At 28.0% G+C, this 115,343-nt stretch carries 96 protein-coding genes and 1 riboswitch (2 of these 97 running past the window's edge); of the genes, 16 read left to right on the top strand and 80 right to left on the bottom strand.

The annotated features are described in order from the left end of the window. From KQI36_RS07860 to splB, 4 genes are all read right to left on the bottom strand, one after another. A protein-coding gene (locus KQI36_RS07860; RefSeq protein ID WP_216450454.1) for an aldehyde dehydrogenase family protein crosses the window boundary here: on the bottom strand, positions 1–2,119 show its 5' portion. It extends 530 nt beyond the left edge of the window; 2,119 of the gene's 2,649 nt are visible here — the first part of the coding sequence; the start codon lies at positions 2,117–2,119; its stop codon lies off the left edge, out of view. 27 nt (positions 2,120–2,146) lie between these two features. Next, positions 2,147–3,265 carry a LuxE/PaaK family acyltransferase gene (locus tag KQI36_RS07865; RefSeq protein WP_216450455.1) on the bottom strand — a complete coding sequence of 373 codons (1,119 nt, stop codon included), beginning with the start codon at positions 3,263–3,265 and terminating at the stop codon, positions 2,147–2,149. Next, the gene (locus tag KQI36_RS07870; RefSeq protein ID WP_216450456.1) at positions 3,262–4,359 is read right to left on the bottom strand and encodes a GNAT family N-acetyltransferase; all 1,098 of its coding nucleotides are present in this window, start codon (positions 4,357–4,359) and stop codon (positions 3,262–3,264) included. Before KQI36_RS07870 ends, KQI36_RS07865 begins: the two co-directional genes overlap by 4 nt. Before the next feature lie 212 nt (positions 4,360–4,571). Further along, on the bottom strand, positions 4,572–5,579 hold the full coding sequence (splB, locus tag KQI36_RS07875; RefSeq protein WP_061996374.1) for a spore photoproduct lyase: 1,008 nt from the start codon (positions 5,577–5,579) through the stop codon (positions 4,572–4,574). A gap of 308 nt (positions 5,580–5,887) precedes the next feature. On the opposite strand from splB, the gene KQI36_RS07880 reads away from it, so the two are divergent. Next, positions 5,888–6,952 carry a YkvI family membrane protein gene (locus KQI36_RS07880; RefSeq protein ID WP_425321724.1) on the top strand — a complete coding sequence of 355 codons (1,065 nt, stop codon included), beginning with the start codon at positions 5,888–5,890 and terminating at the stop codon, positions 6,950–6,952. A 709-nt stretch (positions 6,953–7,661) separates the two neighbouring features. Further along, the gene (locus KQI36_RS07885; protein ID WP_216450458.1) at positions 7,662–8,567 is read left to right on the top strand and encodes a radical SAM protein; all 906 of its coding nucleotides are present in this window, start codon (positions 7,662–7,664) and stop codon (positions 8,565–8,567) included. Positions 8,568–8,678: 111 nt separating this feature from the next. Here KQI36_RS07885 and KQI36_RS07890 read toward each other — a convergent pair whose 3' ends face one another. The 16 genes from KQI36_RS07890 to KQI36_RS07965 form a co-directional block, all read right to left on the bottom strand. Next, positions 8,679–8,921 (bottom strand): hypothetical protein, encoded by a 243-nt coding sequence (locus KQI36_RS07890; RefSeq protein WP_216450459.1) that lies wholly within the window; start codon positions 8,919–8,921, stop codon positions 8,679–8,681. 863 nt (positions 8,922–9,784) lie between these two features. Next, complete coding sequence (locus KQI36_RS07895; RefSeq protein ID WP_216450460.1) at positions 9,785–11,584, bottom strand: heme NO-binding domain-containing protein; 1,800 nt, start codon at positions 11,582–11,584, stop codon at positions 9,785–9,787. Between the two features lie 52 nt (positions 11,585–11,636). Then, positions 11,637–13,145, bottom strand: a complete 1,509-nt coding sequence (locus KQI36_RS07900; RefSeq protein WP_216450461.1) for a sensor histidine kinase — start codon at positions 13,143–13,145, stop codon at positions 11,637–11,639. Continuing rightward, a complete protein-coding gene (locus tag KQI36_RS07905; protein WP_216450462.1) occupies positions 13,126–13,824 on the bottom strand; it encodes a response regulator transcription factor in 699 nt (232 codons plus the stop codon). The genes KQI36_RS07900 and KQI36_RS07905 overlap by 20 nt, the downstream gene beginning before the upstream one ends. A gap of 591 nt (positions 13,825–14,415) precedes the next feature. Then, the gene (locus tag KQI36_RS07910) at positions 14,416–15,789 is read right to left on the bottom strand and encodes a peptidoglycan-binding domain-containing protein (protein ID WP_216450463.1); all 1,374 of its coding nucleotides are present in this window, start codon (positions 15,787–15,789) and stop codon (positions 14,416–14,418) included. A 228-nt stretch (positions 15,790–16,017) separates the two neighbouring features. Next, positions 16,018–17,910: a S8 family peptidase gene (locus tag KQI36_RS07915; protein ID WP_216450464.1), complete on the bottom strand. Its 1,893-nt coding sequence runs from the start codon at positions 17,908–17,910 to the stop codon at positions 16,018–16,020. 51 nt (positions 17,911–17,961) lie between these two features. After that, positions 17,962–21,564 (bottom strand): S8 family serine peptidase, encoded by a 3,603-nt coding sequence (locus tag KQI36_RS07920; protein ID WP_216450465.1) that lies wholly within the window; start codon positions 21,562–21,564, stop codon positions 17,962–17,964. A gap of 198 nt (positions 21,565–21,762) precedes the next feature. After that, positions 21,763–22,431, bottom strand: coding sequence for a helix-turn-helix domain-containing protein (locus KQI36_RS07925; RefSeq protein ID WP_216450466.1), 669 nt, complete (start codon positions 22,429–22,431; stop codon positions 21,763–21,765). A 38-nt stretch (positions 22,432–22,469) separates the two neighbouring features. Further along, positions 22,470–22,841, bottom strand: coding sequence for a DUF3783 domain-containing protein (locus KQI36_RS07930; protein ID WP_216450467.1), 372 nt, complete (start codon positions 22,839–22,841; stop codon positions 22,470–22,472). A gap of 691 nt (positions 22,842–23,532) precedes the next feature. Then, positions 23,533–24,054 carry a peptidylprolyl isomerase gene (locus KQI36_RS07935; RefSeq protein WP_216450468.1) on the bottom strand — a complete coding sequence of 174 codons (522 nt, stop codon included), beginning with the start codon at positions 24,052–24,054 and terminating at the stop codon, positions 23,533–23,535. Positions 24,055–24,240: 186 nt separating this feature from the next. Next, the gene (locus KQI36_RS07940; protein WP_216450469.1) at positions 24,241–25,317 is read right to left on the bottom strand and encodes a cache domain-containing protein; all 1,077 of its coding nucleotides are present in this window, start codon (positions 25,315–25,317) and stop codon (positions 24,241–24,243) included. Next, positions 25,317–25,706: a hypothetical protein gene (locus KQI36_RS07945; protein ID WP_216450470.1), complete on the bottom strand. Its 390-nt coding sequence runs from the start codon at positions 25,704–25,706 to the stop codon at positions 25,317–25,319. Before KQI36_RS07945 ends, KQI36_RS07940 begins: the two co-directional genes overlap by 1 nt. Before the next feature lie 711 nt (positions 25,707–26,417). Further along, a complete protein-coding gene (gene murI, locus KQI36_RS07950) occupies positions 26,418–27,194 on the bottom strand; it encodes a glutamate racemase (RefSeq protein ID WP_216450471.1) in 777 nt (258 codons plus the stop codon). Between the two features lie 238 nt (positions 27,195–27,432). After that, positions 27,433–27,954, bottom strand: coding sequence for a TDE2712 family protein (locus KQI36_RS07955; RefSeq protein WP_216450472.1), 522 nt, complete (start codon positions 27,952–27,954; stop codon positions 27,433–27,435). 154 nt (positions 27,955–28,108) lie between these two features. Next, positions 28,109–28,327 carry a DUF2922 domain-containing protein gene (locus KQI36_RS07960; protein ID WP_010297949.1) on the bottom strand — a complete coding sequence of 73 codons (219 nt, stop codon included), beginning with the start codon at positions 28,325–28,327 and terminating at the stop codon, positions 28,109–28,111. Between the two features lie 179 nt (positions 28,328–28,506). Next, a complete protein-coding gene (locus KQI36_RS07965) occupies positions 28,507–28,728 on the bottom strand; it encodes a DUF1659 domain-containing protein (RefSeq protein ID WP_216450473.1) in 222 nt (73 codons plus the stop codon). 154 nt (positions 28,729–28,882) lie between these two features. Between KQI36_RS07965 and KQI36_RS07970 the strand changes: the two genes are divergently transcribed. Next, positions 28,883–29,944, top strand: a complete 1,062-nt coding sequence (locus tag KQI36_RS07970) for a DnaD domain protein (RefSeq protein ID WP_216450474.1) — start codon at positions 28,883–28,885, stop codon at positions 29,942–29,944. A gap of 904 nt (positions 29,945–30,848) precedes the next feature. On the opposite strand, the gene lexA is transcribed toward KQI36_RS07970, so the two are convergent. The 9 genes from lexA to KQI36_RS08015 form a co-directional block, all read right to left on the bottom strand. After that, positions 30,849–32,306 (bottom strand): transcriptional repressor LexA, encoded by a 1,458-nt coding sequence (lexA, locus tag KQI36_RS07975; protein ID WP_216450475.1) that lies wholly within the window; start codon positions 32,304–32,306, stop codon positions 30,849–30,851. Positions 32,307–32,372: 66 nt separating this feature from the next. Continuing rightward, a complete protein-coding gene (locus tag KQI36_RS07980) occupies positions 32,373–33,407 on the bottom strand; it encodes an ion channel (protein ID WP_216450476.1) in 1,035 nt (344 codons plus the stop codon). Between the two features lie 300 nt (positions 33,408–33,707). Beyond that, on the bottom strand, positions 33,708–33,896 hold the full coding sequence (locus KQI36_RS07985; protein WP_010297970.1) for a ferredoxin: 189 nt from the start codon (positions 33,894–33,896) through the stop codon (positions 33,708–33,710). A 78-nt stretch (positions 33,897–33,974) separates the two neighbouring features. Then, on the bottom strand, positions 33,975–34,166 hold the full coding sequence (locus tag KQI36_RS07990; RefSeq protein WP_010297973.1) for a ferredoxin: 192 nt from the start codon (positions 34,164–34,166) through the stop codon (positions 33,975–33,977). 1,570 nt (positions 34,167–35,736) lie between these two features. After that, complete coding sequence (locus tag KQI36_RS07995) at positions 35,737–35,946, bottom strand: hypothetical protein (RefSeq protein WP_216450477.1); 210 nt, start codon at positions 35,944–35,946, stop codon at positions 35,737–35,739. 28 nt (positions 35,947–35,974) lie between these two features. Further along, the gene (locus tag KQI36_RS08000; RefSeq protein WP_216450478.1) at positions 35,975–36,421 is read right to left on the bottom strand and encodes a hypothetical protein; all 447 of its coding nucleotides are present in this window, start codon (positions 36,419–36,421) and stop codon (positions 35,975–35,977) included. Between the two features lie 4 nt (positions 36,422–36,425). Next, the gene (locus KQI36_RS08005; RefSeq protein ID WP_010297983.1) at positions 36,426–36,629 is read right to left on the bottom strand and encodes a helix-turn-helix transcriptional regulator; all 204 of its coding nucleotides are present in this window, start codon (positions 36,627–36,629) and stop codon (positions 36,426–36,428) included. Positions 36,630–36,807: 178 nt separating this feature from the next. Then, complete coding sequence (locus KQI36_RS08010) at positions 36,808–37,248, bottom strand: GNAT family N-acetyltransferase (RefSeq protein WP_216450479.1); 441 nt, start codon at positions 37,246–37,248, stop codon at positions 36,808–36,810. Between the two features lie 129 nt (positions 37,249–37,377). Continuing rightward, on the bottom strand, positions 37,378–38,349 hold the full coding sequence (locus tag KQI36_RS08015) for a sulfurtransferase (protein WP_061995318.1): 972 nt from the start codon (positions 38,347–38,349) through the stop codon (positions 37,378–37,380). Positions 38,350–38,994: 645 nt separating this feature from the next. Here KQI36_RS08015 and KQI36_RS08020 point away from each other — a divergent pair. Genes KQI36_RS08020 through KQI36_RS08050 form a run of 7 tightly spaced genes read left to right on the top strand, consistent with a single transcriptional unit; the run spans position 38,995 to position 44,773 of the window. After that, positions 38,995–39,669 (top strand): TIGR04283 family arsenosugar biosynthesis glycosyltransferase, encoded by a 675-nt coding sequence (locus tag KQI36_RS08020; RefSeq protein ID WP_216450480.1) that lies wholly within the window; start codon positions 38,995–38,997, stop codon positions 39,667–39,669. 5 nt (positions 39,670–39,674) lie between these two features. Next, a complete protein-coding gene (locus KQI36_RS08025; RefSeq protein WP_216450481.1) occupies positions 39,675–40,676 on the top strand; it encodes a phosphotransferase in 1,002 nt (333 codons plus the stop codon). Between the two features lie 20 nt (positions 40,677–40,696). Then, on the top strand, positions 40,697–41,380 hold the full coding sequence (locus KQI36_RS08030) for a TIGR04282 family arsenosugar biosynthesis glycosyltransferase (protein WP_216450482.1): 684 nt from the start codon (positions 40,697–40,699) through the stop codon (positions 41,378–41,380). Then, a complete protein-coding gene (locus KQI36_RS08035) occupies positions 41,364–42,512 on the top strand; it encodes a heterodisulfide reductase-related iron-sulfur binding cluster (RefSeq protein WP_216450483.1) in 1,149 nt (382 codons plus the stop codon). The genes KQI36_RS08030 and KQI36_RS08035 overlap by 17 nt, the downstream gene beginning before the upstream one ends. After that, on the top strand, positions 42,499–43,161 hold the full coding sequence (locus KQI36_RS08040) for a TVP38/TMEM64 family protein (protein ID WP_244991535.1): 663 nt from the start codon (positions 42,499–42,501) through the stop codon (positions 43,159–43,161). The genes KQI36_RS08035 and KQI36_RS08040 overlap by 14 nt, the downstream gene beginning before the upstream one ends. 29 nt (positions 43,162–43,190) lie before the next feature. Then, entirely contained in the window at positions 43,191–43,880 is a 690-nt protein-coding gene (locus KQI36_RS08045; RefSeq protein ID WP_216450484.1) for a TVP38/TMEM64 family protein, read from the top strand. A gap of 20 nt (positions 43,881–43,900) precedes the next feature. After that, positions 43,901–44,773 (top strand): nucleoside hydrolase, encoded by an 873-nt coding sequence (locus tag KQI36_RS08050; protein WP_216450485.1) that lies wholly within the window; start codon positions 43,901–43,903, stop codon positions 44,771–44,773. Positions 44,774–44,828: 55 nt separating this feature from the next. Here the strand turns inward: KQI36_RS08050 and KQI36_RS08055 are convergent, their stop codons facing one another. From KQI36_RS08055 to KQI36_RS08125, 15 genes are all read right to left on the bottom strand, one after another. After that, positions 44,829–45,290, bottom strand: coding sequence for a hypothetical protein (locus KQI36_RS08055; RefSeq protein ID WP_216450486.1), 462 nt, complete (start codon positions 45,288–45,290; stop codon positions 44,829–44,831). 168 nt (positions 45,291–45,458) lie between these two features. After that, a complete protein-coding gene (locus KQI36_RS08060; RefSeq protein WP_216450487.1) occupies positions 45,459–46,193 on the bottom strand; it encodes a Fic family protein in 735 nt (244 codons plus the stop codon). Positions 46,194–46,267: 74 nt separating this feature from the next. Continuing rightward, entirely contained in the window at positions 46,268–47,095 is an 828-nt protein-coding gene (locus KQI36_RS08065) for a metallophosphoesterase (protein WP_216450488.1), read from the bottom strand. Between the two features lie 154 nt (positions 47,096–47,249). Beyond that, entirely contained in the window at positions 47,250–47,663 is a 414-nt protein-coding gene (locus tag KQI36_RS08070) for a PLD nuclease N-terminal domain-containing protein (RefSeq protein WP_216450489.1), read from the bottom strand. A 159-nt stretch (positions 47,664–47,822) separates the two neighbouring features. Next, positions 47,823–49,136 carry a sensor histidine kinase gene (locus KQI36_RS08075; protein ID WP_244991537.1) on the bottom strand — a complete coding sequence of 438 codons (1,314 nt, stop codon included), beginning with the start codon at positions 49,134–49,136 and terminating at the stop codon, positions 47,823–47,825. A 49-nt stretch (positions 49,137–49,185) separates the two neighbouring features. Then, positions 49,186–49,827 (bottom strand): response regulator transcription factor, encoded by a 642-nt coding sequence (locus tag KQI36_RS08080; protein ID WP_216450490.1) that lies wholly within the window; start codon positions 49,825–49,827, stop codon positions 49,186–49,188. Positions 49,828–50,183: 356 nt separating this feature from the next. Further along, on the bottom strand, positions 50,184–51,134 hold the full coding sequence (arcC, locus tag KQI36_RS08085; RefSeq protein ID WP_216450491.1) for a carbamate kinase: 951 nt from the start codon (positions 51,132–51,134) through the stop codon (positions 50,184–50,186). A gap of 31 nt (positions 51,135–51,165) precedes the next feature. Beyond that, complete coding sequence (locus KQI36_RS08090) at positions 51,166–52,572, bottom strand: basic amino acid/polyamine antiporter (RefSeq protein ID WP_216450492.1); 1,407 nt, start codon at positions 52,570–52,572, stop codon at positions 51,166–51,168. A 621-nt stretch (positions 52,573–53,193) separates the two neighbouring features. Further along, a complete protein-coding gene (gene argF, locus KQI36_RS08095; RefSeq protein ID WP_010298035.1) occupies positions 53,194–54,192 on the bottom strand; it encodes an ornithine carbamoyltransferase in 999 nt (332 codons plus the stop codon). Positions 54,193–54,231: 39 nt separating this feature from the next. After that, the gene (gene arcA / locus KQI36_RS08100) at positions 54,232–55,458 is read right to left on the bottom strand and encodes an arginine deiminase (RefSeq protein ID WP_216450493.1); all 1,227 of its coding nucleotides are present in this window, start codon (positions 55,456–55,458) and stop codon (positions 54,232–54,234) included. 235 nt (positions 55,459–55,693) lie between these two features. Further along, positions 55,694–57,295 (bottom strand): Na/Pi cotransporter family protein, encoded by a 1,602-nt coding sequence (locus KQI36_RS08105; RefSeq protein WP_216450494.1) that lies wholly within the window; start codon positions 57,293–57,295, stop codon positions 55,694–55,696. A gap of 1,298 nt (positions 57,296–58,593) precedes the next feature. Next, positions 58,594–60,966 carry a peptidoglycan-binding domain-containing protein gene (locus KQI36_RS08110; RefSeq protein WP_483400429.1) on the bottom strand — a complete coding sequence of 791 codons (2,373 nt, stop codon included), beginning with the start codon at positions 60,964–60,966 and terminating at the stop codon, positions 58,594–58,596. A gap of 98 nt (positions 60,967–61,064) precedes the next feature. Further along, the gene (locus KQI36_RS08115; RefSeq protein WP_216450496.1) at positions 61,065–63,005 is read right to left on the bottom strand and encodes a serine hydrolase domain-containing protein; all 1,941 of its coding nucleotides are present in this window, start codon (positions 63,003–63,005) and stop codon (positions 61,065–61,067) included. Positions 63,006–63,086: 81 nt separating this feature from the next. Continuing rightward, positions 63,087–64,196 (bottom strand): sensor histidine kinase, encoded by a 1,110-nt coding sequence (locus tag KQI36_RS08120; RefSeq protein ID WP_216450497.1) that lies wholly within the window; start codon positions 64,194–64,196, stop codon positions 63,087–63,089. After that, a complete protein-coding gene (locus tag KQI36_RS08125) occupies positions 64,186–64,887 on the bottom strand; it encodes a response regulator transcription factor (protein ID WP_199870883.1) in 702 nt (233 codons plus the stop codon). Before KQI36_RS08125 ends, KQI36_RS08120 begins: the two co-directional genes overlap by 11 nt. 336 nt (positions 64,888–65,223) lie before the next feature. On the opposite strand from KQI36_RS08125, the gene KQI36_RS08130 reads away from it, so the two are divergent. After that, positions 65,224–65,964: a class I SAM-dependent methyltransferase gene (locus KQI36_RS08130; protein WP_216450498.1), complete on the top strand. Its 741-nt coding sequence runs from the start codon at positions 65,224–65,226 to the stop codon at positions 65,962–65,964. A gap of 310 nt (positions 65,965–66,274) precedes the next feature. Beyond that, positions 66,275–66,435, top strand: a riboswitch (M-box (ykoK) riboswitch). A gap of 395 nt (positions 66,436–66,830) precedes the next feature. Beyond that, positions 66,831–69,476, top strand: a complete 2,646-nt coding sequence (gene mgtA / locus KQI36_RS08135) for a magnesium-translocating P-type ATPase (protein WP_216450499.1) — start codon at positions 66,831–66,833, stop codon at positions 69,474–69,476. 100 nt (positions 69,477–69,576) lie between these two features. Here mgtA and KQI36_RS08140 read toward each other — a convergent pair whose 3' ends face one another. From KQI36_RS08140 to KQI36_RS08165, 6 genes are all read right to left on the bottom strand, one after another. Next, positions 69,577–70,353 (bottom strand): lantibiotic immunity ABC transporter MutG family permease subunit, encoded by a 777-nt coding sequence (locus KQI36_RS08140; RefSeq protein WP_216450500.1) that lies wholly within the window; start codon positions 70,351–70,353, stop codon positions 69,577–69,579. A 1-nt stretch (position 70,354) separates the two neighbouring features. Next, positions 70,355–71,113, bottom strand: coding sequence for a lantibiotic immunity ABC transporter MutE/EpiE family permease subunit (locus KQI36_RS08145; RefSeq protein WP_216450501.1), 759 nt, complete (start codon positions 71,111–71,113; stop codon positions 70,355–70,357). An 11-nt stretch (positions 71,114–71,124) separates the two neighbouring features. Continuing rightward, positions 71,125–71,823: a lantibiotic protection ABC transporter ATP-binding protein gene (locus KQI36_RS08150; protein WP_216450502.1), complete on the bottom strand. Its 699-nt coding sequence runs from the start codon at positions 71,821–71,823 to the stop codon at positions 71,125–71,127. 153 nt (positions 71,824–71,976) lie between these two features. Next, complete coding sequence (locus KQI36_RS08155; protein WP_216450503.1) at positions 71,977–72,360, bottom strand: VOC family protein; 384 nt, start codon at positions 72,358–72,360, stop codon at positions 71,977–71,979. Positions 72,361–72,487: 127 nt separating this feature from the next. Next, positions 72,488–73,054, bottom strand: a complete 567-nt coding sequence (locus KQI36_RS08160) for a nitroreductase family protein (protein WP_216450504.1) — start codon at positions 73,052–73,054, stop codon at positions 72,488–72,490. A gap of 170 nt (positions 73,055–73,224) precedes the next feature. Beyond that, on the bottom strand, positions 73,225–74,415 hold the full coding sequence (locus tag KQI36_RS08165) for a M20 metallopeptidase family protein (protein ID WP_216450505.1): 1,191 nt from the start codon (positions 74,413–74,415) through the stop codon (positions 73,225–73,227). Between the two features lie 428 nt (positions 74,416–74,843). Here KQI36_RS08165 and KQI36_RS08170 point away from each other — a divergent pair, with 428 nt between their 5' ends. After that, positions 74,844–75,764, top strand: a complete 921-nt coding sequence (locus tag KQI36_RS08170; RefSeq protein WP_216450506.1) for a LysR family transcriptional regulator — start codon at positions 74,844–74,846, stop codon at positions 75,762–75,764. A 311-nt stretch (positions 75,765–76,075) separates the two neighbouring features. On the opposite strand, the gene KQI36_RS08175 is transcribed toward KQI36_RS08170, so the two are convergent. Then, positions 76,076–77,488, bottom strand: coding sequence for a potassium/proton antiporter (locus tag KQI36_RS08175; RefSeq protein WP_216450507.1), 1,413 nt, complete (start codon positions 77,486–77,488; stop codon positions 76,076–76,078). A 371-nt stretch (positions 77,489–77,859) separates the two neighbouring features. Between KQI36_RS08175 and KQI36_RS17945 the strand changes: the two genes are divergently transcribed. Continuing rightward, positions 77,860–78,153: an SdpI family protein gene (locus KQI36_RS17945; RefSeq protein WP_425321725.1), complete on the top strand. Its 294-nt coding sequence runs from the start codon at positions 77,860–77,862 to the stop codon at positions 78,151–78,153. Between the two features lie 97 nt (positions 78,154–78,250). Here KQI36_RS17945 and KQI36_RS08185 read toward each other — a convergent pair whose 3' ends face one another. The 18 genes from KQI36_RS08185 to KQI36_RS08270 all read right to left on the bottom strand — a co-directional run bounded on the left by KQI36_RS08185 (position 78,251) and on the right by KQI36_RS08270 (position 101,155). Continuing rightward, positions 78,251–80,368: a CotH kinase family protein gene (locus KQI36_RS08185; protein WP_216450509.1), complete on the bottom strand. Its 2,118-nt coding sequence runs from the start codon at positions 80,366–80,368 to the stop codon at positions 78,251–78,253. Positions 80,369–81,011: 643 nt separating this feature from the next. Further along, positions 81,012–81,176, bottom strand: a complete 165-nt coding sequence (locus KQI36_RS08190) for a hypothetical protein (protein WP_216450510.1) — start codon at positions 81,174–81,176, stop codon at positions 81,012–81,014. A gap of 256 nt (positions 81,177–81,432) precedes the next feature. Continuing rightward, positions 81,433–82,122 (bottom strand): DUF4956 domain-containing protein, encoded by a 690-nt coding sequence (locus KQI36_RS08195; protein ID WP_216450511.1) that lies wholly within the window; start codon positions 82,120–82,122, stop codon positions 81,433–81,435. Positions 82,123–82,165: 43 nt separating this feature from the next. Beyond that, entirely contained in the window at positions 82,166–82,852 is a 687-nt protein-coding gene (locus tag KQI36_RS08200; RefSeq protein ID WP_216450512.1) for a polyphosphate polymerase domain-containing protein, read from the bottom strand. 133 nt (positions 82,853–82,985) lie between these two features. Beyond that, positions 82,986–84,248, bottom strand: coding sequence for a sensor histidine kinase (locus tag KQI36_RS08205; protein ID WP_216450513.1), 1,263 nt, complete (start codon positions 84,246–84,248; stop codon positions 82,986–82,988). Between the two features lies 1 nt (position 84,249). Then, positions 84,250–84,933: a response regulator transcription factor gene (locus KQI36_RS08210; protein ID WP_216450514.1), complete on the bottom strand. Its 684-nt coding sequence runs from the start codon at positions 84,931–84,933 to the stop codon at positions 84,250–84,252. A 182-nt stretch (positions 84,934–85,115) separates the two neighbouring features. Beyond that, positions 85,116–87,677, bottom strand: coding sequence for a heavy metal translocating P-type ATPase (locus KQI36_RS08215; protein WP_342357383.1), 2,562 nt, complete (start codon positions 87,675–87,677; stop codon positions 85,116–85,118). Between the two features lie 423 nt (positions 87,678–88,100). Further along, positions 88,101–89,171, bottom strand: a complete 1,071-nt coding sequence (locus KQI36_RS08220; RefSeq protein WP_216450515.1) for a sensor histidine kinase — start codon at positions 89,169–89,171, stop codon at positions 88,101–88,103. Then, a complete protein-coding gene (locus tag KQI36_RS08225) occupies positions 89,168–89,851 on the bottom strand; it encodes a response regulator transcription factor (protein ID WP_216450516.1) in 684 nt (227 codons plus the stop codon). The genes KQI36_RS08220 and KQI36_RS08225 overlap by 4 nt, the downstream gene beginning before the upstream one ends. 46 nt (positions 89,852–89,897) lie before the next feature. Further along, positions 89,898–92,036 (bottom strand): ABC transporter permease, encoded by a 2,139-nt coding sequence (locus tag KQI36_RS08230; protein WP_216450517.1) that lies wholly within the window; start codon positions 92,034–92,036, stop codon positions 89,898–89,900. Further along, a complete protein-coding gene (locus tag KQI36_RS08235) occupies positions 92,026–92,808 on the bottom strand; it encodes an ABC transporter ATP-binding protein (RefSeq protein ID WP_216450518.1) in 783 nt (260 codons plus the stop codon). The genes KQI36_RS08230 and KQI36_RS08235 overlap by 11 nt, the downstream gene beginning before the upstream one ends. Positions 92,809–93,339: 531 nt before the next feature. Then, entirely contained in the window at positions 93,340–94,281 is a 942-nt protein-coding gene (locus KQI36_RS08240; RefSeq protein ID WP_216450519.1) for a carbohydrate kinase family protein, read from the bottom strand. Positions 94,282–95,410: 1,129 nt separating this feature from the next. After that, positions 95,411–95,758, bottom strand: a complete 348-nt coding sequence (locus tag KQI36_RS08245) for a DUF1667 domain-containing protein (RefSeq protein ID WP_010298118.1) — start codon at positions 95,756–95,758, stop codon at positions 95,411–95,413. A 4-nt stretch (positions 95,759–95,762) separates the two neighbouring features. Beyond that, the gene (locus KQI36_RS08250) at positions 95,763–97,022 is read right to left on the bottom strand and encodes an NAD(P)/FAD-dependent oxidoreductase (protein ID WP_010298121.1); all 1,260 of its coding nucleotides are present in this window, start codon (positions 97,020–97,022) and stop codon (positions 95,763–95,765) included. A 15-nt stretch (positions 97,023–97,037) separates the two neighbouring features. Beyond that, complete coding sequence (locus tag KQI36_RS08255) at positions 97,038–98,477, bottom strand: NAD(P)/FAD-dependent oxidoreductase (protein WP_216450520.1); 1,440 nt, start codon at positions 98,475–98,477, stop codon at positions 97,038–97,040. Between the two features lie 49 nt (positions 98,478–98,526). Next, entirely contained in the window at positions 98,527–100,029 is a 1,503-nt protein-coding gene (gene glpK, locus KQI36_RS08260) for a glycerol kinase GlpK (RefSeq protein WP_010298125.1), read from the bottom strand. A gap of 165 nt (positions 100,030–100,194) precedes the next feature. Continuing rightward, on the bottom strand, positions 100,195–100,761 hold the full coding sequence (locus tag KQI36_RS08265) for a glycerol-3-phosphate responsive antiterminator (protein WP_216450521.1): 567 nt from the start codon (positions 100,759–100,761) through the stop codon (positions 100,195–100,197). Between the two features lie 130 nt (positions 100,762–100,891). Continuing rightward, complete coding sequence (locus KQI36_RS08270) at positions 100,892–101,155, bottom strand: ATP cone domain-containing protein (RefSeq protein ID WP_216450522.1); 264 nt, start codon at positions 101,153–101,155, stop codon at positions 100,892–100,894. Between the two features lie 303 nt (positions 101,156–101,458). Here KQI36_RS08270 and KQI36_RS08275 point away from each other — a divergent pair, with 303 nt between their 5' ends. Beyond that, the gene (locus tag KQI36_RS08275; protein ID WP_216450523.1) at positions 101,459–103,303 is read left to right on the top strand and encodes a glycerophosphodiester phosphodiesterase; all 1,845 of its coding nucleotides are present in this window, start codon (positions 101,459–101,461) and stop codon (positions 103,301–103,303) included. A gap of 358 nt (positions 103,304–103,661) precedes the next feature. Continuing rightward, positions 103,662–105,020: a YjiH family protein gene (locus KQI36_RS08280; RefSeq protein ID WP_216450524.1), complete on the top strand. Its 1,359-nt coding sequence runs from the start codon at positions 103,662–103,664 to the stop codon at positions 105,018–105,020. A 192-nt stretch (positions 105,021–105,212) separates the two neighbouring features. Here KQI36_RS08280 and KQI36_RS08285 read toward each other — a convergent pair whose 3' ends face one another. The 11 genes from KQI36_RS08285 to KQI36_RS08330 all read right to left on the bottom strand — a co-directional run. Further along, positions 105,213–106,070, bottom strand: a complete 858-nt coding sequence (locus KQI36_RS08285; RefSeq protein ID WP_216450525.1) for a M28 family peptidase — start codon at positions 106,068–106,070, stop codon at positions 105,213–105,215. Between the two features lie 730 nt (positions 106,071–106,800). Next, positions 106,801–107,682, bottom strand: a complete 882-nt coding sequence (locus KQI36_RS08290) for a tRNA 2-thiocytidine biosynthesis TtcA family protein (protein WP_010298148.1) — start codon at positions 107,680–107,682, stop codon at positions 106,801–106,803. Positions 107,683–107,833: 151 nt separating this feature from the next. Next, the gene (locus KQI36_RS17845) at positions 107,834–107,956 is read right to left on the bottom strand and encodes a hypothetical protein (RefSeq protein WP_280527029.1); all 123 of its coding nucleotides are present in this window, start codon (positions 107,954–107,956) and stop codon (positions 107,834–107,836) included. A gap of 151 nt (positions 107,957–108,107) precedes the next feature. Continuing rightward, positions 108,108–109,256, bottom strand: a complete 1,149-nt coding sequence (locus KQI36_RS08295; protein ID WP_342357384.1) for a DHHW family protein — start codon at positions 109,254–109,256, stop codon at positions 108,108–108,110. A 32-nt stretch (positions 109,257–109,288) separates the two neighbouring features. Then, positions 109,289–110,695 (bottom strand): MBOAT family O-acyltransferase, encoded by a 1,407-nt coding sequence (locus tag KQI36_RS08300; RefSeq protein WP_216450527.1) that lies wholly within the window; start codon positions 110,693–110,695, stop codon positions 109,289–109,291. A gap of 38 nt (positions 110,696–110,733) precedes the next feature. Next, positions 110,734–111,225, bottom strand: coding sequence for a DUF4358 domain-containing protein (locus KQI36_RS08305; RefSeq protein ID WP_010298156.1), 492 nt, complete (start codon positions 111,223–111,225; stop codon positions 110,734–110,736). A gap of 267 nt (positions 111,226–111,492) precedes the next feature. Beyond that, positions 111,493–112,284: a GDSL-type esterase/lipase family protein gene (locus KQI36_RS08310; protein WP_216450528.1), complete on the bottom strand. Its 792-nt coding sequence runs from the start codon at positions 112,282–112,284 to the stop codon at positions 111,493–111,495. Between the two features lie 420 nt (positions 112,285–112,704). Further along, positions 112,705–113,202 (bottom strand): SEC-C metal-binding domain-containing protein, encoded by a 498-nt coding sequence (locus KQI36_RS08315; RefSeq protein WP_010298161.1) that lies wholly within the window; start codon positions 113,200–113,202, stop codon positions 112,705–112,707. A gap of 93 nt (positions 113,203–113,295) precedes the next feature. Next, the gene (locus KQI36_RS08320) at positions 113,296–113,871 is read right to left on the bottom strand and encodes a GerMN domain-containing protein (RefSeq protein WP_010298169.1); all 576 of its coding nucleotides are present in this window, start codon (positions 113,869–113,871) and stop codon (positions 113,296–113,298) included. 36 nt (positions 113,872–113,907) lie between these two features. Then, on the bottom strand, positions 113,908–114,693 hold the full coding sequence (locus KQI36_RS08325) for an MBL fold metallo-hydrolase (protein WP_010298172.1): 786 nt from the start codon (positions 114,691–114,693) through the stop codon (positions 113,908–113,910). 23 nt (positions 114,694–114,716) lie between these two features. After that, on the bottom strand, positions 114,717–115,343 hold the 3' portion of the coding sequence (locus KQI36_RS08330; RefSeq protein ID WP_216450529.1) for a UDP-N-acetylglucosamine 1-carboxyvinyltransferase. Its footprint extends 633 nt past the window's final position; 627 of the gene's 1,260 nt are visible here — the last part of the coding sequence; the start codon falls outside the window, past its right edge; it ends in the stop codon at positions 114,717–114,719.

A 115,343-nucleotide genomic window follows, 5' to 3' on the forward strand; every position in this document is an offset into this window, starting at 1 on the left:
CATGATGTTCAGTTCCCTTGCAACATTCACATTGAAATCCTATGGGTCCAACTTCTACTGCTGCATATCCAAAAGATGCTATTTTTCTTGCACCAAATACCTTCTTTACATATTCCTGTGCTTTTAATGGCATATGTTCTCCTGCATAAAATATTTTTTCTAATTTAATATTTTCGTTTAATTTTTCTACCTCTTGAGCTAAAAGTATAATGTTTCCTGGAAGACTTATAAGTACATTAGGTTTAAATTTTTTTAAATACTCTATACTTTCCTTTTCAGGTTGATTAGCCGTTAGTGATAATATTTTACAGCCAGTTTCTTCTAACCCTTCATTTACTGCTGGGAAAGCTGTCCAAAGGGCTCCTGCTTTCATATAATTAACTGCAAAATCATTTTTATCTATACCAACAGCTCTAAAACCTTCTCCAAATATTTTTTTAGACTTTTCAAATTCCTCATTAGAATAAGCTACATACTTCATTTTACCTGTAGTTCCTCCTGCTGAAAAAACATAAGAACTTTCCATATTTCCTGTAATCATATCATTACTTTTATCTATACTATTTTCATAAATATGCTTTTTTTCAAGTATAGGAACATTTTTAAAATCCTGTAAACTTTTTAATGGAAGAGATACATCTTTATAAAACTCTTTATAAAATGGTGATTTTACAGCCTCATTAATAAGAGAATTTAATCTCCAGAGCAATATATCATCTTTTTTATCTTTATTAACATACTCAATTCCTAAATCATCTATCTTGATATTTTCTTTATTTATAAATCTTACAAGTAAATTAGTTATATACATTCCATCATGCGGTAAAGAGTCATCTTCACTTTTATTCATAGCTCCTGGTTTGCAAAATCTCATTACTCCAAAATCAATGAAATCCTCAATTATATCTTGAACCCCATCATTACATGCTATAGCTAACGTAGACATATAATATTTTAAAAGTTTTATGTTTCCATCTAAAATATCTTTATAACTATCAACTACATTAACATATATAGTTCTATTTAAAGGGCAATCAGAAATATTATTTTTTTCTTCCACAATTATAGTATGATTTGCATTTTTACCTTCTAGCACTAACGCCCTATTATTAAATTCCTCCCATTTTGCAATTTCTCTTTTCTTTCTTATCTCAACAGCATAATCTATATCCAATTGATTTTGAGGAAATTCTTTACCCTTTTCTTCTAAAGCATCATATAAATAATTAACAAAATTTTTAACATCATTGCTATTTTCTATAAATATATTTTGACAGCTTGTACATGCCCTTTGTTCCCAAAAAACTATGTCATCAGCAAAGTTCATTGCAGTTTCTCTTAATTTAAAATCATTTAAACCTTTACACACAATGCCAAAGCTTATTTTAGGACCAAAAGAATAAAGCTGAGTATTAACGGATAATCCATTTTTGTAATTTTTCACTGCTTCTTCTCCACCAAATAAAAGTATAGCATCAAAACTATTTTTAGCAATTTTATCTAAAGCTTTATTACTGCTTTTCCAATAGGTAATTGCTATATATGGAGTAATTGCTTTGTCTACATCTACTTCATCTAATGCTTTATAAAATAATGTTGGAAATAAAAAATCTTGGCTAGAAACCTTTAATATATTTATATTTTTTGTTATTATCCCCATAATTAGTGAATCTATTGAACCTAAAAATATATTTCCTGCTGCTATATGAAGAACTGAACCAACTGGAACTGCTCTAGTCATTTTAGACTGTCTATCTTTTGTAAAATTATCTAAACAATGATAATCTCCAAGACTCTCCAATCTTAATTTTAGGGAACTTATACTTAACATTTCTTTAAGGGACTCTATTCCCATATCAACCATTGAAGGAGAATAACTAATTAATTTAGGCATCTTCTCCATTATTTCTTTATAATAATCCCCATTTTTATCACATAATTTATATGCAGTTTTTTCTAAAATATAAAGTATTTTATCTATAGGCGTATTGTTAAATTCTTTAGATTTTTTTCTTAAAAAAGCTGAATTAAAATATTCATTTGCTTTCTCTTCTGTTAATTCTCCTTTTATATCTAACTGCTTTCCAAAACATATATGTTTAAAATCTTCTAATCTCATACCTTTACCCCCATGTAATCTAATCATTTAGCTATTTAGTATTTCCTGTGCTGCAATGGCGCAACCTTTATGCTTAGTTACTCCACCTCGTCTTATTTTTTCAATATAATCTCCCTTTATTCCACAAGGGCAGTCCTTTTTAATTACAACTAAATCCGTTGATAATACTGATAGATTAGGTTGTGCCGTATTATATGGCGTTATAAGTTGTAAAAGTCCTTCTTCTCCATATGTCTTTTTCTTAAAAGTTATAGGATCCCTTGCAACTATTCTACTGTAAATAGGTGCATGTAAATGTCCTTCACTACATGAACAATAAGGAACTCCGTGTTCTGCCATACCATAAGTATCTCTTATATTTTCACGTTTAAGTCCAATATTTTTTTCTATATAATCCATAAAATCATTTAGTGACATACTTTTCCCTAAATGATTTTTCCAACCTCCCCCAGCTATTATGAACGAATCTTTGTGAACTTTAATTTTCCCATAACGCTCCTTGATTTCTTCTACCATTTTATACATAAATGCCGGAAATCCTAATAATCTTACAGGCGCTTCATTACTTAGTTCTTTAAAAATTTTAGCCCACTTTTTACTATCAAAAACAAACTCACCTTTATCTTCATCCCATTCAATCATCCAATTAACAGATAATGCAGGTGCAAGACCTAAAATTTGCTCATCGCTCCAGCTTGTCCCAACATTTTCTGCTTTTTTTATATCATATGAAAATAAGAAATAATGTACTGGAGTATCACTCTTAAAGCCTATAGCATTGAATGTATTTTCTGCTAAACTTTGTAGTCTAGAAAATGAGTTTTTATCAAGGAATAATTGAGTTTTTTGACCATTAGTTCCTGAACTTGTCAAGATAAGTTCTAAATCATCCTTTTTAAAATTGCAAAAACCATTTATTTTCATAGTTCCAACAAATAAATTAGGGATATTGTCTATATCCTCAATTGTACTTAAACTATTAATATTAAAATCTTCTCTTTCTGCTAAATATTTAATATATGGTTGATTGTCAAGTTGAAATTTATAATTTTCATCTATAGCTTTTACAAACAATTCCTCTGTTTCTTTTGTAAAATTAAAAGCATCTTCCCTATTACATAACATATCTATATTATTAAATCTCATATACTAATCCTCCTTTTTCTATTAAAATCAATATCCCATTCTTTTACATTATCAACTAAAGCATTTCCTATAACAGAATTTGCATATATTTTTTCATAATTAATTTCATCATTAATATATTGAAGTATCAATTCATCCTCATCACCATCTCCAGGCATAATGCCTGCAAAGCAAAATCCAAGTTGCTCCATCTTATCCCATATATATATGCTGCTTTTATTACAAAGTTTTAATCTTAAAAATATTGTTTTTTTCCCCTCAAAATATAACTTATTAAATTGATTTAATATCTTATTCATCTCATCTTTAGCAAATTCATTTACATATATTGTTCCTGTATCATATTCATCTACAATAGTTTTTATAGAAGTAACCTCTGAAAAACTTTTATTATCATCTTCTAGTTTTTTAAATACTACTTTCACGCCTAAATTATCATATATGTCATTAATAATTTCTTTATATTTTTCTAGTGCATAAATATATTTTTTACGTTGTTTTTTTAAATATTTATATTTTATGATAAGACTTTCTCTTTTTTCATTTTTATCATGTATATCTCTAAATTTCAAAGCTGTAATTTTTGATAGAAGTAAAGCACAATCCTTAAATCCATTACTTTCTGCTGACTTTTGAGAATATGTATGACTTGTTACTGCATGTACATATATTCCCACATCTCCTCTTTTTTTGCTTTCTTCTATTACGAACCTTGTTAAATCTGTAAGACACCCTCTCCCCCTAAATTTAGGGTCCACAAAAGCATGTGAAATTTCACATATATTAGGTTTTTGAAAGTATTCTAGAGCTATGTGTCCAATTACATTATTCCTTTCATCTAATGCTATATAAGATATTATTTTCTCTTCATGATTTAATTTCTCTATCATAGATTTATCATAGATATATTTGTGTATATATGAATTTCCATAAGCTCTATAAGCACAATTTACTATTCCTTCAGCTTCATTTTCTAACCTTTTTATTGTTATTTTTCTTTTTTCATCAAGCAATTCTTCTGAATTAATCCCTAAATCATAGTCAAGTTTATCTTTGACCTTTTTAGTTATTAATATCATGAATTCTTTTAGCAAAGTATCACCTCTCAAACGACATATTATTTTCTTTTAACCCAATAAACCTTTTTATACCATCTAAGCCAGATTATATTATAATTGTTTAATTTTTCTTTTGCAAGTTTTCTCTTCTTTTTTTCTGTTCTAAGAATTGTTTCTTTCAATTTTTTGTATGTTTTTTAATAAAAATAAATCTATAAAAGAATAATATCCTTTTATAGATTTATTTTTTATATAATGTAATTTATATTTTCTTTACTCCATAGTTCACTTATACTTTTAGTGAAAAATTCTTTATAGTTTTTCATTTCTTCATTTGTATAAATATACTTACCATATCCAAATTGTCCATATTTAAATTTCCTTAACTCCTCTTCCATAGGTAATGTTGTTTTAGGAAAAACTTTTAATATATTTTCCTTTGCTCGTTTTGTAAATCTATGAGAAATAACTTCAAACATTATGTTATTGTTATCCATTATAGATTTTGTATACTTTAACATATCATAATATTTTTCTTCATAGCCTTCATCAAGAAAAACTGGTGCAATTATAAAACCTATAGGATAACCTGCATCACTTACTTTTTTTGCTGCAGCTATTCTACCTTGAAAATCTTCTGATTTATGTTCATATTTTCTTATAGCTTCATTTATATTTATACTAAATCGAATTGTTGTTCTTCCATTATGTTTTGCATTTAGTAGACTATCAACTTCTGTAAATTTTGTAACAAATCTAAATAGAGATTTATCATTAGCTCCAAAATATTCAATGGCATCTTTTAATGCTCCTGTATAAGCTTCTACCGGTATTGGGTCTGAGGTAGCTGCACCTTCGAATATTGTTATGTCTGGTTTTCTTTCTTCTATATATTTTCCTGCTTTTTCTAAAATTTCATCTGTATTTACATGGATTTTTATGTACGGTTTCTTACCCATCTGAGTATTTAAATAACAATATTCACACATTCCCATACATCCACTTACTAATGGAAGTTGATAATGAGCAGATGGTTTACAACTTTGAAAATCTAGTTTTTTTCTTACACCAACTACTAAAGTACTCTTACCTTCTAAAAACATTTCTTTATCTGTTTTTCCTGGTATGCCTGTTATTCTACCATTTTTTGAATACTTTATTTCAACATCTTGATTTTTAAATAACTTAAGTAGCTCCTGACCTTTTTCATAATTTAATGCTGCTTCTTCAAAAATAACTCTTTTTGGATTAAACAAATTTTACACCTCTCTCTTGTGTTGAATAATTGTATAAAAATACACTATTTAATTTAAATCTATACAAAATATCTTTGTTATTAGCTTTAGATAGTTAAAAGTTAATTGGGAATTGTCCATTATCAACTTTCAATTTTTAATTATATTATCTATAGTATTACTCATTTTTCTAAATAAGATTACTTTATTTTTTATTATATTAAGAATAAATCTAAACTCTAACTTATATATTTTAATAGACAAGCTATATTTTTAATGGCAAAAGTCAAATAAATATATATATATATTAAATTATGGGGGAGATTTTTTTGAAAAAGAGACTAGCTTTAATTTTTCAGACAGCTACTGTTTTTGTTGGTACTATTGTAGGGGCTGGACTTGCATCAGGACAAGAAATAACTCAATTTTTTACAACCTATGGGTTTAAAAGTTTTTTTGGGTTATTAATTTGTGCAGCTTTTTATATTTTAGTTAGTTCTGCAATGGTATCAATTAGCTTAAAATTTAACTTAAATTCATACTCAGATTTTATAACTCTTGTTAGTCCTGGTTTCTTAGGAAAAATTACAGATCTATTAACTGGGTTATTTTTAGTTGCTGGCGCTTCTATAATTCTTGCTGGAGGAGGTGCGCTATTAAAACAATACTTTGGTATTCCTAGAGTTGTTGGTGTAATTATTATGGCTGCTATTTCACTTTTCACTTTACTTAGAGATACAAAAGGTCTTATAACTATAAACACTCTTATAGTTCCTTCTTTAACTACTATAATAATTGCTGTATTTTTATTTTACTTAATAAATCATGGTGATATTATGTCCATTGATTATATGCAAAGTGTGAGAACTTTTAAAAATGAAATTATCCCTGGACAATGGATTGTTTCATCTTTTTTATACGCTGGTTTTAATATGTTATTTAGTAGTGGTGTTTTAGTTCCGTTAAGTAAAGAAATGAAAAGCAAATCTATAATAATAACCGGTGCATCAATTGGCGCATTGCTTTTAACATTACTAGCCTTTTTAATTAATTCAATGTTACTTGTTAACATACCAGAAATTTTTCAATTTGAAATTCCATTATTGCATGTTGCTAGCAAGTTTGGAACTTTAATTCAATTATTACTGCTTGCTGTTATTTGGTGTGAAATGTTTTCTACAGAAGTTTCTGATATATATAGCGTTGGAAAAACTCTAGAACAAAAATATAAAATACCTTATAAAACAGGTGTAATTTTAGTTCTTCTTGTAGCTCTACCTATTTCTCAATTAGGTTTTAAAAATTTAATAACATATCTTTATCCTGGATTTGGGGTAATTAGTTTAGTATTTGTATATCAAATATTTAAATTTTATTTTAAACATTGCAAGTAATAAAGAGGAAGAAGATCCTATTTAAATTTATTCATAAAATCTTTGTTATTAGTTCTGAAAAAACACGTAAAACTATATTGAAAAATGGACAATGGACAATGGACAAAGGACAATTGACAATGTTAGTTGAAACTGGACTACCAGTTTCTTTTTTTATTTAAGGGAGTAAAATTTAGATTTGAGCGCTAAAATCAACTAAAGCTATATTCAAAGTTTGTAGCCGTAACAAGAAGGACAGGCGTAGCAAAATATATTTTCCATAAGTTATTTTGTGAGTAAAATCTAAAATGTTATCGATAAAATTTAAAGTAATCAAAGCCGGTCCTAAAATAGTTAAGAGTTAAAAGTTAAGAGTTAAGAGTTCAGGATGAAACTGGATTACCAGTTTCTTTTGAATTTAAGAGAGTAAATTCTGAGTTTATGATATTAAATTAAACAAAGTTATATTCAAAGTTTACAGCCGTAACAAATGGGACAGGCACGGATAGTGTAGTTCCATAAAATAGATAGTAGCTCTTACAATTTAATTGCCATAAATAAAAAAAGTTAGCCAGTCCCTTAAATAGTTAATAGTTATGGTTGATAAATAAAATTTAATAAACTAAAATCATAAATGTAGATTCTATGTGAATTCAATTAATAATATAACAAATTTAAATATAATGTTGAATTCTATATATTCTACAATACATTAAGTAAGGTGATTTTAATGAGTAATTTAGATATATTACGTTCTTGTAGTCTTTGTCCTAGAAATTGTGGTGTTGACAGAACTGGTGGTGAAATTGGTTTTTGTTCGGCCTCTGATAAAATTAAGGTATCAAAAGTATCTAAACATTTTTGGGAGGAACCATGTATATCTGGAGAAAATGGTTCAGGAACGGTTTTCTTTTCAAACTGTAATTTAAAATGTGTTTTTTGCCAAAATTATAAAATTAGTACTGAAGGATTTGGTAAAGAAATTTCTATAGAAAGATTAAGTTCTATTTTTTTGGAGCAACAATGTAGAAATGTAAATAATATAAACTTAGTAACTCCAACTCACTATATTCCTCAAATAATTGAGGCAATTAAACTAGCTAAATCTAAGGGGCTTACTCTTCCTATAGTTTATAACTCCAATGGATATGAGGATGTAAATGCTATTAAAATGTTAAATGGATACATAGATGTTTATCTTCCAGATTTAAAATACTTTAGTGATAAATACGCTGTAAAATATTCTAAAGCTCCAAATTATTTTACTGTAGCGACAAATGTTATAGATGAAATGTTCTCTCAGGTTGGAGAACCTGTCTTTAATGAGAATGGACTAATAAAAAAAGGTGTTATTATAAGACATTTAATGCTTCCAGGGTTACTTTTTGATTCTAAAAAAATAGTAGATTATGTATATAAAAAATATAATGATAAAGTATTTTTAAGCCTTATGAATCAATATACTCCTTTTTATAACTGTAGTGAATATGAAGAACTAACAAAACCACTTAACCCTAAGCATTATGAAGCATTGATAGATTATTGCGTAGACCTTGGTTATAAAAATGCCTTTATTCAAGAAGAAGGTACTTGCAAAGAAAGTTTTATCCCTGACTTTAATTTAGATGGAGTTTAATTAGTTAAAAGGTACGAGTGAATAGTTGCGGTTATTACTACTCACTTTATTCCCAGTAATACTAAACGTATTTTTAAACCTAGTTTCGCTAGCAAAATCTAAGTAAGCAATTCACCAAAATTTCAACTCCATTACAAATGGGACAGGCACGATAAGTTTATTTTCTTCGTTAACATCTGATGCTCTTCTAGTTTTATATTTTTCTACTAATAAATCAAAGCCGGTCCCCAACAATTCAAAAGAAAGTGGCGATCCACTTTCAACCAACATTGTCAATTGTCCATTGTCAAATGTCAATTTCCAAAGAACTACCTCAATTAAGCAAGCAATTTCTCCAAGTTCTACCTCCATCACAAGAGGGACAGACGCGTAGCTGGCTAGTTTGCTATATTTGTGGCTTTATGCTTTTGTTGATTTTAGTTTCTCTCCAATACTGCTCGAAGTCGGTCCCCATTATTCAGTTTTGGCAACACGTCTAAACAATCAATTTCTTACAGTATTAGCTCCATAACAAGAGGGACAGGTTCATTTGTGTCTATTTTCTTCGCTTTAATTTTAGATTCTACAATTACTGTATTCCCATAACAAAATAAGCAAAGAACCAGTACCTAACAGGTATGCTGCTTTGCAGCTCAAGTACTGGTTCTTTGCTCAGTAATTTATTTTATCTAGCCTTTTTATTGAGTACTAAAGTTTTTTATGGTGGTACAACTAAATGAACCTGTCCTTCTTGTCACGGCTGTACATTTTGAATATAACTTTGTTTAATTTAATATCTTCAATTCAGCATTTATTCTCTATAATTCAAAGAAACTGGAATCCAGTTTCAACCTAAATTGTCAAATGTCAATTGTCCATTGTCAATTTTTAAAACTTTTAACTCTTAACTAACTAAAATCCAGTTTCCTCATTAACTTTTAACTCTTAATTTTTTAAAGATTGTCCCTAACATCTACGCTACAAAGTAGCTACTCTTGGGACTGGCTAATTTTTTAGTTATAAAAAATATATTTTAACTATTTTTTCTTTTATGGAACTACAGGTTTCTTGCCTGTCCCATTTATTAATTTCATTTCTTAATTTTAAATTTATTCCCTTTAATTCAAAGAAACTGAGTAACAGTTTCAACCAACATTGTCAATTGTCCATTGTCAACTGTCAATTACTAAAGCCCTCAACTTTTCACTAATTACTGTCAATTACTAAACAACCATTTATTACACTTTATAATTGTCTAAGCTATCTTTAAAGTATGTTGCTATTTTGTCAAATTCATTTATGCTTTCTGTAAGCTTTTTAATCTCTTCAGAATATACATTAACATTAGCACTTACTTCTTGTGATGACGCAGAGTTTTCTTCTGCTATAGCAGCTAAGGATTCTATATTATCATACATACTAGCTATAGAACCTGCCTGTGAATCTAATTTTTCTATTGTTTTAATCATTGCTTTTGAAACAGTTTTAACAGATGTTGTAGACTCCTTGCTTACATCTCTTATTAATTGTAATCCTTCAGTCTCTTTTTGAAGCACTTCATACTGACTATCTATATTCATTACAAGTCCACCAATATCTTCTACAAATTGAACTAAGTTAGTATTTATTTCTTGTACTGCATCCTTAGTTTGCTCTGCTAACTTTCTTACTTCCTCTGCAACTACAGCAAATCCTTTTCCTTGTTCTCCTGCCCTTGCAGCTTCTATAGAAGCATTTAAAGCTAATAAATTTGTCATATCTGATATCTGTGCTACTATGGAAACAATATTTGTTATGTCTTTAGCTTTGTCCCCAAGTTGAGTTCCCTTTGTTTTTACTTCTTGGAACCCTTCTAATGTAGCTAGAATGTTTTTACTAGTATTTTCAATTTTTAAATAACTGCTATTTATTTTGCCTATAGTTAATTCTAGTTCTTCCTTATTTTCATTTTCATTATTAACTATTGCTTTTAAACCATTAATATTGTCATTTAAAACTTGTGCTGCAGTTTCTGTACTATTAGCTTGATCTACAGATGTATTTGCAACTTGATTAACTACTTCTACAATATCACCAGAAGTTCTATACATATTATCTGATATATTACCTAACTTTTGAGCAAAACTACCCATTTCATCAGTTATTCCCTTTAATCCAATAAAGTCGCTTTTTATTCCTTTAACATGTTTGTCTATTCTATCATATAAGTATTCAAATTCGTCATTTGTAACTATTTTACTATCCTCTACAAACTTCTTATTATTTAAGTTTTCCATAACTTCATTTATATGATTCATTGGTCTTAATAAACTCTTCACACCAACAAAACTCACAATACCACTTATAAAGGAAATTAATAAATTTTTTAGTATACTGCTAAATCCTAATATAGGTAAATTTATTAAAAACATAATTACAAATGTAAATAAAGCTACTTTTGATGCAACGCTTTTTAGGAATCCTAAAGATAAAATATTGTTTATAAAATATTTCTTTTTATACTTTATATCTTCCTGAAATGTTATTTTAACTTGCATTGTATTATCTTTAGTTTCTATAATATCAAAATCTGCTTTTTCCTTAAAGTACATAAAACTTCCTTCTAACATACCTAAGAAATAATCAAACATTTTTCTTTTAGATGAATACGTAATTATAGCTTCCTTATTTGATATTGCTTCTATATTAACTATTGGAGGATTAGCTCCTGGTATTTTCTTAGTCATAACCAAATGAATATCATAAAGCGATTTTAAAAATGAGTACGTATTATCACTTTTAAAAAATGTTGGAAGTTCTTCTGCAAAAGAATATACATTGTCATGACCAATTTTTGACCATAATTCCTTCTCACTTATATTTTTTTCTCTAGTAACATAATGTATAAATTTTTCTATTTTTTCATCATTTACGTCCTCTGCTGGTGAAAAAACTTTTGTAGCATCAAACCCTACATGAAGCATTGCATCATCTACAAAACTATCACCATAAAGTTTTCTGCAAGTTTTAAACCAAGCACTTACAGCTGTTCCCTTCACTGAAAATTCCCCCTTTACTTATACCATTTAATATATAAATTAATTTAATTCTTTATTTTACTAAGTTACAATAAAAATAAAACTCAACACCTCTTTCTGTGTTTTTAGCTCCATATTTAAAGTTGTGCATATTAAGTATATTCTTAACTATGGAAAGTCCTAACCCATTTCCGCCTAACTTTCTAGTTCTTGATTTATCAACTTTGTAAAATTTATGCCAAATATTTTCTAACTGTTCATCACTTAATGGATCGCAAGTATTTTCAAAAGATACCCTTATAAAATCTTTATCATTTTCAATAGCTATAAATATATTACCATGTTTTTTTGTATATCTTATAGCATTAGTTATAAAGTTTATAACTACCTGTTCCATCCTAAACTTATCAGCACATATTATTGGGTTTAAACAATATCGTTCTATTACCTTTATGTTTTTTTCATTTATTTCATTTGATAATGCCCTTAAATTACTAGATATCATTTCACCTAAATTAAATTCTTCGAAATTAAGATCAATAACTTTACTTTCTAGTGCTGACAATTCTAGCATATCTTTAACCAAGTTACTCATTCTATTAGTTTCATCTATAATTATATCTAAAGATTCTTTTTGATCCTCTTCGCTAAATATACCATCTTTTATACCCTCAGCATATCCTTGTATAATAGTTATCGGAGTTTTTAACTCATGTGATGCTGCAGCTACGAAATCTTTTCTTATTTTTTCTAATTGACGTTCTTTTTCTATTTCCTTTTGCAATCTAACATTTGTCTGTTGAAGTGATGTTAAAGCACTAGTTAAATTATAAGATAAAAAGTTTAATGTAGTTGCTAAATTACCTATTTCATCCTCTGATTCATACTCACATCTTTCTGTAAAATCTAATGTGCTCATTTTTTTAGCTTTATCATTTATATTTTTTAATGGATTAGTTATCATATTAGAATACACATATGAAAGTATCAATATTATAAATATAGCTACAATATAAAAATACTTATAAAACTCTTCTATAACACTTATACCCTCGCTTATCGGTAACATAGAAGTCGTAGCTACAATTAAATTGCTTTCATCTAATGTAACACATACAAGCTCTTTATTTTCGCTATAATCACTTTCAACACTAAACACAGCTATGTTATTTGATACAAGCTTTTGCATTAGAGATTTATTATTTCTAATTTCATTTACTATCTCCATTATATGTTTAGACCTACTATTTCTTTCATCAACAACTTCTATATTCATAGCTATGCTAAATCCAGGTTTATACTCCACAATGCCTATATAGGTGTTATACTCCTCTTCGCATTCCTTCATCAACGCCAAAATTTCATCATAACTTTCACTCTTATTGTATTTTTGAATAAATTTTGCAGTAACACTTTTTATCTCTTGACTTTTCTTATTAAAATACATATTCTCAAAAAATATTCTTTGAACTATAAGGGTAAAACTTAAAAATAGTATAAATATTACCATAGTTATAAAAAACAATTTCTTAGATATACTTTTGTTTATACTATCTAAATATCTATATATCTTGTTTCTCATCTTTTACCTCGAATTTATATCCAAATCCCCTTACTGTTTGAATGTATTTTGCTTTATCATTTATTTTTTCTCTTAATCTTTTAACACTAGTATCTACTACTCTAAAGTCACCCATAAAGTTATATCCCCAAACACCATTTAGTATTTGTTCTCTAGATAACACTATATCTTTATTTTTCACAAAATACATAAGTAGTGAAAATTCTGTTGGTGTTAAAGATATATCTTCGTTATCCACAATAACATTATGAGATTTCTCATTTATACACAAACCATTAAATTCATACACATCTTCATCTTTATTATCGTATCCATAAGTCCTTTTCATTAGTGCATTTATCTTTGCTACTAATATTTTAGGACTAAATGGCTTAGTTTCATAATTATCAACACCTATTCCAAATGCTAATAACTTATCTTCTTCTTCACCTTTTGCACTTAACATTATAACTGGCATATTGTACTCTTTTCTAAGTATCTTAAGAGTTTCAAAACCATCCATCACTGGCATCATTATATCTAATAAAATTAAATCTACTTCATTGCTTTTAACTTTGTTTATAGCATCAACACCATTACTTGCTTGTATTATATTATAATTTTCTTTAGATAAATACGCAGCTAATAACTTTCTTATATTTTCTTCATCATCTACAATTAATATAGTTTTATTTTTCATATTAATCACCTGATTTTAAAACTTTAATTCATAAAAGTAATCAGGTTATTCACCTACCTTTCTCTATGTTACAAAAATTCAATCCAACTTTTTAACTTACATATAAATATTTTACTATCAAATATAGAAAAACAAGCTTAAACTTAAATTTATTCATCAAGTTCTTTTAATCTAATAATATAATTTGCTCTGCAAATTTATAAAAAGATACGTTTAGTATTACTATGAACAAAGTGAGTAGTAATAACCACAACTGTTAACTATTCACTCTTAACTCTTAACTCTTAACTCTTAACTAAACTAGGCTGTCAACTATCAGTATAATATTAAACTTTAATATTTTTTGAACTCCTATATTTTTAACTTTCTATATTTAAAATTCTCCGTTACTTTATATTTTGCCACTTAATTATGTCTATTCTGTATTAATTTTATAATATATGTTTTCCTATATATTATAATAATATCAATTAGGCATATGAAAAGAAATAAGAAACTTAAATATTTTCCCAATATATGTATAAAAAAATAACTAGCCCATTTTCACTTGGCTAGTTATTTTATATTCATATTTTTTTATTTCCCTTAAGATTATTTAACAGGATAATCTATTGTAGGAACATCTAATGATCTTCCAATTATAAATGTTGGTGGAACAAATATTCCCATTTCTCTTGCAACAGATTCAACCTCATTATCATTTATTCCCATAGAACTTCTAAGTTCTGCAATTTTTGTTACTCCAACATATATATTAGATATTTGATACCATGTTGAATAATCTACTACACCTGTTTGTGGTAAATTAAAAATCTTTTGAAAGGTTTTTACTGCATCTGCAGTTGATTGACCATAAACTCCGTCTACGGCCACCTTTGGAATTAGTGGATAATTATCCCCTATTCTATTTAAAAAAGTTTGAATTGTTGTAACAGGATCTCCTGAACTACCTATTTGTAATGTAAAACCTGGATAGGATTTAGGTATTCCTGAAACCTTTGGTGCTTTTTCTATATCTATGTCAGGTCCATAAAAACTTGTTAATATTTCATAAGGGGTTTTCCCTTGGTCACCTAAATATTTACTTCCCCATTGTGTTAACCATCCAGGACATTTAACCCTTTCACCATCGCAATATTGAGTTAACAGTGGTTGTTTTGCTCCTCTTCTCTTTATATAGCTTGTAAATATTTCATCAACTATTCTACTTATATTATCAAAAATATTTCTACCATAAGTAAATGCATGGTCAAATGCAGTTGAATTGGTTATTGTAAAATTATATCCCTTACCGGTATACCACTCTGTAAAAATTCTATTTAATGTAAAAGATAATATACAATATATATTAGTTCTTATTGTGTTTTCTGACCAAGTTGAATATATTTCAGAACTTGCAACATTTTTTATATAATCTTTAAATGGAACTTTATAATTTGGTGCACCAGTATTAGTAGGTACGCCAGCATGAACAATAACAAACTCTGGAACCACTACTTCATCTAAAACAACAAATCCACCACCAGGACTTTTAGGTAATGGTTTTTCTGGTGCCTCTGGTATTTTTGGTGGAAATGTGCCAAAAAGCCTATTATCAGGAACATCTATAGTTCTAAGTTCCCCCATTTCCCTTGACTCAGAAGGATTTCCTAAAAGTTCAATATTTTGTATAGCTGTTGAATCTGGTAATATCTGTGCGTTTCTAATTTCTACCGGTTCAAATCCAGGTGCCTCCGCTCTAACATCCCATAAACTATATGGCATTTCTGTATATTCTGGTCGCTGACTTAACTCTATAGGCGGCGTATTAACATCTACTGTTTCCGTTTGACCAACACTATTCGTTGTTAATTCTACTCTTTTACTTTCATCTTCTGATGGATTCATGATTATTTTTACATCTTTTAATGGTACAAAAGTATCTTTTTTATATACATTAACTAAAATTCTACCTATATCAGCCATAAAATACTCCTTTTTAAAAACTAATTCATTATATCTTATGTGCTAAAATGTAAATTGTTTACTCTTTATACCATTAACTTTAAATTAATGGACATTTTTATTTTCAAGCTAGCTTTTCATTTATAAAATACAAAAGTGATTAACTCAATTTCATTATCAACTTTTTATTAACCACTTTATCAATTGCTTTTTTCACTTTAAACTAATATTACTTTATTAAAACTTTAATTAGTTTAAATTTATATAATTAAAGTTATACTTTAACCTATTAGTAATATGTTCTGTGACATATACTTCAACTTCCTTTGACATAAGAAGTGTTGCTTGATTTTCATGATTCTCTATACTACTTCTTTGGTCTACATCAAGTTCTCTAATTGAATCGAATATTCCTTCTAAATCTAAGATTCCAAATCCCCACTCCTTATTAGGATAAACATCTCCTTTTCTTTTTCGAGTTCCTCTTATAATATAAGCTTTCGCTTTCTGAGCATACATCTTAGGATCATTTCCTTGAACAATTGCCCATTGGTAAAAAAGTGCCATTGCACCAGTTAGCACAGCACCTGCAACACTGGATCCTGTTAAAGTTACAATGTTTCCTCCTGGAGATGTTGCCTGTATATCTACACCACCTGCAGTAACTTCAGGTTTTATTTCCTCTTCTCTAGTAAATCCTCTACCTGATTGAATTACTGAACTATTTGTTGTTTGATTGTAAAAAGATGTGCTTATAGCTGCACTACTGGTTGAAGGTATAGTAAGGGTTACATTGGGATCTGAACTTAAAAACTTAGTATTACTACCTAATAATTCTCTTTGATATATCCAAGCATCAAAAGTTCCAAAAACTACATAATCAGCATAAACTTTTATTTGCCAAATCCCAACTTTAATATCTCTTATTAATATATTTACATTCTGATTTCCGCTATAATCATTAGGATAATCATACTCAACAATTATAGTACTACCTTCAAATACCAATTTAATTTCTTTGGTCCTTTTAATTTTAGCTGGAATCCTCTCAATTACCTCTCCACTAGGGGATATAAGTCCAACAGAAATTTTATCCGGCTTACTGCACCATATAGTTACAGCCAAATCCTTTTGATTTCTGTCTACAGTAATTTCCATTGTTTTTGCTTCTCCTGATTTTTGAAAATTATTTCTGTAGTGAGTTTCGCTACTTCCTTCATTTCCACAACTTGTAATGAAAAGTATTCCACTTTGATTAGCAAAAAGATCTATATATCTTTCTAGTACAGATGACCCATCATGCCCCCCAAAATTACTAGCTAGTGGAATATATATTATTAATGGTTTATTATAGTTCTTTTGAATATCAGATAAATATCTTATTGCAAGTATAATATCTGTAGTTTGGTACATAGGATACTTTCCCCTTTGTAATCCATTTACTATCAAATTTTTATCTGATGCTTCATCTAACTTTACAATTGCAAATTCACAATTAGGCGCAGCACCTACAATTCCATTATATCCTTTGCCCCCAATTATGCCTGCCATTGAAGTTCCATGCCCATATTCATCCTTACTATTTACTATTTTGTAAGGGTCTTCATTGTTTTCATATGCTTTTATTGCTTCATTAATTTCATTTCTATCAAAAACTGTTCCATAATGAAATCCTGGAGGTGGTGTTAAATCCTCCACTGTTTGATCCCATATTTCAAGTATTCGAGTTTTTCCGTCTTCAGTCATAAATTCTTTATTTAAATAATCAATTCCAGTATCTATAATTCCTACTACAACGCCATCACCTTTTAAGTTTAAATATGGATTATTATGATATTTAGTTACATTTGCGGCCTCTAACGGTGATATATAACTTAAAGTAAATATTCTATTTATTTCATAATTTACTATATTAGGTACTTTTTCTAAAACCTCTTGTAAATAACCTACTTTTACTCCAAGTATCGCATATATGGGATTTATTATAATTGCACAAGCATAGTCTTTATCTGCAAGAGCCCCAGTTAAATCTCCATAATATTCTATTACATAAGATTCAAATTCATCTAGTAAATACTGTTCCCCACATTCTTCTGTTGTTTGAGTTAAAATAAAGTCATTTTTATCTCTATTTATTTTCATTACATACCTCCATAAGAATTGAATCTTTTTAATTTAACTTGAGCCTTAACCTTAATTTTTATTGTTGTTATTTATAGATTCAGATTCTAAAAACCCTTCAAATTCTGATGGTATAGAAAAAAATAAATTACTCTCCTGAATGCTTCTCATATTTTCAAATACTTTTCTAAAATCCAATACTCCATATCCTACTTCTTTATTAGGATATATAACCTGTGGAATTTGTTTAGTTCCTCTTATTAAATAAGTTCTAACCTTTGGTGTATACATATATATATCATTTTCTTTTACTATACCCCATTCTAAAATAAGAGCTACCGCACCTGCAAGAACTGCTGTAGCTGCACTTGACCCTGTAACAACCTTTGTACCTCCCCCTACAGTGGTGGTTAAAACTTCAAATCCTCCTATACATAAATCTGGTTTTATTCTATTATCTCTAGTGAATCCTCTCCCTGAAGATGCAATTAAAGTACCTTTTTCTTGATTATAATATGCTGTTGTTATTATATTATTTCCATTACCAGGAGATGTTATAGTTGTATATGGATCTGGGTTTAAAAATTTTGTTTCAGGATCTAAAAGCGCTCTTTGATATATCCATAAATTATAATTTCCATTCAATATAAAATCTCCTATTATTCTAAATTGCCAAATTCCTGGATTTAAATCAAACATTCTAACTTGAATAAATTCATTTCCTGATGAATTCTCTGATATAAAATATTCTATAGTTACTCTAGTTTTTTCATATACAAACTTTATCTCATCTATTGCTTGTAATTTAACAGGTATTTTTCCTATAGATTCTCCACTCGGTGATGTTATACCGATAGAAATTTTATCTGGAGAAGTTGCCCAAATAAATATACTTAACCCCTTTTGATTTGGACCTACTTGTAGTTCTACGTTACTAATATCACCAGTCTTATCCAATTTACCACTAGTATGAGTTTCAGTATCTCCTTGATTTCCTGTTCCTGTTACGGCTATAACACCTCTTTCATTAGCATATCTATCTATAAACCTTTCTAGTACAGTGGTTCCATCATGAGCACCAGCATTACTCTCCATTGGAATACATATAACTAATGGTTTATCTAGTTTTTCATGACAATCTAATAAATACTTTATGGATATAGCTATAGATGTACTACTATAAATATTATTACCTTTATCAAATACGGCATTTTCTCTTAAAGTATTTTCATCTGACCTTAAAGTCTTAATAATTATAAACTCACAATCCGGTGCTGCTCCTAGCACTCCATTTTTTCCTCTTGCACCAACTATTCCAGCAACTTCTGTTCCATGTCCAACATCATCTTTTTGTGGAACTATTAAATAAGGGTCTTCGCCACGTCTATATGCTTCTATTGCTCTATCAATATCCTCTCTAGTATATTCGCTTCCATAATAAAAATCGCTTGGTGGGTTACCACTTTCATCTTCTTGATCCCATATAGAAATTATTCTGGTTTTCCCATTTTCCAACATAAACTCTTCATTTAAATAATCTATGCCAGTATCTATTATTCCAACAATTACTCCAGTGCCTCTTAATTTAAGAAATTCATTATTATGAAATGAATTTATATTGGCAACTTCAATTGGTGATATTGTTGCTAAGGTATAAAGATTATTAGGTTCAATATTTGTAACAGTTTTACTATTATTAAAAACCTCGTCTACACTATCTTGTTTTACAATTAGTATTGCATAAGTAGGTGTTAAAATGAAAACACATCCTTTAGGATTATTTTTAAATTCAGATACTATATCTCCAGAATATTCAACTAGAAATATATCATAATCTAAATTTTGATATAATTTTTCACACTTAAGTAAATCTTCAGGAATATTTTCATTTGACTTATTAGATGAATTATTTGTCAAACTCTCATTAGGTTTAACATTTACTTCTCGATTATTTTTATCCATAACTCCCCCTCTTAATGGCTCTTCATTAATCCAAACTTCTAAAGCATTCCTTAGGCATAACGTACCATAACCCCATGTAGGATTAGGATATACTTCAGTTTTTCTTACCACTCTTGCTCCCTTTAATAAATAATATTTTAGCCTTTGCCCATATAGATATGGATCTCTTCCTTTTACAAATCCCCATTCCATAAGTAATGCTGCGGCACCTGAAACTGATGGCGCTGCAACTGATGTTCCTGTTAATGCATCAAATCCACCACCAGGTATTGGCCCTTCTACATCTATTCCTGGTGCTACTAAACTAGGTTTTATAATTTCAGCCCCTTCTCTTCCTCTTCCTGAAAATGGTGATATATCACCTATTGCACTGTTGTAACTTCCAACAGTTATAACGTCTTCAACAGTTCCCGGTATCCCTACAGTGTTAAAGACTGTTGGTCTTGTAAACCTTGTTTTATCATTTAATGCCTCACTTATAGGCAACCATATATCTATATCTGTGATTTCATCACTTTCTCTATAAATTATAAGTGACCAAACACCTTCTAATAATTCATCACCTTGAGCTACTAATGTTACCAAAATTTCTCCTGCAATATTAAAAGGAAGTGGTCCTGTGTAAAATACATAATAATATGTTCCTCTTAAGTTTCCTTCTACAAAGCCTCTTGTTAAATTTATTCTAGGTGTTACACTTCCATCTGGTGACCTAATACTAATACTTATATCAGTTAAAAACCTTTTATATAACCTTAATATTATTCCAACTTCTCCTTTATCCACATTAAAAGATATTTCTTTTTCTCCACCCTCTATAAGCTCCCTTGCATGATGCCCTTTATTTCCTTCATTACCGGCAGCAACACAAAATGTTATTCGCTCTAATGTACATACTGTTGATATATATTCTTCAAATAATGACCTTCCATCATGGGCACCATCATTTGTACTAAAGCTCAAATTTATTACTAGTGGTTTATTTAATTCCTTTCCTTTATCTATTAAAAACTTAATTCCTCTCATTACTTGACTACTTTTTGTAAATCCACCAGTAGCTTCACCTGTAAGTTTAACCATTGCAATAGAACTTTCAGGGGCTACACCATAGTATTTAGTTGGGATTTTACCTCCTGCACAAGCTACTCCTGCAACATGTGTTCCATGACCTACCCTGTCTTGATGCGGCACAATATTATATGGATTAGGAGATTTTATTGCTTCATCAATTTGCGCTTTATTATATATCTGTTTTAACTGCAAATCATATATATAATCAATTCTTGATAAACCTTCCTCATTTCTAAACGCTTGATGCATATAATCTATTCCACTATCTATGAATCCTACTAAAACTCCATTTCCAGTTAGCCCATAAGTACTTTTTACATCAGTTATACAAGATGCCCTATTTGTAGTTTCACTATTATAATAAAGGTTTTTAGGCAATTCTATATACTGTATTTCTTTTATTGTTCCAAGTTTCTCCAAATCACTAAACTTAATTGTTATTATGCCAAACCCATATCCTAAATCTTCAAAAGTAGCCCCTAATGCCTCTACCTGCCTTCTAACTGCATCTCTTTCCTCCCCATAAAGTGCTGCTATCTCTATATTTTCATCTATATCAAATTTATATTTTTGAGTTAGTTTTCCAATTAAAGCTCTTGGTATACTTAAAAACAAATTATAAAATCCTTCAGTCCTAGCCATATAAATTTCACTCCAAAATATTACTCTATTAATATTTTATGATTGAAAGTGCAAAAAAAGTATTCATAAAAAATTATGAATACTTTTTAACTAAAATCTGAATATTTTTTAGTTATATACCAATAAATAAGAAGTAAATTTTCAAACCAAATTTGTTATAAAACAATGGACTGAAATTTATTAATAGTGATGTTATATCTAAATTTCAAACTCAACCCTATTTAATCTAGCAATAACTTTTATATCTTTATGTGATACAGTCTCTGTTTTTAATGAGTTTTTGTTACTTATTAAAAGTAATTTATTATTATCTAATCTTTTTATTTGTCTTATAACTCTAGTATCATTATAATCTATAAGACAAATTGCATTATTCTCTATCTCATTTGTTAGATTTGCAAAAGCAACATCATCTTTACAAATTCTAAAACCCATCAAATCATCATTTTCTATTTTAATAAATAAAACTTTTTCTGGATTAAAACCCTCAACCTTTTTAGATATTACAGGTAATTGTTTAGTCCCTACAGTTTTATTTAAACCATAGCCATATATACCTATTGTTTTTATAACAGAACCAAAAGCGTCATTCCATACATCATTTACCTTTTCTGGAGTTTTAGCTTTAGGCATTGGTTGACTTTTTTCTTCTTCATAAGCTATGTTTTGGAACATATTACTCATACTTTGTACACTTCCACCTAATACCTTACCTATACGCTCCATAAATTTTTCATTTATTACTTTTTTTCCACTTTCAATTTCATTAATAAAACCTTCAGAAACACCCAGTTTTTTACCTAACTGTTTTTGGCTCATTCCTTTAGCATTTCTAGCGTCTCTGATGCTATCTCCTACTTTACTCATAACTATTCCCTTTCTTTTTACATGTTAATATATAATATTTATTTAGAAAATCTTTTTTTCTCTTCTATTAAATGCTCTAATAAAAATTTAAAACTCCAATTTATAGACACTGGCGTTATAGCTGCTAGTATTGGCTTATCTTCTAAATTATTTCTAACAGCATTTATAGCATTTTGTAATGAACTATTTGCTAAACCATTGAATATAATAACCTTTTCCTTTGGCAATTCTTCTACGCTTTCATTACCTTTATTACCTAAAATTATTTCTTTCATTTTAAACTTTGCCATACCATCATTAATAACTATACATTCTTTTGAAACCTTGTTTTTAAATACTTCATTTAATTTATCTACTTCCTCATTAGTTAAACCATATGTTATCAATAACTTATCATTTAAATCACTCATAAATTCTATTAGCTAAACCTACTAAATTATTTTAAGTAGTATTCTCACAAATTTTAATTTCTCTATTTTGTGAGGCAGCTAACTCTCCTTTCATACCATAATTTATTTTAGTTAAAATCTTATTTTAGTTAAAAGCTTATTTTAATTTTAGTTAAGAGTTATTGTAATTACTAGTCACTTTATTCCTAGTAATTCTCAACGTATTTTTTTTAATCTACAAAAGTAAAACTTCTAATTAAGCAATTCCTACAAGTTCTACTTCCATCACAAGAGGGACAGGTTCATTTGGGACTATTTTCTTCGCTTTAACTATAGATTCCACAATTACTGTATTCGTATAACAAAATAAGCAAAGAACCAGTACCCCTATTTGGGTTTTAGTGAAGTCTTTAAATAAGCAATTGCCCCTAGTGTTGGCTCCATCACAAATGGGACAGGCACGGTAAATTTATTTACTTCGCTTAAAATTAGATGCTCTCTTAGCTTTGCACTTCTTAGTTAATAAATCAAAGCCATTCCCCAACAATTCAAAGAAACTGGCAGCCCAGTTTCACCCAACATTGTCAATTGTCAAATGTCCATTGTCAATTGTTTTAACTCTTAACTAACTAAATAACCGTTTAAGTAATTGAAAATTGACAATAGCTATAAAATCTTTACTGGCTATTGTCAATCACTTAAACTCTATTAATTATTGTATTTTTTCTGGTTCGTCATATTCTACACCAAAAGTTTCAACAGTAACTTCTTTCATAACCTGATCTTCTTTTGGTTTATCCATATAGTTTGTTGGAACTGAAACTATTTCATTTGCAACTTCTAAACCTTCAGTAAGTTTTCCAAATGCAGCATATTGACCATCAAGATGTGGTGAATCAGCAACCATTATAAAGAATTGGCATCCTGCTGAATCTAAAACAACTGTTCTTGCCATTGATAATACACCAGGAGTATGTTTTAAATCATTTTTAAAGTTATTTGCTCTAAACTCTCCTTTTATACTATAACCAGGATTTCCTGCACCTGTTTTCTCTGGACATCCACCTTGAATCATGAATCCTGGGATTACTCTATGGAATATAAGACCATTATAAAATCCCTTTTTTATAAGACTTATAAAGTTTTTAACTGTATTTGGTGCTATTTCTGGATATAACTCTGCTTTCATTACTTTTCCATTTGCCATTTTTATTGTTACTATAGGATTTTGCATTTATTTATCGCTCCTTTAAACATTGTATTTTTTAGATATTATAACATATTTGAACTACTGTCCTAAAGAAAATACATGAAAAAAATCTATTTTATATTATTATTCACTACAACAAATATAATTATAGGTTTTTTAAAGATTTTTAGGCGCAAAATCTAATAAAAGATTTTACGCCTAAATTTTTATTTACTCTTTACTTTTTTTATCGTTATTTTTATCTTCATCTTCGCTTTTTTCCTTATTTCCTTCTTCTATTTTATTTTCTAATATCTTATCTGCATATTCAGTAAGTTTTTCATAATTCATTGTTCCATCAGAATTAGTTATATCTTTCAGATTAATATCTACACCTAAGAATCTTTTTAATAAAATTTGTACAATCACTAAAAAAATTCCTTGTAGTGTGGCTAAAACCGTTGCCTTTTTACTATTATTCTCATCAAGTTTTTCCATCATATTTTTATCTACTTCAACTACTAAAGTCCAATTAAGTTCTTCATCTATAGGAAAATACGTTCCATAAACTATTTGTCCCCTATAGTCTTTATATGGTGTGTACCTAGAATAATCAATATTTAATTTAACACGATCTATATCAATTTTTTCTTTTCCTATAGCTCCAGGTATATATTTAGATTCAGTTAAAAACATACCTTTTTCATTCACTATATAAGCCTCTGAATATTCATCTAATCTGCATCTTTTCATTATATCATTTAGTTCTTTTATATTTATTCTGATAAAAATTACCCCTGATATCTTTTTATTTTCATCTACTATAGGGTTGTACATATCCACTTTGTACTCCCCATCATTAAATATAGTTTCCACTTGAAATTGACCAGTATTTAAAGCGTTATTTATTGCTTCTGAATTTGAAAAAACATCTGGATTATCAACATACCCATAAACTATTTTTTTTTCTTTATTTAAAACTACTATATTATCATAGCGTTGTTTACTTGCTGTAATAAAGTTCATTTGTTTCATTATTTTTTTTTCATCCATATCACTAAGTCCATCTGCCAATGAATATAACTTGATTTCATAATATACCTGATCTATAACATCTTGTACCGTCTGCGATAAATCTTTGCCAGTGCCATATATATTATTTATTATCATTTCGTTATTTTTTTCTAAATTATCCTTATTTACTTTTAAAAATCCTGCCATGGAAAAGATTATAGAGAATAAAGTTATGATAATAACGCTTATTACAAATCTATTTTTAGGTTTTTTAGATTTTTTAATACAAATCATTATAATTCTTCTTCATAAGAGTTAACCGTTAATGCTAAGTTTTTATCATACTTTATAAATTCTATAATTAATGATGCACCTGGCAGCACAATAAAGTAATCTTTATCAAGTATATTAGTATTTTTATCTACCTTAGTTTTATAAAATAATAAATCATAATCAAAGTTTTTATCTTCACTATCTATAGAATCCTCTAAATTACAACCATAAATTTTTACTTCATTTTTTTCTTTAGCATTTTTAACAATAATATCATTTATAATATATATGCTGTTACTATTTTTAGGATTGATAATATTTATTTTATTGGAATCCTCTTTCATCTTAAGCTCAATAAAACTATTAAATTCATTCTCATCCTTTGCTTTTTCCATCTTAAATACTTTCATTTCATACTACCCACCTTATTTCTTTAAAGTAGTTCTACTTAAAGCTATTCATTTATCAAGTTAGAAACTTCAAGTTAATACTAAACATATTTTTAAATTTACTTTCGATAAAAAAATCTAAGCAAACAATTTCTCCAAGTTCTACCTCCATCACAAGAGGGTTAATAGTGAATAGTTAATAGTTGCGGTTATTACTAGTCACTTTGTTCATAGTAATACTAAACGTATCTTTTTTTAATCTACAAAAGTAAAACTTCTAAGCAAGCAATTCCCCTAGTGTTGGCTCCATCACAAATGGGACAGGCACGGTAAATTTATTTACTTCGCTTAAAATTAGATGCTCTCTTAGCTTTGCACTTCTTAGTTAATAAATCGAAGCCAGTCCCCAACAATTTTTCAGAAATTGGTTGCCACTTTCATCCTAAACTCTTAATTCATAATTCTTAATCCTTAATTTTTTTAATTGTCAAATGTCTATTGTCAATTTTTATAAAATTTTTCCATATTCAAAAAAAGTGAGTACATACTCAAAAAAATCAAAATTTGAGCTGATTTCACTTTTTACTATATAATTAACTTATGAAATAAAGGGGTATGTTGTTAAAGTATTTTACTAATAAATACGTTTTTATTATTTAAAATTTCTAATTTTTATATTAAAAAGCCTAAATTTTACTTATCTTATTGTATAAGTAAAATTTAGGCTTTTAATTAAGAATTAAGTAATCTGTAACTAAGCTCTATCATCTCTTTTTTATTTAATGAATTATATATTTCTACTATCCCTTTTTCACTTTGTGGGTTTTTCATATTTCTAATAGTTAATAAACGTTCTAACTGTTTAGCAGTACCTAAACTTCCATCTATTATGTCCACATCTTTTCCTACAAATTCTACAATCTTATCTTTTATAAATGGATAATGGGTACAACCAAGAACTATTGCTCCTAAATTTTCGTTGCTTAAATTCTCTAGTTTTTCTTTTAAATAATTATGTATTTCTATACCATCTATATTGCCAGTTTCTATTAACTCTGCTAATCCACCACAAGGAAGCGGCTTTATATCTGCTACCTTTTTATATTTTTCTTGTAACTTTGCAAACTTTTTCTCTACTAATGTTATCGGCGTAGCCATTATAACAATTTTACCTTGTTTTTTTAATTCTACTGCTGGCTTTAAAGCTGGCTCTATACCTATAATTGGAATAGATTTATATTCTTTTCTCAAATCTTCTACAGCTACACTTGTTGCTGTATTACAGGCTATAACTATTGCTTTAACATTTTTACTTAATAAAAACTTTATAGCATTAAAAGTCAGTCTTTTTATTTCACTATATTCTTTTGTTCCATATGGAGCATTTGCCGAGTCTCCATAATATATAAAGTTTTCATTAGGTAAAATCTTTAAAGTTTCTTTTAAAACACTAAGACCACCAACACCTGAATCAAAAAATCCTATACAATCTCCCTTACTTAAATTCACTACTTTCACCACCCAAATATATTTGTCTTATTATTTATTTAATTATACCTTAATTCTCATGAACCTAAACATAATAAAGTTTAATAAAATTTTAAACATAATTCTTAGTTACTATACATTTTTTCTCATTTTATATATAAAAAAATATATCACATTAATTATAAATAATAAAGAATCTTATTCTAAAACTAAAATAACTAGCTATTTATTTTTCACAGCTAGTTATTTTTCAATATAATTATTTACAAATTTCTTCTAATTTTTCTTTTATATATTCTGTTATTTCTTTCTCTCCAATACAAGTCCTATCATCCATTATAGGTGGCTTTACTCTAAAGAAATTTATTATTAATTTATTATCAGAAACTATATATTCATCTGAATGTAATGGTGCAAATATAACTTCAACTTCTTCAAATTTACTTCCTTTTATTTGTGATGTTAAAGAATCTAGATTTAACTGCTTAACAGGAGCTGCCATCGCATTAGTATATTCCAAATCTTCCATCATCCACATATTATTATTCCAGAATTTCTTTTCTTTTTTATTTCCTACAAATGGCTCTCTATTTTTTATAGAACTTAGTGCTCTTCTCACTGACTCTGCATTAAATTCATCATCATAAGCTACACTTAATGCTGTCATTTCTGATACATCATAGAAAAAGCTCTCTGGTATGTTATCCTTTTCACTAGCAGCCTGCCAAAAATATAGCATTGCTTCCACAGCTTCAAGGTTTAACTTAATCCTTTGTAACATATTCAAAACTCCCCTTATATTTATTTACATACTTAATATGCATTTTTTATACTAAAGTTTCCATCTATTATATTATACAATAATTGGCTTAAGATAAGTAAGAATATTTTAAATATTTTGTTTTAAATAAAAAAATATGCCCGAAGGCATATTTTTAATTTAAGTTATATTCAGTTTTCTTAGTTTCTACTAATTTAGCAGATGATTTTTTAACTAAATCACCTTTTTTATAATCTAATATGTTTTTACTTATTATAACATCCATAAAATTTGAAACTTCTTCATCAGTTATATCATCCTTTACATTTTTCAATGTAACATTATTTTTATTTCCTTCCTCTGTTATAAACGTCATAACTAAATCCTTCTCCATGAAAACCCCTCCTAAATATAAAACACTATAAATTGAAATTTATGGTGACTATTATTTTAAAATTCCTAAATAATATAGAAAAATCTAACCTTTTAGACTCTATATTAAGTGTAACTATTTTAGAAAATAAATTTTTCACCAGGGAAGATACTTTGTTTATACCATCTCCCCTCCCCATACTAACCTAAAAGATAACCTTTCTCCTCTTTAACAACCTCTTGCATTTCTCCAGCTAAAAGGTTGTCCACTTCTGTTGCTAATTCATATAACTCTTCATCTGTTGCAGATACTTTAATTTTTGAAAGTTTTTGTGATTTTAAAATGTCCTTTCCGTCATTATCTACACCTACCTTACAAATTAAGTTAATGGCTTTACTTGTTTTAACATTAGTTACTGCCATGTTTATCAACCCCTTTCACTTTATATATATACAAAAACGTCTACCAGTTCACAGCAAATTTAAATATTTTGTAAATATTTCGGAACTCCGTCCATTTAATGCATATATACAAGGTGAACATATTATTTTTTTATTTAAATTGGAGGTTTTTATTATGTTGTATATGTTAAATTTTAACGAAAAGGAAGCTTTAGAATTAAATGTGAACTTAGATGATATTTTAATTTTAAGTTATCTTAAGGAAAACTATAAAAACTTTATATGTAAAACTTTTAATAATACTAACTTTTATTGGGTTAATTATGAAAATATTATTTTCACTTTGCCTATTCTTAATATAAAAAAAGATACTCTTTATAGAAAACTGAAAAAGCTTTGTAGTAATAATATTTTGATTCATAAAATTGTTAGAGGTGGTGGCACTTATTCTTTTTATGCTTTTGGAGATAATTTTTATAAAATTTTCCATACTAATTCTAATAAAGATATTAATAATCACATAGAAGATACTGTAGATGATGATATTTTAAAATCTAACATTAATCCTATATCTTCGGATTTAAATTCAACAGCTACCCAAAATTTATCCAATAATACGGATTTTGATTCTAACTCTAACGGATTATCTTTAAACCTAGCCAAAGATAAATCCGAACTAGTTGGAATTTTTAAAGAGCTCTTCGAAAATAACTCCTTAACAAAAGATATATATAATATATTAAATAACATAGCTATGTTATTTAATAATATAAAATCTATAAATAGATTTTATAATTATAGTAGTAGTAATAATAACAATAATATTAATTATAGTTTAGATATGGATTTTAATTCTAATAACAGTGAAATTTATTCCTACTATAGCGAATCTGGATTTGGTATTTTAAACAAAACTGTTATAAGCCTCTTAGATAAACTTGTAGATGAAAATAATATTACTGATGTAAAAGATGCTATGACAGAAGCAGTAAAGAAAGGTAATACTAATATTTGCTATGTAGAGGGTATACTTAGAAATTGGAAAAATAAAACTAAAAAAACTGCATGTAATATATCATCTAAGGCTAATTTTTCTTCATCCAAATCTAAAGATAGCTTTAATAATTTTGAGCAAAGAAACTATGATTTTGATGAGCTTGAAAAGGAGCTTTTAGCACATAGTGATGATGTTTTTGAAACTATGGCTGCTAATTGTAACACTTCTTTTAATTTTTAATTATAATATATTAACATTAATTTTAAAGGATGTGTATTCCTTGAACTTATTCAATGTTTTTTTAATTTTTTTATCACTTCTAAACTTAATTTTGTTATTTAAAATTGATTCTATTAAAAGCACCGCTATTTCAGTATTTTTATTTTCAGTATTTTCTATAATAGGTGCTGTTATGTTTTCTTTTGGATTTAATATATTCTTTTTTGATAATATAGATAATGATAATTTTATAGGTTTATTTTTTATGTATCTACTTCCAGTAATCTATGTCTATACAAAATCTAAGCTTATTAAACTCACTAAATTTACTAAGACAAAATAACCTAAATATATATTTCATATCATATAACAATAACAAAATGGACAGGCACATGTAAATTAACTCCTGTCCTTCTTGTTACGGCTGTACACTATGAAAATATTACATATTTTTAGTTAAAAGTGAATAGTTGTAACATTTTGCTAGTTAAGAGTTAACAGTTGCGGTTATTACTACTCACTTTGTTCCTAGTAATTCTAAACGTAATTTTATATAAATTTGCAAGGCAAATTATATTAATAGATTAAAAAGAAAGTGGTAACCACTTTCCTCCTAAACTTTTAACTCTTAATTTTTAACTCTTAACTATCTTAAGGACCGGCTTTGATTGCTTTAGGTTTTATTGATAATCTTTCGATTTCACTGTAAAAATAACTTATGGAAAATATACTTTGGTACGCCTGTCCTTCTTGTTACGGCTGTACATTTTGAACTTAGCTTTAGTTAGATTTATATCTTCAATTCAGCATTTATTCTCTCTAATTCAAAGAAACTGGACTAGTCCAGTTTCAACCATCATTGTCAAATGTCAATTGTCCATTGTCAATTTTTAAAACTTTTAACTCTTAACTATCTAAGGACTGGCTAACTATAGTTGTGCTTATCTTTTATTATTCCTATGGCTTTACCTATTATCATAGCATTTTCATCTACCACTTCAATAGGTTCATATTTCTCGTTTTCTGGCATTAAAAATACCTTGTTATCCTTTATATTTAACCTTTTTAATGTTGCATTCCCATTTAAATCTACTGCAACAATATCATTGTTGTTAGCATTATACTGTTTTCTTATAAGTACATAGTCCCCATCATCTATATTTGCATTGATCATACTATTTCCTTTTACCTTTAATATAAAAGAACTTTCAGCACCTTTTAACCAATACTTTGGCATTTTAAATGCTCCTTCAAAAGTGTCATTTATCATAATTGGTTCTCCTGCTGCTATATCATTGTATATAGGTATATCTAATAGCTCGTCCTCTAATAAAACTTCACCTTTGCCATTAGGATCTAATATAAAATTCTCCTCACTACTTGTATCTTTGGCAAAATCAAATTCTATATTATGCCTAATATCTAAAAATTTATAACTCTCCATAAATAAATTATTTTCTTCCTCCCCTTTAATCTCACATAATTGCTCTTGCTTTTTCTGTATGAATTTTTCTTTTAATATAAAAGTTTTTACATTCTTATATTCTTTAAATAGATTTTTTATATTTATGCCTTCATATCCTAAGGAGTTTTCTATGGATTTATCTTTGTTATTAAAGGTAAGTATTATATTTGAGTAATCTTTTATATCCATAGATTCTAATAATGTGTCTAATTGCAATTTGCTAAATTTATTAATTTCATCTAATACTAAATGTGTATAATTTGTTCCTTTTACCTTATTAGTTAAAATAGAAATTTCATCAGAGATTTTATTTTCTTTTAAAGCTAAATAATACATTTCCATTAACTCATATATAATTTTTCTAGTAACAGAATTTCTAGGTAATGATTTTGGAGCTAAACATTCTATTTTACGGCCACGTCTTATTAATTTTTGATAATCTTCTAATTGATTTATATTTCTATTTTTTATGTATTTAAACTCACTTAAAAAGAACTCATCATACTGCTTTTTTAATATTTTTGACCTTTTATTACTATTTTTTAATATTCCCATGCAATCATATAACAGCTTGTAATGTACACTTTTACTTATTTTATTATTATCAAATTCCCCATAGTTTTTCTTTATAAATTCATCAAAGGTCATAATGTCAACTTTACTTTGTATATATGAAAATAAACTTATCATATTCTTATTTTCAAGATACTTATAATATTTTAAAATAGCATCATTTTTTTCTTCCTCGTTACTTACTATCATTAATATATCGTCATTTTCATATAAACAGTAATTATCTTTTAAATATAATATCCTATTTATTGCTGTAGTTGTTTTTCCTGTTAAGTTTTCCCCTTTTATAATAAGTACCCCACTAAATTTTGAACTTATTATATTTCTTTGTTTTTTAGAAATCAAAATAACACCCCCTTTGTTATATTTTTCTATTATCTTTTACTTAATATTATAATGTTTTTAATTAATTTATCTAGTCATCTTTCTTACCAGTGTTGATGTCCATATAGCTATCATGAGAACACCAAACATTATTTCTGTATTAGCTATTATTATACTTATAATTCCTTCTGGAGTTATGTTTCCATAACCTACAGTAGCAAAAGTTACTAGACTAAAATGAAAACAATATAAAAAATCAGTTAAAAAACTTTTACTAAAAACATTATTTAAGTTATATTGAATAACTTTATCTTCTATTCTTACCCCACCAAATAAATATAATATTGAACATATTAAAACTATAATAAGGGAAAAACTAAAGGCTCTAAATGGCTTTTCTCCATACCCACAAACCCAATATGATGCGAAAGATTTTAGTTTTCTCCACCCTTTTAATGTTTTATGGTCTGCTTTTTTACTTTCATAAAAACAGTAGCCATACTTATCACCTAAGTCATTTTTTAGATATTGGTTAGCAAAGGCTAAATAACTATTAGATATTTCATTATAAAATTCAGGTCTTCCTTTGTTAAAAAAATCAATAATATTATAATTAAAACCACCTACATATGAAGCTAAATTTAACCTACTATTTTTTCTATTATTTATAAACTGTATATCAAATCTTTTTCTAGTTCCTTTTATTAAACAATTAGTTAAGATACATTCATCTATAAATTTAACTTTTTCATAGGAGTTTTTAACTAGGTTACATTGCCCTAAAAAAGTATCTTTAAATGCAATAGTTTTTAAATAAGATTTTCTTATAATTATATTTTTCAAGTTACAATTACTAAAATTCAAATTTATTAACTCAGTATTATAAATACCTAAAATAGAATTGCTAGCTATACTACAATTAGTAAAGGTACAAAATTGAAAAGTGCATTTTTCAAAAATAACATTTTCAAATCTCACATTCTTAAAATCTATATTTAAAAACGTACAACGTCTATATTTAATTCCTGTAAAATCTAACTTCTCTTTTCTTTCTTTTTTAAACTCCTTTAATTCTATTACACCATTTTCTGCAATAAGAACTCTTTTCTTACCAATTTTCATATATCTAAACCCTTTCAATTCCTTTAAGTATGTTTAAATAAACACTTCATTGATATACTCCTAGTGCCACTATGACTAGATTTCATATCCTTTTCTTATGACAAATATACTTTGAATCCTTCACTTTTCATTTTTTATATTATTTACTATAGTTTTAAAATAAATGTTAATAAACTAAAAAAGAGTATTTATCATTACGGTAAATACTCTTTTTAGATTACCTCTACTTTTTTATAAAGTAAGAAGTTTTCCAAGTCCAATCACTCTACATCCTTTTTTGATTAAAAGATGGCTAAAACTTTAATCTATTGATATAGCGCTTGTTGGACATCCTTCTGCTGCTTCTTTTGCAGAATCTTCTGCTCCATTTGGAACTTCGTCTACGGTAGCATGTGCTTTTCCATCATCGCCCATTTCAAAAACTTCTGGACATGTAGCTGGACATAATCCACATCCTATACATTCATCTTGATTTACTACTGGTTTCATAAAAAATCCTCCTATTAAAGCCCATAAAATAATAAGTCTTTATTCATTCTCAGTTATAATAACCATTTTTAAATTTTTTTATTCGTTTAATGATATTGCACTTACTGGACAACCATCTCTAGCTTCCACTGCTGCATCTATAGAATCTTCTGGTACAGAATCTACTATAGATTCTGACTTACCATCGCTTCCAAAATCAAAAACTGATGGACATGTTGCAATACATAATCCACAACTAATACATGTGTCTTTATCAACTACTGCTTTCATCCAAATCGCCTCCTAAAATGTTCTTCTATAAATTTAGTTTGCACTTTTTATTGATAATTTATCCATATAACTTAATTACTATAAAGTTTATTTTTTTAAACTCTAAAAAATAATATTTCTATAACAAATGAAATTTTCACACCATAACAAGAGGGACTTTTGTAGTTAAGAAGAGTTAATAGTTATGGTTATTACTACTCACTTTGTTCTTAGTAATACTAAACGTATCTTTAAACCTAGTTCTGCTAACAAAATCTAAGTAAGCAATAAATTATGGTCTTAGCTCCATCACAAATGGGACAGGCACGATAAATTTATTTACTTCGCTTAAAATTAGATGCTCTCTTAGCTTTGTACTTCTTAGCTAATAAATTAAAGCCAGTCCCTAACAATTTCAAAGAAAGTGGTTACCACTTTCCTCCTAAACTTTTAACTGTTAACTTTTAACTCTTAACTATCTTAAGGACCGGCTTTAATTGTTTTAGTTTTTATTGATAACATTATGATTTCAATGTGAAAATAAATTATGGAAATTTCACTTTGGTACGCCTGTCCTTCTTGTTATGGCTGTAGATTTTGAATTTAGCTTTTGTTAGTTTAATCTCTCAAACCCAGAATTTACTACCTTTAATTCAAAGAAACTGGTAATCCAGTTTCAACCAACATTGTCAATTGTCCTTTGTCCATTGTCAATTTTTTAAAAATCTATACCTCAACTAAGTATGCAATCGTTCAAAGTTTTACCTCCATCACAAGAGGGACAGACGCGTAATTGGCTACTTTACTATACTTTAGACTTGATACTTTTGTTAATTTTAATTTTTCTCCAATAGTGCTCGAAGTCGGTCCCCATCAACAATTTTAGCAATACACCTAAACAATCAATTCCTTACAGTATTATCTCCATCACAAGAGGGACAGGTTCATTTGTGGCTATTTTCTTCGCTTAATTGTAGATTCCACAATTACTGTATTCCCATAACAAAATAAGCAAAGAACCAGTACCCTTATTTGGGTTTTAGTGAAGCCTTTAAATAAGCAATTACTTCTAGTGTTGCCTCCATCACAAATGGGACTTTTCTAGTTAAGAGTTAAGAATGAATAGTTAATAGTTATGGTTATTACTACTTACTTCGCTCCTAGTAATTCTAAACGTAATTTTATATAAATTTGCAAGGCAAATTATATTAATAGATTAAAAAGAAAGTGGTTACCACTTTCCTCCTAAACTTTTAACTATTAACTTTTAACTATTAACTATCTTAAGGACTGGCTTTAATTACTTTAAATTTTATTGATAACATTTTAGATTTCACTCACGAAATAACTTATGGAAAATATACTTTGGTACGCCTGTCCTTCTTGTTACGGCTGTAAACCATGAATTTAGCTTTTGTTAGTTTAATATCATAAACTCAGAATTTACTCCCTTAAATTAAAAAGAAACTGGTAATCCAGTTTCAACCAACATTGTCAATTGTCCTTTGTCCATTGTCAATTTTTTAAAACTCTTAACTATTTAAAATTATATTTTGTCCTTTGTCCATTTTTCCAAACATTTATTACGCTTTTATACAACTTTTTTAAACAACTCTTTTTTATAATTTTTAATTTTAGACATATCATGTTTTTCAGAATATATTCCTAAAAATATTAATGCAGACCCTATACCTACACATAGTCCTTTTATAAATTCAGGAATTATATTAATACAATTAAATATTAGAAACACACCATAAAACAATATTCCAAACCTTATGTAATTATTTAACTCTTTCATAACATCTACCCCTTACATGATTAATTATTTAATATTTTTTATTGTAATAAATCTTTAAACCAATCCTTACTACCCCTACAATGAATAAGGTCATTATTAAAGTAAAAAATACAATTTCATTATAAAAACCAGATACAATAATTCCTAAAGCTAATATAACTGTTATTATATTTATTGCCATTAAACTGCTCTTTAATAAAATTAACTTTTCACGTTCATCATTTTCTTTTATATATAATAATTTAAGTTTTTCCTTATTATTAAGAGCATTTCTAAATTTTATAATATTCATTAAAAGTAATGTTTCTAATCCAAAAAACATACCAAATTGAACACCTTTAATAAAATCTGTTGAATGATTACTTGGTATTTTAGCATTTATCATTGTTAAAGCTATTATAGCTGGTATAGTTATAGCTATTAATAATACGCACATTAATATTTTCTTTTTTAATACTTCATTATATCTTTCCATTTTACTAATCCCCCACCTCTGAAAAATCAAAAACCTCTTCAATTGCTAAATCAAAATATTTAGCTATTTTATACGCTAAAACTAAAGATGCAGTATACTTTTCACGTTCAATAGACGTAATAGTCTGCCTTGTAACACCTACAGCTAACGCAAGCTCCTCTTGCGTTACTTTCCTCTCCTTTCTTAACTGTGAAATTCTAGTTTTCATACTTTCACACCGCCTTATGTATTTTAATACTTGTATAGTTAACTTTACATTTTTAGTATAGTTCGCTTTGCATTTAATGTCAAGCCTACTTTACATTTTTATATAATAAATTTTAAACATAAAAGAAGCTATTACTCCTCTAACCTTTAGTTAGTTTAGTAATAGCTCCATAATTAAACTATATATTTTTTATTATCATAACTTGTTCATTAGAATCTATTTCACCATTTATTTTAAAACCTATTTTTTCATAAAACTTTTGTGCAAATTTATTATTTAAATGAGTACTTAGTCTGATTTCATTGCAATTATATATATTTTTTACATGGTTTATAAGAGCCTTTATACATTGACTTCCATAACCCTTTCCCTGAAAGTCTTTATCTATCATAAATCTATCTATCCATACATTACCTTTAGTTTTTTCCATACCATACATGGCATATCCAACTAATAAGTTATCACAATATAAGGCTACTGACTTCCATTCTGGTTCAAAACAACTTTGTGCTAAAGAGTAACTATTAGGCTCTATAAATGCCCTTTGATTCTCACCTACCCTAAGTTTTTCAACTTCTCTCCAGTTTTTTTGTGTTACATCTTTAATTTTTACACTCACAATTCCATCTCGCTTTCAAATCACAATATTATTATAGGCTTTAATGCCTATATACTTTAAGTATACTCTTCTAAAGTTAAAAAAAGCATAAAACTTTAAAGTTTTATGCTTCTAAATTTAATTTAAATATTATTTTTCCACTTCTAAATCTGGTGTTCCTGCCCATGCTACATATGAAGCATCATAATTTTTAGCATTATTGTATCCTGCTAATCTTAATACCATAGCCATATGTCCTGAACGTATTCCAGATGTACAGTAAGTTACTATTTCATCCTCTTTACTTATTCCGTTATCTGTCATTATTTTTTCTATTTCATCTTGTGATTTTAATGTTCCATCTTCATTGTATAAAGTACTAAAATTAATGTTTATAGCTCCAGGTAAATGTCCTCCTCTAGCCTCACCATACTTTGTAGCACCTTCATACTCATCTTTTTCTCTTGTATCTATAATCTTAACTTTTCCTAAATTTTCTTTTAAGTGTTCTGTAGTTATATTTAAATCTTCTTTAAAACTATCAACTTTAACCTCTGCGGCAGTAGGTTTTACTTCTTCTTTAGAAGTTTCGTATTCTTTAGACTGCCAAAGATCAAATCCACCGTTTAACATTTTAGCATTTTCTAGACCTGCATATCTTAAAGTCCATTGAACTCTTCCGTCTTCACCCCAGCTACCTTTAACACCATAAAGAACTATTGTTTTATCTTTTGCTAAACCAAATTCTGATAGTTTTTTAGAAAGTGCTTCTGCATCTAAAACATTGTTTTCGTCATTAGATAAGTCTTTCCAAACTATATTAATTGCATTTTTTATATGACCTTTTTTATAATCTTTAGATTCTCTACAATCAACAATAACTACATCTTTATTATCAATATTTTCTTTTAACCAATCTGCATCTACTATATAGTCTTTATTTATGTATTCTTTTGCAGTTTCTTTTTTATCTTCTTCTTTCTTATTTTCTTGTTTTTGCTCTTGAGCTGCATTATTTCCATCTTTTTTAGCTTCATTATTAGATGAACATCCTATAAATATAGATGATGTCATTACCACTGCACATAATAAAGCCACTATTTTTTTATTATTTCTTAACATTTTTATATTCCCCCTTAATAACTATAGGATTACAAGTTGACTTTTCAAATTATCCATTCCAAAACTTGGATACCTAAAATAGTGATACATGCTCCGAATCACTTAAAATTCAACACTACCTTTTGCACAAAATTATTTTAAATTTATACAGCAAATTTTGGTTATCAGTTAAGAGAAAATATAAATAAATCCTAAAACAATCAAAGCTGGTACTAAAAAAGTACGTTTAGCATTATTAGGAATATAGTGAGTAATAATAACCACAACTATTAACTGTTCACTATTAACTCTTAACTAAAATAATCTGTTAGTTATTGATAAGATATTAATTTAAGTTTTGTCATTTGATAAATGAATAAGTTTAAAATTTAATTTGAAACCCTATATCTCTAATAGTTCCATAGGATTTTAGCATATATATTTAGCTTCTTTATGCTAACTAATTTAATATCCATCTTAAAACCCTACGTATTTTTATTTACCTTTATTCACCTCAATTCTACAAACAATAATTTTAAAAAACAATTATTTCTCTATATTATTTAATTAAACTATAGAAGTTTCATCTTCTATTTATATTTTAAATAGAAGAGTACCACATACCCTATGCTATAATACAGGTAGAATAGGTATGGAGGATTTTTTATGATTTCAGTTATAATTCCAACATTGAATGAAGAAAAAAATATTGAAAAATTACTTATAAAATTAAATAACATAAATTATCCTAAAGAAATTCTTATAGTAGATGGTGGTAGTAATGATAAAACTGTACTTATAGCATCTAAATATGGAAAAGTTTTAACCTCCCCTAGAGGTCGATGTAATCAACTAAATTTTGGAGCAAAAAATGCAAAAGGTGATATTTTATGGTTTTTACACTGTGATTCTATAATTGATGATTATAGTTTTAATCATATAGAAAAAACAATTAAAGAAAACTTTATAGGTGGGTGTTTCTCACTTTATTTTTATGACTTTAAAACCATATTTTTAAAATATATTTCCTACACTTCAAACCTAAGAGCAAAATATCTAAAATTAATTTTTGGAGATCAAGGACTTTTTATAAGAAAAGATGTATTTTTCAAATTAGGAGGTTTTAAAAAAATGCCTATTATGGAGGATTGGGAGTTCTCTACAAGGCTAAAAAAAGAAGGAAAAACTAAAGTTTTAAAAACACCAATAGGTACCTCAGCTCGAAGATTTATAAACGGAGGACAATTTAAAACCCATATTTTAATGCATAAAATAAAAATATTATATTTATTAGGAACTCCACCAGATAAACTATCTAAAATATACAAAGATATAAGGTGATTTTAATGACTACGGATTTTTCATTAGATATAAAAAACTATTTAAATATTAATAATCTATACAGTAACTTTGGATTAGATAAAAATTTTAAAGTTAAATTTCTAGCCCAAGGAGAATACAACATTAACTATATTTTATATGATAAAACTTTAAAATTAGTGTTTAGAATTAATACTGATAGCCAATTAAGATTAAATAACCAAATAGAATATGAATTTAATGCATTAAAACTTCTTGAAGGTTCTAATGTCACACCTAAACCAATATATGTAGATGGCTCTAGAAAAAACTTTCCTTTTGGAATACTTATAATGGAGTTTTTAAAAGGTAAACCTCTAAACTACTCTACTGACTTAATTAAAGCTTCAAATATTTTCAGTAAAATACATACTCTTAAAGTTCCTAAGAATCATGGACTTATAATAGAAAATAATATTCTACAAGACAGAATAAAAGAAGGAAATTGGCTTTTAGAAAGCTTTTTTAAAAGTGATATCCCTGACATGAAAATTAAAAATTTCTTTGAGAAATATATTAACTGGTGTGAAGATAATTTGCATCTGGAAAAATATTTCATAGAAAATCCTATTTTATCTATAAATAATACAGAAGTTAATTCACATAATTTTATAATTGGAGACGAAAACTATTTAATAGATTGGGAAAAACCTGTTTTGTCACATCCATGCCAAGACTTAACTCAATTTTTAGCTGATACAACTACTCTTTGGCGTAGCAATTACATTATAAGTGATATTAATAAGGATGACTTTTTAAAAGAATATTGTAATAAAAGTGGATTTAAATATAAAAATATAAAAGAATCTATAAATATTTATAATCCTTATTTATATTTAAGAGCATTAAGTTGGTGTGCTATGGCTTTTGTAAAATATCAAAGTGAAGATAAACTTATAAAAAATGAAGAGATTTTCTTGAAAATTAAAAGCTATTTAGATATAGATTTTATTTCGAAACTATTAAAACCATATTTTTCAGTAGATTAACAAATTAAGGGGGAATTGTAATGAAAAATGCTTATGTAATAATGTCTCGAATCCCTCTTAGTGGGAAAACTAAAACACGTTTAATGCCTTTTTTAAGTGGTGATGAGTGTGCTAGCCTACATACTGCCTTTTTAAAAGATTTATTTAATATGAGTTATGAATTAAAAGATTGCTCAGATATATATTTAACTTATTTAAAGGATGGTAATGTTGAAGATTTAATCCACATCGCTCCAAGTTTTATTGATTTTTATCCACAGAAAGGTAAATCTCTTGGGGAAAAGATGAATAACTCTATAAACTTTTTACTTAATAAAGGTTATGAAAAGGTAGTTTTAACTGGCTGTGATATACCTACTTTAAATAGCAGAATAATAAAAAATGCTTTTAAAGTATTAGATAGTAAAGATATTGTTATTGGGCCAACCTTCGATGGTGGCTACTATTTAATTGGATGTAAAAATTTTATTGATGATGTTCTTCTTTGTCCAATTCGTTGGAGCAATTTTGATGTATTTGAAAATACACTACAGATAATAAAAAATAATAATAAAAACTATGGTATTGTTGAAAAAATTAGTGATATAGATACCTTCGAAGATTTATTGTATTTCAAATCAACAGCGACAAAAGATAGCAATACATTATCCTTTGTTGAAAAATTAAAAGTTGAGGAAAGGATTATTTATGAAAACAGAGTTTAAATCTAAAAAAACTATAAACACTTCTATATTTAAAACCTATAAAAGTGATTGCATTAATTGTAAAAAGTGCGTAAATATTTGTCCTTTTCTACAAGAATATATAAAATCACCTAAATCTTTTATAAATGATTTAGAAAATTCATCTATTGATATAAATCTTCCTTACTATTGTAGCTTATGTAGTTGTTGCAAACGAGTTTGCCCTAAAGACATAGATTTAGGACAGCTTTTCTTTTTATTAAGAGAAGAAATAACAACTACTAATAACGGTAAAACACCTATTAAAGGTCATAAAGCTATGGATTTTCACCAAAACTTTAGTAATAATACTATTTTTAAAGGAGTCTATGGAAAGAAAAATACTAAAAAGTTTTTTATGCCTGGTTGTTCTTTAAATGGATATAGCCCTGATCTTTCACTTAAAACCTATAACTATTTAAAAGAAAAATTAGGAGATGTAGGACTTATACTAAATTGTTGTAACAAACCTACTAAAGACCTTGGCAAACGTGATTTGTTTGACAAACGTTTTTCTCAATTTATAAGCTCTTTAAAAAAGTTTAACAATGATGATATTGAAATAATAACAGCTTGTCAATCTTGTTTTAGAGTTTTAAAAGATGAGACTAAAGACATAAAAATTACTTCTCTTTGGTCATTATTTAGTGAAATAGGTATTCCTAAAAACTCTATAGGAAAAGGCTTAAACTCCAATTTAACTTTCTCTATTAAAGATTCTTGCCAAGGACTAGATTATAAAGAAATTGGTGATGGAATTAGGTATGTAGTTGAAAGTCTAGGATATAATCTAAATTCTAAAGATGTCACTAATAATTGTTGTGGTTTAGGTGGTATTGTTCATTTAAGTAATCCAGTATTATCTAAAAAAACTAAAGACAATTGCATAAGCTCACTTAATAGTGATAATGTAATAACTTATTGTGGTGGATGTCTTTCTGCTATAAATAACTCTGACAAAAATAGTTATCATATTTTAGAGTTAATTTTTGAAGATGAAGATACTCTTTTTGTTGATAGAAAAGTAAATATATCCGCTTTAAGCAGTTGGAAAAATAGATATAAAATAAAAAAGGACTTGGTTAAGGAGGATTTACATCTTGAAAAAAAATAAATATGTTAAAATTATTTCCTTTATTGGGCTATTAATAATTTGCTACTTTCTTTTCACTAATACGGAATTTTTAAGAAAAGCTTCTCCGCAGCAGTTAAAAGACTTTATAGAATCCTTTGGGAAATTAGGACCAATAATTTATATTATTTTATTTACCTTTGTTCCACTTACATTTTTTCCTGATGCAATACTAGCTGTTGCAGGTGGCATGGCTTTTGGAGTGGTTAAAGGTAGCATATACACAATTATTGGTGCTGTTTTTGGAGGTAGCCTTGCATTTTTTATAGCCTCTTATTTTGGAAAAGATTTAATTTTAAAATTAACTAAAAATAAACATAGCTTTAATTTTTTATCAAAAGGACATAGAGAATTTTTCACTGTATTAATTTTAAGACTTATACCTTTAATACCTTTCGATATAATAAGTTATGGTGCCGGACTTACAGGTATTAAATTTAAAAATTTTTTACTAGCAACAATTATAGGTATAATCCCAGGAGTAGTCGTATTTTCAAATCTTGGTGATAAAGCCTTAGATTTTAAATCACCAGAATTTATCTTTGCAATATTTATGCTTATATTACTTTTTGGTGTATCTTTTATACTAAAAAATAAACTTCAAAAATCAAAAGAAATTAAGAACTCATAATTTTAATTTTTGTAAAGGAGGTTCAATTTATGAAAAAATCTACAATTTACAAACTATCGGTACTAGTAATTTTAGTACTTATATATTTTTTAGTACCAACAGTTAGGGAAAACTTAAACTATGTTGTAACTTTATTAGCTACTCTTAACATAGTAGAATTGAAAGAATATATTATTTCCTTTGGTGCATGGGGACCAATAGTGTCTATACTACTTATGATGTTTCAATCAATAGCAGCCCCTCTCCCTGCCTTTGTTATTACTTTTGCTAATGCATATGTTTTTGGTTGGGCATTTGGTGCTTTTATTTCTTGGACTGGAGCTATGCTTGGAGCGGTAATGTGTTTTTACATAACTAGAATTTATGGTAGACCTGCTGCTGAAAAATTTGCTTCATCAAAACTTCTTGATAAAACAGATAACTTTTTTGACGAATATGGTAACTACGCAATATTAATAGCTCGACTTTTACCATTTATATCTTTTGATGTAGTTAGTTATGCTGCCGGTCTTACTAGCATGGGCCTTTGGTCTTTTTTCTGGGCTACTGGACTTGGACAACTTCCTGCTACAATAGTCTACTCAATGCTTGGCGAAAATATAGATCAAGGTTCAAAGTTTTTCCTTGGAATAATAACTGGTGTAATAGCATTAGTTGCTTTAGGACTAGCTATAAAGAAATTTGCTTCTAATAAAAATGCTAAGAAAAAATTGACTTAAATAGATTGAAAGGACTACTTATGAAAAGAATAATTTTTGATTGTGATAACACTATGGGCGTACCTAATTGTGATGTAGATGATGGGCTAACTCTTTTATATCTTTTAGGTAAAGATGATATATCCCTTGAAGGGGTTACCTTAACTTATGGAAATAGCTCTTTAGATGTAGTTTATGATACTACTTTAAACCTAATTAAAGATTTAAATTTAAATATATCAATTTATAAAGGTAGTGAAGACAAAAATAATAGAATTAGTGATGCTAGTAAGTTTTTAGCCCATACTGTAAAGAATAATCCTAAAGAAATTATAGTACTGGCTACTGGGGCATTAACTAATATATATGGTGCATACCTTTATGACAATAATTTTTTTGATAATGTAAAGGAAATTGTTCTTATGGGTGGAATTACAAAACCTTTAATTATATCAGGTCACAAAGTTAATGAACTTAATTTTTCTTGTGACCCTGAAGCATCTAGTAAGGTTATAAACTCTTCATCTAAGATATCTATACTTAATGGCCACACTACTATGGAAGCATTATTTGGACCTTGTGAATTAGAAAAAATTAAGACTAGTCCTAATAAGGTTCTTAATTACATTTATGATAAAATACTTCCTTGGTGTAACCTTAATGAATCTTTAACTGGATTTAATGGTTTTTGTAACTGGGATGTAGCTGCAGCTATTTATATAACTAATCCAGAGTTTTTTAAAGATGAACTTGCTACTATAAATAGTAATTCATCAGATCTTGCTACAGGATGTTTAAAACTTGATAGCTATGGTAAAAAAGTAAATATGCCATCTTCCATACTAGATCTTAAAACTTTTAATGAAACATTCATAGAGTCACTACTTAAACTTGATGCAAATTTAAATAATTAAAAATTAGCTAAAAACCACATCTTTTACTTTAAAGATGTGGTTTTTAATTTAATTACTAAATTTTATATTTCTCTATAGTTCTTTGAAAGTTTAATGAGTTTATTAAAAATAATAATCCTGAAATAAATAGTGCAAAGCCTAATCCTATATAAAAATCTCCTACATATACAGGGTTAAATACACCTATACTTCTTACACCTATACCTAATGAAATCATGAATCCCATTATTATATAGCTTTTAAAATCAAAGAATGAAAATGCACAATGCTTTTCTAAACTACTATTTATAATTCTTTTAGTGTGTTTTTTTAACATTTTACTAAATATAAATTTAAAAAACATAAAGAATATTACAGTTGCTATAATTAAACTTAATATGCCATAACCATTATTTATCTTTACATCATTTAATCCTATAGTTAATACTCTAAATCCTGCAAAACCCCAAACTATTCCACCAATTAATAATAATATTTTTTTACTTACTCTTGGTGTTAATTTATCTAAATTTTTCATAAATGTCATCTCCTAATTAGAACATTAAAATTAAATTAGTTTCTATGCGAACTATTTTATATCTTTTTGTTCATACTGTCAACATGCAAAATTTTACTTAAAATTTTAAAAAATTATATAAAAATAAAGCCATTTCAATACCATATTTTTTTGAAATGACTTTGCTTTTTAACCTATTATATATAAATATGTGTCTATACTTTTTTCTACTTGTGATGCTACTAAATTTATGAAATCATGCAAGTTTCCTTCTGTAGAAGCCTTTTCTAAAGCTCGCATATATTCTTCTCTATGCTCTGTTTCTATAACAGTTATAGGATAACCATTTCTCATTAAGATTAAATTCATAAGTAATCTTGCACTTCTTCCATTTCCATCTATAAAAGGATGTATATATACGTATCTGAAATGAAACTCTGCTGCTAATTGTATTGGATGTAAAATATTTTTATTTTCAAAATACCAACTCAATAACTCTCTCATTTTTTCTTCTACTAAAAAGCTTTCTGGTGGTCTATGTTTACTACCACTTATTAATACATTAGTTTTTCTATATTGACCAGCATTCTTATTATCTATGCTTTTTAATATTATATAATGCAAATTTTTTATTACACTCTCTGATATATCTAAGTTTTTACTTACTATATCATCAACATAATCGATAGCTTCTTTATGATTTATAACTTCTAAATGTTCTTTTAGACTTTTTCCTTTTCCTATAGTGATTCCATCTTCTAATATAACCTTGGTTTCCGTTATTGTTAATGTATTACCTTCAATCGCATTTGAATTATATGTTAACTCTATATCAAAGTATTTCTTAAGATTTTTTAATTGATGATTATTTAACGGTCTTTTAGAATCTAGTGTTTTCTTTTTATCATCTATTTTTTCAAACACTCTAATCTCCTCCATATCAAAACTTATTTATATATTATTATAGTCTATTCTTACATTAACTATAATACAATATTTTATATTTTTAAATTAAAAACTGTAATTTGTGGCACATTAAAAAATCTAAAAGGAAACTTTGTATTTCCAAGTCCACTGTTAACATATAATTTTGTATTTTTTTCATTATCAAACTTATATATACCTTTAGTATAAGTTTCTGCTAAATAAGTCTTTTTTAACGGTCCATAAAAAGGTATATATACTTGTCCACCATGGCTATGTCCACTTAATGTTAAATCAATTGGATAATCTAAAAAGTCTTTTATAAGGTCAGGCTCATGTAATAGCAATATATTAACATCTTTACTATTAATATTCATAACTGTATCTTCTGGGCTATAATTTCCTATTAAAGCATCATCTGCACCTAAAATATTTAAGTTAAAATTATCAAATTCAACTCTATCATTTTCATTTTTCAGTACTTTAAAACCTGCTTCATTCATAATGTCTTCATAATAATTTACTGCTCCTCCACCATAATCATGATTTCCATATACCGCATATTTTCCATAGTTTGCTTCTATATTGCTTAGTACAGTTGATATTTTATCTAAACTATCATATTGAGATGCATTATCTATTAAATCACCAGTAAAGACCACTATATCTGGATTTTCACCATTAATTTTTTCTACCGCTCGTCCAAGTTCATCTAAATCATAAAATTCTCCAAGTTGAGTATCTGTAAACTGAACAACTTTAAGCTCTGTTTTCCAATTATCATTTAAAACTATATCCTCTTTTTTCACAGTTAATAAAGTTCTTTCTATGTACGTAGCATATATTATCAACATAAAACTTAATATAGTAAAACCACCTATTATCTTACCTATTATTTTCAAAATATTTTCCTCCTAATAGTTTTAAAATAAATATTTATTATTACTATAAGTTTTTACTGTTACACTAATGTTACGAAAGGATATAACAATGGGTTGAAAATAATACTAAAAACTAAAATAAGAGCATCTAAATATTAGATACTCCTAACCCCTATTATTGAACAGGATTTTCATTATAAATCCCTTTTACTTTTCCCTCTTTAGTTTCCTCATTCATTATTAGTTTAAAATAATAGTACTCTCCTTTATTTAATTTATCATAGTTTTCTTTGCTTATTTCAAATGTCCCTTCACTTATATATTCATCAGAGTCCATCTTAGGATTAAACATTTCAATATAAAATAATCCATCTTTGTCTAATTTATAACCATAAGAATTTCTTGATTTTTTTGCATCTTCTATAGCTGCTGTATCTTCCTTTTCTACAATTTTCACATTGCTTGTAATACTCTCAGACATTTTTCCCTTTCCAAAGACCATAAATAAAATCAAACCGAAAATTGCAATTAACACTAATACTATTATCCAGGTTCGTGCTATTTTTTTGTCTTTTAAATCAGAAACCAAATTAATACCCCCTTAATAAAATATATAATTTCATCTTTACTTCTGCGATTATACCTTTGAGTATATTTTATAATATTATACTATAGAATTTAATTTTTGTTAATTATTGTAAAAAAGCTTTAATTACTTTATCTAGTCCTTAGTAATTAAAGCTCTTCTTTAAAAGATTATATAAAATTCTATACTACCATCACTTGTTTCAAACCCAAATTTTAAATTATGATTCTCTAATATGTCTTTTACAATTGATAAGCCTAATCCTGTACCGGACAAATCTTTGTTTCTAGACTTTTCAAGAACGTAAAAAGGTTTCCAAATGCTTTCTATGTCATTGTTACTATGATTTCTTATTCCATTTTTAATGGTTATTTTTATATCATCTTTATTTTTTATTAAACTAATTTCTATCTTCTTATTATTAGTGTATTTTATGGCATTAGTTACTAAATTATTTAGTACTATATCTATCTGTTCTTCATCTGCATATATATAATATTTCTCTTTTTCTTTAGCATTTAATATTAACTCAATGTTGCTTTCTTCTATTATCAATTTATACTTTTTAATAATATCAACAACATTATCTTTCAATGAAAATTTAGATTTATTAATAGGTTTTTTTTGAAGTTTTGCCCAATATAAAAGTCTATCTATTAACATACTCATGTTTTCTGTTTGTCTTTTAATTGTTTCTAAATAAGTTCCATCATCAAGTCCGTCTTCTATCCCTTGTGCATAGACATTAATTAAAGATAATGGCGTTTTTAACTCATGGGATATATCAGAAACTAATGCTTTAAGCCTTTCATTTTGAGAATTTATATCTTTATGTGCTTTTTCTAAACTTACACTCATAGAATTTATACTTGTTGCAAGTTCTCCTATTTCATCATTAGTTTTTATTTTTTCTGTTCTAAAATTTAAATTAGATATATCTTTTGATAAGAGTTTTAATTTTTCTAATGGCCTTGTTATATGCTTTGAAAAAATAATAGCTAATATTATAGTTATAATTAATAAAAACATCATCAAATATGTATTAAATTTATTTACCATATTTACCGTTTCATCTAAATAAGGTAGTGAAATTCCTATTGCAAATACATAATCATTATGCAATATAAATTTTGATAAAAATTTATATTTTGCTTTACCTTGATAATATATTTTGTTTATACTTCCTTCGCTTAACTGGTCCAGTGTATCTTTTGTAACCCAAAACTTATTTAACTTTATGCCTTTACTTTCGAACTGTGATAATATACTTCCGTTAATGTCTTCAATATCTCTATCTAATGAGGAATATGCAATAGTAACATTGTTGTCTTCTTCAATAGACTGAATCTCATCTGCTTTTATAACATAACTACTACTTATTTCATGTTCTACTTTATCTAATATTTTTCTTTTTTCATGAATATAGTATTTACCAATAAAAAAGTTATTAATTAATATTGAAGCTATAGTTACCAAAAATAATATTAGAGATATTCCAATTGAAAGTTTTTTGTTTATCTTAATTTTAATCCTCCTCCAAACTGTAGCCTAATCCTCTATAAGTTTTTACTATCTCATCACCTACTTTTGACCTCAATCTACGTATATGAGTATCTACAGTTCTATAGTCCCCTTCATAGTCAATTCCCCAAACCAAATCTAGAAGTTTCTCTCTTGATAGAATGATTCCTTTATTTCTCATTAAACATACTAAAAGTTCAAATTCAATTTTTGTTAGATTTAAATGCTCATTATTCTTATAAACTTTTTTTGATCTTAAATTTATTTCTAAATCTTTAAATCTAACCCCTTCACTAAAATCTAATAATTTTTTAGCTCTTATAATTAATATCCTTGGATCAAAAGGTTTTTTTATGTATTCATCTGCTCCACAACTTAAAGCTTCTATTTCATCTTCATTTTGAACCTTTGCTGTTAGCATTAAAACTTTAGTATCACTATTTTCCTTTATATATTTACATACTTCTATTCCATTAATTTGTGGCATCATCCAATCTAGTATAGCTAAATCCACTTTATTAGATGAAAGTAATTCTAAAGCACATTCCCCATCATAGGCCAAGATTGTTTCAAAACCTTCTTTCTTAAAATATGCATCTAAAATTTTTACCATATCTTTCTCATCATCAGCTATTAATACTCTCAAAATTTTCTCCTCCCTTCACTTTTACATACGTTTCTTAAATAATTTAAAATGAAAACCTAATTCACTACATAGAAATACAATATCATATTTAGTTAATAATTAAGAGTTAACAGTTAAGAATTTAAGATGAAACTGGATTACCAGTTTCTTTTTATCTAATTATATAATTTGCTTTGCAAATTTATATAAAATAAAAACTACATTTAGTATTACTAGGAACAACGTGACTAGTAATAACCATAACTTTTCACTTTTAACTAACAATAAGCTAACAATAAACTATTAATTAAAATACTAAAAGTATAGCTACTTATTAAATTTAAAGCAACTATACTTTTATTTATGTACTATGCAATTTATTTTACTATTGTTGTTCCTGTTAATCCATTAATAGCTTCTTTTGCTTTTTCAAGGGAAGTTATAATTGCCGTTCTACCTTCCTTTGATTCTACAAATCCCATAGCAGCTTTTACTTTAGGAAGCATTGAACCTGGTGCAAAATGTCCTTCTTGTATGTATTTTTCTGCCTCATTTAATGTTAATTTTGAAAGGTTCTTTTGCTCTGGCTTTCCAAAGTTAATAGCTACCTGTTCAACAGCTGTTAATACGATAAATGTATCTGCATTTAATAACTGTGCTATTTTACAAGATGCAAAATCCTTATCAATTACTGCTGGCACACCTTCAAGTTGTCCGTTTCCCTTATCTATCACTGGTATACCACCACCACCAACAGTTATAACAACATGACCTGCATCTACTAAGGTTTTGATAATAGGTTCCTCTACTACAGATACTGGCATAGGTGATGGAACTACTCTTCTCCATCCTCTATTAGAGTCTTCCTTCATTGTATATCCTTTGTCTTCCATTAGTTTCTTTGCTTGTTCTTCTGTAAAAAATGAACCTACTGGTTTTGTTGGATTTTTAAATCCTTCATCATTTTTATCTACTATGACTTGAGTTATAACTGTTGCAACTTCTTTATTTGAACCTCTATTTTTAAGTTCCTCTCTTATAGCTTGTTGAAGATGATATCCAATATATCCTTGACTCATTGCTCCACATTCTGGAAAAGGCATTATTGGATTATTTTCATTTACAGATGCTGCAAGTTCATAAGTAGCTACAATTTGACCTACTTGAGGACCATTACCGTGTGCTACGATTACCTCATGTCCTTCTTGGATTAAATCTACAATGGCCTGTGAAGTTTCTTTTGCTGTTACTAATTGAGCCTCTGCTGTAGTATCTTTAGGATTAGCTTGAAGTGCATTTCCTCCAAGTGCTATTACTATTCTTGCCATTTATAATTCTCCTTTCTTTGTAAATGCTCTTTTACAATTTTATTTTTCCTGTTCCGATCATTACTACCATAATTATTGCTAACACTATTATCACTGTCATTGCCACTTTTTCTTTTGAAGTAATTTCTTCATTTTTTTCTTTCTTAGCTTTTGTATAAATTCCTACACCTAAGGCATACATTATTAATGCTGCACCTAAATACTGTAGTCCTACTGCAAAAATTACATATACAGAATAAATCGATGCCATTATTGATATAAACATATCTTTAAATCCTAATTTATCTTCTCTTGATACCTTAATAGCATATAAACTTGAAAATAAATATGGAACTAATATACAAGTAGTAGCAATTAAAAATATATTGTTATATGCTGCTTGAAGTGCTGGTAAAAGCAAAGATAATAAAAAGATTTGAGTTAATATATCTGTTACTAATAGTGAATTTGATGGTACTCCATTTTCATTTTGTTTCATGAACCATTTTGGCATTGTTCCACCTTTTGCAGCAACATAAGGAATTTCTGCTGCAAGCATTACCCAACTAATTAGGCAACCTAATAATGAAATAATTAGTCCTAATTTAACTATTAATGGTCCTGACCTACCTATTACAGTTCTTCCTAGTACATCGGCAAGTGGTGTTTGTGAATTTAAAAGTATTTTTCCTGGAACTGCACCCATTGATACCACTGAAACAAGCATATATAAGGCTAATGTTATAATTAAGCTTAAAACTGTTGCAGCTCCAACAATTTTTGGAGATTCAGCTTTTTCTGATAATACTGTAGCTGCTTCTACTCCAATAAAACACCATAAAATAATGCCCATTGCACTGTTAACTTGCTTAAACAAATTTGTAGTTTCTCCTGTTGCAACAAGTATACTTCTCCAATTTGCTACGTTGAATATATTTAAATCAAATACTGTAAATCCTAATATAATTACTAATAATAATGGAATTATTTTTGCAACTGTTGCTATTGCATTTATTATACCTGCACTTTTAGTTCCTTTTAATTGAATCCAATGAACTATCCAAAGTATCAAAGATGCTATTAAAAATGATATTATAGGACTTATTCCACCAATCAAACTATTTAAAGTTTTAATCATAAGGATAAAAAAAGCAACATTTCCAAGCCATGCACTTAACCAATATCCCCAAGCTGAATTAAATCCTGTAAAGTCACCAAAACCTTCTCTGGCATAAGTAAAGATTCCTCCTATAAGCTTCGGCCTTTTATTTGCAAGTAATTGAAATACTAAAGCTAAAAATATAACTCCAATACCACCAATAATCCAAGATAATAATACCGCTTGTGGATTTGTATTATTAATAAGATCAGTAGGGCTGTTAAATATTCCCCCACCAATCATTGAGCCTACTCCAAGAGCAACTAATAACGATAATCCTAACTTTTTATCACCATCCATTTGTTTTGCTCCTTTTCTTTAGTTTTATTATTTTTTAATTATAGGGACACAATTTTAAGGTTTAACTTATGAATATATCAAATGATAAAACTCAAATTAATATTTTATCAATAACTAACAGATTATTTTAGTTAAGAGTTAAGAGTTAATAGTGAACAGTTGTGGTTATTACTACTCACTTCGTTCCTAGTAATTCTCAACGTATCTTTTTATAAACTTGTAAAGCAAATTATATTGATAGATTTTTTAAAATCATTTTCAGAAAGTGGTTGCCACTTTCATCCTAAATTCTTAATTCTTAACTAACTATATTTATACTTATTTTTCTCAACTGATAACAAAAATTTGATGTATAAATTTAAGTTAGTTATGATTTTTAGTTTTGGCTTAGAAACTCTTATGATGTTTTTTAACATTTTTAGGACCGAAACCCAAGGACGGGTTTCGCGACTGCCTAGACAGGACGTCGATTCAGCCGTTTAGTCCTAAAAATTTTGAAAAAGATTATTAGAGTTTCTTAAAATAACTAACTGAATAACGGTTTAAAGTTATATTTATTCTCTTTTTTATCATTAAATTTCTTTCATAATTTTAAAGTTCAAATTGTATCCCTATCTTAATTTATTGTCCTAATGTAGCAACCATCACAGCTTTGATAGTATGCATTCTATTTTCAGCTTCATCAAATACTATTGAATGTTTGCTTTCAAAAACTTCGTCTGTAACTTCCATAGATTCTAATCCAAATTTTTCATTGATATCTTTTCCTACAGTAGTTCTTAAATCATGGAATGCTGGTAAACAGTGCATAAACTTAACGTTTTCATTACCTGTTTTATTTAACATTTCCATATTTACTTGATATGGTTTTAATAATTTTATTCTCTCACCCCAAACTTCAGGTGCTTCACCCATAGATACCCAAACGTCAGTATATATAACATCTGCATCTTTAACGCCTTCATCAACATTATCTGTTATAGTAATTTTTCCGCCAGTTTCTTTTGCAATTTCTTCACATTTAGATACTAAATCTTCTTCTGGGAATAAGCTTTTTGGAGATAGAATTCTAAAATCCATACCCATCTTAGCTGCACCAATCATTAAAGCATTTGCCATATTATTTCTTCCGTCTCCACTATAAACAAATATAACTTTATTTAATGGTTTATCAAAATGCTCAGTTATTGTTAAAAAGTCTGCTAAAATTTGAGTTGGGTGATCTTCATTAGTTAATCCATTCCAAACTGGTACTCCTGAATATTTAGCTAAATCTTCAACTATTTCTTGACCAAACCCTCTATATTCAATACCGTCATACATTCTTCCTAATACTCTTGCTGTATCAGCTATTGATTCCTTTTTACCCATTTGGCTTCCAGTTGGTCCTAAATAAGTAACATGTGCACCTTGATCATGTGCTGCAACTTCAAATGCACATCTTGTTCTTGTTGAATCTTTTTCAAATAATAATACTATATTTTTTCCTTTTAATTTTTGCTCTTCTGTTCCTGTATATTTTGCTTTTTTAAGGTCTCTTGATAATTCAAGAAAATATTTTATTTCTTTAGGTGTAAAATCCATTAAAGTTAAAAAGTGTCTATTTCTTAAGTTAAACATATTTTTTCCTCCTAATTTCTTTCATATATTAAGTATGATTTACACTAAGTTATCTCTATTTAAAGGCATACTCATACATCTTGGGCCGCCTCTACCTCTTGAAAGCTCTGCACTTGGCATTGTTATAACATCAACTCCACGTTTTGTTAAAAGTTCATTTGTTACATAGTTTCTTTCATAAGTTATAACTTTACCTGGAGATATTGCTAAAGTGTTAGAACCATCATTCCATTGTTCTCTTGCAGATATTATTTCATCACCATTTCCACATCTTATTAAATCCACTGCTGGTAAATTTAGTGCAGTTTTTAATATGTTATCTAATGTGTTTTTATTATGAGTTATGTCTAATCTTCCATTTTTTCCTTTTGTAATTTCAAAAACATTTAGTGGTCCTTCAATACCTGGGTGTATTGTGAATTTATCGTAATCCACCATAGTAAACACTGTATCAAGATGCATAAATGCTCTACGTGATGGTATTTCAAAAACAAGTACTTTTTCGAATGAAGTATTATTATCGAATAAATTTTTTGCTATGACTTCAATTGCTTCTGGTGAAGTTCTCTCACTGCAACCTATAGCAATGATTTTATCTGATAATACTAATTCATCTCCACCTTCTGCACTACAATTAAAGCCCCTATCATACCATAATGGAATCTCAGACACCTTAAAGTTTTTATGATATTTATGAATATATTTCATAAATAAAGTTTCTCTTCTTCTTGCTGAAGTTTTCATGGTATTAATTATAATACCGTGTCCTACTGATGCAGCTGGATCCCTTGTAAAATATAAATTTGGCATAGGATCTAAGTAAAATGGATATTTATCTTCCATTAACTCTCTTAAAGAGCGTCTTGTTTTTATTTTTATATCTTCTTTTCTTACTCCAGCCATAAGAGTATCAACCATATCTTTAGTTGTTTTAGACATTAAATCTTCATACAACGCTTGATATATGTCGATGTTATTAATATGGCTTTCTTTTAAAAACTGATTTAAAAACTCATCCTTTACGTTTTTATCTTCTAAGGCTTCTGCTGCTAAATTTTCTAAATATAATACTTCCACACCATTTTCAGTTAATATTTCAGCAAACCTATCATGTTCATTCTGAGCTACTTCTAAATATGGAATATCATCAAAAAGCAATCTTTCTAAATACTCAGGAACTAAATTTTCTATTTCTTTTCCTGGTCTATGTAGCATTACTTTGTTAAGTTTTCCAATTTCAGATGTAACATTTATAAAGTTATCCATACTTTTCCCTCCTTGTTTTATTATTTAACCTAATTTTGTAGTTAATGATATTTATAATTTTTATTGCAATCATTAACTTTAATTCATTATTTAATCTATACATAATGTAGTATTATTTAATATTCACTAAAATATACTCATTTATCATTTGATTTAATATGTACATATCTTTAAATAAAAAAAGTGCATTAAAGCAGATATTATAATCAACTTTAATGCACTTTAATGAAATTTTTTACATTGCTCTTTCTGCTATATTAGTAGAATGATCACCTATTCTTTCTAAATTACTTATTAAATCTAAAAATACAGCACTTCCATTAGCTTTACATATCCTTTTATTTAATCTTTGTATATTATTTTCTCTAATATCCTTTTTATACTTATCTATACTATCTTCAATCTCTTTTATATTTTTTGCTTTTTCACTATTTTTTGTGCTATAACATTCTAATGCTAACATAAGTGATTCAAGGGTTTTACTATACATACCCTCTACTTCATTTCTAGCTTCACCTTTTATTTCTATATTCATTCTACTTTTTTCTAGTGCAAGTTCTGCTATATTCTCTGCATGATCTCCAATTCTTTCAATATCATTGATTACATGAAATGTTGAACTTAATATTTTACTATCTTCGCTTGCTAAATCATGTCCAGATATTAAAACTAAATAATCTGTTATTTCCTTATCTAATTCATTAATTATAGCTTCATTTGCATAAACTTTTTCTATACATTCTTCATCATTATCTAAAAAAGCCCTCATAGCTAAAGTAACATTTTCTTTTGCTATATCTCCCATTCTTATTGTTTCTTTAAGCGCTTGACCTACAGCCACAATAGGAGTATCTAACAATTTTTTATCTAAATATATAGGCCCTATTTTACTAATTTCATCATCGCCTGGCACTATCTTATTAACTAAATCAACTAAAAATTTTGCTAAAGGTAACAGTATTATTGTTACTGCGATATTAAATATAGTATGAGCATTTGCTACTTGTCTTGCTACACTTGAAGGGCTTATATCTTCTACTAAATTTACCAATATCCCCATAAACGGTAAAAATATAATTACTCCAATAACATTAAACAAAACATGTAATAAGGCAGCCTTTTTTGCTGTTTTACTAGAACCAATAGACGCTAAAAGAGCAGTAACACAAGTTCCAATATTACATCCAAAAATTATTGGCAGCGCCACATTCATATCTATGCTTCCTGTTGTTGCCAATGCTACTAAAATTCCTGTTGTGGCAGAAGAACTTTGAACTATCGCTGTCATTAATAATCCTGCAAAAACCCCTAAAATTCTGTTATTTCCTATAACATGTATAATATTTTTAAAAGCATCTGATTGTGCTAATGGTTCCATGGATTCTGACATCATACCCATTCCTAAAAATAATATACCAAATCCTAATGTTATATATGCTATGTCTTTTGTTCTTTTTTTCTTAGCTGTCAATATAATAACTGCACCTATACCAATAAATAATGGTGCTATTGCATCTAATTTAAAAGAAACCATCTGTGCTGTAATTGTAGTTCCTATATTGGCACCCATTATAACGCCTATAGCTTGCATTAATGTCATAAGTCCTGCATTTACAAAGCTCACTACCATTACTGTTGTGGCAGAAGAACTTTGAATAACCGCCGTTGTAATTGCACCAACAAGAACACCTATGTACTTGTTACTAGTGACCTTTTCTAGTATGCCTTTTAGCTTCTCTCCAGCTGCATTTTCCAGCCCATCGCCCATAAGTTTCATACCAAATAAGAATAAACCTAAACCACCAATTAATTGAATAACCATAGTAAAAATATCCAATTTTATCTCTCCTTTTAAACCATAAAGTGCTACACACAATCATTCTATTATATATAATAACCAAATTTTGAATCTTAACCAAAATTTAACTTATTTTTAACTTATCCATTACAAATGGAACTTTTATAGTTAAAAGTTAATAGTGAATAGTTAACAATTATTGTTATTACTACTCACTTTGTTCCTAGTAATTATCAACGTATTTTTTTATATAAATTTGCAAAGTAAATTATATGATTAGATTTTTTTAAATCATATTTCAGAAAGTGGTTGCCACTTTTCTCCTAAACTTTTAACTATTAACTATCTTAAGGACCGGCTTTGATTGCTTTAGGTTTTATTGATAATCTTTCGATTTCACTGTAAAAATAACTTATGGAAAATATACTTTGGTACGCCTGTCCTTCTTGTTACGGTGGTACACTTAGCTGCTAAACTTTCTTCAAATTTTCTTTCAACCTCAAGTTTTACTCCATTCAATTCAAAAGAAACTGGAGTCCAGTTTCAACCAACATTTCCAATTATCAAATGTCCATTGTCAATTTTTCAAAACTTTCTACCTTAACTGAACAAGCAACTATCCAGCGTTATGCCTCCATCACAAGAGGGACAGACGCGTAATTGGCTACTTTGCTATTCTTTGGGCCAGATACTTTTGCTGATTTTAATTTTTCTCCAATACTGCTCGAAGTCGGTCCCCATCCCCTGTTTTAGCAACACACCTAAACAATTAAGTCCTTACAGTATTAGCTCCATTACAAGAGGGACAGGTTCACTTACGGCTATTTTCTTCGCTTTAACTTTACATTCCACAATTGCTATATTTCCATAATAAAACAAGTAAAGAACCAGTACCTGATAGATACGCTACTTTGCAGCTCAAGTACTGGTTCTTTGCTCGGTAATTTATTTTTATCTACCTTTTTTATTGATTACTAGAGTTTTTTATGGTGGTACAATTAAATGAACCTGTCCTTCTTGTTACAGCTGTAAACCATGAATTTAACTTTGTTTAGTTTAATATCATAAACTCAGAATTTACTCCCTTAAATTAAAAAGAAACTGGTAATCCAGTTTCATCCTGAACTCTTAACTCTTAACTAACTAAACTCTAGTTTTCTCCAACATTTCCAATTATCAAATGTCCATTGTCAATTTTTTAAATCATATTTCAGAAAGTGGTTGCCACTTTCCTCCTAAACTTTTAACTGTTAACTCTTAACTTTTAGTTACCTATTGCTGCATTAGTTTTTTATTGCATAAAAAACCGTACTTAATTTAAGTACGGTTTAACATATTTATTTAGATTTTCTAAGTCTCTTTCCACTATACAAAGCTTCATAAAGCTCTGCTGTCTTGTTCCAAGTTCTTTCATCAACTATTCCAGTAGCCTTCAATCCAAATTCTCTTTGAAGTTGTTTCACAGCATTATAAGTTTCATCATTAAACTCACCTGTAACTTCAACTTCATTCACTTTGTAATTATTTTTGGCAATGACATTTATATATTGTTGCAAAACATTAACATACCCGTTTGTATCGCCAAGTTCTAAATCAACGCCTGGATAAGGGTATAATATGTCTGATACATTTATATTTCTATCGCCACTTAAACTGTTATATACTTCTAATAGTTTTTCCCAAGTATTTAATCCAACTTTACCATCTTCACTTAATCCAAAAATTCTTTGAAAAGCCATTACAGCATTTTTAGTTCTTTTACCAAAGACTCCATCTACTTCAATACTAGGTATTTCTTTATAGAATTTTGATATTGATTGTAAATAGGTCTGTAGCCATCTCACATCTTCACCTGTTAAATACTCTTTTAAAACATAACCAGGGTAATCTGGTGAGTAAATAGGAGGTTCTGTTAAAGTAGCCTTTTTTAAACCAGTATAAACATCATATATTTTTCTCCAAGTTATTTCTCCTACTATTCCATCCTGTGCTAACCCAAATAATCTTTGGAATTGTATAACTGCATTTCGAGTTGCTTCTCCAAAAATTCCATCTGGTCTAATAGTTGGTATATTATACTGTTGTGAAATAGCTGCTAAATAAGTTTGCATTTCTCGAACCTTTTCTCCAGTTGAGCCATATCTTAATAAATATCCTGGATACTTACCATCAAATTCTGGATTTGGATATTCAGGATTTTCCTCTTCTAACCCTTTATAAACTTCATAAATTTTATTCCAAGTTTCCACTCCTACTAAGCCATCAGGAACTAGGTTGAACAACCTTTGAAAAGCTATAACAGCTTCCTTTGTCATATTTCCAAATATTCCATCTGGTCTAATGGTTGGTATATTATATTCTTTAGAAATTGCAGCTAAATAACCTTGCATTTCTCGAACTTTTTCTCCTGTTGAACCATATTTCAGTATCTGTCCTGGATATTGACCTTCTCCATCAGGTCCCTCTGGTTCCTGCTCAAGTTCTGCCAGTCTTTTAACAGCAACATAAATATTAGATATACTATACCAAGTAGCTCTACCTACAATACCATCTTGAGTTAGATTGAAAATCTTTTGAAATGTTTTAACTGCATCCTCAGTTGTCTTATCAAATTTACCATTTGTAACAGGTATTTTAGGAATAGCAGGGAAGTTTTCTGATATTCTATTTAATTGCTTTTGAATCACTGCAACATTCTCATTTTCATCATTAAGCCTTAAAGGACTTCCTGGATATGATTCTGGAATTCCTTCAATTGCTGTAGCTCTAACTAAATCTTTATCATATCCAAAGTAATATCTTATAATCTCTAAAGCTTTCATTCCATTATTAGCTAATGTTACGGTTCCCCACTGTGATAATCCAGCACATGTAACAGTTGTTCCATTACAATATTGTGCGAAAAACGGTGTTTTATTACCTATAGTTACAATATATTCACTAAAAATTTCGTCCACTATTTTACTTATATTATCAAATATATTTCTACCCTTAACAAAATATTGATCATAAGCTGTAGAATTTGTTATTTGAAATGGGTATCCTTTATTTCTATACCACTCTGTATAAATTCTATTTAATGCAAAAGATATTTGACAATATATATTTGCTTTTAATGATTCTTCTGGCCATGTTGGATATATTTCACTTGACGCAACATTTTTAATATAATCAATAAATCCTACCGTTACATTTTCAGCTGGAACACTTGGTGGCCCTAAATGAACTATAATAAATTCAGGTATATATGGCCTTTCTAAAACAAAAGGTGTTACCATAGTACCTACTTGTTTATCTCTTGGGGCATTAAATACTAATTGCTGTGGTGGTAATACAATTTTTTCTGTAGACTTACCAAGTTTACTAAGCCCATTTTCCTCTTCTACTTCAATATTTTGTATTGAAGTAGTTTCATCAAAAACACTTACATTATCTACCTCAACATCCCTATAACCATTAGTTGAAATGTATATGTTATATCGTCCGTAGGGTGTTACCCCCTCTTCATATGGCTTTTGAGATAGACTTTTATCTGGAGTTGGCACCTCTATTAATGTACTTCTTCCACTAATATCAAAAGCATCATCACTTTCATAAATTACATTGCCACTATCTGAATCTGTAATTTTAAGTTTACCTGTTGTTTTTGGCAAAGCATTTTTAAATTTAAATAATCTTACTAATATATATCCTTTTCCCAATACTTTCACCTTTTAAAATTATTCTCATATCATTTTATACAGTTTCATATCTTATTGTGAATAAATGTAAAATTATTATATACCTAAAGCTTACCTTCTTAATTTTACTAATATTTAAATCCAATTAAATTCCAATTGTATAAGAACAATAGAAAAGAATATATAACTACTAAACTAGTGAACCCAAAAATTTTATAATAAGTATTAGTTTTTTCTTTTTTAATACTTACTAAGAATAAAATGCTACCAATAAGACTTAAAATTATTGAAAGTATTAAAAGAATCAATGCTATTTTTATATACCATGTAGCACTATAGTACATATCAAAAGATATTATCCAATATGTAATTGTAAATAAAGAAATTACATTTAATAAACTTATAGAAAAAATTGTTAACCTAAATTTTTTACTTATAATACCTGTTGAATCGGTACTTTTTACTTCATTACACGAAATTTTCTTTTTATAAAAGCTTTTTAAAAATAAAATTATAGTTTTCATTATTTGAATAATAAAAAAAGCTACTCCAATGATACATATTGTTAAATTTAATTTATAGTTATCCTTTAAAGTCACTCTTTCAAAGTTATCATAAGGCATATTATTGAAAAATACATATTGAATTTTGCCATCATCTTCTTTAAAAGCAACTAGTTCATTATTATCCTCTCTTTTAAAAAGATTATCTGAAACTTTTATTAAAGCAGTTTCTTCACTTTCTTTTAAATGACTTGTTCCAATATAAATTAAAGAATTTTTCTTCTCATCGTATCTAATTTTCACATCTTCATTTTCCTCAATAGAACCTAAAAAACTCAAAAATTTTGAAAAGTTGCCTTTAGCACTATCATGATAGGACCTATAAGTTCCTATGTATCTTTTTTCATCATTTAAATCCAGTTTTTTGTTACTATAGTCTTTATCTTCGGTTTTAGGATAATATCTATTAAAAAAATCATTCTCTATATTGGTTATAGCTGGTGCGGCTTTAGTTAAATTATTTGATACAATATAAACCCCAACATTTTCTTCAGGGCAAAGCAACATATCACCAAAAAAACCTATAGCAAGTGCTCCCTCATGGCCTATAACTCTTTTCCCATTAAAATCTTTTTCCCAGAATCCATAGGTAACACCTAATAAATTTTTATCATTTGAAAATTGCTCTTTATGCATTAATTCTAATGTCGACTCATTTAAAATATTATTTTCTTTTTTATCACTTTTTTGAAGATGGGCTATCATAAATTTTGCCATATCCGATGCCGTTGAGTTTATTCCACCAGCAGGGTTATCATTATAGTAATAATATTCACTTTGAGCCAGAACATCATAGTTTTTTGCCATATTGTTTAAAGGCAATGCAACTTTACTATTTTTCATTTCTAAAGGTTTAAAGATATTTTTTTCTATATAATCTTCATATTTCAAACCAGATACATCTTCTATAATTTTTCCTAACAAATCTATTCCTATATTGCTATATAAACATACTTTTCCTGGTTCAGTTACAACTATTGGTGTATGTTTTTTGAAAAACTGTGATAAAGACATCATATCCTTTTCCGTTTTTGCGCCAATATATGTAGTTGTAGCTTCATCTATTCCAGAAGTATGTGTAAGTAAATTTTCTACAGTTACTTTTTCTGTAAATTTATTTTCAATCTGAACATCTTTTAAATACTTATTAGCATCTTCTTTTAAGTCAATTTTTCCTTGCTCATAAAGTTGCATTATTGCAGTTTCTGTAAAAAGTTTTGATGTAGATCCTATTCTATACGCAGTAGTGTTTATATTAGCTTTAATTTTATTTTCAACATCCTCATACCCTAAAGAATTTTCATAAATTACTTTTCCATCCTTAACAACTATCATAGATAAACTTGGTAATTTATATTTTTCAAAGTTTTCTTTTGTTATATTATCTAAAAATATTTTTAAATCTTCATTGCTAAGCTCTTTAGCAAATACATTGCACGGACTTAATAAACTTAAAAAAGTAAAAACAGTGACTAAAAAAAATAAGAACTTATTAACATATTTCATAAATTTTCCTCCTAAACTTTAACTCAAAATAAGTTTAGAAAAAACATCTTACAAACCGTTTAATAAATTCTTAAGAAAATCTTACAATTTTTTATGTGAAATTATCAATAAAACTTCAAAAGCCGTTTTATTATCATCACTATCCACATTAATCTTTCCTTTATGTAAATCAACAATGCTTTTAGCAATGGCAAGTCCCATCCCTTTTCCTCCAGTGTTTACATTTCTAGATTTTTCACCTCTATAAAATCTTTCAAAAATATAGGCTTGATCTTCTGGTGATATTTTCTTTCCATAATTTATTATTTTTATGGAAACCATATTATTTATTTCACCAATTTCAACATCTATTTTTTTACCGTTTTGTCCATAAAAAATACTATTATTTATTATATTTTCAAAAAGTCTTATTATTAAATTCATGTCCCCATCTATAAATATTTTTTCATCTGGTGCTTTAATGCTAAATGACATATTTACTTTTTCAAGGTTTGGTATAAAACCAATCATTATCTGCTCTACTACATCTTTTATGCTTATAGACTCTTTTTTTATGTTAATTCCTTTAAAATTTATGCTTGTATATTCAAGTAAATCCTCAACTAAATTTTTTAGCTCATCGCATTTTTTCAATATAATATCTATACAATTATCACAAGCTGCTTTATCTTTATACTGCAAATTTTTCATAATTTCCACATAACCTATCACTGATGTTAATGGTGTCCTTAAATCATGAGAAATATTGCTTATCATATCATTTTTAAGTTTTTCATTTTTAGCATCTTTTTTAATTAGAGCCTCAAGTTTTTTAGACATTATATTAATATTATTAGCTAACTTTCCAATCTCATCATCTGTAGTTACTGGAATTATTGTACTAAAATTACCCTCTGAAATTATAGAAATCTTTTTATTTATATCATCTATCTGCTTTATAAACTTCTTTGTGAATACATAAAAAAACATTGTAGTAACTAAAATAAACATTAGAAAAAATATAATTAATATATATGTATTTAACATAAGATTTTCATTGGCCCAATTTCCCCAATTAGCATAAGTAACATTGTATTTTATCTTTAAAAATTCTAATACTAAAAAAAGAACTAAAAAAAATGATAATAAAATACTTAATAAAAATGACTTTAATATTTTAAACTGAATTCCTTTAAATAAATTAATCTTCAATTTTATATCCTACCCCCCAAACAGTTTTTACAATTTTAGGCTCCCTAGGATTTTCTTCAATTTTTTCTCTAATTCTAGCAATATGTACCATGACTGTATTATTACCATGAAAATATTTTTCTTTCCATACTCTTTCAAAAATTTCTTCTAAAGGGAAAACTCTGTTCGGATTTTCAGCCATAAGCAATACAATTTCATATTCTGTTTTAGTTAAACTAACTTCTCTTCCATAAACTTTAACAGTAAAATTTTCTTTACTTATTTGTAATCCATTAATTTTTATCAAATCTTTTTTTACATTTTCTGTTTCATTACTATTTAGATAAATATATCTTCTAAGTTGTGCTTTAACCCTTGCCACTAGCTCTATCATACTAAAAGGTTTTATCATATAATCATCTGCACCGGAACTTAGTCCTATAACTTTATCTATCTCTGAAGATTTTGCACTTACTATTATAATTGGAATGTTTTTTTTCATTCTAACTCTTCTACAAACTTCAATACCATCAATTCCAGGCATCATTATATCAAGGATTATTAATTGTATAGGATTATTTTCAATAAATTTAGTTGCTTCAATTCCATTACTAGCTTTTAAAATATCATATCCCTCATTATTTAAATAAAAGCCAATTAAATCTAATATTTCTTTATCATCATCTACTATAAGAATTTTTTCACTACTCATAAATTACCCCTATTCTCTTTATAAATTTTTCATATTTATCAAATAAGAAAACTTAAATTAATATTTTATAGATAACTAACAGATTATTTTAGTTAAAAGTTAAGAGTGAATAGTTAACAGTTGTTGTTATTTTTTCTTAACTGATAACAAAAATTTGATGTATAAATTTAAATTCTCGCTTGTTTCCCTATATAATTATAACATTTACACAAATTAATATAATCTTTTAATTTAGCCATTTTTATATAGAAGGTAGACTATAGTAACTTAGCAATATCGGAACAGTTTTCTCACTTTAAAATTGTTATACTTAAAAAAAGTTTAGGAGGAAAATTTATGATAAATTATTATGGTAACTTATGTACAGAAATGTATGAAATTTTACACGAAAAAGCTCCAGAAGATGAACTGGCTTTTTATCTTTCATATGCAACATCAAAAATGAAAATTTTTGAACCTTTATGTGGTAGTGGAAGATTTTTAATACCCTTTTATGAAAGTGGATTTAATATTAAAGGACTTGACCTATCTAAAGAAATGTTAAGTAAACTCACTGAAAAATTACCAGAAGCTCAAGTGACTAATGTATCCCTTGAAAGTTATAATCCGAAAGAACAGTTTGATTATATTTTTATATCATCTGGTTCCGTATCTTTATTCACTGATATGAATATATGCAAATCTATTCTACAAAAGATATATACATTATTGAAAAAAGGTGGCAAATTTGTATTTGCTGTTGATACAGTAGCCAATAAAGGTCAAAATGAAGATGAATATAAAACTATTGAAAAAGTCAAAACAAAAAATGGACTTGATTTGGTGTTAAAAACTAAAAATATTTATAACCCAACAAATAAAATTCTCTATTCTCCTAGTATTTATGAATTAAGAGATAAGGAAAAAATTATTAAAGCTGAATCAATGGATTTTCAAATAAGATTATATGAATTAGGAGAATTGGAAGAGATTTTATATAAAATAGGCTTTAGTGAAATAAAGGTGTATTCTTCTTTTTCTAAAAAAATAGCAAAAGATAATAACGCTGAAATGTTTTTATATGAATGCCAAGTATAATAATAAAATGGAAGCATTAAATACGTGCTTCCTTTTTATTGTCAGTTTAAAATACTAAATACAACTATAGTTAGTTAAAAGTTATGAATAAAATTTAAAATCAATTTTTTAAAATATTTTTTAATTTATTTTTTAAATTTTCTTGAACAAATTTCGACTTTATTCGAGCTTATTCTTTGTGTGTTTCACTATAATTAAAACATTTACATAGTCCAATATAATTTATTCATATAATCATTTTTATTAATTTGTTTAAAAAAAATTCAATTGACATATTCAACAAACATAGCTATACTTTTCATGTAAATGAATATCGCCTCGGTAGGGGAGGTTACTACAAGGATACGGGTTGCTGCCGTAAAAGGATGGAAACATTCTGAACTGGTTAGCAGGTTTTGCCGAACAAAGAAGGCTTAACTTAACGCAACTTCATCGCCTTGCAGAGCCAAAACTTGAACGAGAATGTATTGTTATATGCCTTCGTCACGTTCAAGTTGACGAAGTTTTTTTACGTTATTTTAAAAATATTGGAGGTGAAAAAGAATGGAAGTAGACGGTAGTAGTTTAGACGGTGAAGATACGCATATTTATGACAAAAATTTAATATATTATTTAGTCACATCCAGTCTTTTAAACTGATTGTAATGTGACTCCATCTTATAAAAATTCACGTTTAAAATAAATGCAATTAATAGAATCATATCTATACCATCTTCACTGTTTCTTTACTAATATCAATTCACAAGTATTATAAACAAAAAAATACTAAAACTATATATAGAAATAATAAATTAGGGTTTTTAAAAAATGCACTTATTAACCTTTAGTTATTTATTGTCTTTTTTAAGAATTCGGAGGTGTGAATTATGATAAAAAAAAGAAAAGTGAACACTCAAAACAAAGCAAATTATTCTACAAATAAACTTTTTAATTTTAGTAAAATGGATTTAGATAAAGTTTATAAAGAGTTGAATACAGAAGTTAATGGACTATCCAAAGAAGAGGTAGAAAAAAGAGCTGAAATGTACGGACTAAATGAACTTGCCCATGAAAAGCCATCACCATGGTATATTCAATTACTTAAAGCCTTTATCAATCCTTTTATTTTAGTTTTAATAGCACTTGCTATAGTGTCCTTAATCACAGATGTTATATTAGTCTCTCCAGCAGAGAAAAATTTTACAACTGTAGCTGTTATAACAATAATGGTAACACTAAGTGGTCTTTTACAATTTTTTCAAGAATTTAAATCAGGAAAAGCTGCACAGCAGTTAAAAGCATTAGTTAAAACAACTGCTGCTATATGTAGAAAAGAATCTGGGGTTAAAGAAATAAACATGGCAGACATTGTACCGGGAGATATAGTATATCTTGCCGCTGGAGATATGATACCTGCTGATGTAAGAATAATAAGTAGTAAGGATTTATTTATTAGCCAATCTTCCTTAACTGGTGAATCAGAGCCAGTAGAAAAATACTCAACATTAAAAAATGACACTAAAGATTTAACTGTAACAGATCTTGATAATATATGTTTATTAGGTACTAATATAATAAGTGGAAGTGCTACAGCTGTGGTTATAGCTACTGGAAACAACACTTATTTAGGCTCAATGGCATTAACTTTAGTTGGCACTAAAACTCAAACTAGTTTTGAAAAAGGAGTAAACAGTGTAAGCGCACTACTTATAAAGTTTATGCTTATAATGGTTCCTGTAGTGTTTTTAATAAATGGAATTACAAAAGGCGACTGGTTAGAAGCGCTAATTTTTGCAATATCAATTGCTGTAGGTCTTACTCCTGAGATGTTACCAATGATTGTAACAACAAACCTTGCAAAAGGTGCCGTTGTAATGGCAAAGCATAAAACTGTAGTTAAAAAACTTGATGCAATACAAAACTTCGGTGCAATGGACGTATTATGTACTGATAAAACAGGTACTTTAACTTGCGATAAAATAGTTGTTGAAAGACACTTAAATATTCACGGTGAAGAAGATTTAAGAGTTTTAAGACATGGCTATCTAAACAGTTTTTATCAAACCGGTTTACGTAACTTAATGGATGTTGCAATTTTAGAACATGGAGTAACCAATGGTTTTGATAAGCTTGAAAAAGATTATATAAAAGTAGATGAAATTCCCTTTGATTTTTCTAGAAGAAGAATGTCTGTAGTATTAAAAAATCATGAAGGAAAAAGACAACTTATAACAAAGGGTGCTGTTGAGGAAATGCTTGAAAGTTGCTCTTATGCAGAATACAAAGGAAATGTTGTAGAACTTACTGATAAAATTAAAACCAAAGTTCTTAACATGGTAGAAAAACTAAATAATGATGGTATGAGAGTTATTGCAGTTGCACAAAAAAATAATATTCCAGATGAAAATAATTTCAGTGTAAAAGACGAAAATGATATGGTTCTAATGGGATATATAGGATTTTTAGATCCACCAAAAGACTCTGCAGCCGCTGCAATAAAAGCACTACACAATAACGGTGTAGCAGTAAAAATATTAACAGGTGATAATGATTCAGTAACTAAAAAAATATGTTCAGAAGTTGGTTTAGAGGTTAGTAACGTTGTTCTTGGAACAGAACTGGATGATATGAGCGATGAAAAATTATCTTCTCTAGTAGATACTACTAACGTTTTTGCTAAGCTTTCTCCACTTCAAAAATCAAGAATAATTAAGATACTTCAAGATAAAGGTCATACTGTAGGTTATATGGGTGATGGTATTAATGATGCTGCTGCTCTTCGTCAATCAGATGTTGGTATTTCTGTTGATACTGCTGTAGATATTGCAAAAGAATCTGCGGATATAATCTTACTTGAAAAAAGCTTGATGGTTCTAGAAGAAGGTGTTATTGAGGGTAGAAAAATATTTGGTAACATCATAAAATATATAAAAATGACTGCAAGCTCAAACTTAGGTAATGTATTTAGTGTATTGGTTGCAAGTGCGTTCTTACCATTTTTACCTATGCTTCCTATACATCTTTTACTACAAAATCTATTTTATGATATCTCTCAAATATCCATTCCATGGGATACTATGGATAAAGAATATTTAAGAAAGCCTAAAAAGTGGAATGCAGATGATATTGGAAGATTTATGATATTTATAGGACCAATAAGTTCTATATTTGATATAACTACATTCCTTGTTATGTGGTTTGTATTTAAAGCTAATGCTCCAGAAATGCAATCTTTATTCCAATCAGGATGGTTCATTGAAGGATTATTATCTCAAACCCTTGTAGTTCATATGATTAGAACTAAAAAAATACCATTTGTTCAAAGTAGAGCTACAACTCCTGTTCTTTTATTAACAAGCCTTATAATGATAGCAGGTATTTGTATACCATTCACAGCCTTCGGAGCTTCAGTAGGTTTACAAGCATTACCACTATCTTACTTTCCATGGCTTGTAGGTATTTTACTATCATATTGCATAGTAACACAATTTGTAAAAACATGGTATATTAAAAAGTTTAATAGTTGGTTATAATAAAATAAGCTATCAATTATAAATATTATATTAATCTTGAAACTATATAAAAGAGGTTTGAAAAAATATATTTTTTCAAACCTTTTTGTTTACTCCCTCATTAATCTTCTTTTCTACCTTCCCATCTTTCAAACCATAAACTACCTATTATTAATACTAAAATAAATAATACTACAGCTGGAACTACTCCTTTAAGTAATTCACTATTAAAATAATTCGCTATTACAGATGAATAAGAGTATTCAGGAAAAGTTGCACCTATCATTCCACCTAATCTAATAGGCCATGCCCAAGGTATATACTGCCATATTCCATCGCCTAAACCTGTTGCCATTAATCCTGCTGCTATAAGTCCTATAGAGCCAATTACTATATTAGGTCCTACGCCAAACATAAAAGCAACTATAAGATGAAAACCATATAAGAATAAGGTACCAAGTGCTAATAACAATGCTGATTCAAAGAATTTAATATAATAAATATTTTCTACATGTAATACAAATTTCATTCCTACTAAAAATATTGCTGTAGCTAAAAGCAAATCAATTATAGTTATAAAAATAACCATAAGTAACTTACTAACATATATACTTTTTCTAGAAACCGGTTCTGCTAATAATCCAATAAAAGATGCTGCCTGTTCTTCTTGCTGAACTACAAGTGTTGTTAATAGTGCTACAACCATTGGTAACAAGAGTCCTAGACCTTGACTAAAAATACTATGAATATTTAATTGCCATAACTCACTGCCTCTACTAAAAGATGAGTACCAAAGCATTAAAATAGGATATATTATGGGAGAAAAGTATACCATTATTCTTATAGGTGTATGCTTTGTTCGCATCCAATCTGAAGATATTTTATTTAAAATACTCATATTATAGGACCTCCCTTTTAGCAAACCATTTTGCTGTTAAAAATGATAATACTAAAAAAGTTATTATTGATATGGCTATTCCTAATGTTATTACAGATGGATCTAAAAGTGGATTTGCACCTTCTAGTAAAGTTCCATTAGGATGAACTTTTACTATAGGACACATTAATCTAGCACTCCAGCTCCAAGGCCATATAAACCACATTGGTCTAATTGAAATAAATACATTTACTCCAAGTCCAACAATACTTGATAATATAGCAGCAAAGGTTCCAAATAGTTCTGCAAGAAATAAATATATAGGAATTAATGATAATGTAGTTACCCAAACAACTAGATATGCTATTAGCATTTGTGATAAATTCCCTATAAATTTATTTTCATATAAATATAATGCTATTATTACGGTCATAACTAATATTGTTGTAATTAAAGTATAAAATGATATAACTATTATTTTACTAATCCACATTTTACTTATGTTAACATTTTTAGATTTTAAAGCTCTGTATTGTCCTGACTTTTTTTCTTTCATAGCAGAAAGAGAGGCTAACAGTGCCATACCTATTGGCATTATAGTTATACACCAATAATTAATAGAACTTTGAGAAAAATAACTGGAAAACACCGCTGCATTAGGGTCAAAATACCTAAGTAAAAATATTCCTAAAAGAGCTATTAATAGTGGCATTAAAACTAGCATTTTTCTTGAAAAAGTTCTTTTATATTTTAAGTTTTCTGATTGTATCATATTAAACATTTTTCATCACCCTACCCAATTTTTCTAGTTATTACATTCATAAATAATGATTCTAAGTCTTCATCTTTTTTTATCTCATTCTCATACATAAGGTTTCCGTCATTAATAATTCCTATATAGTCAGCAACCTGTTGAACTTCTGATAATATATGACTTGATAAAATTACTGTTATTCCTTCTTTTGCAAAGAATCTAATCATATCTCTAAGTTCTTGTATTGCTACTGGGTCTAATCCGTTAGTTGGTTCATCTAAAATTAATAATTTTGGATTATTTAAAAGGGCTATTGCTATACCTAACCTTTGTTTCATCCCTAAAGAAAATTGAGATGCTCTTTTTTTACCTGTATTTTTTAAACCTACAATTTCAAGAACTTCTTCAATTCTTCTATCTGATACATTTAATAATTTTGCATGAACTTTAAGATTTTCTACTGCTGTAAGGTTTCCATAAAGGGCTGGTGACTCTATTAAAACACCAATATCTTTTAAATCATTTCTAGTCCAAGGATATCCATCAAAATGCATCTCCCCTGATGTTGGATGCAACAACCCAGTTAACATCTTTAAAGTTGTAGATTTCCCAGCACCATTAGGTCCTAATAATCCATAAATTTTTCCTGATTTAATATTTAAATTAACATCTTTAACTGCTAATTGATTTTTAAATTTCTTAGTTAATTTTTTAGTTTGTACTATATATTCACTCATTCTTTACACCTCTTATATTTCTATCTGATATGTGTATATTAACAACTAATTTTAAAGACTTTATAAAGTTTTTAATTTTTTTAAAAAATATTTTAGTGTAAAGTAAAAACAGCCTATTCTCTTACGAATAGACTGTCATTTTTATAATTTTATTTAATAGTTATCTTCACGAACTAAATAGTTATTTCCATCTTGATGTTTAAAAGAAAACATACTTCCATATGGCATTTTCATTATCTCTTCTACTTGAACATTATTTTCTTTCATTTCATTATGAGTTTTTTCTATATCATTAGTACTTAAAATTATAGATGGATGAGAAATACTAGCTTCTTTATTTTGAGATTGCATTAAGTTTTTATCGTATAAAACAAAAGTTGTAAATTCATTTTCACTTGGTCCGACTTCTACCCACTTCATATTAGGTCCCATTTGCTTTTCAAACTTAACTACAAAGTTTAATTTTTTAGTCCAAAACTCTACTGCCTCTTGCTGATTATTAACATATAATGTTATTTTTCCAATTTTGTTAATCATAGTATTCCTCCTCATGCGTTATAAATATATTTTCTTCTTTTGTATTATAAAAATTTTATATTACTTATTTTAATTTATTTTTCGTATAAATGTCTACATATTGTTTTAAAGTAATTCCATAAAACATCTATTTTATATAATTTATCTTATTTTCTTTTCTTCTTGGAGCCTTTTGACCTTCTATTTTTTTATATCCTACTGAAACAGCATGATACACTTTATAACCTTCTGGTATATTACATTTCTTTTTATATATTTCACCTAATTGTGGATGAGAAAATAAACCTTGTATTGTTCCAACCCAACAAGTTCCTATAGACATACTTTCTGCCACTAAAAGCATATTCTGAACTGCTGCTGAAGTATCTTCCATAGGAGTTGCAGCTTTTTCATCCCCTGAAACTAATATTACTGTAGGTGCATTATAAAATATTTTAAGGTTTTCATTTTCACCTAACTTTCTTAAATAATCATTTTCACCCTTTTGTAAAATCTTTTTAGTTTCATTACTTATATCATTTAACAGTTCTTTATTTTGAACCACAGTAAAATGCCATGACTGCTGATTAATTCCACTTGGAGCCCACATTCCACCTTCTAATATAAGTTTAAGTTGCTCGTCTTTTACTTGTTCATCTTTATATGCCCTTACACTTCTTCTACTTTTTATTACATCTAAAAAAATCTTTTCCATTTTTAATCTCCTTTTATAATACTCTTTTGTTTAGGTTCAATTTATCTATTATTTAGTGTTTGTATTTTTCTTTTTATTATAAGGATTTAAGATGACATTTCTATTAATTTATTATAAAAAAAGAATATACTCATAGGAGTATACTCTTATATATAAATTTAGTTAATTTTTTATTTTTCATTTAAATAGTTTATAGCACTTTCTGCTAAAACAGCAGTTCCTTTATATAACACTTCTTCATCAAGTTTCATTTTAGGATTGTGAAGTGGATAATAACCTTCTTTATCTAAATCACCAACTACTAATGCAAAGTATACTCCTTGAACCTGTTGTAGGTAATAAGCTGCGTCTTCAGAACCCATAGCAGGTTTAGGTAATTTTACAACAGAACCTTTTTCTAATAACTCATTGCATGTATTGTCCACTAGTTTCACCATATTATTGTTATTAATAAGTGCTGGATAACCATATACATACTTATATTCATAACTTGTTCTCATGGACAAACTATTAGATTCTACTATTTGACCTATTCTTTCATTTATATAATCTCTTAAATTATTATCTAAAGATCTAACTGACGCCATCATTTCTACATAATTAGGTATTATATTAGTAACAGCATGTTCTGGTTGCTCACTTTTTACATTTACTATGCTTAAAGCTACTGAATCAGTGGCACTTAATTCCCTGCTAACTATACTATAAATATTATTTATAAGTTGAGCAGATGCCATTATAGGGTCAATACAAAGCTCTGGTGTTGAAGCATGACCTCCATTACCTTTAATTTTTATAAAAACTTTATCTGATGATGCTAAAACTTGATTTTCTTTCAATGCTATTTTACCTGATTCAAAACCTTTAGCTATTGCAACGTGCTGAGCTATTAGTGCGTCCACTTTAGGATTTTCTAACACACCTTCTTCAATCATAACTTTTGCTCCGCCATCAATTTCTTCACCAGGCTGGAATATAAGTTTTACTTTTCCATTTAACATATCTTCGTTTTCTTTTAAAATTTTAGCTGCTCCTAAAAGCATAGCTGTATGAGCATCATGGCCACATGCATGCATATTTCCATTAGTAGATTTAAATTCTAAATCTGTTTCTTCTTTAATAGGAAGTGCATCTATATCTGCTCTTAATGCTATAACTTTTCCTTCTTTCTTTCCTATTACAGCACTTATACCTGAGCAGTTTTTATAAGTTTTGCATTCTATTCCCATTTTCTCTAATTCTTTTTTTACATATTCTTGAGTTACTGGTGTATTTAATCCCACTTCAGGATTTTTATGAATATCTCTTCTCCAATTTATAATATCTTTTTCAATATTTTTAGCTCTATCTATCATCTTCATATTTATCTTCTCCTTTAAACAACTAGTAATTTAACAATTTCAAGTAAAAATTCTAGCTTGGATAAAGCTTTTATAGGGAAACAAGCTCCCATTTAAATTTATTCATCAAATTTTTGTTATCAGTTGAGAAAAATAAGTACAACTGTTCACTATTCACTCTTAACTTTTAACTAAAATAATCTGTTAGTTATTGATAAAATATTAATTTCAGTTTTCTCATTTGATAAATGAATAACTTTAAAAGTTAACTTAGAACCTTTTAAATAACTTATATATAAATTATATTTCTACTTCTGTTATATAACTAATCTTTATTTTTTATATATAGTTATAAAGTTTCCTTATATGCATTTTTTTATTACTTGTTTTATTAATATATTATTTGGTATAAACTATTGATATAAAATTTTAAAAGGGAGATGGATTTTATGAAGCTTGAACAGATAAATTATATAATAGAAGTTGCAAAGCTTGGCTCTATTAATAAAGCTGCAAAGTCGTTACTTATGAGCCAACCTAATTTAAGTTTATCAATAAAATCTTTAGAAGATGAACTTGGCTTTACTATTTTTAAAAGATTACCTAGAGGTATAGAATTGACTAAAGAAGGTGCTATATTTTTACAACATGCTAAATCCATCAACACCTCTATGGATTCTATAAATAAATTAGCTAAAAAAAATAACACTATTTCACCAATAAACTTTTTTATTTCTGTTCAATATAGTTCCACAGTATTTTATACCCTTGTTGATTTAATTAAAAAATATAGGGACGCTGAATTAGATTTTAAAATACAACAAACAGATTTTTTTAGTATCATAGATAATATTAATCATGGTCATTGTGATATAGGATTTATTAGTATTCCTAATACTCAAAAATTTTTAATAGATAATATATTAAAAATGAATGGCTTAGAGTTTATACATTTATCTAATACAAGGTTATGTGCATACATGGATTCTAGCCACCCATTATCTATAAAATCATCTGTATCATTAAGTGACTTACTTAAATACCCTTTGGCTCACTTAAATATATCAGATAAGTATTTTTTATATTCATCTTTTCTAAACCAAATTAAATTTGACGATTTTAAACAAAAAATATCAGTAGATGATTATTGTTCACTATTATTTTTACTTAAAGATTTAAATGCTATCACCTTTACGTTTAAATTCGATAATCTGACACCTATGCCTAATATAGAATCCTTTCAGGGAACTTTTAAAAGTATAGAGTTAAATGAAGATATCACTTGCTCCTTTGGATATATAAAGCCTATATCTTCTGAACTTTCTCCAATTGCCGAAGAATTTTTGGAGAACTTTAAAAGTATTTTATAGTGAACCACTTCTCAGAGTTAAAGTTATATATTTATTAAATGATAATACTTATTAATTCTTAACTGCTTTTGGGACTGGCTAACTTTTTTATTTATGGTAAGCAAATTTTAAGAGCTGGTCCTTGTTTAATAAAACTACATTGGTGGTGCCTGTCCCATTTATTACAGTGCTACACTTTGTTATTAACCTTTACTTGTGATTTTCTCTGGAATTTTAAATTTACCCCATTCAAATTTAAACTTAAAGGTACATATAACATAAAAGGTAGATTGAGTACTTGACCCTATCTACCTTTAAACTTTTCTTTTAAATTATGATAAACACTCTTCTCCGTTACTAACCATAACTAGAGTATCACCACTTTTTATTGTAGTGGAACCTTTAGGAACTACTATTTCTCCATTACGTTTTATCATAACTATTAGAATTTCTTCTGGAATATTTGCATCCATAATAGTTTTATCTACCCACTCATTGTTCTCTGAAACACTTATCTCCTTAATTTCTGTACATTTTTCTTCCTTATAGTCATTAAATGTTTTTAATACTGTACTTTCATTATCTACTAAATCTAGTTTCTGTGCTACCTTTGGTATTAATGTACCTTGAATTGCTACAGAGAATAATGCTATAAAGAATATTATGTGATATATATCATTTTCTATAGGCACTCCATAAGTTACAGCATAAATTGCAAAAACTATTGATGCAGCACCTCTTAAACCTACCCAGGAAATAAAAACTTTTTCTTTATTTGAAAATTTAAATGGTTTTAATATGATAAATGTGGCTAATGGTCTTGCAATAAATATCATAAATATTGATATTGCTGTTGCTATTCCAATAACGTATGGTAATTGAGATGGAAATGATAGAAGACCTAGCATAAAGAATAATCCTATTTGCATTATCCATGAAACACTATCAAAAAAGTGAAATAAACTTTTTTTATGTGGTATCTTGCTATTACCTATAATTATTCCAGCCATATATACACTTAAGTATCCATTTCCTCCAATAAATTCACTTAATGAATATGAAAGTAATGCAATAGCTGTTATAAATATAGTGTAAAAACCTTCTACTTCAAAATTTGCTTTTTTTACTATATAAACCGATGCTTTTGCAAGTATAGTTCCTACTAATAATCCAAATATTATTTGTGCTAATACCATTGGAACTATGTTGCCTACACCTGAATTAGACATCAATGTTAATATAACTAAAGTTAACATATATGCAATAGGGTCATTGCTGCCGCTTTCTACCTCTAATAAAGATGCCAATGAACCCTTTAAATTTAGCTCTTGTGCACGGAGTATCGCAAATACCGATGCAGCATCAGTTGATGCTACTATTGCACCTATAAGCAGACCTTCTAAAAGATTCATTCCAAGTACAAAACTACAAAATAATCCTGTAAGACCTGCTGTTACTATAACGCCTAATGTTGACATTAATATTGATGGAATAGCTGTGGGTTTTGCCATCTTCCAGTTTGTTCCGAATCCACCATAAAACATTATGAAAACTAATGCAAAAGAACACACTAGTCTAGTTAGCTCATAATTATCAAAATATATTCCTACAACACCATCTGATCCAAATAGCATTCCTAGGACAATAAAAACTAAAAGCATTGGGACTCCAAACTTATAAAAAACCTTGCTGGATGTTATGCAGATTAATAAAACTAATCCACAAGCAATCATTAATTCAATCATATGCCCTCCTTAAAAAATATTTAGTGTATATACAATAAATTATACCAAAGTATCCACTAATATTTAGCCATTTAATTAAATAGTAACAATTTATTAAGATTTATCATATAAATAATGTAAAACTTGTAAATATAAATGCCTTACAATAATCTTTTTTAATTGTTTTATAACCTTATGATGATTTATTTTATAAATTTTATGCAGTTAAATTCATAAAACTTTTAAATAATAATCTTTATAAAAGACCTCCATTGAAATATATTTAATTATTGTATATAATACCCATTTATATAGTATATTTTATAATCTATAAATATATTTATTAAAACGAGGTGTGATAAATGGAAATTAATTATTGGGTATCATTACTTATGCTTTTAACTGGTCTTATTCTTAGGTTTTACCCTTTCAATTGGAGTAACGGTAACATAGGGATTAAAACTCCTACGACTTTAAATAGCAATAGTAAACTAAAAGAAGGTAATCGCCTTTTAGGCAAAATGTTCATTATTTGGGGTCCTTTATCTGCATTAATATGTTTTTGTATTAGTATTAGTTCTTTAAACCAATATATAACTATTAAAAATTTTTATTATAAATTTACAGTATTAATTATTTTGATTTTATTTATTTTTGTAGAAATTCATCTTAAGAAAAAAGATTGATTGGTAAAATATATTGGGTTATAAATAAGGACAGTTTTAAATTAAAATTTTAAAACTGTCCTTGCTTAAAATCAGAAACACTAAACTTGTCTTTAATTTAATATTTTTTTCTTTTATATCTTGTTACAAATAACATTGCAAGTAGTACTAATACTAATCCTGCTCCGTAAATTATAGCATCACTACCAAGAGAAGTAGCCGCAGTTTGTCCTGGCATTTCTTTATGTCCGCCCATATTATTGCCTTGCATGTTTTGAAATTTGCTAATCATGCTTTCATCTACGTCCAATTCCTCTAACTGTGCTTTTTCTTCATCCGTCAGCTCATCTGCACTTTTTCCTTTTATAATTGACATAACTTGTTGCATATTTTCCATGTTAGGCATACCATTGTTATCACCTTGATTTTGATTGTTGCCATTCATATTCGGCATTCCGTTTCCATCATCTTTATTTTGATTATCGTCATTCATATTAGGCATGCCATTTCCGTTCACTTCTCCATTTTTAGCATCTTGGTTTTGATTATCACCTTTCATGCCACCGCCCATTGATTGTTCACCTAATGCTTTTAAATTTAATGTTGTATTTACATTTCCATATTCTGTAGATGATTGCTCTCCACTTAGTTGAGATAATACGCTTTTAGTTCTATCTTCACCAAAAGTAAGTAACTCAGGAATAGAATTTTTATATTCTTCATAAGTAAAGAAAGCAGTAGCATCAGTTTTTACATAATCACCAATTAATTTATCTAGATTTGTAACTGAATTTGCAAATGTACCATTATTAAAATACTCGTTAGCAATCTTTTCTAAATATTCATGATAAAGTTCCTTATATTCATCAACTTCTAAAAGTTTTCCTATTAATGGCGCATCTTCTAAATTACCTGTAACTGGCGAATCAATGGGGAAATTCACTGCTTTCGTACCATCACTTACAGAAAATCCTGCAAAAGACATATTTAGATCCCATGGAAGTATTTCACATACTCCATCTTTTTCGTAAAGATAATAATTGTGATACATTCCACCTGAATAACTATCTAAATTAACTAAAAATGTATTTACAGCAAAGTATTTTAATACTTCTTCAACATTTAAATAATCTTCAATGTTAGTTCCATCATTAAGATTCTTCATCATATCAATTACTTTTTCAAACTCTGCATCTGTAGTGCTTTTAAATATAGCACTATCTCTAAGTGTAGAATAACTATCTACATTATCGTCTGTATACTTTAAATCTGCACCGTTACTATTTCCGCCCATTCCACCAGGCATTCCTCCTGGCATTCCTTGTTTATTATTATCCTTGTCCCCATTTTCATTTGTATTATTTTGCTCATTATTTTCAGGTGTTTGTCCATTTGGCATATTACCATCTACTTGTCCACCATTAGGCATTTCACCACTAGAATTATCTGGCATATTACCGCCAGCAGGCATTTGTGGCATACCTTCTGGATTTTCTCCACCAACCATATTTCCGTCATTTTGAACTTGTCCTTTATCAGGAACATTGCCACCTTTTTCATCACCATTCATCTGTGGCATATCTTGTTTTTCTCCACCTTTATTGGCTCCTACGCCCATAGTTTCTGGCTTATAAAGATTTCCTGCTAATTCTCCATAATTTTTTTCAATATATCTTTCATCTATAACTTCAACACCTAAATATAATCCCCAATCTTCACCATTAATTTTTATGTTGCTATAAGAATATTCTGGTGTTGGAATTCCTAAAAATTTATATATATCATAAGATAGATATTCTTTCATATAAGTTGCATCTGATATATTATTGTTTAATGCAAGTTTTTCTATACCATGATAAGTTTGTCCATCAACATACTGATCAAAATCAATTTTCAAACTATACCTATCTGTAGTACTATCGTTCGCTACAGAGCTTAAACTTGAATTACCCTTAGGTCTAACCCCTACATTTGTGAAAGTTTCTCCATTTATAGTTATATCTGCACTACGATATTCTTCATCTGTGGCATTTTCTAAAAGCCATTGCCAATCACTTTCATCTATTTTAATATCTATTTCTGTTATACTGTTTTGATCTAAAACATCAGTAATAGTGGAATTTGAAGTTACCTTACTACTATTTGGATTTACAAATACTATTGAAACTACAATGAACATTACTGCTAGTATCATAGTTATTATAGATACATATCCACTATTTTTTTCATTTATCACCCTATATCACCACCTTGTTATAAATATAGTCAAACAAGCTCAAATTTAAATTTATATTAATAGTTAACAGCTTCCTCAGTTAAAAGTGAATAGTTGCAACGTTTTGCAGCTCAAGTACTGGTTATTTGCTTGATAATTTATTTTTATCTAGCCTTTTTATTGAGTACTAGAGTTTTTTATGGTGGTACAACTAAATGAACCTGTCCTCCTTGTCACGACTGCATGTTTAAAAAATATTACATATTTTTAATTAAGAGTTAAAAGTTAATAATTAATAGTTGCGGTTATTACTACTCAGTTCGTTCCTAGTAATACTGAACGTATTTTTTGAATCTACAAAAATAAAACTCCTAAGCAAGCAATCACCAAAAGTTTTGCCTCCGTCACAAGAGGGACAGACGCGTAATTGGCTACTTTACTATTCTTTGGGCTAGATACTTTTGCTGATTTTAGTTTCTCTCCAATAGTACTGGAAGTCGGTCCCCATTATTCAGTTTTGGCAACACGTCTAAACAATTAATTCCTTACAGTAATAGCTCCACAACAAGTGGGACAGGTTCATTTGTGTCTGTTTTCTTCGCTTTAACTGTAAATTCCACAATTACTGTATTCCCATAATAAGATGAGTAAAGAACCAGTACCCTTATTTTGGTTTTAGTGAAACCTTTAAACAAGCAATTGCCCCTAGTATTGTCTCCATCATAAATGGGACAGGCACGGTAAGTTTATTTTCTTCGCTAACACTTGATGCTCTCCTAATTTTATATTTTTCAACTAATAAATCAAAGCCAGTCCCTAGCAATTCCAAAGAAACTGGATTCCAGTTTCATCCTGAACTCTTAATTATTAATTTTTAACTCTTAACTAACTAAAGGACTGGCTAACTTTTTTATTTACGGTAATTAAATTATAAGAGCTACTCTCTATTTTATGGAACTACACTATTCGTGCCTGTCCCATTTGTTACGGCTGTGCATTTTGAATATATCTTTAGTTCGTTTTATATCCTAAACTCAGGTTTTACTTCCTTAAATTCAAGCTTTTCCCCCTACATACTTAGCCCTCTAGGCCATATAATCTCCGTTATAACTTACTAAAACAACATTTGAAACTCCATGAATATTGGATACTTCATTAACAAAAGCTGTCGTAGCATTTTTAAGCTTAATTTCAACAGTCATTTCAATTCCATTTGATGGTGAAATTGTTTTAGATTTAACTGCATATTTACTAACACTCTTTGATACTAATTGAAGTACACTTTTTTCACTATTATCATTTTCACAGTTAACTACTAATATATATGGATTATTAACTGTATTTTTGTTAGAAAATAAAACCATAACGATTCCTATGAAAATTGCTCCTATTACTGCTAATGAAATAAGTCCTGCTCCTAATACTATACCTTCACTTATTGACCAAAATAAAAAAGCAATATCCATTGGCTCTTTAACTGCACTTCTAAAACGAACAATAGAAAGAGCACCAACCATACCAAGAGAAAGAACTACATTAGATGTAACTGCTAATATAATTAATGTTGTTACTAAATTAAGTGCTACTAGTGACATTCCAAAGTTTGCTGAATACATAACCCCTTTGAATGTTTTTTTATAAACTTGCATTATGAAAAGTCCTATTACAAATGCAAGAACCATTGCAATTAGCATGTCTAAAATTGATACTGCGCTCATTTTTTCAATGAAGCTTGATTTAAAAATGTCTCCAAAATTGATAGTTTGTTCTCCCATCATATTTCCTCCTTATATCTTATAAAAATTTTTAATAAATAATTTAACCATATATTCTAGATGCAGCATACTTTGAAATAGCAGTTGCTCTACGGTCATTAGTTTGTATGATATGTTGTATTATTTCTGGTAAAAATTCATCATACTTAACTTCAAGCACTACAAAAGTATTATCTATAGAACTTATAGTAGGTACATTTGCATCAAAGATACTTTTACTATGAATTCCAGTTCTTATATCTTTATCAAAGGTTATTCTTACATTACCTGTTGGGTATATATAAGCTTCTCTTGTGTAATCCACTATAGTTTTAGGTTTTAACAAATCACCTTTCATCTTTGCATATAATTCCACAAATAATGGTATATTACTATGCTTTAAAAACTCAATATCGCCTTCGATTATTTTCTCACACTGCTCTTTTGTTATTTTTGCACTATCTTTTCCACATAACCCATTTATTTTAGACTTTTTTTCTAGCTTAATAAATGAATAGTCATCGTTGTAAAATCTTATACGAAATTTTTCTCTACGATTTATTCCATTAATCTTTTCCATTAAAGCCTTGTCATTTAAGTTATCAAAATAAAGACTTCTAATTTTATATTCATTGTTTTGGTTAGCATTTTTGTCTAACCTCATAATCTGAGTTAACCTATTCTTGATAGCCATATAATCTGACATGTTTATATAATGCTTAAGCTCATGTCTAAACTTCTTTTCAGCCATAAATTCAACACCTCCAATCTCTTAACAATACCTATTCTATATAGTGAACCTTAATATTTCCTTAACAATTACAATAAAAAATAAAGCACTCTACTGGTAATTTTTCTATTAGAATGCTTTATCTTTAAATTCTTTATTTTATTATCTTAGACACAATTAATACGAATTCAGTTCCCTTTTTATATGTAGATGTTAACTTAATTTTTATTCCTAAAGTGTTTGATATAGACTTTAATAAACTAAGCCCAATTCCACTTCCATTTATATTTTTCCCTCTTACATCTGCACTTCTAAAAAATCTATCATATATACGTTCTTGTTCCTCTTCCTTAATTCCTATACCGTTATCTTTAACCGTTATTTTTATCGCCTTATTTATCTCTTCAAATGTTAAGACTATACTTCCACCTTTTTCAGTATACTTGAAGGCATTTTCAAGAAGTATTATAATCATTCTTTTTACCTTGCTATAATCCCATCGTACTTTTATATGCTCAATAGGTTTATTTATATAAAACTTCTTACCTTGAAATTCAGCTAAATCCATATAAAACTCACTTATATCACTAATTAAACTATTAAGCTTAAACTCTGTAACATTAATATTTCCATCAATATCTTCTTTAGATAGTAATAATAAATCGCTAGTTAACTTCTCAAGACTTTTAATTTCACTCATAATTTTAGAAATATGCTCAAAATCTTTATCCATACTTTGAACCCATGAATTTGCTATAATTTCTAACCTTCCCTTAATTACAGCTAAAGGAGTACGCATTTCATGTGAAGCATCTTGTACAAAGAACACTTGTTTATCATAAGCTTCCTTTACAGGCTTTATTATTTTTGATGAAAGTATATATGATAAAACTAATGCTACTATAATTAAAAACATTAAACTAAGTATAATGGAAGTTTTCAATTGTGACATTGATTGTATTTCTGAATCTACATTAACGAGTAATTGTGTTGTAAATTCACGATTTTTAAAAGTAATTCCTCGAAATTCATATCCATTATGATTTATCTTTTGCACATCATTATCTACATTGTCTTTAAAATTTGGTAATACACTTGCATCAAAATAAGGATTAGGGTTGATATAGTATACTTCTTCCCCTACATATACAATGGTTATTACTTTAGGTAACATTGGTGGTGGAAATTTATTTTCTTTTTGGTTAAATAAGAAGTTTCCTTCATGAATTTTGATATTTAAATATTTATCTACAGCATTTTTTTGTTCATACAACTGATCATCTATATTAGTAAAGACTCTTGATTTATATAAAGTTGTAGTTATTATTGCAAAAATGAATAAACAACCAAATACTATAACTGTACTTATAAGTGTTACTTTTCTTTTAGTACTACGAAAAATATCTTTTCTTTTCATTCTACTCTCCAATACTTTCGTCAATTAAATATCCCATTCCCCTTTTAGTTATAATATATTTATCATATCCAAAACCACTTAGTTTTTTACGTAATCTACTCATATAAACTTCAATAATTTCTGTTGATGCATCACTATCATATCCACATATATTATCAAAAATTTGTTCTTTAAAAAGCACCACTCCCTTATTGATAACTAAATACTCTAAAAGGTTATATAGCTTTTCATTAAGTTCTATTTCTTTATCTTCTATATATACTTTTTTAGTTTTCATATTGATTTCCATATCTTTTAGTTCAAGTATGTTAGAATTTTTTATCTTTCCCATACTTTTTAAAATAGCATTAATTCTAGCCTTTAATTCTTCCATATAAAAAGGTTTTGTAAGATAATCGTTTGCACCTAAATCAAAAGCTTTAAGTTTATCTCCTAACTCTTCTTTTGCTGTTAATACAATAACTCCTACATTTAAACTCTTTTTAGAAATGTAATTTAATACACTCATACCATCTACTTCTGGTAGCATTAAGTCTAATATGACCACATCATAACAATAGGCATTTAAATACTCTATAGCATCAGAGCCATTATATACAGACTCTATCTCCACATCATTTTTAAAATATTCTAATATGTTTTCAACTATCTTTATATTATCCTCAACAAGTAATACTTTTATCATATTCTCCCCTCAACTCCTAAAAAATTTTATAATATAATAATTATAGTACTGCTTCCTTTAAACTACCTTAACAAATATTTTTTTATCTTTAAAAACTTTATTTTTAGTTTATCCAAAACAAATAAAAAAAGCATTCCTTTAAAGTTATTTTTAAAGGAGTGCTTTTTGAACACAATATTATTTTAATATTTTTTATATCTAATTACTCTCATAGCATTTAATATAGCTAGTACAGCCACGCCTACATCTGCAAATACAGCATCCCACATTGTTGCCATTCTTAAACTTCCTAGTATTAAAACTATTATTTTAACACCTAATGCAAATACTATATTTTCTACAACTATTTTTCTTGTTTTTTTAGATATATTTATCGCTGTAGCTATTTTAGATGGTTCATCTGTCATTATAACAACATCTGCTGCCTCTATTGCTGCATCAGAACCAAGTCCACCCATTGCTATTCCAATGTCTGCTCTTGCTAAAACTGGAGCATCATTTATTCCATCACCAACAAATGCAACTTTTTTATTTTTAGATTTAGCTTTATCTACTTCCTCTAACTTTTCAACTTTATCTTGAGGTAATAGTTCATAATAAACTTTATCTAAACCTAAAGTTTTTCCAACTTTTAATGCAACTTTTTCATTATCTCCAGTAAGCATTACTGTATTTTTTACTCCATTTGATTTCAGCTTTGCTATTGCCTGTTTTGCATCATCTTTTACTGTATCTTCTATAATTATGCTACCTATAAATTCTTTATCTATTGCAACATAAATTACTGTTCCTACTGTATCAACCTTACTAAATTCTATATTATTGCTTTCCATTATTTTAATATTTCCAGCAACTATTTTCTTGCCTTCAACATAAGCAATAATACCCTGTCCAGCAATCTCCTCATGTTTTTCTATCTTAGAATTATCTATATCCTTTTTATAAGCATTAACCACTGATTTTGCTATTGGATGATTAGAAAAACTTTCAGCATAAGCTGCATATTCTAATACTTTTTCTTTATCGTAATTATTACTACTGTTAACAGTAGTTACATTAAATACTCCTTTAGTAAGAGTTCCTGTTTTATCAAAAACTACTGTTTCTATATCTTTTAATATTTCTAAATAGTTACTTCCTTTAATTAAAACTCCATTTTTAGATGCTGCACCAATTCCTCCAAAGAATCCTAATGGAATTGAAATAACAAGTGCACACGGACAAGAAATAACTAAGAATATTAATGCTCTATATCCCCAATCACTAAATGTTGCACCTTCAACAAATAATGGTGGAATAATAGCAAGTACGGCTGCTGATATAACAACTATTGGTGTATAATATTTGGCAAACTTAGTTATAAAGTTTTCTGCCTTTGCCTTACGGTTACCTGCATTTTGAACCAAATCAAGTATTTTAGCTACAGTAGATTCTCCAAAATGTTTATTTACTTTAACAGTTATAACACCACTTTGATTTATAAAACCACTTAAGACCTCATCCTCTTTTTCAATAGTTCTTGGCATTGACTCTCCAGTTAATGCTGAAGTATCTACCATTGTAATTCCATCAACTACAACTCCATCTAGTGGTACTTTTTCTCCAGGTTTTACAACTATATATTCTCCTATATTAACTTCCTCTGGCGATACAACAACTATATCATTACCTTTTTTTAAGTTAGCAAAATCCGGCCTAATATCCATAAGACTTGATATTGACTTACGTGAATTATTTACTGCTATATGTTGGAACAATTCACCTACTTGATAGAATAACATAACTCCTACACCTTCAGGATATTGTCCAACTATGAAAGCTCCTATTGTTGCTATTGTCATTAAAAAGTTTTCATCAAATATTTGACCTCTAGCTATATTTTTAACCGCTCTTAAAACAATTTCTCCACCAACAATAACATAAGCTATTAAAAATATAATTAACTCTATATTATTTTCTAAATTTAATATATTACCTATAAGAAAAATAACTCCACCTAATATTAATTTATTAATTTCCTTTTTATGCTCTTTATATATAGAGCTTTTTTCTTTTTTTAAAGCATTATTGTTTTTTTCTATAGTTTCCTTATCTAAAACTTTAACCTGTGGTTCTAGTTTTTTAACTATTGATTTTATTTGCTCTGAAATTATTGGAATGTTTTCTTCCTCATCATATTGAAAAACTAAAGTCTTATTCATAAAATTTAAATTTGCTGCCTTAACACCTTTAATTTCTCTTGTTTTATTTTCTATCTTCGAAGCACAATTAGCACAATCTAAACCTTCTAAAATCAACTCTTTTTTATTATTTTTTATTTCTTTCGGTTGTATTTTATTAATAATGTCATGATTATGATCATGTCCACCACAGCAATTACTACCATGGTCATGTCCACTGCAACAATCTTCTTTATGATTATGCTCATGGTTATCTCTACTACAACAACTATTATTTTCAGCCTTTATAATTTCTATTTTCTTTGCATTTAATGCTGGCTTTAAAGGAATAGTTTTTTTATCTTCTTTAATAATTACGTCCGGTTCTATTTTATTTACTATTTTTTTTATTTTTAATAAGGTGTCTTCATTTGAATCTTCATCTTTTGTTTCAAAAAGGAGACTTCTAGTCATAAAATTAACTGTAACATCTTTTATATCATCTAATTCTTTTATTTTATTTTCTATTTTTGAAGCACAATTAGCACAATGTAAATTCTCTAAAACTAATTGTTTTTTACTCAAAACATTCACCTCCAAACTATGAACATATGAATAATTGTTCATATGTTAATATTATAATACTCCTTTACCCTCAAAAGTGTCAACGTTTTTTTGAAAATTTATTTTAAATTTAAAACTACATCTTATATAAAAATACTTTAAAGTTATTGAATAAATTTAAATTGGAACTTGTTTCACTATATTTATAGGATTCCAAATTAGTGACTAAAATTATTCTTGGTAATTTTTTATAAAAAAATAACCAACATCTAATAGTTACTTTATAATATAACTGTAGAATATTGGCTTTTAAATCTAACACTTTTAAAATTATATTTTATGTTTTCATAATTAAATTTTTATAAAAATCTTTTTCATACCCAACCTTTTTTAGTTTTTTATCTTTAATAAGCTTTTGTACTCGTGAAATAATACTTTTATCATTTATTCTAACTTCTTTTTCCTCTTCAATGATTGTTGTACTTTTGGAAAAATCAATGACAAAGTTGTGCCTTTGTCACATCCTAAATTATGTGATTGAACATTTACTCTAATATTCAAATCATTAGCCATTTTCTGAACCAAATACAATCCCATTCCCGTAGATCGACTAAAATAGCTTCCCGTAACCCCTGTAAACCCTTTATCAAATATAAATGGCAAATCAGACGGTGGTATTCCTAAACCATTATCATTGATATACAAAACAATTTGCCCTGTATCTATATCTTCTTTCACTTCAAAACGAAGCAAAGGAGAAGTTTCTTTATCTGAATATTTCACACTATTGCTGATTATCTGCCCCAAAATAAACATAAGCCCTTTTTGATCAGATACAACCTCATAATCTTCATCTGAACATTCAATATGAAAGCCTGCTTCTTCTAAAAGCGTAGAATTATCCTCAACAGCTTCCATGCATACATTTAGAATTGACAACGGTTCCCAATAATAATCCTTGTGCACAGCACCCAGACGGGAAAAATAAAGAATTTGTTCTACGTCTTGCCTGATATAGTCACGAGCATATAACATTCTTGTGTGAACAAGAGGAGATATTTCATCTTTTCGATTATCCAATAACAATGTCATTAGTGATAAGGGCCTTTTGATTTCATGTACCCAGTTTTCGATATAATTTTCATAATCTATAACCTGTGTATTTCGCTTGTCCACTTCCACTTGCTTTTCTCTTAAATACTGCCCAATCTCATGGATGTATGGACGTAGTGATGCAGAAGCGATTTCACTTAACAAATATTCATTTGTTTCATCCGGTTCTAGCAAAAAATTTTGGAATGCAACGTTCTCTTTTTTACGCTTTCTAATGATAAGCGTAAGTGGTATGATAATTGCAGATAAAATAACAAAAAACATAAGACCGGCAAGTTTAAGAAAATCTCCTGGATACGCCACCCATGCAAAAAAGAGAAATAAAATATCAACATAAATCAATGAAATCAACCAAATCTTGCAAGAAGAAATATGGGATAAAATAGTATGTATTTTTTTCATAAGTTCACCCACTCTCTTAATCGATACCCCTGTCCTCGCACTGTTTCAATGCGATTATCAATACCAAAATTTCGCAATGTTTTTCTTAAACGAGTGAAATTCACTTGTAGTGCATTTTCATCTATAAATTTATTCGTATTCCAGATAGCATGACACAATTCAGACCTTGTGACAATATTAGGACTATTAATCAATAAGGTAAGCAATAGCTTTCCCTCATTTGGTGGTAAAATGTAAGAATTTTTGCCAATATAAATTGTAAAAGTGTTAGGGTCAATCCTAAAATTTCCACCATTTAACAAACCTTGCTGTTCATTTTTTGAGGTTCTACGCAACAAATTTTTTATACGAGCTAACAAGCGTTCCATGTTGCATGGCTTTGTTAAATAATCATCTGCACCTAATCCCAACGCGTGTAATTCATCCTGCAACTTATCTCTTGCAGTCAATATCAATATGTTTCCCATACCTTTGGACTTTAGGGATTTGCAAATTTCAAAGCCTGATTGATAAGGTAAATTTATATCAAGTAATATTAAATCGGGATCAAGTTCAAGTATTTGAGAAACTGCATTTTCAAAATTTGATACTGGCAACGCTTCATATCCCGATTTATTCAAAAGATAAATCAGCTCCTCCCTCATGTATATATCATCTTCAACCACAATAATCCTAGTCAATAGAACCTCCTCCTCTCTTTATTACACTAGCGGTATACACAGCTATTTACGAATTTGTCTTCCATTTTAACTTTCCTATTTCATGATTTGCTGTTCGTGCAACGGCTACTGCATAAATTACCAATACAAGAATAACACTAACTGCCATTATAAACATAAGTGGATAGGACTGTCCAATCGTAGTTTGGGAAGAATGAAGATGTTTTTGCATAGCATACAATCCAACAGAACCGCTTATGCACGCTAATAAAAGCGGAATCAAGAAATACCACAGAACCTGTTTGTTTATTGATTTTTTCATTTGCTCATGATTTGCTCCTAACATTGACAACGTTAAATATCTTTTTTTAGTTGCATTCATTTGTGTTAAAAATTGTAAAGAAAGAAGCGCACAAGCGATAATTAAAAACATAAATCCCATATATAAAGTCGTATAACTTTCTGAAATCACAAAAAACAACTGACGCCCAAAATTGTTCAAGTAGCTTTCGTAAACGAGGCCAGATGGTTTCAATAAATGATTGGCATCCATAATTGATTTCATTAAGCCATCTGTATTCGCCATTTCTTTTGGGATACAGAAGTTCCAATAAACCATGCAAGTATCAGGATCTACATACTTTTTAAATACTTCATCTGAAACAATCAATGCCTTAGTAATGAGGATATTTTCGTCAGCAGTTATACCTTTCATAGGCACAGATGGAACAAAAAAGAATGGCTGACCATCAATAGAAAGAAGCGACGTATTCGTGGATTTTGCAGTTGATGAAATTTCATTCAGCATTGAAAATTCGTCTTCCTGAGCAGAACCACGGAAGTCAGGGTTTATATAAAATACGGCTTCATTATCACCAAGTGTCAAAGGAACTTCACCTGATGCTTCCAGTAGTCTGTTGTATGTAGATACTGGAATTAAATATGGTGTAGAGCTATCAGTACTAATAATTCCTAAGATATTTAATGCCGGAGGATTATCAGGACCAATCGCATAGCTTAATGCACCTTGTGTAGCAGGATCTACTACATCTGGTGGTAAATGCTGTACAACTTCTTCTCTAAATTTAGTCCAATCCACAAAAGAATTTACGCCATTGGTCCCAGGTTTTTGCATATTTCCTATTTCAATGCGGTTCAAATGTGCCACATAAGGTTTCATCTTTTCAGAAGAAAGATATTGTTCTACCATATTATCGTCGCCCATCACAGTAAAATCATAAATAGAAGAACTCTTGCTCAACTTATCAATATTCGAAATAATACTTACTGAACCATTAGTAATCAACATAATTGTAAGCATCATCAAAATAGATGCTACGCTGACTGAAATATATTTGCTTACAATATTTTCTTGTAACTGTCTTAAAGTGAACGTATAAAGTCCCTTTGTCCCTTTGTTTTTAACAGAACTGGCAAATAGACTTAATAGTCTCGCCAACCCTCGAATAAAAAAAAGTGTTCCTACAATACCAAAAATCACAGCAACAAGATGTCCGATAAAAAAATGCTTCAAAATAATCCAATATGCTACAACTAAAAATACAACACCAGCAAGTAATGTAAAAAAACTACCACTTACTTTTCCAGTATCTTGTTTTTTTTCTATTTCTCCATAAAGCAACTGGTAAACTTCTTGTTTTAAAATTCCTCCACCTAAGATAAACAAAGTTAATGCCTGAATTAACAAAAGTCCAATCACTGTCCAGACAACCGCGACCATAGAAAAACTGGATTGGTGTGCAATTACTCCTTGTCCAACCAAACGTGCGGTGGCAAGACTGATGATTTCTGATAAAAAGCCACCACAAATAATTCCTCCGCAAAGAGCTAAAAGAGATGTAATAAAACCCTCCATCATAAGTTGAAAGAACAGGTGTTGCTTTTTCATACCAAACATTAAATAAAGTCCTAATTCCCGGCTGCGACATTCAAGTTTATATTTATTTGCAAACACAACAAGGAAAAATACAAACAATAACCCACACAGATAAACCATCGGCAGCATTGTTGTCAGCAATTTATCTACAGCATCACTTTCAAATTCTCCTAAAAATCTTATGACATCTTGTTGCCCTAAAGAAAGAACGATATAAAACGCCGCCACAGCTGTTACCATTGTGAGAAAATAAATCAAATTTTCATCTCGACTTCTTTTTGCATTGCGCCACGCCAGATTAAAGAACATTCGCACTTCCTCCTCCCATTTGAGTCATTCCCTGTAAAATACGGTCGTAAAATTCATCTCTTGTTTCCGTTGGAATTTGTCTACGCAACTCATGAAAAATCTTACCATCCTGTATGAATAATATTCTAGAACAAAAACTTGCTGCATTAGGGTCATGGGTTACCATTAAAATTGTTCTATTCTTTGTTTGATTAATTTCTTGAAGTTTTTCCATTAGAAGCCTTGCTGCTTTCGTGTCTAATGCTCCGGTAGGCTCATCTGCCAAAATAATATCCGTGTCAGAGATTAAACAGCGAGCTGCTGCTACACGTTGCTTTTGCCCACCAGACATTTGCGATGGAAATTTAGAAAGTACATCTGTGATTTTTAGGAAACTTGCAATATCATTTAATTTTTTCTCTGATAAGCATACATCTGCGTTGTGTATGGATAAGGGAAGCAATATATTTTCTCTCCCAGTTAAATTATCCAACAAAGCAAAGTCCTGAAATAAATAGCCAATTTTATTACCACGATACATAGCTAGTTCATTACCACTAAAAGCACTGATATTTGTTCCAGAAAGTAAAATCTGACCGGATGTTGGCTTAATAATCGTAGCAATACAATTAAGTAATGTTGTCTTTCCCGAACCACTGGCTCCCATAATTCCTAAATATTCTCCGGGAAGAACATCAAAAGTAATACCATTTAATGCTTTTGTGGGGATACCAACTTTTTTATAAGATTTATGTAAGTCTCTGACTTCTAATATTTTTTCTGTATAATTCATAAATGGGCACCTCTCATTCATTCTCTTTATCCTAATTTACAAGTTAATTTTATATTATAGTGACCTGATATTATACTTACATTCATTGTAAGGTTTATTATTTAAAGATTTTATTGAGCTACTTTCGCCATATAAATCTATTATATATTCTCCACATGTCCAATCTCTCATAAAGTCTTTAGCTATAATTTTACTTTTGTCTATTTCATTATTACTTTTTAACACTATAACTTTGGAACTTTTAGGTTTATATTTACGTCTATGGGGAAACAAGCTCCAAACTAAATTTATTCAATAACTTTAAAATATTTCTATATTTTATCCAAATAAAAACATACCTCTATTGCAAAAATTGTATATTTTTAAGATAATTTTACCATAATAAAAAGCCTCAAAATAAAAATTTTATTTTGAGGCTTTGTTTAGGCATAATCAAATAAATAAAAGACCAAATATACTTTGAATCTTTGATCTTTTATTTCTTTTCATATGCCTTGTATTAATAAAAAAATATATAATTAAAAATTATTCCTATAGCCATTGTAGCTCTTTTATAGTTTTTTCAACTAACTCCATACTCATGTTAGGATTTATAGTTTCTTCATGTCTTATAGTTATTACTGACATAGCTATTGCCACTTTAACTATTTCATCCATAGATAAATTATTCATATAACCATATGCTATACCTGATACAAAGGAATCTCCTGCCCCTGTAACATTTTTAACTTCAACTTGTTCACTCTTTACAAGTCCACAACAATTATTATTGCAATAATAAACTCCATCAACATCTAAGCTAATAAATACATTTTCTACACCTTGGTTTAATAAGAATTTACCAGCTCTTTTAGCATCTTCCATATTCTTAATTTTAAATCCACATAACGCTTCTGCTTCTAATCTGTTTGGTTTTATAGTGTGAAAGTATGGTATTAAATGCTTTATATTTGCCGCTTTTGCTGATGATATAGGGTCTAATATAAATTTAGTTTCCCCTTTAAAAGTTTCTAATATGTATTTAAGTAATTCTGGATTGTCTGAATCTAATACTGTGTATTCCGAATTTCTAATTACATCCGCCTTTGAATCAATAAATTTGCTATCTAGTTTGTTTGCACTCTCCATATCAACTACAGCAGATACCATTTCACCATGCTCATTTAAAACAGCCATATATGTAGGTGTACTACTATTCTCTAACATTAAAGAATTTTCCATGCAATATCCAATTTGTTTAGAATGCTCTATTATATCTTTTCCGTTTTTATCATCACCTATAACAGATATAAATTGAGTATCTACACCAACTCTAGCTAAGTTTTCTGCTATGTTTCTGCAAACTCCTCCAAATGATATTTTAATATTTCCTGGTATGGAATCACATGCTTTATATTTATTTCCGCAAAATCCCAAAATATCTATGATTGACATACCAAGTACCAATACATATGAATTATTATCCTTACCCATCATTTTCCTCCTGAACACTTAAAATACTATTTTCTGAGTAACTTATTTTAATATAATTTATATTATAGATTTATAGGGTTCCAAATTAAATTTTAAACTTATTTATTTATCAAATGAGAAAACTCAAATTAATATTTTATCAATAACTAATAAATTATTTTAGTTAAAAGTTAAAAGTTGCAACGCTTCGCTAGTTAAGAGTTAATAGTCAACAGTGAATAGTTGCGGTTATTGCTACTCGCTTTTCTCCTAGTAATTCTAAACGTAATTTTATATAAATTTGCAAGGCAAATTATATTAATAGATTAAAAAGAAAGTGGCAACCCAGTTTCAACCTAAATTCTTAATTCATAATTCTTAACTAACTATATTTGTACTTATTTTTCTCAACTGATAACAAAAATTTCATGTATAAATTTAAATTTGAGCTTGTTTCCCTATATATAACTAAATCTATATTTTCTAAAGCTAATATGTAAGATTATTTCATTTGAATTTTTGATAAATTTAAACAACTACATTTAAATTACCGCTCTTTTTAGGATTACACTTTTATATTTAAATTAACCACTGTATCCCTATATTTTTAAAACCTAATTTATACTTGAAAAAATTTAATATTTGGTCCCAAATAAGTATTATATTGGATAAAATAATCGTTAACTTTTTATCTATTTCAAAGTCAATACTAATTATTTAATTTAATTAATAAAATTACACGTATAAATTAAATTTCAAACTTCAATAGAAGATGAAATCCATTCATAGTTGGGCTATGTATGGATTTTATCGACAAAGCATTCTCGGCAAATAGGCGAGAATATTGACTTTATTATTTGTTTAATTATGCCCAACTTAAATGCCCTATAAAGTAAGCAAAAATGCGTGATTAAAAAAATTGTACATATAAAATAATAACTTAATATATAACAATAATCAATTATTTTTGACATTTTTGTGACATTTGGGTTAATTTTCTTGTAGTTTTTTGTCTTATTTTCCCCAATTGGAAAATAAATTCTGTAAATTTCTATAAAATAAAAATTGAGAATTGATTTTTTAAAATTTAATACTATAAAAAGCATTAAATTTTTTATATCAATCCTCAATTTAAATAAAGTTACTTTTATTACATATTTCTTGTAGCTATTAAATCTACGCCAGTATCTAAAATGTTTTTAACTATTACGTCTCCAACCTTAATTGGTGCTTCTACTTCTATATCATTTAAAAGCTCCATACATTTTATATTTAACTCTTTTGGTATAGCTGTATTTGTTTTTACTGGCAATCTTTTATGAACGCCACCTTTAACTTTAACTGTTGATGTAACAACTCTTGTTGGCGCTGTTAATTCTTTAACTCCATACTCTGCCCCTCTTGGACATAAGTTTCCTGTTACTTTATAATCATTATCTATATCTACACTTAAGTGACATCCTCTTGGACATACTATGCATATTAATTCTTTAACCATAAAATTACGCCTCTTTCTCTACAGATATTGTTATTTCATTTGTTGCAATTCCCTCAAGCTTCATTTTAGGAACCATTATTTTTTCCATTTCAGCTGGTGCCATATGTTTTCTCTTAAAACTTAATAACTCTTCATCGCCAGCCTTAACTTTTATAGAAACATCATGCTGAACTGCATTAGTTCTCATAAATACTTCTATTCCTTTATCAATGTTTTCTAATCTTATTTTTTGAGGAACTGTATAAGTTATTCCATTGCCATTTTTTATAGCTATATAGTTTTCACTATCTTTTATTTCATTTTTTATATATTTTGCTGCATTTGCTCCAGCTCTTTTACTTTCTGCTGTAACAAAATCAACAAGATCATGAACATGAACAACATTTCCACAAGCAAATATTCCTTTTATACTAGTTTCCATCATTTCATTTACAACTGGACCGTTTGTTCTTCTATCAAGCTCTATTCCTGCATTTTTAGATATTTCATTTTCAGGAATTAAACCTACTGAAAGAAGTAACGTATCACATTTAAATTCTTTTTCAGTTCCTTTTATAGGACTTCTATTTTCATCTACCTGTGATATTACTATAGATTCAACTCTTCCATCACCTTTTATATCTGTAACTGTGTGTGAAAGATATAATGGTATATCATAGTCATTTAGACATTGTACTATGTTTCTATTTAATCCATTTGAATATGGCATAAGCTCTACTACTGCATGAACCTTAGCTCCTTCTAAAGTCATACGTCTTGCCATAATAAGTCCTATATCTCCAGAACCTAATATAACAACATCTTTTCCTACCATATATCCTTCCATATTTACATATCTTTGAGCAGATCCTGCTGTAAATACTCCTGCTGGTCTATCTCCAGGTATAGATATTGCTCCTCTAGTTCTTTCTCTACAACCCATAGCTAAAACTATAGCCTTTGCATTTATAACCATATAGCCGTCTTCTGAGTTGATAGCATGGATTTCTTTTTTATTTGTAATATCTAAAACCATTGTATCTAGTTTTACATCTACTTTTGTATTGTTTAATAAATCTATAAATCTTTGAGCATATTCAGGACCTGTAAGCTCTTCTTTAAAAGTGTGAAGTCCAAAACCATTGTGTATGCACTGCTCTAATATTCCGCCAAGTTCTTTATCTCTCTCTATAACTAATATTTTTTCTGCGCCATTATCGTATGCTTCTATTGCTGCTGCAAGTCCTGCTGGACCTCCACCTATAACTACTAAATCGTAATTCATCTTCAAATCCTCCTGCTACTTTCTTTTAGTTTCACCTGTTAAAATATAAGAGCCTTTTTTATCTAAAACTATATCTTTTAAATCTTTATCTAACTCTCTTGCTAAAATTTCTTGTACTCTTGGACCACAGAAACCGCCTTGACATCTTCCCATACCTGGTCTACATCTTTTCTTAACACCATCTAAAGTTGTAGCTCCCACTGGTCTTTTTATGCTATCTAAAATTTCTCCTTCTGTTATGTTTTCACATCTACAGATTATTCTACCGTAAGCTGGGTTTTCTTTTATTACCTTTGCTTTTTCTTCATTTGATAGTTCCATAAAATTAATTTGTTTACGCTCTTTTATAAACTCTTTTTTTTCTTTTAAGCTACATCCAGTATTTTTTAATAATTCAATTGTCTCTAAAGCGATTGCTGGTGCTGAAGAAAGTCCTGGTGACTTCATTCCTGCTAAATCAATAAATCCTTTAGCATCTTTTGCTTCTTCTACTATAAAATCCGGTCTTGTAGAATACGCTCTAAGTCCTGCAAAGTTTCTTATTCCATCTCTAAAAGAAATTCCTTCAACAGATAAAACCCCTTTATCCCTTACAAAAGTAAGAGCATCTGAAGTTGTTGAAACATCTTCTTTATTTTCTATATCCTGTGCATCTGGTCCTACTAATAAGTTTCCATGAACTGTTGGAGTAACTAAAACACCTTTTCCTAGTTTATTTGGACATTGGAAAATTGTTTTTTCAACAAGACTTCCTTGACTCTTATCCATAACATAGTACTGGCCTTTTCTTGGAATAATATCATAATCAGCACTTCCAACCATATTGTGAATCTTATCTGCATAAACACCCGCTGCATTAACAATATATTTAGCACATATCGGCTCTTTTTCATTATTTACATATATTTTATATCCATTTTCATCTTTTTCAATTGAAGTTACTTCAGAATTTAATTGAAGTTCTACACCATTTACTACTGCATTTTCCATTAATGCTATTGTGTATTCCCATGGTCCTACAATTCCACCTGTTGGTGCATATAATGCCCCTTTTATTTCTTTACTTATATTAGGTTCCATAGATAGAACTTCTTCTTTATTTAAAACTTTTAAATCTTTAACACCATTTCTAGTTCCATTTTCGCAAAGCTCTTTAACATTTTCTAAATCTTCATCTGAAAAAGCTAAAACTAATGAACCATTTCTTTTAAAAGGAACTGATAATTCTTTACATATGTCTTCAAACATTTCATTTCCTTTTACGTTCACTCTTGCCATTATTGTTCCATTTTTAGGATCATATCCTGCATGGATTATTGCACTATTTGCTTTTGTAGTTCCATTAGCTACATCATTTTCTTTGTCTAACACCTTAACTTTTAAGTCATATCTTGAAAGCTCTCTAGCAACAGACGCGCCTATAATTCCTGCTCCTACTATAACTACATCATACATAATTTTTTCCTCCTAGAAATTAGCCATTTATCTAAATTTATAAAAATAATTAATCTTCTTTTTCTTCCCATTCCATAGCTCTTACAACTGCTCTTTTCCAGCCTTTATAAAGCCTTTCTTTTTCTTCTTCACTTAAGTTTGGCATATATTCATTATCTATATTCCACTTATCTTTAATCTCTTCTTTACTTTCCCAGAACCCTACTGCAAGTCCAGCAAGGTAAGCCGCTCCTAATGCTGTAGTTTCTCTTATAAGTGGTCTTCTTACTGTCTTTCCTAATATGTCAGATTGGAATTGTAACAAGAATCCATTAGAACTTGCTCCACCATCTACTTTTAACTCTGTAAGACACATTCCTGTATCTTCAACCATTGCATCTATAACATCTTTAGTTTGATATGCTATAGATTCAAGTGCAGCTCTGATTATATGGTTTCTATTTGCACCCCTTGTAAGTCCAAATATTGCACCACGTGCATACATATCCCAGTATGGTGCGCCAAGTCCAGTGAAGGCTGGAACTATGTAAACTCCACCATTATCTTTAACTTTTTTTGCAAAATACTCTGTATCATGAGCATCATTAACAATTCTAAGTTCATCTCTAAGCCATTGGATAACAGCTCCACCAACGAATACACTACCTTCTAGTGCATATTGAATTTTATTATCTATTCCTATTGCAATTGTTGTTATAAGTCCGTTTTTACTGTTTATGATTTCATCACCAGTATTCATAAGTAAGAAGCAACCTGTTCCGTAAGTATTTTTTGCAGAACCTTTTTCAAAACATGCTTGACCAAATAATGCTGCCTGTTGGTCTCCAGCTATTCCTGCTATTGGAACTCTAGTACCACCTTTACCTCCAAGGTTTGTTCTTCCATATACTTCACTACTGTTTTTAACTTCTGGTAAAATATTTTCTGGTATATCTAAAATCTCTAGTAATTTTTTATCCCATTGTAATGTTTTTATATTGAAAAGCATTGTTCTTGATGCATTTGTATAATCTGTTGCATGAACTTTTCCATTAGTAAGTTTCCATAAAAGCCATGTATCAACTGTTCCGAATAAAATTTGACCTTTTTCTGCTTTTTCTCTTACACCTTCAACATTATCTAAAATCCATTTTATTTTTGTAGCTGAAAAGTAAGCATCTACAACAAGACCTGTATTTTCTCTTATATATTCTTCATGACCATCTTTTTTTAATTTGTCACATATATCTGCCGTTCTTCTACATTGCCATCCAATTGCATTGTAAACAGGTTTTCCTGTCTCTTTGTCCCATAAAACTGTAGTTTCCCTTTGATTTGTAATTCCTATAGCTGCTATATTTTCTGCTAATAATCCTGTTTTTGCTAAAGCTTCTATAAGTACTCCATATTGAGATGCAAATATCTCCATAGGGTCTTGCTCAACCCATCCTTTTTTAGGATAAAAACATGTTATTTCCTTTTGGACTATCTCTAAAATATTTTGATCCTTGTCAAAAACTATCGCCCTTGAACTAGTCGTCCCCTGATCTAAAGCCACAATATACTTTTCCATTAATAATCCCTCCAAACAAATAAAAAAAGCTACAAAAACAACACACCCCCACTTTAAGCATAATCAAATAAATAATAGACTAATATTTTAAATATTTAATCCTTCATTTCTTTTCTTATGCCTTAACGGCGTTTTTGTTTTTGTAGCTTTTCTCTAATTCTCTCGCTACATAAACCATATATCTTTTTTAGTCGAGGAAACTGCTGTAGCTCCAGCTTGAAGCGCAGTCATTATATCCTCTTTATCCTGTATTAGCCCACCAGCAATAACTGGTACTTTTGCAAAACCAACTATGGTTTTAATTATTTTAGGCATAACTCCAGGTAATATTTCTATTGCATCTGCATATCCTGCATTCATATATTTTTTACTACCTTCCAAAGATAATGAATCAAGTATGAAACATCTTTGGACTGTTATAAATCCGTTTTCTTTAGCTTTTTTTATTATGTTTGATTTTGTACTAATTACTCCATCTGCCGATGTATTATTTTTTAAAAAGGTTATCACTATATCTCGATTTGCAAGTCCATCAACTAAATCGATATGAACTATAGCTATTTTATTTTTTTCTTTAATTCTTTTAGTTATATCGGATATGTTACATATATCACCAAAAAGAACAAACACGACTTTTGAGTCGGATTCTAAAGCCTTACAAAGGCCATCCATATCTTTGACTGCGGATACTATCGGTGACTGTTCTAATGCGTCATAAAAAACATTTCTCATCTAATCAACCTTTTCAAAGTTATTATAAATATAAAAACTTTATTCATATTTATTAATATTATAATATAAATCATATAAAAAATAAACCTATTAATTTTTTACATATAAATATTTACTACTTTTTAATACATTATTCATTTTCTGAATATGAGTTTAATATATCATTAAATTTATTTTTATTAAGAGTATGAAGTACCACACCACTTACTTCATAACTAGATGTATTGCCATCTCCTCTTAATTTTTTTAAAGTTTCCATTATATCAGATACTAACAATTCTACATCTGAATTATTTAATATAGTAGCTGAATCCTTTGCTGCATTTTCAATACTTACTTTTATTTTATCTTTTTTAAGTTCTTCTATTCTTCCATCTTTTTTTATTATATTCATTTTTTCACCTCATATTTCTAATTTTTAGTTTTTATATGTAATTTTTTTAATTTTTAAAAATTTTCACCTTCCTTCTATTTCAAATAGTATATAATAATATGTAATTCTAAATGTAATACTGAATTCTTAATCATGGTATTAATAAATAATGCTATATTTGGAATCCTATATATACATAAGGTTACAAACTTAATTTTCTAGTTAAGAGTGAAGAGTTATAATCTTTACCTTAAAGTAATAATTATCTTAATAAATTAGTTCTAAAACTTATAATCTTAAATTATTTTTTAAAAGAGGTTCTATATGAAATTATTTGATAAATCTAAAAATATATACTTAATAAAAACTATATCTACTTCATATGAAAATATAAGATTTTCTTATTGGGAAAATTTACTCTTTGAAGCAATTTATAAAATACTTACTATTAGTATTTTTACACCATTTATTTCTTTGATATTTAATAAATTTCTTTATTTTGCTGGTTTTAATAGTTTAACTAATGGAGAACTTATAAGATTTGGACTTAGTAGATATGGATTTTTAACATTTATTGTTTTAACGCCAATAATAATAGGAGTTATATTTATAGAACTTTCTGTTCTTATAATAATCTCTTATTTTAGTAACTATAAAAAACGTATAAATTTAAAATCAGCACTAAAAAAAGCTTTCTCGAATATTAAAATTATATTTGGTTTTGGAATGATTCATATGGCATTATATTTAATTCTTCTTTTGCCATTATTTAATGTAGGTGCTAACTCATCTTTAATTCCATCTTTAAGTATTCCTAATTTTATTTCAGATGAACTTATGAAAACAACTCTAGGTGGAATTTTATATTTATTAGTATTAGCAGTTATTTTTTACTTAAACGTAAGATGGATATATTCTATTCATATTGTAATTTTAGAGGGTGAAACAAGCTTTAGGCGTGCTGCTAAAAAAAGTAGTGAAATAGTAAAGAAAAATTATATTAAAACTGTTGTTATTTTAATCAGCTCTATAATTTTATTTTTTTTACTTTATATACTATTATCATTTTTACTAGTTTCTCTTATTTGCTTTATAATTTGGCTTGTGAATAAATCTTTTGTTTATAAATTTTCACCAGCTATTACCTTTGTAATTTCTTTAACTCTATACTATATCTTAATGACTATAACTACACCTATTGTTATTAATACACTTACAATTCTTTATTTAGATTATTGTGATAAAAAGAATATTTGTATTGATAATATAGAATTTACTAGCGCTGACAAAAAACAAAGTTTTACTGTAAAACATAAAAAAGTAATTTTATCCCTTGTAATAGTGCCGGCTCTTTTGTTTTTCGTAATAACTTCTTTATTGGTAGATAGTTCTATTGTTAGAGCGGTAAATGATACCCATAATAATTTTAAGATTATGGCTCATAGAGGTTATACAAATGCAGGTGTTGAAAATAGTTTAGAAGCTATCGAAGGGGCAATAAATGCCAATGCAGATTTTGCTGAAATAGACGTACTTCAAACGAAAGATAATAAACTTATAGTTATCCATGATACTAATCTTAAAAGGCTTGCAAAGAAAAATGTAAATGTATATGACTTAACCTTAGATGAAATTAAAACCCTACAAACTTCTCAAAATGGATTTGTAAGTAAGATTTCTACTTTAGATGAAGTTTTAAAACTTTCTAAAGGTCGCATCAAGCTAAACATAGAGTTAAAACTTCATGGGTACGAAAATAATTTTGTAGATGATTTTTTAAATATATTAAATGAAAATGATTTTTATAATGAATGCATAGTTCAATCTACTAACTATAATATTTTAAAAGAAGTTAATAAAAAAGCTCCTAAATTAACAGTAGGATATATAGTGGTTGCAGGTATACCAAATGTTGAATTTATGGATATTGATTTTCTATCTGTTGAGGAATCTATTATAAGTAATAAACTAATAATGGCCTGTAGATTATTTAATAAAGATATTTATGTTTGGACTGCAAATACATTAACTTCAATAGAAGAATATTACTATATGGGTGTAGATGGAGTAATTACCGATGAGGTAAAAGCTGCTAGAGAATTAATAGATTCTATATCTAAAGATAATTTTCAATTTCAACTTAACGATTTAATTCAATCCTTTATTTAACCCTTAAGTGATTAATAAGGAGAGTTTTGTATGAACTCTCCTTATTTTTTACCTCTAACTGATCTAGTTGTATACAATTTTATACATTTATATAATAACTTTTAATGATTTTCAACATTAATGTAATTTGTTAAAGTAATTTTTATGTTTTTACAAGTATTATAATTAACAATACTTTTGGCATATTATATTAAGTTTTATGCATATTTTGTATATTAATACATCATTTTATGTATATTCCACTTATAAATTGTATTTTTATTTGATTTTATGACGAAAAAGGGTGGACTTTTTTCATTTTCTGTATTATTATAATAAGAAATTGTATATTTATAAACTAAAGAAGGAGGAATTATATATGCTAAAAACAGAAAAGGCATCTTATTCTAAAGGGAACTTATTATTATTTTTATTACCATCTTTAATTGGCGTATTGTTTTTCATGACACCTGTTCCCCATGAAGGCGAATTAACAATACCAGTGGCCATACTATCTAGGGCTTTACTTAATAGATTAATCGATTTTATGCCATACATAGTATGCTTTATGATTACTTTAGCTGCACTTGGAACATTAGTAACTAAATTAGTAAAACCTAATTTTATTATAAATAATAAATTTTTAAATTCATTATTTAATATTTCACCAATTTGGGCTGCATCAAGATTTTTCGGAATGATTTTTGTAATATGTGCTACTTTTAATATTGGTCCAAATTTCATTGTATCAGAAAACACAGGTGGACTTTTACTTTATGATTTACTACCAATTCTATTCTCAGTATTTTTATTTGCTGGATTATTTCTACCATTGTTATTAAACTTTGGATTATTAGAATTCGTAGGAACTTTTTGTAGTAAAGTAATGAGACCAGTTTTCGGATTGCCTGGTCGTTCATCTATAGATTGTATAACTTCTTGGCTTGGTGATGGAACTATAGGTGTACTACTTACTAGCAAACAATATGAGGAAGGTTATTATTCTGCTAAAGAAGCTTCAATAATAAGTACAAGCTTCTCTGCTGTTTCAATAACATTTAGTTTAGTTGTAATAGCTCAAGTAGGACTTTCTAATATGTTTATACCATTTTACTTAACTGTTACATTATGTGGAATAATTTTAGCTATAATAACTCCACGTATACCACCACTTTCAAAAAAAAGTAGAAGCTTTTTTAATAATGCTAAAGCAGAAAATAAGGAAATCATTCCTGAAGGTTACACTTCTTATCAATGGGCTTTAACTCAAGCATTAGAAAGAGCTGAAAAAAATAAAAACTTCTCTGAGTTAGTTTTTGAAGGTGTAAAAAATGTTTTAGATATGTGGCTTGGAGTTCTTCCTATTGTTATGGCTATAGGAACACTTGCTTTAATAATTGCTGAGTATACTCCAGTTTTCCAAATACTTGGTATGCCGTTCATACCAATACTTAATCTATTACATATACCAGAAGCAGCAGCTGCTTCTCAAACTTTAATAGTAGGTTTTGCAGATATGTTCTTGCCAACAGTTATAGGTGCTACAATAGTTAGCCCAATGACAAGATTTATCATAGCATGTATATCTGTAGTTCAATTAATATATATGTCTGAAATAGGCGGACTTATACTTGGTTCAAAAATACCAGTTTCATTAAAAGATTTATTTATAATCTTCTTAGAAAGAACATTAATTGCTCTTCCTATTGTGTCATTAATAGCACACATAATATTCTAATAAACAAAGAAATCTCAAAATGAATAAACCATTTTGAGATTTTTTTATTTCATAAATCATTTTATTTAAAAATCTTGCAACCATTCAACCATTGCTATTACAAACTTATTTAAATATTGATAATCTAAAATTTCTAACCCAGCATTTTGTTTATCTGGCAATGAACCCATTTCAGATTGAGATATATGAATATTAGGGGATTCCTAGCTTTTCAAAAGAAACATAATCGCTTACTCCGCTGTTCATTTTCATAGTCATTTCAACTTTTTCACTTGAAACAACATCTGAAAATTTTATATTACTTTCCGTTAAATTCTTTTTTAATGATTCATAAAGTTTTTCAGATTCACTAATATTACTAATATTTTTTAATGCAAGTGGTCCTCCTGTTTTTAATCCAATGCAATCAATGTTCACATTGCATAAACTTTCATATTTTTCTTTTATATCATTTGCAAAGTTTTCACTGCCAACAAATAGTTGCATCTCTGCATTTGTAATACAAAAGATTATATCCTGATTAGGTAAATTATTTTTTGAATTATTTTTTAAAATATCCGCCATTTTTAATGCAACAGCTACACCTGATGCATTGTCTAAAACTCCTTTTCCAAAAGAATCTATATGAGCTGTTATTACAATTGCTTTTTTATTGTCTTTGCCACTTATCTTTCCTACAATATTATTTAATTCTATTTGTTCATCAATTAAATTACCATTAGCTGAATAACCTTTATTTTTATAAATAAATTCATGCAAATATGATTCGCCAAAAACATATTCTAAATTCATCTTCGAAAACAAATTATTTATATATTTAACAGCTAATTCATTTCCTTTATCTTCAACTGATTTATATCCAATTTCATCAGAACATATATATTCTACTACACCTTCAACATCTACATAACTTTCTTTTTTATTAATTGAAACACTAGTTTCTTTATTTTTTGTATTAGTATTTTTTTCTTTATCAACTCCACAACCGATTAATGTAAAACTAATTATTAAAGTTAAAACTAAAAATAATAATTTTTTATTCTTAATCATATATTACCCACCTAACATTAATATATTATCCAAGAGTATAATTTTCCACCATAATATCTTACCCTTAAACTTCATTTGTTTATAGGTTATCATAACTACAATAAATAACATGTAACTTATTGTAATTTGTTTATATTATTTTCTGTCATATTTATATTAAATTTATTATAATTCATCATAATTCTTTATAAATGTTTTTATACTATAGCCTTGATATATTACTAATTTTATAAAGTCTTTATCATGTTTTTCTCATAAAATTGATTAATCAATGCAAAAAAAATTATTTTATTTAAAGACTCTTATTTAATTAAAAACATTTCCTAACACATTTAACTATTTTAATCATCTAAATTTTAATTTATTAACTTACCTAACTTTACTTTTTAATGACAAATATAACTTTAAGTTAGTTATGACTTTTAGTTATTCCTTAGAAACTCTTATAAGATTTTTTAACATTATTAGGACCGAAACCCAAGGACGGGTTTCGCGACTGCCTAGACAGGACGTCGATTCAGCCGTTTAGTCCTAAAAATTTTCAAAAATATTATTAGAGTTTCTTGAAATAACTAACTGAATAACGATTTAAAGTTATATTTATCATTTTTTATAACAACAAACTCCTTATATAAACTAAAAATTTAATTAAAATTTTATAAAACAAATAAAAAGCCGTATTAAAATAGATTTGTTCTTCTATTTTAATACAGCTAATTTAAATAAATTATTAATCTTCATCAAAGAAATCTAAATATGAATAGGTTTCTCCGTCCTTTTTCCATCCTAATATTGCATCCATGTTTACATTCTGTGCTGCCCTGAATATAGATTTATCTACATCTTTAAAGTTTTTCTTTAAATCTGCTATCATATCCTTTATCTCAAAACGTTTGTTTCCTATTTTCTTTGCAGCTACCATACATGCACAATTTAATGGCCATATACCACTGTTTTGAATGAATTTTTGTATATATGGCTCTTCTACATAATAAAGTGGTCTTATAAGCTCTAATCCTTCAAAATTAGTTGCTTTTAATTTTGGAAGCATTGTTTTAAAGTTTCCTGCATATAAAACATTTAACATTGTAGTTTCTATTACGTCATTAAAATGGTGACCTAGTGCAAGTTTATTACATCCAAGCTCTTGAGCCTTTGAATATAATGCACCTCTACGCATTCTCGCACACATATAACATGGATAATCTTTAGCTATGTCATCAACAATTTTAAATATCCCTGAGTCAAATATATGTATAGGTATATTTAAGTAATTACAGTTGTCAATTAAAAGCTGTTTAATATCTTCATGATAACCAGGGTCCATAGCTATAAACTCTAATTCAAAATCCATTTGGCCATGTCTTTTTAATTCCTGAAAACATTTTGCCATAACTAAACTGTCTTTTCCTCCAGATATAGCTACTGCAATTTTATCTCCATCTTCTACTAATTTATAGTCTTTTATAGCCTTTATAAATTTAGACCATATATGTTTTCTATATTTTTTTATTAAGCTTCTTTCAATTTCTTGTATAGGGCGTCTTTCGTTAAATGGAATTAATACTTCACATCCACTACCAGCTAATCCCTCTTTATTTTCTTCACTCATATTTACACCTCACTTACCTTTAAAATATTATAACACCAATCTATAGTGATACAAACTCACTTTTGAACTTCTACATTAAAATAATAAAAAGAGTTTAAAAATTTAGCTTATAAAAACTTATTTTCTAAACTCTCTTATATAACTTTGTAAATTATTTATCTTGAGCTTCTTGAATAGATTTTTTTACAGCAAGTTTTATAACAAAATATAAAATTAAAAATTTTATACAAGTTAACCCCAAAGCCATTAATTGTGGTATTAAAATCATACTCATAAATACTTCCCCTAATTTTACAGTTAATAATATTATACTATATAACTAAGTTTATATGCTTTTTAAACATTTACTTTCATAATTTAAAATAAACATTGTTTATAGCTTAATGATTATTTACTAAACTTAAATTAAAGGTTATTTATATGTTTTAATATTTAATAGTTTTTATAGATGTATCTTGAAAAAATGTATTTGCATTATAAAGCATTAACATTTCATCTATTTCATTTTTTTCTATTAACTTTGATAAATCTTCTGTATAATATCTTAAATCTACCATATATATTTCACTAAAATCATTTATTAAAAATGGAACAAAAGAATTAGCATAAGAATCCTTTACTATAAGCAACTTTCTATCACTATTTGCTTTTGTACTTATCTTTACTAAAGGATGGTTTCCATCTAAGAAAACAGTATACTTATCTTTCTTCTTAAGGTTATCCATTGCATATATAGAATTACTCTCTTTTTCTTCTAATGGATACTCTACCTTTATATCTTCATCTATGTGATTTTTATATTTATAAAGATTAATGCTATCAGAAGATACATCTCTAAAATTACCTTTAGAGTATAATGAGCCTAAAAACTCATTACTAACTTCTACTTTATCAAAGTTATCTTTGTCTGCTAAAGATAGATTCATGCTCTTAGCTAGTTCTTCATAAGCATAGTATGCTCCATCAGTTGTCCAGTGATGATCTGTTTTATAATATATGTACTCATCTTTTTTAGAGTTTAGCTTTCCATATACATCTACAAAATTTATATCTTCATTTAAACCATCTTTAAACTTATCTAGATATGTTTTTTCACTAGGCTCTACTACATAGTTTGGTAACTTATCTTTAAGTATATCCACTGCAGTAGGTGCTAATACAATATATTTTTTTAACTCTTTAGATTGATTATCAAAATTATTGATAGCATTTACCCTATTATCAACCTCTTCTTGTGATGGTGCTTTAAATTTTTCAAGCAAATAATCATCTTTTCCTAAGTAAACATCATTACTTTCTTTTTTTCCTATAAATTTATCACACTTAGATTTTAATTCTACCCAAAAATCTCTAAATGCAAATTGGTCAGAAATATATTCTTCATATTTTTTGGTAAATTTACCTTCAAGCAAAGATTCTATTGAAAACTTGGGCTTCTTTTGAAGCACTCTATTTTCCAACTCTGAAAAATCTTTATTTGGAGTTATTATATTTAAAGCTACAATAGATGTAAAAAATACAATAAACATGATAGCTACAATTATCTTTAATAATTTATTATTTTTGTTCAACACTTTCACCTCTTTTAAGCTAATTATTCATACTTCTAAAATCTAAAGTATAAGAATGGATTATAAGTTTCATTAACTAAATAAGCCACTGATATAACTAACATTATTAAGTATATACTTGGTAGTATTACTATCTTTAAAGTTTTTAGTTTTATTTTTATAAAATCAACTAATCTTTTTAAGATAGGTGTTGAACATATTATAACTGCTATGATTAATCCTATATTAGTTGTGAAATAATACATTGTCATGCTATCCATTAAAGGATTGCTATTAAGACCAAACATAACTTTTATGTACTTTAAGGCACTGTTTAATGTTTCTACATCAAAGAACACCCAACCGATTATAACTAATACCATTGCATATAAATTAGCAATAAATCCAGGCATTTTTTCAAGCCATTTTAATAAAAACATTTTCTCTATTACTAATATACATCCAAAGTAAAGTCCCCAAACTATAAAGTTCCAGCTTGCTCCATGCCAAAGGCCAGTAAGAAACCAAACTATAAATAAATTTCTTAAATGTTTAGCTAGTGAAACTCTATTACCACCTAACGGTATGTATACATATTCTCTAAACCAAGAGCCTAAAGATATATGCCATCTACGCCAAAATTCTGTAATACTCTTTGATATATATGGGTAATTAAAGTTTTTCATAAAATCAAAACCTAGCATTTTTCCAAGACCGATTGCCATGTCTGAATACCCACTAAAATCAAAATATATTTGGAAAGTAAATGCTATTATACCAAGCCAAGCTCCAATCACAGTAACATCATTTATTGGCGTATTTTTAATAGTAGTCCATATAATTCCTATGTTATTAGCTAGTAAAACTTTTTTAGCTAAGCCTACTATAAATAATTCGCATCCTTCTCCAAACTTTTCTAGTGTTTCATGCCTACTATCTATTTGTTTTGCAACTTCTCCATACTTTACAATAGGACCAGCTACTAACTGTGGGAACATTGTAACATACGCACCAAAAGATATGATGTTTTTTTGCACTGGAATCTTATCTAAATAGACGTCTATAGTGTATGACATTGTCTGAAACGTATAAAATGATATACCTACAGGTAATGGTAAAGTTTTTGCTACTAAATTTAGACCAAGTAATCCATTAACGTTTGCTATAAAGAACCCGTAATATTTAAAAAATGCTAAAATTCCTAGATTAATAACCATAGAAATAATAAGAACAAGTCTTGCCTTGCTCTTATTATCTCTATATTTATTTATAAGAATTCCGTTAGTATAATCAAACACTGTTGAAAATAGCATTATTCCTATATAAACAGGCTCACCCCATGCATAAAATATAAGACTAAATATCAATAATACTAAGTTTCTTATTCTTTTAGGGGATATATAGTAAACTAGTAATGTTACAGGTAGAAATACAAATAAAAATATTAAACTACTAAATACCAATTTACGTCCCACCTTAATTATTAAATTTTATTTTTATATTATTTTAAAGAACCATCAAAAGCTTCTTCTATTTTTTCTGCATCCTTTGATACTGCTAATAATATGTACGTTCTTTCAGATTTTAAAACCTTATTTTCTACTAAATTATATTGTTCTGGAAGATAATCTTTAAATCCTTCACCATTTTCATTTACCTTTGCTTCGATTTGTTTTTTCATATCTTCAACTTTTGCTTCATCTTTAACTTTTATAACAGCTACTTCATCAGCTTGTAAGTTTGTTTTTGGTATGTAAAATGAAATTTCTTCTATATCCTCTGACTTAACGCCAACAAACTTCTCTAATTTTTCTTCACTACCTTCTTGCATATCTGCAAATTCTGTTGAATTTTTTATGTTTTCTATTACTTCTTTTGTCGTTGGGTTTTTCTCCTTAGTACTTGTCCCACAACCAGTTAACATTCCTACCGTTAATATTGCTCCAAAAGCAATTGCCATTATTTTTTTTGTTTTAGTGTTTCCTTTTAACATAATTTTCATCCTTTCTGTATTTAGACATACTCAAATAAATAATAAACTAGTATTCTCACTTATTTGCCATTAATACTTTGTCAATAAAGCCCATGTATAGCCCCACTATTGCTAGATTCACCTTTTTCTTATGACAAATATGCTTTAAATTTTTAATTTCTTACTTCCTTTTTATATGCCTTTAAAATTTTATGTACTGATTTAATTAACCTAACTTTTCATTCTCAATTTTTAAGTAGCTAAGTTTAACTCTACTTTCCCTTATAATTAATGTAAATTGTTTTTTATTTCATCTATCCATGTGCTATAAAAAGTTCCTTTTACATGTTTACCATCTGGCTCAAAAGAATTATCATTTCCTTTTAAAAGCTTACCAATATCCATATAATTAACCCTTTGTCTCACACACATATCTACAATCAATTTATTAACTTCTTCTATACGAGTATTAGTAATTCCATTTGTAGCATCCTCTCCAAAACTTGCTACTGGAAATACTGATTGAACATATATAGTAGAATTTGGTACTTCTTTTTTTATATCTTCTATTAGTTTTTCATATTGTGAAATAAAATCTTCATTTTTAGAAAAACAAATCAAATCATTCATTCCATAAAGTATAAATATATTTTTAGGATTTATATCTTTTAATTGATTTACATAACTTACTGCAACTTCAGTAGTATCTCCTTTATTAGCTAAAACTCTTTTATCCTCTACTAATTCATAAAAAGAGAACCCTTCCGTTATAGAATCTCCCATAAATGCAGATGTTGTTAAAATATTTTCATCACTGCTTGTCTTATTATTTTCTTTATTGTCGCTTTTATCTTCTTTCTTCTCTTTAACTTCTTCATTTGTTTTAGAGTCTTCTAACTGTTTGACCTCTTCTTTTTTGACTTCTTCTTTTTTTCCATATACCAATTCATTTTTTTTATTTACACTCTTTATATAATTAATCATTGGCATAGATGCACCAAATATAATAATCAAACATACTATTATTGCCATAATTAGTCTTTTCTCGTTAACCACAACATACTTTTTCTTTTTGTTCATAATGCACCTCAAAACATCTATGTTAAAACTTTTAAAGTTAAATACCTACATTAGTGTATATAATATACTTTAATACTAAACTATATTATCACAATTAAAAGCTATTTTAATATAATTTTTAACACTTTTACATAAAAATTTTATCATTTAATATAGCAAAATTAATTACAATAATATTAAATTATAACTAATTTTATATTATTTTTTTAAAAATCTAAACTTTACTATTGTATTTTTTAATAAATTTAAAATTATTAACGTTTTGTTTAAAATTTTTAAACTCCCTATATACACTTAATCCCATGAATAATCAACAATTTATTTTAAGTTAAAAGTTATTAAATAAATTTAAATTGGAGCTTATTTCCCTAATAATTGTGTATTAAAAAAGCACCCTATAAGGGTGCTTTATCATAAATGCTATTTTCCACAACACTTTTTGTATTTTTTACCACTACCACATATGCATGGATCATTTCTTCCTACTTTAGTTTCTTTAACTATTACTTTAGAAGCTCTCCATTCTTTTGTTATCTCTTTTCTTTTTTCTTCTGAGAATATTGCATTCCATTGTGGTAATTTGTATAAGTAATCAGCTTTAGATTCTAACATATTGAAATATAATTTTTCAAAATCAATTTTCATATCTATTTCAGCATTTGCATCCATTGACTCTAAATCTAATTCTTTTTCTATACTTTCATTTATTCCATCTAAGAATCCCATAAATTGAACATCTGTAACACCATATTCTTCAGCTAATTCATTTATTTTTCCCTTAATTTCTCCATTTAAATTAGTTAATGCTTTGCTATATATAGTAGTTTCAACTCTAGCATACTCTTTCCAGAATTCTGGTTCACCTTTGCTTTTCACAAAATCAACTACGTAATTTGTCCATTCATTATATAAACTCATGTTATTATCTCCTTTATGAATAAATTAAAATTTATCTACTTCGTTAATTATAATAAAACTTTTGATTTGTTTCAATATTTACTTAACTTCATTCTATTTAAGCTTTAATCCATTAATATCTTCCTGTGAAAACGGTTTTGAAACATCGTAATTTCCACCTATTGTTTGCAAATTTTTATTATCTATAGTTAGCATAACCTTATCAATACTACTTAGCTGAGTAAGGGACGTAGCTAAACAAGTAAGTGTGGTTTTTTCTTTATTCTCATTCATTTCAACTTTTGCAGCTTCACTTAAATTCACATATGCAATACCATCTTTAATAGAAAAGCTTAATAATCTTGTGTCTTTAGGGAATATTGCTTTAGATTGACTAACTACTGAAGGGCCTTTTAAAAGCTCTTGAACTATTATTTCTCCTAACAATTCTTCCTTATCAACTAGTCTTTCTTCTTTTAAAATTTTAGATTCACTATCGTTTTCAGTTCCATCAAAATATAATGTTAAATCTAAATACTCTCCACTTTCTTCTTGTTTTACATTTAAATTCTTGATTTTTTCTCTATTTAAAGCACTATTTTTATCTTTCTTATCGTAATTTATAAAAGATAAAACACCTATTATAGTAAAAGCAATTATTAATATTATTATTATTGATTTCTTTTTCATAACTGCCCCCTTATACTTATTATTAGCATAATATCATTATACACATATAACATCACTGTGTTTATCTCTATTTGCCATAGTAATATTTACATCTGTTCCTATTTGAACCTTGTTTTCCTTTAAAACGCTTATAACTGTCTCATATGCTAACTGTGGATAGTTATTTGTTTTGCTCAAGTGTCCTAAATATATATTTTTAAGATTATCTCCTAAAATATCTAATATAGCATTTCCACAAGCCTCATTAGATAAATGTCCAATATCACTTAAAATTCTTTTCTTAAGTACATATGGATATGGTCCAAATTTAAGCATTTCAATATCATGGTTACTTTCTAATAAAAATACATCTGCCTCTTTCAAAACATTTTTCACTTCTTCTGAAAAATGCCCTAAATCTGTTGCTACTGCTGCTACCTTATTTTTGCTTCTAAATGCATAACCTCTAGGATCAACAGCATCATGATGTATTTTAAAGTTTTCTATAGTCATATCTTTTATGTCTATGTATTTCTTATCAAGAAGCTTTATATTTTCCATCTTTAATTTACCTAGTTTGCTTTCCATAGCATTCCAAGTAAGCTCATTTGCATATATAGGTATATTGTGTTTTCTTGATAATACACCTACAGATTTTATATGGTCTATATGTTCATGAGTTACAAAAATACCGTCTATTTCCGAAGGGTTTTCACCTATATTAGTTAATTCCCTTTCTATGTTTTTACCTGCAACTCCTGCATCTATTAAAATTCTAGTATTACCATCTGATACAAATACACTATTTCCGCTACTACCACTAAATAATGGACAAAATATCATAAACTTCTCCTTCTCTTAACTTACTAATCACACTTTGCTCTTGTAATGTCTCCACCTAAGCGTTTAAACTTTTCTTCTATATTAGGGTACCCTCTATCTATATGTTGTATTCCTTCAACAACAGTAGTTCCTTCTGCAACTAAACCTGCTATAACAAGTGCCGCTCCTGCTCTTAAATCTGTTGCCTTAACATTAGCACCTTTAAGTTTTTCTACGCCATCAATAACAGCAACTCTTCCCTCAACAGTTATGTTTGCTCCCATTCTATTTAACTCTTCAACATGTTTTAATCTATTTTCATATATACTTTCATTTATTACACTTCTGCCCTTTGAAACAGCTAATAAAGTACTCATTGGCTGTTGTACATCTGTTGGGAATCCTGGGTAAGGTAATGTTTTTATGTTTACACCCTTTAAGTTTTTATCTGATTTAACGATAATATTGTCATCACCCTCTATAACATCAGCTCCCATTTCTATTAATTTCGCTGATATAGACTCAAGGTGTTTAGGTATAACGTTCTTTATTTTTACTTCTCCTCCACATGCAGCTGTAGCTACCATGAAAGTCCCTGCTTCTATTTGGTCTGGAATAACTGAGTAATTGCATCCTACAACCTCATCTACTCCTGTTATTTTTATTGTATC

This window comes from Clostridium senegalense, assembly GCF_018916625.1.
Classification (GTDB): domain Bacteria; phylum Bacillota; class Clostridia; order Clostridiales; family Clostridiaceae; genus Clostridium_J; species Clostridium_J senegalense.

Coding starts and splice junctions, on each gene's coding strand:
- KQI36_RS07865 (WP_216450455.1), bottom strand. CDS start 3,265: ATGAGATTTAATAATATAGATATGTTATGTAATAGGGAAGATGCTTTT.
- KQI36_RS07885 (WP_216450458.1), top strand. CDS start 7,662: ATGAGTAATTTAGATATATTACGTTCTTGTAGTCTTTGTCCTAGAAAT.
- KQI36_RS07900 (WP_216450461.1), bottom strand. CDS start 13,145: ATGAGAAACAAGATATATAGATATTTAGATAGTATAAACAAAAGTATA.
- KQI36_RS07905 (WP_216450462.1), bottom strand. CDS start 13,824: ATGAAAAATAAAACTATATTAATTGTAGATGATGAAGAAAATATAAGA.
- KQI36_RS07910 (WP_216450463.1), bottom strand. CDS start 15,789: ATGGCTGATATAGGTAGAATTTTAGTTAATGTATATAAAAAAGATACT.
- KQI36_RS07915 (WP_216450464.1), bottom strand. CDS start 17,910: ATGAAAATAAATAGAGATAAAAATGACTTTATTTTAACTCAAACAACA.
- KQI36_RS07920 (WP_216450465.1), bottom strand. CDS start 21,564: ATGGCTAGGACTGAAGGATTTTATAATTTGTTTTTAAGTATACCAAGA.
- KQI36_RS07925 (WP_216450466.1), bottom strand. CDS start 22,431: ATGAGTAAAGTAGGAGATAGCATCAGAGACGCTAGAAATGCTAAAGGA.
- KQI36_RS07930 (WP_216450467.1), bottom strand. CDS start 22,841: ATGAGTGATTTAAATGATAAGTTATTGATAACATATGGTTTAACTAAT.
- KQI36_RS07935 (WP_216450468.1), bottom strand. CDS start 24,054: ATGCAAAATCCTATAGTAACAATAAAAATGGCAAATGGAAAAGTAATG.
- KQI36_RS07940 (WP_216450469.1), bottom strand. CDS start 25,317: ATGATTTGTATTAAAAAATCTAAAAAACCTAAAAATAGATTTGTAATA.
- KQI36_RS07945 (WP_216450470.1), bottom strand. CDS start 25,706: ATGAAAGTATTTAAGATGGAAAAAGCAAAGGATGAGAATGAATTTAAT.
- KQI36_RS07955 (WP_216450472.1), bottom strand. CDS start 27,954: ATGTTACAAAGGATTAAGTTAAACCTTGAAGCTGTGGAAGCAATGCTA.
- KQI36_RS07960 (WP_010297949.1), bottom strand. CDS start 28,327: ATGGAGAAGGATTTAGTTATGACGTTTATAACAGAGGAAGGAAATAAA.
- KQI36_RS07965 (WP_216450473.1), bottom strand. CDS start 28,728: ATGGCAGTAACTAATGTTAAAACAAGTAAAGCCATTAACTTAATTTGT.
- KQI36_RS07970 (WP_216450474.1), top strand. CDS start 28,883: ATGTTGTATATGTTAAATTTTAACGAAAAGGAAGCTTTAGAATTAAAT.
- KQI36_RS07980 (WP_216450476.1), bottom strand. CDS start 33,407: ATGAAAATTGGTAAGAAAAGAGTTCTTATTGCAGAAAATGGTGTAATA.
- KQI36_RS07985 (WP_010297970.1), bottom strand. CDS start 33,896: ATGAAACCAGTAGTAAATCAAGATGAATGTATAGGATGTGGATTATGT.
- KQI36_RS07990 (WP_010297973.1), bottom strand. CDS start 34,166: ATGAAAGCAGTAGTTGATAAAGACACATGTATTAGTTGTGGATTATGT.
- KQI36_RS07995 (WP_216450477.1), bottom strand. CDS start 35,946: ATGAAAGAGTTAAATAATTACATAAGGTTTGGAATATTGTTTTATGGT.
- KQI36_RS08000 (WP_216450478.1), bottom strand. CDS start 36,421: ATGGAAAGATATAATGAAGTATTAAAAAAGAAAATATTAATGTGCGTA.
- KQI36_RS08005 (WP_010297983.1), bottom strand. CDS start 36,629: ATGAAAACTAGAATTTCACAGTTAAGAAAGGAGAGGAAAGTAACGCAA.
- KQI36_RS08015 (WP_061995318.1), bottom strand. CDS start 38,349: ATGTTAAGAAATAATAAAAAAATAGTGGCTTTATTATGTGCAGTGGTA.
- KQI36_RS08020 (WP_216450480.1), top strand. CDS start 38,995: ATGATTTCAGTTATAATTCCAACATTGAATGAAGAAAAAAATATTGAA.
- KQI36_RS08025 (WP_216450481.1), top strand. CDS start 39,675: ATGACTACGGATTTTTCATTAGATATAAAAAACTATTTAAATATTAAT.
- KQI36_RS08030 (WP_216450482.1), top strand. CDS start 40,697: ATGAAAAATGCTTATGTAATAATGTCTCGAATCCCTCTTAGTGGGAAA.
- KQI36_RS08035 (WP_216450483.1), top strand. CDS start 41,364: ATGAAAACAGAGTTTAAATCTAAAAAAACTATAAACACTTCTATATTT.
- KQI36_RS08045 (WP_216450484.1), top strand. CDS start 43,191: ATGAAAAAATCTACAATTTACAAACTATCGGTACTAGTAATTTTAGTA.
- KQI36_RS08050 (WP_216450485.1), top strand. CDS start 43,901: ATGAAAAGAATAATTTTTGATTGTGATAACACTATGGGCGTACCTAAT.
- KQI36_RS08055 (WP_216450486.1), bottom strand. CDS start 45,290: ATGAAAAATTTAGATAAATTAACACCAAGAGTAAGTAAAAAAATATTA.
- arcC (WP_216450491.1), bottom strand. CDS start 51,134: ATGGCAAGAATAGTAATAGCACTTGGAGGAAATGCACTTCAAGCTAAT.
- KQI36_RS08090 (WP_216450492.1), bottom strand. CDS start 52,572: ATGGATGGTGATAAAAAGTTAGGATTATCGTTATTAGTTGCTCTTGGA.
- argF (WP_010298035.1), bottom strand. CDS start 54,192: ATGTTTAACTTAAGAAATAGACACTTTTTAACTTTAATGGATTTTACA.
- arcA (WP_216450493.1), bottom strand. CDS start 55,458: ATGGATAACTTTATAAATGTTACATCTGAAATTGGAAAACTTAACAAA.
- KQI36_RS08115 (WP_216450496.1), bottom strand. CDS start 63,005: ATGAAATATGTTAATAAGTTCTTATTTTTTTTAGTCACTGTTTTTACT.
- KQI36_RS08125 (WP_199870883.1), bottom strand. CDS start 64,887: ATGAGTAGTGAAAAAATTCTTATAGTAGATGATGATAAAGAAATATTA.
- KQI36_RS08130 (WP_216450498.1), top strand. CDS start 65,224: ATGATAAATTATTATGGTAACTTATGTACAGAAATGTATGAAATTTTA.
- mgtA (WP_216450499.1), top strand. CDS start 66,831: ATGATAAAAAAAAGAAAAGTGAACACTCAAAACAAAGCAAATTATTCT.
- KQI36_RS08140 (WP_216450500.1), bottom strand. CDS start 70,353: ATGAGTATTTTAAATAAAATATCTTCAGATTGGATGCGAACAAAGCAT.
- KQI36_RS08145 (WP_216450501.1), bottom strand. CDS start 71,113: ATGTTTAATATGATACAATCAGAAAACTTAAAATATAAAAGAACTTTT.
- KQI36_RS08150 (WP_216450502.1), bottom strand. CDS start 71,823: ATGAGTGAATATATAGTACAAACTAAAAAATTAACTAAGAAATTTAAA.
- KQI36_RS08155 (WP_216450503.1), bottom strand. CDS start 72,360: ATGATTAACAAAATTGGAAAAATAACATTATATGTTAATAATCAGCAA.
- KQI36_RS08160 (WP_216450504.1), bottom strand. CDS start 73,054: ATGGAAAAGATTTTTTTAGATGTAATAAAAAGTAGAAGAAGTGTAAGG.
- KQI36_RS08165 (WP_216450505.1), bottom strand. CDS start 74,415: ATGAAGATGATAGATAGAGCTAAAAATATTGAAAAAGATATTATAAAT.
- KQI36_RS08170 (WP_216450506.1), top strand. CDS start 74,844: ATGAAGCTTGAACAGATAAATTATATAATAGAAGTTGCAAAGCTTGGC.
- KQI36_RS08175 (WP_216450507.1), bottom strand. CDS start 77,488: ATGATTGAATTAATGATTGCTTGTGGATTAGTTTTATTAATCTGCATA.
- KQI36_RS17945 (WP_425321725.1), top strand. CDS start 77,860: ATGCTTTTAACTGGTCTTATTCTTAGGTTTTACCCTTTCAATTGGAGT.
- KQI36_RS08195 (WP_216450511.1), bottom strand. CDS start 82,122: ATGGGAGAACAAACTATCAATTTTGGAGACATTTTTAAATCAAGCTTC.
- KQI36_RS08200 (WP_216450512.1), bottom strand. CDS start 82,852: ATGGCTGAAAAGAAGTTTAGACATGAGCTTAAGCATTATATAAACATG.
- KQI36_RS08205 (WP_216450513.1), bottom strand. CDS start 84,248: ATGAAAAGAAAAGATATTTTTCGTAGTACTAAAAGAAAAGTAACACTT.
- KQI36_RS08210 (WP_216450514.1), bottom strand. CDS start 84,933: ATGATAAAAGTATTACTTGTTGAGGATAATATAAAGATAGTTGAAAAC.
- KQI36_RS08220 (WP_216450515.1), bottom strand. CDS start 89,171: ATGAAAAAAATACATACTATTTTATCCCATATTTCTTCTTGCAAGATT.
- KQI36_RS08230 (WP_216450517.1), bottom strand. CDS start 92,036: ATGTTCTTTAATCTGGCGTGGCGCAATGCAAAAAGAAGTCGAGATGAA.
- KQI36_RS08235 (WP_216450518.1), bottom strand. CDS start 92,808: ATGAATTATACAGAAAAAATATTAGAAGTCAGAGACTTACATAAATCT.
- KQI36_RS08240 (WP_216450519.1), bottom strand. CDS start 94,281: ATGGGTAAGGATAATAATTCATATGTATTGGTACTTGGTATGTCAATC.
- KQI36_RS08245 (WP_010298118.1), bottom strand. CDS start 95,758: ATGGTTAAAGAATTAATATGCATAGTATGTCCAAGAGGATGTCACTTA.
- KQI36_RS08250 (WP_010298121.1), bottom strand. CDS start 97,022: ATGAATTACGATTTAGTAGTTATAGGTGGAGGTCCAGCAGGACTTGCA.
- KQI36_RS08255 (WP_216450520.1), bottom strand. CDS start 98,477: ATGTATGATGTAGTTATAGTAGGAGCAGGAATTATAGGCGCGTCTGTT.
- glpK (WP_010298125.1), bottom strand. CDS start 100,029: ATGGAAAAGTATATTGTGGCTTTAGATCAGGGGACGACTAGTTCAAGG.
- KQI36_RS08265 (WP_216450521.1), bottom strand. CDS start 100,761: ATGAGAAATGTTTTTTATGACGCATTAGAACAGTCACCGATAGTATCC.
- KQI36_RS08270 (WP_216450522.1), bottom strand. CDS start 101,155: ATGAATATAATAAAAAAAGATGGAAGAATAGAAGAACTTAAAAAAGAT.
- KQI36_RS08275 (WP_216450523.1), top strand. CDS start 101,459: ATGAAATTATTTGATAAATCTAAAAATATATACTTAATAAAAACTATA.
- KQI36_RS08280 (WP_216450524.1), top strand. CDS start 103,662: ATGCTAAAAACAGAAAAGGCATCTTATTCTAAAGGGAACTTATTATTA.
- KQI36_RS08285 (WP_216450525.1), bottom strand. CDS start 106,070: ATGATTAAGAATAAAAAATTATTATTTTTAGTTTTAACTTTAATAATT.
- KQI36_RS08290 (WP_010298148.1), bottom strand. CDS start 107,682: ATGAGTGAAGAAAATAAAGAGGGATTAGCTGGTAGTGGATGTGAAGTA.
- KQI36_RS17845 (WP_280527029.1), bottom strand. CDS start 107,956: ATGAGTATGATTTTAATACCACAATTAATGGCTTTGGGGTTAACTTGT.
- KQI36_RS08305 (WP_010298156.1), bottom strand. CDS start 111,225: ATGTTAAAAGGAAACACTAAAACAAAAAAAATAATGGCAATTGCTTTT.
- KQI36_RS08310 (WP_216450528.1), bottom strand. CDS start 112,284: ATGAACAAAAAGAAAAAGTATGTTGTGGTTAACGAGAAAAGACTAATT.
- KQI36_RS08315 (WP_010298161.1), bottom strand. CDS start 113,202: ATGAGTTTATATAATGAATGGACAAATTACGTAGTTGATTTTGTGAAA.
- KQI36_RS08320 (WP_010298169.1), bottom strand. CDS start 113,871: ATGAAAAAGAAATCAATAATAATAATATTAATAATTGCTTTTACTATA.
- KQI36_RS08325 (WP_010298172.1), bottom strand. CDS start 114,693: ATGATATTTTGTCCATTATTTAGTGGTAGTAGCGGAAATAGTGTATTT.